Origin of the sequence: Blautia massiliensis (ex Durand et al. 2017) (assembly GCF_001487165.1) — a bacterium.
GTDB classification, from domain to species: Bacteria; Bacillota; Clostridia; order Lachnospirales; family Lachnospiraceae; genus Blautia_A; species Blautia_A fusiformis.
This window is the reverse complement of record NZ_LN913006.1, coordinates 520,343-635,685: the sequence shown is the minus strand read 5'-3', so window position 1 is coordinate 635,685 and position 115,343 is coordinate 520,343. Positions and strand designations below refer to the sequence as shown.

Here is a 115,343-nt window from a genome sequence, read left to right as displayed (position 1 = left end):
GTAAACTATTGATTAGAGTTTTGGGAGTTGACTCTAAAAACTCTAAATCTAATCTAAGGAGCAGGCTTATGAATCTTTCTTCTTTGACTCCAGACAAACAGGTGAAACTTCAATACTGGCTGGATGTAATACGGCAATGCAGGGCCTCAGGACTGACAAATCAGATCTGGTGTGAACAACACGATATCTCTTTGAAAAGTTATTATTACTGGCTTTCCAAAATTCGAAAGCTTGCCCTGGAAGAAGTGCCCCGTAAGAAAAACGGCATCCACATGTGTACAGACCAACAGTCAACTGCTTTAACGGAATCCCCGGCTGAGTTTGCGGAGCTTTCACTTCCGGACAGAAACATTTCCCGTTCCACTCCTGCAGCCATACTTCATATCGGATCCATAACAGTGGAACTTTATGAAGGCACATCTGCCCAGATGCTGGAAAACATTCTGAAAGCCGTGCAGTCATGTTAGGAGATCTTTCCCATGTGGAGAAAATCTATATCCGATGCGGCTACACCGATATGAGGAAGCAGCTCAATGGCTTGCTGGATATCATCCAGTACAACTTCAAACTGGATCCTTACAGCAATTCCTTATTCCTGTTCTGTGGAAAGAGGGCTGACCGGATCAAAGCAGTCCATTACGAGGAAGACGGTTTCTGCCTTTTATACAAACGGTACGAAAACGGACGTCTCCAATGGCCGCGGACCGGCGAAGAAGCAAAACAGATTTCTGATCAGCAGCTGCGCTGGCTTCTGGAAGGTTTGAACCCGGAGCAGCCAAAGGCGGTTCAGAAATGGCTCCCGCATAAGTCTGAAAATACTGAAAATCCTTAGAAATGCTGGGAAATCTGACGATTCTATGTTATAATAATCCTATCGAAACGAAAGGGTTTTCAGGTTATGTCAGCTACGGAACAGGAGTATAAAAATCATATCAAAGAACTGGAACAGCAGGTCCGGCTCCTGAAAGAGCAGGTTGATTTCCTGACCCGTAAACTTTATGGAACAAAATCCGAGAAGACATCTACTCTCGAAATCGAGGGGCAGATGTCTCTTTTTAATGAAATCGAAACCTGTGCGGATCCTGATGCACACGAACTGGAGCTTGTTGAGATAGAGAAGCACCTACGTAAAAGGAAGTACACCGGTCAGCGGGAAGAACTGGTAAAAAATCTCCCTCACAGCAAAGTACTCCATACCATAGATGAAAGGGAACAGATATGCGATAACTGCGGGAGTACGATGGTGAAAGTAGGGGAAGAATTCGTCCGCACAGAAGTACAGTTTATCCCTGCAAAACTCAAGGTGATTGACCATTACCGGGAAACGTATGAATGCAGGTCATGCCGGAAAAACGGAACTCTTTATATGGAGAAGGCTCCGGTGCCATATCCTCCCGTCCTGCATTCTCTGGCATCTGCATCTACCATCACCTGGCTCATCCACCAGAAGTTTGAATTAAGCATCCCGCTGTACAGACAGGAAAAAGAATGGGAGGCTTTGGGATTACGTTTAAGCAGAGCGACTATGTCAAACTGGCTTCTGGTTGTCTATCGGGACTGGCTTATACACATCGTCCACCGTCTGAAGCTGGAACTTCTGAAACAGAGATACCTTCATATCGATGAAACACATGTACAGGTGCTGAAAGAACCGGGACGGAAAAATACGTCCGATTCCTATATGTGGGTTTACTGCAGCATCAGAGATGCCGTAAATCCCATCCGCTACTTCGAGTACCAGCCGGGACGAAGCGGGAAATATCCGGAAGCGTTTCTGAGGGAATATGAAGGTTATATCCATACAGACGCTTACTCCGGATACAATGCAGTTTCAGGAGTAAAAAGATGTCTTTGCTATACGCATCTGCGCCGGGCTTTCGTGGATGCGCTCCCAAAAGACATCCATAATTCGGAAGCATCAAAAGCAGCGGAAGCAATCCTCCGTCTGAATCAACTCTTTAACATAGAGTCAGAGTTGGAGGCGCTCCCTCCTGATCAGAAGAAAAAAGAACGTCTTATCCGCGAGAAACCGCTTCTCGAGGCTTTTTGGTCATGGGCAGAAAAAAGTGCCATCGGAGAGCTGCCGAAATCCAAACTTTCAAAAGCTTTTCATTACGCCTTAAATAACCGCGAAGGTTTTTGGAATTATCTGGAAGACGGGAATTGTTCCATCAGTAATTCGCTTGCGGAAAACTGTATCCGTCCCTTTGTGATCGGCAGAAAGAACTGGCTGTTCTCCGGCAGTCCGAAAGGGGCGGAAGCCAGTGCAGGAATCTATACACTGGTAGAGACAGCGAAAGCGAATGGGCTTGCCCCGATGAAATATATAAAATATATCCTGTCCGACATGCCGGGGAGTGCTTTTCTTGAACATCCTGAATATCTGGATGATTATTTGCCTTGGAATCCTCTTGTAAAAGAATTCTGTCGATAACCGTTGACCTTTTAGTATAAAAGGCTGACGGTTATTTTTCTATACACTGTTTTATTTGACGCTTACTATTAATCTGTTCCTGCATCTGTTTTAACGAATATCCATCGTGTGTATTAAGATATTCTATAAGACAATTCATTTTTTCTTTATCTAATTTCAGAATATCAGATCCAATTTGTGGAAAATCCAATATGACTGGTTTTAGCGGTGACAGGAATCCATGAACTTCAATCATGCGAACTGCTCTCATTATTTCAAGTTCATTTCTACACATAATATATTCTTCTGGAAATAGTTTCTTTATCTCTTGTTTAAGATATTCTTGATTTCCATTTTTATACAATTGTAAAACACGTTTATATTGAGGCCATCTACTAGCCGTTTGTTTTAGCGTATTCACACTATTTCCAAAACTCTTATAATTATCAAAATCACCACTTTTCTGCTGATATCTTATAAATGGTGTAATAAAATTTTCCTGTAGGCACCATCCATCACACATCTTAATTGTTGTGAATTCTCCTGAACACTCTACTACGTAATCTGGAATAGTTGTTGGAGCGGCATTAACTCTTTCAGCATTTTCAAATTCAAATTTAAGCCCCAAGGTATCTTGTCCAATCTTTACTTTTCCTTTTAATGATATACCACATTTTCCGCAAGTTACAGCAATAGGATGCTCATCAAGCCATCCAACCTGCAATCTAATTCTTGTTATACATCCGCAGACTTCACACCTAATAAATTCGTTATATACCAAGCTTTTCACTCCAATCTTTTATATTATTTCCCTAAAATCGCAGAAAACCACCAGTTTCATTATATATGTATAAGCAATTTTTTTCCACTCAAAAAACGCCCCAGCCTAAGCCGGAGCGTCATCTCTTTTCCATATTAAACTACCTTAAACATCTTCTGCGACATCGGTTTCTCTTTCTTCTGCTCAACCTCCGCCTGTGCCTTCCTAAACTCTTCCATTCGTTTCAGTTCTTCCTCAGCATCATCAAAGCTGATATGCGTGTAGACATTCATCGTAACTGATATATCCGAATGCCCCATAAGGTACTGCAGTGTCTTGGGATTCATTCCTGATTTTGCCATATTGCTGCAATAGGTATGTCGGCATACATGAGGTGTAATATTAGGCATCTGCACCCGATAGATATCATTGTATCTGCCGACCATGTGGTTGAATCGGTGCTGCCAATGCATTGCCACAAGTGGCATTCCATTCTCATCGTAAAATAGGAATCCTCTATATCCATCTATAGATTTCTCCACTTTTGGTGCATTTCTGTCCTCGATGATTGCCTGAAACATCTGTGCCACATCCTCTATGATTGGCAGTACTCTTGTTCCGGCATCTGTCTTTGTGGTTTCTATGATATACCGCATATCCGATGGTCTCTGCAACTGGTGGTCAATATTCACAGTTCTGTTCTCAAGATCAATGTCCTTCAGCGTCAGTCCACAAAATTCCGATATTCGCATTCCCGTATGAAAGAGTATGTACACCACTTCATAGTATTTGCAGTACACCACATCGTCATGCACAAACTTCAGAAACTTTCGCATCTGATCTTTTGTGATTGCCTCTCTTGTGACTGCGTCATTTACCAATACTCCGGCAAGCTGAAATCCGAATGGATTCTTTACCAAAATGTCATCATCCACAGCCATCTGAAAAGCTGGTCGCAGCACTCCCCGGATGGTATGAATGGAACTGTAGCTTTTTCCATCTTCCTGTTGCAGCTTGATGAGAAATAACTTGGCATCCGATGTTTTCACACTTCGGATTGTCTTTTTCCCGAAAGATTCCTTTGCAAGTAATCTCTGCATTGTAACATATCCCTGCTTGGTGCTCTGCCTTACTCCTGTTTTGGTTTTCAGATAACGGTCTACCAGTTCACAGACAGTCATCTGCCCGTCCACGATATTTACAAGCATATCCAAATCTGTGTTTACCTGTTTTTCCAACTCACGAAGGGAAAGGCATGGCTTTTTGCCCTTTGGAAGTTTATCCGTAGGTTCCAGTTTCCAACTGTATACAAAATGTGGTTTTCCATCAATGTGATATTTATATTGATATTTTCCATCTGCCCTTACGCTCTCTCCCGGCCTGAGAACCCTGCGTTTGGAATCCCGCCTTGTCTGTCCTCTTCCTGCCTTTGCCATTATACCCGCCTCCTTAGTTCTGGATGGTTACGCAGATACCTTTCAAAGGCTACACGAAGAATCAGCTTGCGTTCTCCGTAGTATGCTAGAAAATCTTCCCCATCCGTATTATTCAATAAATCATAAAATTTTCTCCGGCTCAGAACAAAATATTCAATTGCCTCAGAAGGATTCAAAATATCCTTTTCTGCTAAACTTGGTCTTGCCATAAAAGTACTTCCTTTCTGCCAAAAGTGGCTGTTTTCAAGGGTTTTCGGGGTCATCCTATGTTCGCTCTTATGCCCTGTAATAGCAACTACTTTCGGCAGATAAAAGGAACTATATTTCTGAAGAATTAAGAATAAATTCTTCGAACTTCGGGCGGATAATGAGGAATCGGTTTCCACAGTACACCGCCACCGTTCCAAGGTTATCCTCTGCAATTCTTCTCAGTTTCTTTATACCAATATTAAAATAAGCTGCTGCCTCCTTGATGGTGAGCATATACTTCTCACTAACAGGAAGCATTTCATTGCTTTCTGCATTCATAGTATCTCTCCTTCCGACAAGGTGGTCACACAGCTGACTCCTTTGTACTATTTTTCCTTTTTTGTCATTTTTTGATGAAAATTTTTTATTTTTCCTGCAAAAAATACCCTTTCATTAATACGAAACGCTGAGAGGCATTTTTACAGCCCCCTGAGGAAAATTTTTTTATTTTTTCGGTTAATTGAATACTTAAAAACAAAAAAACACTCACCTATTCCAGGTGAATGCCTTATCAAAATTTCCTTATTTTGTTGTCTGTGACGCTTATCCAGATATGCCTGCATATCTGCTAAAATATAATTGCCAGCAATTATATTTTCACGTGGGTATGGGGACGTAATCCCAATCAAGGTCTGCTACTCGTAAGTAATACAAAATTGTCAAAATGACAATACTGTAATACACGGGTGGATCTTGCTCTGGTATTTTCTCCTCATCAAATCGGTTTGTGATATTTGGATGCTACTCTAAAAATATTATGATGTTCACTAATCATTATGAACTCTTGTCTTTTAAGCATATCTTTATTAGATTTATATGTCATTTTATGATAGAATTAATTTTGAAGAGGAGGTATTATTATGGACTATTTATCGGCAGCAAAAATGAGATATTATTCAAAAGATAACTCTGAAAACATCATAAAAAATTTAAACAAGAAACTTTCTGCTAATATTTCAGCATAGTAATGTCATAGAAAAAGTATCATTTCAGTAGTAAAATACTGGCTAAAAGCAGACAGTATTTGGAGAGTACCGTTTAGACATCAGGAGGTAACATAATGGGTAAGAACACGACAAATGATATGACGCAGGGAAACTGCATGCGTTTACTGGTACAGTTTTTTCTGCCGATCCTGGCAGGAAATCTGTTTCAGCAGTTATACAGCTTTGCAGACTCTATGGTGGTGGGAAAAGGAATTGGCGATACGGCACTTGCAGCAGTCGGAAATACCGGTTCCGTACATTTTCTGATCATTGGTTTCGCAATTGGGCTGACAGGAGGATTGGGAATCTGTATTTCTCAGTCTTTTGGAAGTGGCAATTATGAAAAACTTCGTAAGGAGCTGGCAATGTCTGTCTGGATCTGTCTGGCTATTGGGATTGTGATCACAGTGGTAAGTCTGGCCTTCATGCGGCAATTATTTACATTTCTCCATACACCGGAAGATCTGATGACGGAAACACTGCAATATTTCGGAACAATTCTTGCGGGAACCACCATTACAATTTTTAATAATTTTACCATGACACTTCTGCGTTCCGTCGGAAACAGCCGGGTGCCTCTGGTTGCAATGATAATTTCCGCCATTGCTAATGTTCTGATGGATCTGTTATTCGTTTTTCCGCTGCATATGGGTGTTTTTGGCGCAGCGTTAGCCACTGTTCTGGCACAGGTTCTGTCTGCGCTTTACTGCTGTTACTACATAGGAAGGGAAAAAAATCTGATTCCGAAAAAAACGGACTGGAAACCACAGAGTGTAATCATCAAAAGACTGACATTGAAAGGTCTGCCTGTTGCCGTTATGAATTCTGTCACTGCAGTGGGTGGAATGGTGTTGCAGACATTTGTCAACAATATGGGAACAAGCTATGTGGCTGCCTATGCGGCATGCACCAAGATCCTCAGTCTTTTTGAACAGCCGGCAAATACAGTGGGCCTGGCACTTCTTACTTTTGTGGGACAGAATTATGGTGCCGGAAAAAAGGAGCGGATACGTACCGGTATCCGGGAAGGAGTTATCCTGACGATCCTGATAAATATTCCACTGGCTTTGATGTTGCTGTGTATTCCTGAGTTTCTGACTTCTTTCATGTTGAATGATGCGTCGATTATTTCTTACACAAGAGATTTTCTGGCGGTTACTGGCATCTGTCTGTTTCCTCTGGGATGGCTGTTTGTGTTCCGCAACGGGTGTCAGGGCATGGGACATACGTTTGTTCCGATGCTTTCAGGAGTCCTGGAAGTGTCTCTTCGAGTGGTCATGGTAAAGCTACTGACTCCATATCTGGCTTTTCGTGGTGTTGCTCTGGCAGAAGTATCTGCCTGGATCGGCGCCTGGATCATGTTGATGATCACTTACTGGATCTATCAGGAAAGAACGGATTCTTTTCGGTAAGTCTGAGGAGAACATCCTACCTTGGTGCGAAACTGTCGATTGAAATTTGAAAGGTTATGAAATCCGGTATCGAAAGCAATGTCGGAGATACTGCGATCCGTATTGCGCAGAAGATCGCATGCTGATCAGATACGTACCTGATTCAGATATTCAATGGCTTCGAGACCGAAATTCTGTTTGAAACAGCTCATAAAGTAACTGCTGCTCATATGAGCGATCTTTGCCAGCTGCTCTATGGTGACAGATTCAGAATGATGTTTCTGTATATAAGTGAGAACAGGCCGAAGTGTTTCGGTCATCCGAGATTCTGTCGAAACCGTGTGTTCGGTGCAGAGTCCCGGTGTCGATGCCAGCAGATAAAATAAGCGAAGCAGTTCGCTTTTCAGTAACAGATCAGACGTTGCAAGATTTTTGTGCGCACACTGCATAATAGTCCGGACCGAATCATGGAGTTCATGATACCCCGGTGGTTCCTGAAATACAGGGACCAGAACTCTTCGTCTGGAAGAAAAGATCGGCAGCAGAATATCTGTATAACAACGGTCATCGTAACTTCCCACCAACATATTCTGATGAAAAACAATGGTATCATAAAAAAAAGAGCTGTGCTCATCCGACATGATAGCATGAAGGACGTTGGGCTGGATCAGAAAGATGTCTCCTGGTTTGGCAGAGATGGTCTGATCCTCGTATTTGAAAAAACATTTCCAGATTTTATGTAATTTAATTCCATTTCACTGTGCCAGTGCAGCGGTACACTCGTAAAATAATCCGGTATACCGCAGTCATAGTAACTGTATGGAACCTGAATGGATCCGTGCTGGCACTTTTCTTTTATCGCATAAAGATTCTGATGACGCAGATACGCCGTAAAGTTGTTATATCCTCCAGTGCAATCGTTCAATCCTTTTGCAGAACGGACGAGAAATCCCTTAGAGTTCATCATGTCGAAATCTATGGGGTGGTTCCTGCATTCATGGAATGAAAAATATGCATACTTTTTTTGTTTCGTTGTCCTTAAAATATCCGCACATATCGTAATGCCCCGTCTCAAAGGTAATAAGCCTTAATCCATATTTTGCGTCATTAATTTTCATGCTATTTTTCATGTCATTTGCAAAATCTATAAATTCCTTGGAATTTTTTCCCATAGTCATCTTTTATTGTTTTTCCCTGATATTTTCTGTATAGTTCTTCCAAAACGTTTTCCTTTCATATTCTGAACTTTTGAAATGATGTCGCCATTGATAACATTTTTATTATACAGGAATGTGGCGGTAATCGCAAACACAATCCACAATACAAAATGATATTCTTTTTTTCTGGATGTTTCTGTGATATACTTATGCGCGGTCGTATCAGACCGGAAAGGAAATATTATGTTACAAAAATTATATGTTTTTTTCAGGAAAGAAACCGTTTTGTCAATTGCAGTGATCCTGGCGCTTCTTTCTATGTTCTGGGTCAGACCGGATAAGGCTTATTTTACTTATATCGATTTCAGGACTCTCGGGCTCCTCTTCTGTTTGATGGCAATTGTAGCTGGTTTGAAGGCTGTTGGTGTTTTTGATATACTTGCCAAAAAATTGCTTATGGGAACATCGGGAACTGTGGGTGTGATCAGGCTGTTGGTACTCTTATGTTTCTTCCTGTCAATGGTGATCACCAATGATGTGGCATTGATTACTTTTGTTCCTCTTGCACTGATCATTGTGCATAAACTGCCAAAGGAACTGGGCAATTACTGGCTTCTTAAAATTGTAGCCATGCAGACAATCGCTGCTAATCTCGGAAGCATGCTCACACCAATCGGAAATCCGCAGAACCTTTATCTATATGCCAGAGCAGGGATGTCCGCGGCAGAATTAATAACCCTGATGCTTCCCTATTCCGCCACAGCACTTATCCTTCTTCTGATATGGATACAGGTAGCCGCTGCCAAAGCACCTCACGTATGCGGTTCCGAAAAAGATAAAACTCTTTTGGGATTCTCTGACAGAAAAGAACTTAACATGGAATACCTGGCCGCTTACCTGATCTTATTTACAATCTGCCTGCTCACTGTTGCACGTATCATTCCATACCAGATTCCTCTTGTATTGGTTCTTATATATATGCTGCTAAGAAACAGGGAAAATATAAGCAGGGTGGATTACTCCCTGCTTGCCACCTTTATCGCATTATTTATTTTTATCGACAACCTTGGAAGGATTCCGCAATTCAGCAGTTTTCTGGAAAGAATCATGGCAGGAAGGGAAACACTTACTGCTGTTCTTGCCAGTCAGATTATGAGCAATGTTCCCGCTGCGCTTCTTTTATCCGGCTTTACAGATAATTGCCGGGCTTTAATTGTCGGAACCAATATTGGAGGTCTCGGCACTCTGATTGCATCCATGGCAAGCCTGATAAGTTTCAAATATATTGCAAAAGAAAACAGGAATCTGAGAGGGAAGTATTTGGGAATATTCACAGCCTCCAATATTATATTCATGATATTCATGTTAATATTGTATTTTTTTCTTAGATAAAGGTTTTCCCGGAATTACAAAAGCTATAGCAATTCTTTCTTCGCAAAAAATTCTCCGCGGCACTCTCACATCCTGGAAGAAAAGCCGCGGAGAAATAAATATATTTTCGGTGCCAATACAAAGATCATTAATCTTTACACCACTTTACAACTTTTTCATAAAAAAATATCGTACAGGGCTTTCTGATGTATAATGAGTTTGCTCCAACAGCAGATATTTTGTTTTTTTAACTTGTACTAAATCTTGACATAGGACCAGTTCCCAGAACCAGAAGTCGAACACCATTATTTTCTTTTCCGTAAATTTCAGGAATATCATCCACTTTTGGATTGACTTTATAAAAAGTATTACTTTTATCTGCACCTGTTCTCTCCTCGATCAACCTTCTCATTTTACTGATAGGCGTAATACTCTCCAGTTCTTCCTCTGAAAAACCCAGTGCAAGTCCAAGATTTGCATCTGGATCCACATCTACAGCAAATACTTTTTTCCCTTCTTCTGCATACAGCCGTGCTAATACTGCAGATATCGTGGTTTTCCCTACTCCGCCTTTTCCAGTTACAGCAATTTTCATCTGTTGTCTCCTTAAATGCTTCTTACTCCACTTCCTCCAGTTCTGTTCCTTCTGGAAGAATATATCCGCAGTTATCACATACTCCATCCTCTGCAAGTATCCCGTCTTTCACAAAGGCTTCAATACCTCCCGGTTCATGACAGCGTGGACAATCTAATTCCCGTATCTTTTTCTGATTTCTTACATCCTGGCAATTGGCAAATCCAATTTTACCCATAGTGATTCCTCCATTTTCATTCCATATCAATTTGTCTTCGCAAAAAAGTTCCTACCATACGGGAAAAATTGCTGATATTACGAATATAGGCAAAGTCTTTTCCATAGATTCTCTTTTCCACGGAGAGTTCTTCTTCATTCCCTACAAAAATACCAATTACGAAAATTCCCTGATTTCTGGCCCGACGTACCTCATATGCAGTATCTTTCACAGCTCCTTCTCCATCATAGATCTTGGGCTGGCGGGTTCCTGGTCGTTGTATGCTCATATCACATGGTTTTCCATCACTTAATACGATTAAAATCTTATTTTTTTCCGGTCGCTCCATGAGAGAAGAACAAACGGTTTTCAGGGCAAGCCCATCTCTGTTATTGGCATATGCCCGAAATTGAAAGATTCTTTCATTTGTTTCCCTTGGATCTTCATAATCCCGAAATCTCTGAAGTACTGTATATCCCCAGAAAGCACAGTATCCTGTCACCCGATGAGGAATTCCTGCCTGGCTTAATGCTTCACTGATAATATATCCCTGCGCCGCTACCTGAGCCTGTCTGCCAGCTTGAGAACCACTGGAATCAATCAGGACGTCTATTACAAACTCAGAATCTTCTGATCTCTTTTTTCTATTAAATAACTTGTCATCGTCTGTTCTTCCAATTTTCCATAACCTTTCAGGAACAAGCTGCCCCGCATCAGATCTGCTGACAAAATCATCCTTTCGGATTATAAATGCCCGTTTCAGTGACTCTGCCAACTCAGAAATATTTCTTTTGATGATCCAGTGATTATTTCCATAATAGGCTTTATTTTTTTCAAACTGCAGCTGAGAAAAACGGTATTGATTATTTTTTATCACAGGGTTCTGTAAAATTCCATCTGTAAGATACAGGATACAGTTTTTGTGGATTCCTGTACAAAATTTCCGGTTGACTCTGGCCTGCTCCGATTCACTTAGATACGATTTTCCGTAATTCAGTTCCACATATTCCCGTATCCGTCGCACTGCCTGTGGATTTATATTCTCCGGGCTTTCCGGAACTTCTTCTTTTTCCGGAGAAAAATAAGATCTTTTTTTCTTTTTGTTTCTGATATCCAGACTCATCATCTTTTTTTTGAGATTAGAAAGATATTTTTGAATGATGTCCTCCATCTGTTCATCCGTCATGCATTCCTGCCACGCATCATTGGCCAATGCCATATCCGGTAAATTCAAAATCTTCTCCAGATTTCCATTCCTTTTTTCAAAAGAGGGATCCAGAACATGATTATAAATCTCATCTATCACGTTTATGACCTCTTCCGTATTTTCCGCATCCTTCAGAGAAAGAATCTTGTACAATGCAATCTCTGCCTGTGGATCCATTCCCTCATCGTCTGTGTTCTCCAGAACATGCCTTATATACAGAAGCCTAATCCTGTGAATCAGGTCTGTTCCAGCTTTGTCTGATACCTGCTCTTCCTCGGCCTTTTCCAATTTTCTGAACGCCTGTTCTCTGATTTCCTTTGTTCCCAAACGTTCTCGAATGATAAACCGATTCACTGCAGCATCCATGCATAATCCGGCAAGAGGCAAAAGCATATCTTCTCCAGCAGAAAAATGTAATTTTTTCATCAAATACATGCCAAGTTTCTTCTGATCAAAATATCGTGCAAAGGCACCCTGCTTCACTGCCTCATACAGAACCGTTTGTTTTGAATAAACATATTTTTCTGTATCCGGTTCAAATTCCATATCATAATCACCACTGACTGTCCAAAAAAGATTTCTGATACGATTACTGATCTCCAGACGATGTTCTTCCAGTTGTTCCGCCGGCCATCTGACATCCTCCATACAAGCTTACCCCCATATATCTTTTCCGGTCCAGGAAGATGGGATTCTGGTAGAAACCACATCTTCTACGATCTCTTTTTCAAATACATCAAAACTTTTATTTATGATCCCCATCTGGATTGCATCAATTGGAGAAAGTCCGCTTCTTGTTGCTTTTACAGCAGAAACCAATCCTCTCAGGTCAAGAGATTTTGTTGAGATTTCTCCATGATAAGCTTTGATCTGCAAATCCAGAAACAGTCCTGCAAATGCTTTCAGTGCACTTTTTTTCCCATCTGGAAAATGTTGTCTTAATACAAAAAGGACACTATCCTCATCCATTTCAGGCATATCAATTACCATAAACCTTGAAACCAATGCTTCATTTAGCTCTCTGGTACCTGCGTAACCATAATTCATCGTGCCGATAAATCGTGTTGCCGGATGAAGTAAAATTCTGTTATATCCTGGAATATCGATTCTGCGCCTATGATCCAGTGTGGCATGCAATACAGAAACCGCATCATTTTTTGCCATATTGATTTCGTCCAGGATTCCAAATCCTCCAAATTCCGCGCATTGGTAGATGGGGCCTTTCCGAAGACGAACCTCATTATTTATAAAGGTATCCGTTCCGATCAGATCGGCACTGTCTGTATTTACATGAAAAGAAATGTCGTATTCCGGTCTTCCGAATATCCATGCCAGTGTCTCGCATAGTACATTTTTTCCTGTAGCTTTCGCACCGGAAAGTAACAGGTTATCTCCCTGAAGAAGCGCTGCTATTGACATTTCCAGAATCTTTTTCCCATAAAATAGGATATCCGGTTTTTCTACTCGTTCCTTTACCTGATCCTTTACCTCATAACGCATGTGAAAATCTCTCAGTTCTCCAATCAGTTCCTGCGCTATCTTCTGGTCTTCTAAATATTTTTCTATTTCTGTCCAATGATTTCTCTTGAGGATTTTCCTTTCTTTGCAATTGGTTATACCAAATCAGATAATATTTCTGTTTACTCAATCTTCAAACTTTCAATCCTCCAGCTCACAATCCTAACTTCTTTACAATTTCTCCCAGTGCACTTCTTACAGGAGAATCTTTCGGAAGCCGTATGATCGGCTTTCCATCACAGTCATACTGATATACCTGGTCATCATGTGGTACAACCCCTAACAGTTCCAGTCCCTGATTTCGGATTTCTTCCAGAGTTCCGGCATCCAATTTTCCATCTGGAACACGATTCACGATCAATCCGGTTTTCTGTGGTTTAAAGTTTAACTCCTTCATCAGCTTTGCAATACGTCCGGCCGCCTGAACACCTCTTCTTGAACAGTCACTTACAAGAATCGCAACTTCCATCATTGGCAGGATTCCTCTGCTGATATGTTCCATACCTGCTTCGTTATCAACCACAATATATGGATAATGGCTTTGCAGTTTCTGAACCTGGGTCTGCACAAGACCATTTACAAAACAATAGCAGCCCTGTCCCTGGGTTCGCCCCATTACCATCAAATCATAATCATCTTCTTCTGCAATTGCATCGGAGAGACGCATTTCCAGATAAGCCTGTTTTGTTATTCCTGTCGGAATCTGATACCGTGGATCAACTCCTGCACGTTCAATCTCTTCTCTCAGTTCTCCGAGTGTAATCTCCGGTTCAACGCCGAGCACTTCATTCAAATTCGCATTTGCATCTGCATCTACAGCTAAAACCGGATGTTTTCCATTTTCACATAAATATTGAATCAACAATCCACAAAGGGTTGTTTTCCCTACACCGCCTTTTCCTGATACAGCAATTACATGTCCCATGTTTTTCCTCCTAAAATTCTGAACAATCTGTTGACTTTTTCTTTAAATCTCATTATAGTTGTTACTATATAAATTACAATAATCAATCTGTGAGATTTGTATGGCTACTCAACACATCAGAAAAATTGTTGAGGAATCATATGATACCAAATAATACAGGAGTATATAATGTCAGAAAAAACGAGAAAACAAGATCGCCGTACCCGCTATACCAGGCAAACCATAAAAGATACGTTCTTAGAATTGTTAAAGCAGAAGAGTTTTACGAAAATTACAGTTACAGAGATCTGCAAAAATGCTGAAATCAACCGTGGCACTTTTTATCTTCATTACTACGATATCCATGATGTATTATCAGATATTTTTAATGATATGACTCAGGATATGTTAACAACTGTAGATCATTTATTCTGTCTAAATCAAAAAAGCTGTTCCTATCCGTTCTGTCAGAAAATACAGATGGAATCACAATACAGGGCACTGTTTCTGGATGATGCAATTGCCCCCATTCTTCTGGAAAAATTAGCAGAAAATACAAAAGAAGGCTATGTGACCTGGCTTATGTCACACAGCCTCCTGACCTTTGAGCAGGCAGAATCGGTTTTTTATTTTCAAATGAATGGCTGCCTTTCCATCAACAGACTGATGCTACGCAATCACTGTAATGACTGGAAACAGATTCAGACAACAATTGACAAATTTATCAAAGCCGGACTGGAAAGTTTTCTGATCCATGATCAGAGGGAAGAAAATGCTTCCGATAATTTTTGCAGCAAAATTTCTCCAACTGTTACCGCATCTTCTACACTCAGATAATGATCGGCATGATCCTGAAGAAATATTTTGCCAGATGCAGGAAATTCTTCATCTGCAAACCATATCTTTAAAGTTACCGGATATCTTGGCAGAACTGGAAAAACAGCACACAGATCCGCCTTTGTCTCTGTGAATTCTGCACCCAGGTTTTTACATGCTTTCTGAATTTTCTCAGGATCTTTATCCTGCAAAAGCTTTTCCAGTTTCTGCTCTGCAGTCCGGTCAAACTTGGTTCCTCGAATCATTCCATCTTTCAGGTTACCAAAAGTAATGAGCTTCTGTGAACCTTCTGTTCCATCCGCCATATCCAGATAATGCAGCAATGTCAGATAATGCCATTCGTCCATGTTTGAGTTAATACGAAACTCAGGGAGTTGAATTTCAATCGTTTCATAAAAACTCAGTACTTCAAGCACATTTCGACTGCTATGAAAAACAGCCCCACTTTTTGCAGCAAGATCCTCTCCGGAACGATTTTGCAGCCGTTTTACTGCTGCCTGCAACATTTCCTGAAATGCACGATTTTCTGTTTGATTTTTGTATTCCATAAGCTCTCCTTTGTGAACATTTATAGTATCATGTAATAATCAATGTTTATACAAGGATTTTGGTGTTCTCATAAATCTAACTTTGTCCGGATTCTCTTTTATCCATTCCTGGACAAAACTCATTACCTCAGTCATAGTTTCATAGATTTGTCTACGATCAGCATATTATACACTCCTCCGTAAGTTTCATTACTGTGTTGACTTTTCCTTTAAATTTCATTATAGTTGTAATTATATTATTTACAATCATCAAAATAATAAATATGCACAGTTTCTCAACACATTGAAAAGAACTGTTGAGAACTTGAAATGTTTTAGACAAACCAGAAATATTTTTGTCTCAAAAATGTGAAAAAAAATCATTATATCATACTATAAGGAGTTTCTTATCATGAAATATTCAACAAAATTAAGCGATACTGTTCATGTGATGGTTCTGATTGCTATCAACCAGGAAAAATCTCTCTCCAGTGCCTCAATTGCAGAAAGTGTCCATACAAATCCCGGCTTTGTACGCCAGCTTATGTTAAAACTAAAAAAAGCCGGACTTATGACCAGTGTAGCCGGACATGCCCGTCCTTCTCTTTCAAAACCAGCAGATCAGATTACATTGCTGGATATTTATAAAGCAGTTGAAGGTGAGAAGCCGCTGCTTCATTTAGATACTCATACCAACCCTGATTGCGGCGTTGGCATTAATATTCAGTTGTCTTTACAGGAATTCTATAATGAAATCCAAAAAACTGCTGAAGAAAAAATGAATATGATTACTTTACAGGATATCATAAATACCTATTATCAGCGAACATCTATCCTCAATATCTCCCCGGTTAGCCATCACGGTTAAATTTTCATCCCGATTTACGGAAAGTGTTCCTACTACATCCGGTTCACCTTCCTTATGACCGGATTCAGGTTTCCCATAAATACTTCCTGCACAGCCGGATCAGGATTATCAAATCTTGCATCTATGGCTATCTGCATTTCTCTGCGTACCTCTTCTGGTGTTGTGTTGTACTTTTCTGCAATCTTTTCATTTATTATGAGTGTAGACATGCACAGTTTACGCTTTCATCTCGGTAATTGATTGCCGAGGATTCCTGCTTTTTATCCTAAAAAATTATACGGGACAGACTTTTTCTTCTCTTATCCAGAATATACGTCTGTCCAGAGCGGCGAAAATGTTAAAGCAGCCTGATCGTTCTGTTACTGCTGTCATGGAAGAGATCGGTTATTCCAACATTACGCATTTTTATAAAATTTTTGAGAAAAAGTTCCATATGACACCAGCGGAATACCGAAATACTTTATAAGTCCTGTATGTGTCTTATCTGTATACAATAGAAAAGAAAAAGCCTTATAATATTACTGCAAATAATATGTCCCTCAAATATGATTTTTAGATTGACTGTTCCTTAAGGGGCTATATCATTTACGACAAATATTATAAGGCTTTATATATTTTTACAGTTTCATAGCACTGCGGATGCAGTTCTCAATATATTCTTCTCCCAAATCTGTATTCAGGCTGAGATCAAAGTTTCCGGCTGCACCCCACATACGGCGGGTGTAATAACGGTAGTTATCTGCACGGAGTTTTTCATTTTTCTGAACCGTAGCTTTGGCTTCTCCCTCGGAGATATTCTGTCTCTGTGCCACTCTTCTAATTCTGCTCACAAGAGGCGCTGAAAAAAATACTTTCAGACAGTTTCCGGAATTTCTGAGAACGTAATCTGCACAACGGCCTACTATCACGCAGTTGCCTTTTTTCGCAAGATTACGTACAACCTGACATTCTGCCTCGAAAATCTTATCCTTCGGTGCTTCATCCTGCATATCCGCATTCAGATACATCTGATTAACCAGATCATAGATGAGACTGTTTGTCATGATCTCTTCGTTTTTCTTGATAAATTCCGGTGTGTATCCGGTGGTTCCTGCTGTCATCTGGATAATCTCCGCATCATAAAAATCATATCCCAACTTTTCTGCAAGAATCTTGCCAATATCGTGGCCGCCACTTCCAAACTGTCTTCCAATGGCGATAACATTTTTTCCATAGGTTCCTGCTGTCTGTTCTTTTGCTTCGTTCTCGTTTTCTGCAGATACGCTTTCCAGGAAAATCATATCTTTCAGGAATACAAGTTTCTTACCGATGAGTCTGGCGATAAAGCCTACCAGAAGGGCAGCAATAACGGTACCTTCTCTTACACCAGCCAGTCTTCCTGCAAATACGAAAGAAAGTACAGCAGCGATCACTGACATGGATACATCAAAACAGATCTTGGTTGTTCCGAAATTTGTTTTCCATGTAAGAACAATAGCACGGACAAAAGATTCTCCCGGAAGCATGACAACGTCTGCCAAGACCTCCATATATACACCTACGCCAAGAATCAGACATCCGATGAGAAGATATACAATCTTCATGATGTACGCTTCCGGATTGACCCAGGAAAAAAGAATCATGGTAAGATCAATAAAATATCCAAATATGATGGATACCGGAATCTGAAGGATGTGCTCCAATTTAAAGTTCTTTCTCAGGATGATCAACTGCAGTACGATCAGAAAGATACTGAAAAAGATGGTAAAATTTCCAAGTGTAAATGGAAAATTAAGACTTAATACGTAAGGAATTGATGAAATCGGGGATGTTCCTAGGTTTGCCTTTGTGATCAGACTGACTCCCAGGGAGTTTACAAACAATCCCACCAGAAATATTAAATATCGTTTTCGTTTCTCCATTTTTTATTTCCCCCTCATTTCATATCTGCAAGATTTCGATAGATCCGGCAAAAAATATCCATAAACAACTTCTGCTCTTCTTCGGAAATACCATTTAATGCAGTTTTTTCTATCTTCTTAAAAGCCTCCTCCACAAGCTTCTGATTTTTCTTTCCGGATTCTGTCATAAAAATATGAAAAGTACGACGGTTTCCATTGAGCATTTTTCTTTCGATCAGACCTTTTTCTTCCATACGGTTCAAAATGGACGTTAAAGATCCTGCCTCGATGAGGCATCCTGCCGCAATCTCTTTCTGGCTGGCACCATCGTGATCTTTCAGGTAATCCAATACTTTGGGCTGTCCCAAGGTAAGGCCTGTGTCTGCCAGCTGTTCCATTAGTTTTTTCTGGACAGTCATATGGTTTATCATAGACAGGTAGTGAAATGAATCATCCATTTATTATTTAGCTCCTTCTTTTATCATATAAATAGTTATAATTCAAACATTTAGAATTATAACTATATTCGTGGTGTATGTCAATAACTTTTTCACCACTATTTTCCTCTTCTATTTGTTTGCAAAAAGAGCCATAAGATTTTCTTTTCAAAATCTTACAGCTCTTCTATCATGTTGCATCCCAAACATCATCTATATTTACATGTAATATCTGCACAAAATCCCATGGGTTATTTTCGGGTTATTTTCTAACCGCCTATGCCTTCCAGACCTTGATTTTACTGGCTTTTTGAAGAATCTTTCAAAGAGTGCCGTGGCAGATGAAAAATATTTTTATCATTGTTTTATTTCTCCTTGATTTGCCCGGAAATGCCCTGTTTTGCAATGGATTTCGGGGATTTGTGAAATGTGTGTTTTAGCTGCCATCTTGGCAAAATGGGGCAAGATTAAGCAAGTTATTGCGTGATCTTATCATTTCCAAGCAGAATACCAAACAGAGCATATCCCAGCATTCCAGCTTCATATCCTGTCAGTGTAAAGGGAAAATAGACATCCTTTTCTTTTACAAGTTTACAAAGCAGCCTTCCTGCAAAAATCCCACCTGCGGTCACTACGAAGAAGATAACCGGAAATATCACAGTATCTGCTTTAATACTTGCCCGATAAAAAATATAAAACAATGAGATTGGAAGTGTAAAATTCATAACCAATGCCTGAAGTCCTTCAATTCCCTCTGGGCGGATCAGTTTTTTCTCTCTGCAGATCATCCCAATAATAAGCATTATGATCACGGGTAAAATTACTTGTAATAAACTTACTATTGTTCAGCCTCCCGTACCTGTTTCTCAGCATTCCACTGCTACTTTAATCACACCATCTCTCTTATTTTCGAACAATTCATATGCCTCTTCAATCCTGTTTAACGGATAGGTATGCGTAATCAGCGGTTCCGTGTTGATCTTACCTTCTGATATCAGCTTCAGAATTTCTTCGCAATCGCAGCCATCCACTCCACCTGTTTTAAAAGTGAGATTTTTACCATACATATCTGGGAGTGGTAACATCTGCGCTTTATCGTAAAGCGCAACCACTGTCACGATTGCATTTGGTCGGGCACATTCCCACGCCAGTTTAAATGTCGATTCTGCTCCGGCAACTTCAAGGACTGCATCAGCTCCACCATGCTCACTATTAGTCTTAACAAACTCTTTACAGTCTTCCGGTGAAACAGTAAGAATCTCCGGATAATGCTCATTAATAAAGCGAATACGTGTCTCGTCCTTTTCACATATAATGATCTTCGCTGGGTTTTTCAGCATAACACTAAGTAAAGTACATATTCCTGTTGGACCGGCTCCAATGATCAGTACGGTATCTTCCTCTGTGATTTCAGAAATACGTGCTGCCCAATAACCAGTAGCAAGAACATCTCCTACCAGTAAAGCCTGTCTGTCCGTAACACCTTCCGGGATTTTATTCAATCCCTGATCTGCAAAAGGAACCCGGACATATTCTGCCTGTCCCCCATCGATACGACAGCCAAGTGCCCAGCCACCATTCTTGTCGGTACAATTGTTTACATATCCTTTCTTACAGAAAAAACACTCTCCGCAAAAGGTTTCTACATTTACAGTCACCCGGTCTCCCGGTTTTACATGCGTCACCTTAGAACCGACTGCCTCAACAATACCTACCATCTCATGGCCAACTGTAATTCCCGGGACTGCACGCGGAACACTTCCGTGTTTAATATGCAGGTCACTGGAACAGATGCTGGCCAGTGTCACCTTTACAATGGCATCTCGTTCATGCATGAGCACTGGTTTCGGTTTTTCCATTAGTTCAAATTTTCCCTTTGAAACATATGTATAAGTCAGCATTATTTTGCCCCCATCTATTAGAATGTATGCTAGTAAAATATCCGGTACGGAACACATCTGTTCTTATACCGGATATTTCTAATTCTATTTTGTATACACTGTTTTACCTCTTGCTATTACCTCAACAAGCTGCAGGTCCTGATCCAGGATACAAAGATCCGCATCATAGCCCTCTTCAATCTTTCCTTTTCCATTAAGGCGAAGGATTTCTGCCGGATTGGATGTTATTGTTGAAAGTGCAATTTCCAACGGGATATCCGCTTTAAACACACACTCTTTAACTTCCTTCAGAAGGCAGCTGGACTGTCCAACGCCCATTCCAAGAAATTCGCCATCACTACTGTACATCGGAAGGCTTCCCTGTCCATCAGAAGAAATTGTCATGCGGTTAGGATTTACTCCTGCATCTAACATCCGTTTGATACCATTACATACTCGTACCTCATCACAGATAGTTTCCCAATAGTCAATATCTTCATTTCCGGTAAAATCTACTGCTCCGCCTTTCAGCGCATATTCCATTGACTTGCAGAAAAGCAGCTCATTTCGATTGATATGTGTTGGCAGTATTTGAGAAGTCGGTATCTCTGTCTCATCTACCACCCGTTCAATAAGATCTAAGCATCTCGGACTGTCACCAAGATGAACATTTACAATACCAGCTTTCCCGGAAAGAACACCACCAAGTCTTGTATCCGCAACGACACGTACAAATTCCTCAAAAGTCGGCTGTGAAGACCGATGATCAGAGATCGCGATTTCTCCAGTTCCAATGATTTCCTGAATCATCATAATATCTTTCACAATACTGTCAGTCAACGTACGAACCGGAATCTGATAACTGCCTGTATAACAGTATGCAGACATTCCCTGCTCATTCAATCCTTTTGTCTTTGCAACCAGTGCACATATATCACGACCGATTCCATCTGTTCCAAGACAGCCAACAACTGTTGTTACTCCAAACTTCGTAAGTCCTTCCATAGTTGCTTCTGGAGTACGATTGGCGAATCCACCTTCGCCACCGCCTCCGAGTACATGAACATGACTATCAATGAATCCCGGAGTTAAAAGTAACCCCTCTCCATTGATCATTTCTGCCTCAGAAAGAAATCCGTCTGCGGATATAGAACCTGGATCTTTAATCTTAATAATCTTATCATTGATCACAAGTACATCTTTTTTCCCCAGATGCTGTGGAGCATAAACATCAATATTCTGAATTAATTTCATCATAAATCACTCCCAATTATCCAATGCATGTTTTAGAATCCAATTCCAACTGCAATAAGAACTGTAATGATTGCACCAATCATTAAGACGCCAAGGAATTTCCACATGAATTTAATCCAGTTAGACCACTCAATCTTTGCAATTGCAAGAGATCCGATCAGACATCCGGATGTAGGAACAATCAGGTTTGTAAATGCATCACCAAGCTGGAATGCAACTACAGCTGTCTGTCGTGAAACACCTAACAGGTCTGACAGTGGAGCCATGATCGGCATTGTGATCGCAGCCTGTCCTGTTCCGGATACAACAAAGAAGTTAAATACGGACTGGAACAGATACATAAGTACTGCTGCAACCGCTCCGGAAACTCCAGACAATGCATTTGAAATATTATACATAATTGTATTGATAACTGTAGGTGTGGTCGGATCAGATCCACCAAGAACCTGCATGATACCCTGTGCCATAGCAACAACAAGTGCAGCACCAATCAGATCTTTTGCTCCATCTTTGAATGATATTGCGATATCATTCAGTTTCATGTCGTTCAGTTTAAAGATAACTCCGATCACACCGGAAACAATTCCCATAATAAAGAACTGTGTAGCAATCTCCGGCATGTAGTATCCCTGAGTCATAACTCCCCAAACTACCCATACTACTGTAGCAGCCAGTGTCAGAAGAACTAAAATGTGTCCAAGACCAAATGAATGTCCTTCGTCAATTCCTGTTTTTTCATTCTGCTCACGGAAATATGAATCAGTCTTATATGCGATTGAGATTGTCGGAGTCTTTTTGATCTTTGATGCATAGAACATAGTCATTCCACAGCCGAGTGCTGTAAATACTACCCACATTACCATACGGAATCCTGCTCCGGAGAATACGTCAATACCTGCAATACCCTGTGCAATACCTACAGAGAATGGATTCATCCAAGATGAACCAAAACCAATCTGTGTTGCAACATAAGTAACAAGAACTGCGATAACTGAATCATATCCAACTGCTACAAACAACGGACAAAGAATCATAGTAAACGGAAGCGCTTCTTCTCCCATCCCGAAAACTGCTCCACCAAGAGAAAACAGTACGAAAAGTATCGGAATCAGTAGTTTTTCTGCTCCCTCTGCCTTACGGATCAATCCGATCAATCCGGATTCAATCGCACCTGTACGGATCATGATACCGAATGCACCACCTACTACCATAAGAAATGCGATAATCTCGATTGCAGAACTATTTACGATTCCGTTATACATATAGTTGAAAAATCCTGTTCCACCATCTCCACTAAAGAGTGCTACTCCTTCTGTTACTACATTTCCTGTATCATCTGTCAGATACTGGAAACTTCCGTCTTTGATTACTGTACGGGTTTTCTCAACACCATTGATCATATATGAAATATCCTGTGTTTCGTAAAATCCCTTTGGTACAAGAAATGTCATAAGTGCTGCGAAAACAACTACAAAAAAGATGATAATGTAGGTATCAGGCACTTGGAATCCCTTGTTAAAAGACTTTAACCCTTTTCCTACTACAATATATTTATGGTTAATATCCCTTACAGCCAGTAAGGATTTATCCATCTTGTTGCTTAAGCTGTATAATGATGGAGCAATTGGTATATCGTCCCTTTTCTTGGACATCGCGTCCGCAATTAAGACTGATAACCAGCTCCTCATTCGCAGCGTTCGTTTTATGCAGGTTGAATCGCCATAGGTGCATTCGCGTCACACCACAGTAGATTGAATAGGCAATGAGTAAAACTGGTATTTATCCATTGCAATAATCTTAAGGAGTGACAATTTATGAACGCAGTAGGTATCGATGTTTCAAAAGGTAAAAGTATGGTTGCTATCATGCGACCATTCGGTGAAATTGTTTCCACACCTTTTGAAATCAAACACACGGCCAGTGACATCCGTTCACTTGTAGAACTAATCAATTCTGTTGAAGGTGAGTCCCGAATCGTGATGGAACACACAGGACGTTATTATGAAGTCCTCGCTCATCAGCTTTCAGAGGCAAATCTTTTCGTCAGTGCCATTAACCCAAAACTTATCAAAGACTTTGATAATGATTCTCTTCGTAAAGTGAAATCTGATAAAGCGGATGCTGTTAAGATTGCCCAATATGCTCTTGACAAATGGCAAAATCTTAAACAGTATAATGTTATGGATGAATTACGCAATCAGCTCAAAACCATGAACCGTCAGTTCGGCTTTTACATGAAACACAAGACGGCTATGAAAAATAATCTTATCGGCATCCTTGACCAAACCTATCCTGGTGTTAATACTTACTTTGACAGTCCTGCACGCAGTGACGGCAGCCAGAAATGGGTTGATTTTGCATCTACATACTGGCATGTGGACTGTGTCCGTAAAATGTCCCTGAATGCCTTTATCGACCATTATCAAAACTGGTGCAAACGCAAGAAGTACAACTTCAGTCAGTCAAAAGCTGAAGAAATCTATGGAAAAGCAAAGGAACTTGTTCCTGTACTTCCAAAGGATGCCATTACAAAGCTTATTATCAAGCAGGCTGTAGACCAGCTTAATAGTGCCTCTACAACTGTTGAATCACTACGCACTCTCATGAATGAAACTGCATCCAAACTCCCGGAATATCCTGTCGTTATGGCTATGAAAGGGGTTGGAACTTCACTTGGTCCTCAGTTGATGGCTGAGATCGGAGATGTTTCCCGTTTCACTCACAAAAGTGCTATTACTGCATTTGCCGGTGTAGATCCTGGTGTTAATGAATCCGGAACCTATGAACAAAAAAGTGTTCCTACCTCAAAACGAGGTTCCGCTGATCTTAGAAAGACTTTATTTCAGGTAATGGATGTCCTGATTAAAACGCATCCTCAAGATGATCCTGTTTATCAGTTCTTAGATAAGAAACGTGCTCAAGGCAAGCCTTACTATGTCTATATGACTGCAGGTGCTAACAAGTTTCTAAGAATCTACTACGGACGAGTGAAAGAATATCTTTCATCTCTTCCAGAATCTTAATTATCCACTAATATTTTCAGACCAGCACTGGTGTGGGGTCTTATTTTGATACCCAATTTTCAACCTGTATAAAATTTTCAACGAATCATGAAAGCTTATCACAGCCTATAATGAAAATAGGGGATTGACCTCCACTACTTTTTTTACTTCCTGCCTTGTTTTACAATAGTTATTGACAGGATTAAGTTTGATTGTACCTTGGAGGATTTTCACCCCGTTTTTCAACGTAAATGTTTTGCCCTTGAGTACAGCATATTGTCGCATCTTTTACAGATAGCACGAGTAGCAAAGTCCATATTATCTCGGGCAAATCTCCTGTCAATTCTATTATAAAGGAGGCTGTCTGTATGAAAGATCTTTTAGAAATTTCCTGTGGTTTGGATATCCACAAAGAAAAAATTGTTGCATGTATCCTAACTGGTCCATTAGGTAAACCTACTCACTCTGAAATTCGTGAATTTACCACTTTAATTCCTGATATGCTTGCTTTACGAGACTGGATCATTTCAGAGAATTGCCATCATGTTGCAATGGAAAGCACTGGCATTTATTGGATTCCAATTTACGAAATATTAGAAGATGCTTTCTCTGGAGATATCACTTTATTAGTTGTTAATGCCCGCCATATGAAGAACGTTCCTGGCAAAAAAACTGATATGCGTGATTCTGAATGGATTTCTACATTACTACGTGCAGGACTCCTTAATGCAAGATTCGTGAATTTCGTGATTTAAACCGTTATCGCAAGAGTATTATCCGCGATATTACTTCCCAGAAAAACAGGGTTGAAAAATTCCTGCAGAGTTCCGGTTTTCGTCTGTCTTCTTTTATTTCTGATATTTTTGGTACTTCCGGCAGAAACATTATTCTACATTTGATGGAACATGGATGGATTGATAAAATATCTTTGGATTCTTATCTCAAAACAAAAACCAGAAAACGCATTGATGAAATCCTCATGTCTGTAAATGGGACTCTTTCAGAACATCAAAAATCTTTCTTAAAAATCCTCATGTGTCATTATGATTCCATGAAAGAGCATCTTATTGAAATTGAAACTCATCTTCAGGAAGATATGCTTCCATTCGCTTTACAAATTGAACAGTTAAATACTATCTATGGAATAAGTACAACTGCTTCCTGTGCAATCATTGCCGAAATCGGTACAGATATGAAACCATTTAAAACTGCAGAACACATCTGTTCATGGGCCGGTCTGTGTCCCGGCAATAACGAGAGTGCCGGAAAAAGAAAAAGTACCTCTATCACAAAAGGCAATCCTTATATAAAAAGTATGCTTTGTGAGATTGCCTGGGTAATTGCCGGCAAACGAAACACATATCTTTCAGCCTGGTATTGGAGAATCAAGCAGAAAAAAGGAGCCAGAAAAGCCATTGTCGCTCTTGCTCGTAAATTACTTGTTATCATTTATACAATGCTAAAACAAGGCACTAATTTTGATGAAAACTGTTTTGAAGTCAGGCGCAAAAACTGTGAGCAAAAACAACTTTCCCGTTATATACGAGAATTAGAAAAACATGGCTATACGGTTGAAGCTCAAGTATAATCCATCTTTTGTACAAATCATATTTCACTGCTGGCAGCCATTATTATGACTGCTTTATAGTGATGCTTTCATAATTGTTGAAAACATTTGTTGTCAAGGTTCAAGTCTTGGCTGCGATTTTTATTTTCGTAGCAATGTTCTTTCAATTTAGCCTTGACTTTTTATTTGCAGGCTTCGTTTTTGCTCATTTTTGAATCTCCCTCCCATTTTTCATTAAACCTGTCAATATTATTTTTCAAAAAAACTGCCCTTATTTCCTGCAGCGTCCAAGTCTGCCTTTAAAATCTTCATACCCAAAATCAGTAAGACGTTCCATGGTTTTATCGCCATGTCTCAGCCATATATCAGGCAAAGGCATTCCATTAAAGGTATTGTTCTTGCAGGTTGTATAAATGGCCATATCACCAAACATGAGGATATCTCCGTACTTCAACGGCTCTGAAAAGCTGTAATCTCCTATGATATCTCCTGACAGGCAGGTTGGTCCTCCGAGCCGGATTGTGACTGCATTTTCTCCCGGTTCATCTGCTCCAAGAAGAGGAGGACGATAAGGCATTTCCAGAACATCCGGCATATGACAGGCAGCACTTCCATCCAAAATTGCAAGCCGGGTATCACCATTTTGCAGCACATCCAGAACAGTTGTCAAAAAGAATCCTGCATTTAAGGCCCATGCCTCTCCGGGCTCCAGATAAACATCTACCTTCCATTCTTCCTTTGCTGCGCTGATGCACTTCTCAAGCCGTGCAATATCATAGCCTGGTCTTGTAATATGATGTCCACCTCCCAGGTTCAGCCATTTCATCTGAGAAATCAGATCTCCGAATTTCGTCTTTACTGCTGTAAGAGTAGTTTCCAGATCAGAAGAGTCCTGCTCACAAAGGGTGTGAAAATGAATACCATCCAATAATCCGATCAGCTCCGGATGCTTTCTCACAGCAATCTCCCACTGCGCCCTTGTGGTACCCATGCGGCTGCCTGGGGCACAGGGATCATAAATAGCATGTCCCTCCTGGGTAGAGCATTCCGGATTGATCCGAAGCCCTGCACTTTTCCCGGCCTCCTTCACTCTTTTTCCAAAGCGAAGAAGCTGAGAAGGAGAGTTAAACACTATATGATCTGCAAAGCTAAGCAGCTCCTCAAATTCATCCTCACGATATCCGGCGCAAAATACATGTACCTCTTTTCCGGGCATCTCCTGGGCACCAAGCCTGGCTTCGTACAGTCCGCTTGCTTCTGTTCCTGTCAAATATGGTTCCAAAAGATGATAGCAGTCATAATTACTGAAAGCCTTCTGTGCCAGGAGCATTTTGCAGCCTGTTCTCTTGGCAATATTCCCCATTAATTCTGCATTTTTTATAAGCGCCGCTTCGTCGAGAACATAACAAGGTGTTTTGATCTTCCGCAGCTCCGGCGAAATAATTCCGCCGGACGCTGCAAAGGGTGGTCTTGTATCTGTTCTTTCCATTAATCCACCAGCTCCGGATCATGATTTTCGCTGCGTGGAAGTCCATATTTGTCAAGTGCTTCCAGGAACGGATCCGGGTCAAATTCTTCTACTGTGTACACTCCCGGGCGGATCCATTTTCCGGTAAGCATCATTAATGCTCCGCACATAGCCGGAACGCCTGTCGTATAGCTGATTGCCTGACTTCCAACCTCTTTATAACATTCCTGGTGGTCACAAACATTATAAATATAATAGGTTTTCTCTTTTCCATCCTTTACCCCGGTGAAAATGCAGCCAATATTAGTTTTTCCCTTAGTACGTGGACCCAGGCTGGCCGGATCCGGGAGAAGAGCCTTCAAAAACTGGATAGGAACGATTTCCTGTCCATTATAGTTGATCGGAGTAGTAGAAAGCATTCCCACATCCTCCAGACAGCGCATGTGATCCAGATAGCTCTGTCCGAAGGTCATAAAGAAACGGATTCTCTTTACTCCCGGAATTGTCTGGGCAAGGGACTCGATCTCCTCGTGATGCAGAAGATACATATCTTTATCGCCGACCTGATCAAAATCATATTCCCGCTTGATCGCCATCGGAGGAATTTCCACCCAATGTCCATTCTCCCAGTAGCTTCCGGGCGCACTTACCTCACGAAGATTGATTTCCGGATTAAAGTTGGTTGCAAATGCATATCCGTGGTCTCCTCCATTGCAGTCCAGAATATCAATGGTATCGATCTGGTCGAACTCATGCTTTAATGCATATGCACAATATGCCTGGGTAACACCCGGGTCAAATCCGCAGCCAAGAAGTGCTGTAAGTCCTGCCTCTTCAAATTTCTTCCGGTATGCCCACTGCCAGGAATAATCAAAATATGCGGAAAATCCCGCTTCCTTGCAGCGTTTTTCGTAAATAGCACGCCATTTGGGATCATCCGTATCCTCCGGCTCATAGTTTGCCGTATCCATATAGTTTACACCACATGCCAGACATGCATCCATGATGGTCAGATCCTGATACGGAAGCGCAATGTTCATTACCAGATCCGGTTTGTAACTATTGATCAGCTGGATCAGCTGGTTTACATCATCCGCATCCACCTTTGCGGTGGTAATAACTGTTTTTGTTTTTCCTTCCAGTTTCCGGGCAAGTGCATCACATTTTTCTTTTGTCCTGCTTGCTATACACAGTTCTGTAAATACAGTATCTGCCTGACAACACTTCTGGATTGCTACACTGGCTACTCCGCCGCAGCCGATTACAAGTACTCTGCTCATGTTTTTTGTCTCCTTTTTTATACTCAATTTTCGTAACTGTTTTTATTTTGCCACCGCCAGCAGCAGTTCCCTGACCACCTTACATGCTGTAGCTGTGGAAACACCACTTGGATCCAGCATAGGTGCCAGCTCATTGACATCTGCTCCCACAATATTTAATTCTGATACCTTCCGGATAGCAGCGAGCAATTCAAGGAAGCTTACGCCTCCTGCCTCCGGTGTACCGGTTCCCGGAAATACAGATGGATCCAGACAGTCCAGATCAATGGTAAAATATACCGGCACCTGCTTCCTGGCCAATTCCTGTACGGTTTCTTCCAGGCCTTCAAAGGTAAAGGGATGAAAATCTGTATGCTCTTTTGCAAACCGGAATTCTTCTCTCTCCCCGCTTCGGATACAAAACTGATGTATCCTCCCATCTCCCAGAATATCATAGCATCTGCGGATAACACACGCATGACTTAAATGGGCACCAAGATAATCGTCTCTTAAATCTGCGTGCGCATCAAAATGAATAATATGAAGTCCCGGATATCTCCCGGCGGCAGCTCTCACAGCAGCCAGTGTCACCAGATGCTCTCCCCCCAGAAGCAACGGCATTTTTCCCTCTTTCAGGATTTCCTCTGCACGATCCTGTATATCAGCAAGCGCTTTTTCACTGCTGCCGAAGCAAAGCTCCAGATCTCCACTGTCAAATACCCGGATATCCATAAGGTCACGATCCTGATAAGGGCTGTAGGTTTCCAGTCCAAAGCTTTCATGACGAATGGCAGAAGGACCGAACCTGGCTCCCGGACGAAAGCTTGTGGTCGAATCAAAGGGAGCTCCGTAAAGAACAATTTCTGCTTCCTCAAAGCTGCTGTCACAACCGATAAAATTTTCAATATTTGGTAAGATCATAAATCAGTCCTCCACCTCCTGAAGCATTTCCTCCAGAAAAGCCGGAAGATAAAATGCACCTTTGTGAAGCCTTGTAGTATAGTAACGGGTGCGAAGATTCAGTGAATTCCATGCCTTCGAATCCAGGTCATCCACAGGATGATATTTTTTACTTGCAAAGCCAAACAGCCAGTAGCCGGCAGCAAAGGTAGGAATATGAGCCTGGTAAACACGGCTGATCTGGAAAGTACTGGCAATTCTTTTGTGACTGCGCTGCATAGCATGCGCATCCTCGGAATAAAAAGGACTTCCCTGCTGATTAACCATGATTCCATCCGCCTTCAGCGCATTATAGCAGTTTCCGTAAAATTCACGGGTAAATAATCCCTCCGATGGGCCAAAAGGATCCGAGGAATCTACAATAATAAGATCATATTTATTTTCGCAGCGGCGTATATATTTCAACGCATTTTCATAATGAAGGTGCACTCTCCTGTCATCCAGCCTGCAGGCATTTCCCGGAAGATATGCGCGACAGGCTTCTACTACCATAGGATCCATCTCTACCAGATCAATATGGCTGACACGGTCATACCTGGTCAGTTCACGTACAACTCCGCCGTCTCCTGCTCCGATCACAAGAATATCTTTAGCTTCTTTGTGAATAGCCATAGGTACATGCGTGATCATTTCGTCATAAATAAATTCGTCACGCTCTGTGAGCATTACATTACCGTCCAGTGTGAGCACCCTGCCAAATTCCGGTGTCTCAAAAATATCAATTCTCTGATAGTCACTCTGCTTTGAATAAAGCTGACGGTTTACCCGGATACTATGCTTCACATCCGGTGTATGAAATTCCGAAAACCACATTTCCATTTTCTTTACCTCCCTGCCAGTACGTTTAAACGCAATATATCCGGATCTTCAGGGCCTGTCATATTGCATCCTTTTGCCTTGGCATATTCAATATAATCCAGGATTTCCGGAGTGATCCGTTCCCCCGGAGCCAAGATCGGGATTCCCGGAGGATAACACATTACAAACTCGCTGCATACCTTGCCTTCGGTTTCTCTGAGAGGAAGGCTGCATTTTTCTGCATAAAAAGCTTCCTGAGGACTTGTCACTACCTGAGGATCGATATATTCCTGATCCAGCAATCCTGATTTATCCTTCTGGAATCGCCTGCGGATCTCCGCAAGAGCACTTACCAGCCGCTCTATTTCCTGGACACGATCTCCGATCGACAGATAGGCCAGAATATTTCCGATATCACCAAATTCGATCTGAATATCATATTCATCTCTCAGTATATCGTAAACCTCAATCCCTGCAAGTCCGATATCCAGGGTATGTACACTTAATTTCGTAATGTCAAAATCAAAAACCGAATCTCCATTCACCAGTTCTTTTCCAAATGCGTAATAGCCGCCAATAGCATTGATCTCTTCCCTTGCATACTCTGCCATATCTGCTACCTGATGAAAAATCTGGCGTCCTCGCTGTGCAAGATTCCGGCGCGAAATGTCAAGACTTGACATCAGAAGATAGCTGCCTGAAGTAGTCTGAGTCAGATTGATGATCTGACGGACATAACCGGCATGAACACCTGGTCCTGTAAGAAGAAGGCTGGACTGGGTCAGGCTTCCGCCGCTTTTATGCATGGATACAGACGCCATATCTGCACCAGCTGCCATTGCCGAAACCGGCAGACCTCCGCCAAAATAAAAATGAGTTCCATGTGCCTCATCTGCCAGACACAGCATTCCTGCTTCATGAGCCATGCGTACAATTGCGCGAAGATCACTGCAGATTCCATAATAGGTGGGATTGTTCACCAGCACAGCCACCGCATTTGGGTGCTCCTTAATTGCCTTTGCCACCTGTTCACGTCGCATTCCAAGAGAAATCCCAAGTCTCTGATCCACCTCCGGATTCACATAGACCGGGATTGCTCCGCACAAAACCAGCGCATTCAGCACACTTCTGTGGACATTTCGGGGAAGAATGATCTCATCTCCCCTCTTACAGGCAGTTAGCACCATAGTCTGCACTGAGCTTGTAGTTCCTCCAACCATAAGAAATGCATGCGCTGCTCCAAAAGCATCTGCTGCCAGCTCTTCCGCCTCCCGAATCACAGATACAGGATGACAGAGATTATCAAGCGGCTTCATGCTGTTTACATCCACACCTACACATTTTTGTCCCAGAAATTCCGTAAGCTCCGGATTTCCTCTTCCTCTTTTATGTCCCGGCACATCGAAAGGTACTACTCTCATACGCAGGAATTTTTCCAGAGCTTCATGAATTGGAGCATGATTCTGGTCCAGTTTAAAACGACTTCTGTTCATTGCTTCTCCATTTCCAGTTCCTTTATCCGCACAAAAAAAGCAGGCCGATACAAAACCGTAAACCTGCTTAGATCATTCTTCCTGATTTTTTTCATCGCATATAAATGTGAGAATCCTCATATTTACATGAGATCAGAATCCGGATGATATATGTCAGAGTCTATATAGCAATCATACTTTTACTACTCTTATTGACCGTTTCACAAGTCTGCGCAACAGGCGCATGACGGTTATCAAAGGAACCAACTTATAAAATTTGAGCTTCTAACTCAATCAATAAGGCAACCAAAGTTACCATCAGCGGCAGTGGACCCGGCTGTCCGTATGGCCTTGACCCCAAAATGGAGTGGTCCAAAATAATTGCTTTGAAAAGACTCTTTCTTGTCCTTCAAAATCTTTATAAGCATAGCATATCTGAAAATTCATGTCAACTATCAAAATCGTTTAAATACTTATAGTATGAACCATTTATAATAATGTCAGAAGGATATTCTTCTCTTGAATCCCTCATATTTTCATGCTAATATATATAATTAGGCCAAAAACTACAAAATACAAAATGGAGGAAATATGAATCAAAAAAGTACATCTGCTCTCATAGCAGAAAACAAAATGGGGACCATGCCCGTAGGAAGGCTTGTACTAAACATGTCTCTGCCAATGATGATCTCCATGCTGGTGCAGGCATTGTACAATATTGTGGACAGTGTTTTCGTAGCCATGCTTTCCGAAAATGCTCTGACGGCAGTTTCCATGGCTTTTCCACTGCAGACACTTCTGATCGCAGTAGGTGCAGGTACCGGTGTGGGTATGAACGCACTGCTTTCCAAATCCCTTGGAGAAAAGAACTTTGAAAAAGCTGATCGGACAGCCAGCAATGCTGCTTTCCTGTATAGCTTAAGCTATCTGGTTTTCCTGATCCTTGGATTTACAGTAGTAAAACCATTTTATGCCAGCCAGGTACATAACGCAGACCCTGAGATCCTTAAATTTGGGATTGAATATCTGAGCACAGTTATGATATTCTCCTTTGGTCTGCTTGGACAGTTTTTCTTTGAACGTCTGCTCACATCCACAGGAAAAACCATATTCAGCATGACTTCTCAGCTGTGCGGTGCCATCACCAACATCATCCTTGACCCGATCCTGATCTTTGGTCTGTTCGGTGCTCCGAAAATGGGTGTTACCGGAGCTGCTGCAGCTACTGTGATCGGACAGTGTGTAGCCTGCGTCGTTGCAGGAATCTGCAACCATAAATTTAATCATGAAGTCCGGCTCAGCTTCAGGGGCTTCCGTCCTGACCTTAAGATCATCGGCCATATTTATGCAGTAGGTATTCCATCGATCATCATGCAGTCCATCAGTTCTATCATGACCTATTGCATGAATCTGATCCTGGTACAGTTCACAGTCACTGCAACTGCAGTATTTGGTGTTTACTTCAAATTGCAGAGTTTTTTCTTCATGCCTGTATTTGGACTTAACAACGGCATTACACCGATCATTGCCTATAATTATGGTGCACGCCACAGAAAGCGTATGCTTAAAACTGTCAAAGTCAGCATGTCCATCGCATTCTGTTTTACATTCATTGGTTTCCTTGCCTTTGAATTTATTCCGAAAACATTGCTGGGACTGTTCAGTGCTTCCGAAGATATGCTTACCATCGGAATCCCTGCACTTCGTATCATAGGAATCCACTATCTGATCGCATGGTTCTGTATCATTGCGGGAACTGTATTCCAGGCACTCGGAAAAGCTGTATTCAGTATGATCGTGTCTATCATGCGTCAGCTGTTTGTCCTGATACCTGCAGCTTATATCCTTGCTTCCATCGGTGGACTTCACGCAGTATGGTGGTCTTTCCCCATTGCGGAGATCATTTCTCTGATCGTGTCCGTAACTTTCCTAGTTGTCATAAACAGAACGATCATTCAAAAAATTCCGGAAGCATAAGGATATCAAAGCTTCCCATTCCAATTTATACAAAAAATGACAGAAGATTTCCTTTTTTCTCTTCAGGATATCTTCTGTCTTTTTTATTGTTATTTATAGATCCGGTAGCCATTCCTTCCGGAGCGTTTCACCTGATAAAGGGCAAGATCTGCTTTTTGATACAGTTCCATAAAGGTATCTCCATCCTGTGGTGCAAAAGCAATTCCTGCACTAAAAGTAAATGTATACTCTCCCATTCCTTCCATTCGGATCTCCCTGAGCTTTTCATGAAGATTTTTTATTCTGCTCTCCATATTTTCCCGTGAACCGATATTACAGAGCAGGATCACAAACTCATCCCCGCCGATACGCCCGATCACATCCTGTTCCCGGAACTGCTCTTTAAGAAAACCTCCCAGCATCTTTAATACATTATCTCCCATGACATGTCCGTAAACATCATTCACTTCTTTAAAATGATCCATATCCAGGATCAGAAAGCCATGAAAGCCTTCCGGAGCTTTTTCTCTCAGAATAGCATCGATCACCTTCTGCGTATTCTCTCTGTTATAAACGCCTGTAAGCGCATCCTTCTGGGCAGAACGTACCAATTCTGCTTTCTCCTGATTATTTCTTACAACAATATACAGGAGCAGGAGAAGCACCAGAATACAGAAGCTTCCCATAAATAGGATTTCATAACCGGAAATGAATTCATAAGCCTGCTGTGCACTTTTTACAGGAATTGCATAACAGATCATCCAGTCGTTGTATCCAAGAGGCATATATGCCAGATACCGGTCCTCTTCTTTTCGCTCTTTGAGGCTAAGCTTCACCAGACCTCTTTCGCCAAATTTAAAATCTTCCTGAATATCCTGAAGAGTATTCTTTCCTTTGAGATTTTTTTCTCCGTAATATTTAAAAAGATTGATTCCATATGTGATCTCCGTACCGGACGCCGAACCACTGTCAAAGGCAATGATCTCTCCATCACTTGTAGCCAGAAGACTGTTTCCCGCTCCGTCAAAAAGATCATTAAAAAGCATATGACTCAGCGCTGTAACATTACAGGATCCGCCCAGCACACCGATGACTTTATGATCTTTGTATATCGGCACGCCTAAAACCACCCTCACTTCATGGTCCACACTGCTCTCCAGGGGATCACTGATGGTCTGCTCTCCGCTGATGGCCTCCTGAAAATATCTGCGATGAGAAACATTCTTGGTTACTCCATTGTCGTAGTATGCATCTCCATTCTTATCAATAAGAGCAGCCCTCTCCAGGTCTGTTTTTTCATAAATGGATACCAGTCGTTCTTTATTTTCTTCTGAAAAAAGTTCTTCTGATTTTCCCATTGCAGAGGCAATCTCTTTCAGATATTGATAATTAATATCCAGTATCGTCTGCAAGTGTTCACTTTGTCTCTGCACATTTATCTTCAATGTATTCTGAGAATTCACCTGTACAGCCCTCTGCACACACTCGAAAAAAATAAGAATCCCTGCTACAACCGCCAAAATAAAAACACCGGTTGCCATAACATAATTTTTTAATTCAAAGTGATTCTTTTTCATATGTTTTCTCCTAATTTGACCTTTTATATCATGTATTTTTATTTTACCATGATTTTTGTTTTTTCTCCATAACAAAAAATCTGCAGATTCCAATCATAAGATTGAAATCTGCAGATTTTTTTACAACGATATCTGATTATTATGCTGCCTTCCGCGACTCACGTCCGCTTATATTGCTGCAATAAGAACAATGTTATTTATTTTTCTTTGTGTTTACGATCAGCGGAACAATTTCTCCTTTTTTTACATCCACCAGTCCCTTATCAGTCAGCTTCAGTGCCGGGCTTACCGGTAATCCAAGTGTTGCCACTGACATGATCGGATTATTATGCACATATCCCAGATCTGTAAGGCTTTTTCTTACCGCCTTCAATGCAAGGCCATTCTCCCTGATTGATTTTTCGGATAAAAGCCCACATACCGGAAGTGCAAGTTCAGAAAGGATCCTTCCATCTTTTACTGTCAGAAATCCCCCCTGCAGTTCCCGGATCCTGTTTACAGCAAATAACATATCATCCGGAGAGCTTCCTGCCACAAAGAGATTATGATGATCATGAAAATATGTTGTTGCCACAGTTCCCTTTTTCAAGCAGGAGCCTGTAAGAAATCCATAGCCGATATTTCCGTTCTTCCCATGACGTTCCACCACCATAGCCAGAAGACATCCGCTGTTTTCCCAGCAGATCTTTCCAGCTTTCACCGGCATTTCCACCAGTTTTTCAGTAGTATGGGTACGATCCGAATTGATCTCTATCACACGAACCGTTGCATATCCTTCCTGAAAAGGAGCATTCACTTGAAAATCCTTCAGAAAAATCTCCGGAAGCTGTACACTCCGGTAAAAATCTGCCGGAAATTCATATGTGGAAGCAGACAGCGGCAACTGCGGTTCATCCTTTGCATAAATCGGAACACCATTTTTGAATACAGCTTCCGGTTTAAGAACGGACGGATCTTTAAGCAGCATAAAGTCCGCAAGTTTTCCCGGTGCGATAGCTCCTCTGTCATAAAAATGCATCCGCTGACATGGTGTATATGTGGCACAGTAGATTGCCTGTTCCATCGGAAATCCCATATCGATCGCTTTCTGTACCACTGCATTCAGCGGTCCCTGCTCATACAAAACATCTGCCATAGTATCATCTGTTACAAAGGAACAATACTCGTAGAGCTGGTTCTGGCAGATATATTCCAGGATTTCCGGTTTCAACATTTTATCCTGGATCTCAAAAAACATTCCGTTTTCGATCCGCTGCTTTACTTCCTCAAGAGTATGTTCTGTATGATCACCATTAATACCCAGATAAAGAAACTTTGCAAGATCCAGATCCAGTAATGACGGACAGTGTCCCTCGATCACATATCCCGGATGGTCTTTTTTCAGATATTCCAGAAACCGGCTGATCTCCAGATCATTTTCCCGGATGATCTGCCGGTAATTCATGATTTCGCCTACACATACCACATCTTTTTCTTCCAGCAGATGCTTCATTGCACTGCAGTCAATGATCCCGCCTGTTGTTTCCAGCTTTTCACTGGTTGACGGAACGCTGCTTGGAATCCCGTAAAAAATATCGATAGGTGCATTCTTTGCCGCAGAGATCATTTCCAGAATCCCTCGGATCCCTTTGACATTGGCCATTTCGTGAGGCTCTGAAACCACCGTCGTCACACCATTTTCTCCTGCACATTTTCCAAAAAAAGCCGGTGTGGCCATAGAACTCTCAATATGCATGTGAATATCTGTCAGTCCTGGAATCATGTATGATCCCTTTGCATCGATCACATTGTCAGTCTGAAGATCCGTATCCTGTTTTCTGTCTATGTAATAAAATTTTCCATCTTTCACCGCAACATTGGCAGATATGAATTTCTTAAGATAGGAATTAAATACCTTTGCGTTTTTGATCAGCAGATGAACCTGCTCCATACCATTTCACCATCCTTAGATAATTGAATAAAAATACAACAGACAGACTGCTACCAGTACATACATGACCGGTTCAACCTTTTTGATCTTTCCTGCTGCGATCTTCATAACGAGATAAGCCGGAAGCGCCACGCAGATACCATTTGCGATATTATTTGCAAAAATCGTAAAGGTTACACATAAAAATGCCGGAATATACTCTGTAATATCCGAATAATCAATATTTCTCATAGCACCAAGCATATTGATGCCGATATAGATCAGCACCGGACCGGTTGCCGCAGATGGGATCACAAGAGCCAGTGGTGCCAGAAACAGCGAAAGTCCGAAGAAAATGCTTGTAAAAATAACCGTAAGTCCCGTTTTTCCTCCTGCTTCTACGCCTGCAGATGACTCCAGATAAGTAGTAAGACTCGGCATTCCAAACAATGCTCCAAAGCTTGTTGCAATCGCATCTACCTTAAAGCATTTATCAATACCCGGAAGATTTCCATCCTTATCCAGATAGCCTGCCTTTGCTCCCACTCCCAGAACTGTTCCGAATGTAGAAAAGAAATCCGGTACAAACAGAGCGATCAGAAATGGAATATAAGCAAAATTCAGCGCTCCCATAAAATCAACTTTCAGGAACTGATGGCCGATACCTGCCGGAAATGCAAAAATGGATTCCGGAGCATGTGTAACACCGAAAGGAATTCCTGCCAGAGTGGTCAGCAGGATCGCAAGAATCATACCACCCGGTATATTTCGTACCTTGATCACCAGAAGGATCAGAAATCCGATCACTGCTACGATCACAGATGGAGATGCAAGATCTCCAAAGGAAAGACAGTTTTTTGCATCATTTGCCACAATCAGGCCACAGTTTTTTGCACCAAGAAGTGCGATAAACAGACCAATACCGGCACTAACCGCTTGTTTCAGGCTTACCGGGATCACACGTACCACGGCTTCTCTCAGACCAAAGAATGAAATTATGATAAAAAGAACACCACTCCAGAATATCACACCTGCTGCGATCGGCATACTTACGCCTTCATTGGTAATCATAGATGCAATAATTCCAACGCTTCCAAGTCCCGGAGCCAGAGCAAACGGTCGATTGGTAACCAATGCCATTGCACAGCTGGTCACAATGATCAGAATGATCATAGCTGTCAGAGTCGTGTGTTTATCATAACCGGCGCCTGCCAGAATATTTGGGATCGTAGCAAGCACATACGCCATAGTTACAAAAGTTGTCAGTCCTGCCAGAAGTTCTGTTTTTATATTTGTATTGAACTCAGACAGTCTGAACTGTTTTTCCAGCCAGTTTTTCATTTATTTTTTCCCCCTTGATATGATGATAGGATGTATTGTAAAATATGCATATCAGGAAGTCAAATTCATATTATACATAAAAATTATGCCAAAATGGAATAGTTGGAGGAAAACATGAACTATCATGAACTGAAGTACATTCTCTGCATTGCCAAATATCAGAATCTTACAAAAGCCGCACAGGAGCTTTATATTTCCCAGCCAACCCTGACCAAGCATCTCCAGAAACTGGAACGAGAAATGGGGACCAAGCTGTTCAGCCGCAGCGGAAACAGCTATACACCTACCTTTGCGGGCCGCAAATATATGGAGTATACCCGAAAGATCCTGCAGATACAACAGGACTGGGAAAAAGAGCTGAAAGATCTTACAGAAAATAATGAAGGAGAACTGAATGTTGCTTTCCCACTGATGAGGAGTACCTGTATGGTTCCTCAGATCATGACCTCTTTTTTTCAAAAATATCCTAAAGTAAAGGTCAATATCCTGGAAGAGGCATATTCTATCCAGGAAAAACTTCTGCTCAATGATCAGCTTGATTTTGGCATTTTCAATGAAGTACATAAACACCCCAAGCTGGAATACGAACTGCTGAAAAAAGAAGAAATCCTTCTGATCATGCCTCCGGAGCACCCATTGGCTGCTGCCGGCAGTGTATCCACTCACGGCATATACCCGAAGCTTGATCTCTCACTTCTGGCAGAAGAGCCTTTTATCCTGCATTTTCCAGAACAGACTACCGGACAGCTTTCGCTGGAAGCATTGAAAGCTGCCCATATCAAGCCTTATGTGCCAATTCAGAGCCGCAACACAGAAACCTGTGTCAAACTCTGCATGCAAGGACTTGGTATGTGTTTCACCCCGGAAACCTATGTTCAAAATATGGACCTCCCTGTAAAACCAGCCTGTTTTTCCATTGGTGAAGATGGCGTCTTCAGCACACTGACAATTGCATACCGAAGAGGTACCTATCTCCCACAGTACGCCCGGGATTTTATATGTACTGCGAAGAAGGTCCTGTAGTGTTTTGATCAACATATATTGAAGCAAAAAATCTTCTGTTCAGAGGGAATATTTTTATTGCATTATTCTGAATATTCCTGTATAATTGACACAATAATCAAAACTTAAGAGCGTAACGTACAAGGGCGTACAGCACATATTTCCTGTGTCTGTACGCCTTTGTGTTATTTCTGCAGTCCTGCGGATATTTCGCTTTGAGAAAGGGAGGAGATTTCTATGATGAATGCAATCGGAAGTGTGATAAACCAGATCGACAGTCTGGTGTGGGGCTGGTGGATGATCATTTTACTTCTGGGCACCCATATTTTCATGACCATCCGTACCGGTGTGATCCAGCGTAAGATTGGTACCGCCATTCGCCTGTCTGTCACCAAAGATACCAATGCGGAAGGTGAAGTAAGCCAGTTTGGCGCCCTGACAACAGCCCTTGCTTCCACTATTGGAACCGGAAATATCATCGGTGTCGGTACTGCCATTGCTCTTGGCGGTCCCGGTGCAGTCCTCTGGTGCTGGCTTACCGGTGTCTTCGGAATCGCCACCAAATACAGTGAGTCTCTCATCGCTGTAAAATACCGCGTCAAAACCAAAGACGGCCGTATGCAGGGTGGTGCTATGTATGCCCTAGAGCGCGGATTAAATATGCGCTGGCTTGGTCTGATCTTTGCCTTTTTCGGTGGCTTTGCTTCCTTTGGAATCGGATGTGCTACCCAGGTCAATGCCATTGCAACGGTATGTAATGAGAACCTTCATATTTCGCCGGCAGCGATCGGCATTGCTGTGGCAGTTCTTACTGCCCTTGTTATTTTCGGCGGGATCAAATCCATCGCCAATGTATGTGAACGTCTTGTTCCGTTTATGGCATTTTTCTATGTGATCGGATGTATCATCATCCTGGGGATCAATTTCGATTTTATCATTCCCGCAGTAAAAACCATCTGCAAATTTGCTTTTACCCCTGGTGCTGCTGCAGGAGGTCTTGTAGGACGTGGTATCATGATGGCCATGCAGTATGGAATCGCAAGAGGACTTTTTTCCAATGAATCCGGTATGGGTTCTGCCCCCATCGCCGCTGCTGCCGCACAGACAAGAAATCCGGTTCGTCAGGCTCTCGTTTCCAGCACCGGTACATTCTGGGATACCGTTGTGGTATGTCTGATGACCGGTCTTGTTCTGGTAACCAGTATTATGAAAAATCCTTCGATCGACATGGGAAATATCACTGATGGCGGTGTTCTTACTACACTGGCTTTTCAGCAGATCCCGGTTCTTGGTCCTGTGATCCTTGTAGTGGGTATCATTTCCTTCGCATATTCTACAGTCCTTGGATGGGCATATTATGGCGAGCGGTGCGTGGAGTATTTCTCCGGCAAAAAGGGACTCATCCCCTATCGTGTGCTGTATATTGCGGTAGCTGCCATCTCCCCTGTTATTTCTCTGAACCTGGTATGGACCGTAGCGGATATCCTGAATGCACTGATGGCTATTCCAAACCTGATCGCAGTACTACTGCTTTCCAATGTGATCGTAAAAGAGACCAAAAAATATATCAACGATCTGGATGCACGGGATGACACACCGGTGGAAGTGATCGATAAATAAAAAAACGATAAATATAAGCATTTTATATAACAAAGTTACAGCTCCGACTGCTTCTCATATTACAAAGCAGTCGGAGCTGTCCGTTTACAAATGTCTTCTTCACTTTTTTATAATACATCCTGTGCTTTCATCTCTTCGGACACAGCAAGATATTCTTTGCTGTTTTCCACGATACCAAGCTTCTCTTCCCAGGTAAGATTTCGTTTGATCCTGGCCGGACTTCCCATTACCAGAGAACCATCCGGGATCACCGCATTTTTAGTCACAAGACTGCCGGCTCCTATGATACAGTCGTTTCCGATCTTTGCACCATCCAGGATCACGGCTCCCATTCCGATCAATGTCCGGTCTCCGATGGTACATCCATGGATCACCGCATTATGTCCCACAGTAACGTTGTTTCCGATATGGACCGGCATGTTGTGGCTCACATGAATGGTACAGTTTTCCTGGATATTTGTTTCTTCTCCGATCACTACCGGCGCATCATCCCCGCGGATCACCGCATAATATAATACACAGCTGTCACGGCCGATCGTTACATTTCCAAGGATCACAGACTGCTTTGCGATCCTGGCACCTTCTGCGATCTTTACATTTTTATAATTCATTTTTCCTCCTGAATCTGCTTTCCCTGTACAGGATTCTGCCATATGATATTTCTGATCATGGGTTCTATACGCAACAGCAATTCCTTTTTAATCCATATTATATTTCGTCCGGATCACAATATCTGTATACTGGTATTCCTTTTCCGGTGCCTTGCTGTCAAAGAGAAGCTGGAACAAAATAATCACCGGAGAATGTCCCTGTACAGCCGCATCCTGACCGATAAGGAAATTGATCGTCCCCTCTTTCAGCCATTTCAGATTTTCTTCCAGGAAATCATTGGCGATCACATGCATGGTTTTATCCTTTCCAAGCTTCTGCAAGGTCTGGCAGACACCCTTTACACCATGACCCGTAATATAGATCCCGGTCAGCTCCGGATAAAGCTCCAGAAATTCTTCCACGATCTTGGATGCCACCCATTCGTCATCATAAGAATACCTTATATCCACGATCTCGATTCCCGGAAAGCTTTCTTTAATCTCTGTCGTAAATCCTTTCTGCCTGCTGATCAGACCAGGATTGGCAACCTGTCCGGAAATTATGGCAACCTGCCCGTTTCCGCCTGTCATCTCCCACATCAGGCCTGCTGCCGTACGACCGGCCTGAAAGGTATCCTGTCCCACAAAGCATAACCTTTTTGTATCTTCCAGATCCGCATTAAAGGTAACTATCGGAATTCCATACTCTTCCTGATACTGATCGATCCTCGCTCTCAAAAGCTGATCCTCTGATGGAGTCAGCGCGATTCCATTAAACCCCTTTTCCCGGAGTTCTTCCATTGCAGCCATTACTTTTTCCGGTTCCACACCTTCGATCTCATAGATCTTTACTGTTCCGCCAAAGCTCTCCACTTCTTCTTTTGCTTCCAGGACCCCATTTAAAACCTGCTGCATAAAAGGAGTCTCCATATACTGAAGGATCACACCGATACGGATCTTTCTCTTTGCCATGGCAAGAGCACGACCGGCACGGCTGGGCTGGTATCCCATCTCCCGGGCGATCCTTTTGATCCTTTCCTCTACTTCCGGGCGGATACGGCCTCTGTTGTTCAGTGCCCTGTCCACAGTGCCTCTTGAAACTCCTGCTGCTTCCGCAATCTGTTGTAATGTTACTGCCATATTTTACCCTCCAAAACCTCTCCTGTGCGCTTTGTGTTCACGCGCACGCTCTTTGTCCCATTATACACATTTACACTTTCTCAGGCAATCCCTGATTTCATTATTTTTATAATTTTCCTTTACGATCAGACAGGCCCGGCATAAACAGGTGCATTCCCTCAGCCAAAAATGCTTCCGAAAAAATCTCCGGAAGCATTTTTATCATTGCAAAACAGATCCCTTTGTCAGTCCAAAAGCTCCTGTACCATCTCGGGAGTAAAGGTTACAGCCTTCACATGATCCACCTCGATCTGATACAGGGCATTGGCCGCAATATGCTCCGCAGCCTGCTCCAGATCACGGATTCCTGTGGTATCTTCAAATTTCTTAATTACTGCGTCCAGCGCCTCATCTGTTACGATACATTCTTCCTGTTTCAGGCTCATACGTTTCAGAACCTTGGGAAGCGCAAATCTGGAAAAGATGATCTTCTTTTCCTCCGGTGTGTAATCAGGAATATCGATCACTGCAAAACGTGACATCAGAGGTGCGCTGATCTGTGCCTTATCATTGGCTGTGGCAATAGGATAGACACCAACTGTCGGAACCATACATTCCATATAGTTATCTGTAAAACCAAGATTATCCAGCAGTGTCAGAAGCACGTCTGCCGGATTTCCGTTTCCTTTACCTGATGCAGCCTTGTCAAGCTCATTGATGATAAATACCAGATTGGATTCTCCTGCCATGGAAAAAGCCTCCATGATGATTCCAGGCTTGGCATTTGCATAAACACGAGAGCTTCCTGTAAGCTGTTCCGGATCATTGATCGAACTCATATCCAGGGTTGTCCACGGCATTTTCAGGATTCTTGCAACTGCATAAGCGATCTGAGATTTACCGGTACCTGCAGGTCCTACAAGAAGCAGTCCGTAGGCAGGAAGTGTATGAGTACGATTAATCTGAATGATCGTCTCAATGATCCTCTGTTTTACACGCTCCATTCCATAAAGCTCCTCATCCAGGATACGGCGTGCTTCCTTCGGATCAATAGACTCAAAATAATTATGCTTCCACTGAATATTCATCATGATGGAAAGTGCTCTCTGGGCATGGCGTCTTTCCTCCTGAGAAACCTCATGAGAACGGGCAACTGCCAGATTTCTTCTTGCCCAGAGACGGATATTATCCGGCATAGTCTTTCCGGCACAGTTCATAAAGTCGGTGATACTCTGAATACTGGTAAGCTTCATATCGTCACCGTCTTCTTCCTCCTCATCGTTCTCATTTTCTTCTGCCGGCGCACTGCTTGCAAACAGACGCTCGATCATAAACTGAAGAAATCCGTCCTCAGCAGAAAGCTTGGTGCCTCCGCCAAAAGCGATCTCGCGGATTTTGTAAACGGCATATCCTTCTTCTGTATTCTGTCCTGAAAGACGGATGTTGATATGATTTTCTCCGAGCCATTTGATCAGGCTTGTAAAACGGGAATCGATCTTCAGGATGTCTGCCGGAAAAACACCGTCCTCTTCCTTAAACTCAAATGCAGTCTGCTTCGCAGGATTGGAAAAATATCCGCAGGAATGATGTTTCCACTCTCTTTTGCTGTTATCCAGGATCAGCACCGGTTTCTCCGGTGTGGCTTTTGTTTCATTAGAACGAAATGTTGTATATGTGCACTGGCTTTTTGTCTCTTTTTTATCTGCCGGCGCTGCGCTGAAATCAAAAACTGGCATATTTTTTACTCCTCTTTCTCTGAAAAATATCTTCATTCAGTTTATCATGGATTGGAAATCTCAACAACTGCTGATATGGTTTTTTATGCATTTTTTATATTCGTCATTTTCCCGTAAGTTGTTTAAACAGTTCCACAGTTTGCCGATTGACACTGCCTGTAAACTATGTTATCGTGCAATCATGTCTGCTTTCATTTTTTACAAAAGCTGACACAGTTACCATGTATGTGATCTACTGTTTTTCACGTCATTGTAATTGTATTTTTTGGGAGGAGGAAATGAGAAATCAACTTTCACAGCGGGATGATTTTTATCCACAGATCGTTAAGCTTGTCATCCCCATCATCATTCAGAACCTGCTAAGTGCAGCAGTAAATTCTGCCGATGTTATCATGCTGAACTTTGTAGGTCAGTCATCCATCTCCGCAGTATCTCTAGCAGCGAATTATTCCAATGTCCTGTTTATGGTATATTACGGTCTTGGTACGGGAGCCACCCTGCTTTGTGCCCAGTATTATGGAAAGGGAGATTACAAAGCCATTCAGATCATCGAGGGAATCGCTCTTCGTTTTTCCATGATCATCTCTGTTCTCGTGGCGCTCGTTGCATTTACCATGCCGCAGATGATGATGAAACTGTTCACCAATGATCCGAAGCTTCTGGCCATTGGTTCTTCCTATATCCGCATTATGGGTATCACCTATATCTGCTGGGGTATGACGGAGGTTTATCTGGCTGTTCTTCGAAGCATTGGACGGGTGACTACCAGCATGGCGATGAATATGCTGGCCTTTGGACTGAATATCCTTTTGAATGCGACTTTTATCTTCGGATTGTTCGGAGCACCCAAGCTTGGTGCTACCGGTGTAGCTATTGCTACTGCACTTTCCAGAATGATCGAGCTGATCGCCTGTTTTATTGTTTCTGCTTTCAGCAAAAATGTCCGACTGGATCTCCGATGTATGTTCACAAAAAACAAACTGCTGTTCAGTGATTTCGTGCGGCTTTCCCTGCCGGCTCTTGGCAATGATATTTCCTGGAGTATTGGTTTTTCCATGTACTCTGTGATCCTGGGGCATCTTGGTACGGATGCGGTTGCTGCCAATTCTCTGGTTGTAGTAGTCCGTAATATCGGCTCTGTTTTCTGTTTTGGTATTGCCAGTGCAGGAGGTATCCTTCTAGGCAATGTTATGGGGCAGGGCGATCTGGAACGTTCCAGGCGTTATGCTTCCAAAACACTGAAGCTTACTGTTATTGCAGGTTTTTTGGGCGGACTTATCGTTCTTGCCATCACACCGTTCGTAATGAGATTTGCGTCCCTGACACCCACTGCCATGCATTATCTGAAATATATGCTTCTGATCAACAGCTACTATATTATGGGGTCTGCCGTAAATACAACCCTGATCGCTGGTGTGTTCCGGGCAGGTGGTGATACAAAGTTTGGTCTGATCTGTGATACCATTGATATGTGGGTATATGCAGTACCCCTTGGATTCTTCACTGCTTTTGTACTGAAGCTGCCGGTTATGTGGGTGTATTTTCTGCTCTGTACGGATGAATTTGTGAAGTGGCCATGGGTGATCAAAAGGTATCTCAGTGGGAAGTGGGCTAAGAATATTACCCGCGAGAATATATTTGAAAATAAATAGAATACAGAAACATTTTAGACGGCTGGAATCTGCGTTATTTTTCAAAAATTCGCTGTTTGAGCGAAGAAAGTTTCGGACTTTTGGAAAATAACTTTAGCAGGTTCCAGCCGTTCGTTACTCAACTACCGCTGCAGTCCTTCTATCACCATCTCTGTCAGACGCACAACACTTCCCTGCACCTCCCGGATCTCTTTCTCCGAAATACCATCCTTATGAAATCCCCCGGTGCAAACCACTCTCTTTCCCAGCTCTTTCGAAACCTTCTCCGCCATCCACCGGCAGATCACCTCGTCCTTATGTCCCGGAAAATTCAAAACTGAAGAAGTCGCACTCACAGAACCATCCCCTGTCAGAGACACTCTCGGTTCCGTCTGCACCACACATCCCAGATGAGGTCTCTCTCCGCCTTTCAGACAGATAAGCACATCCTCTCCGATAAATGCAGCACTGACCTCCAGCTCACAGCCTGCAGTCTCCACACACTCTTTTATAATCCATTCCATCTGCGATACTCCTTTGCTTCGATCCCAAACGGTTCCAAAAGCTTTGCTGCAATATGATACACCATATCATCAATGCTCTCCGGTTTATGATAAAACGTCAGCATCGGCGGAATGATCCGCACTCCCGGAAGCATGGAAAGCTCATAAAGATTTCGGAGATGAATCCCGCTTAACGGTGTTTCTCTGGCTGCCAGCACCAGTATTCTCTGTTCCTTGACCGTCACATCTGCCGCACGCAGAATAAGATTATCTGCATAGCCACTGTGGATCCCCGCGATCGTCTTCATGCTGCAGGGCACGATCAGCATCCCCTCTGTTTTGAAAGAACCACTGGCCGGTTTTGCCCCAATTTCTCCCGGTGCACATACATGATCTGCCAATCGTTTCACATCCTCCGGTTCCAGCTCCGTCTCCTGGCGAAGAGTCAGCTCTGCACTGGAACTCATGATCAGATAAGACTCAAAATCCGGATTCTCCCGGATGATCTCCAGACATTTTACAAGGAGCGGCAGGCCGCTTGCACCTGTCGCACCAACTATAATTCTCTTTTTCATTTTTTCAGCCATTTCTCCGGATCCAGTTCCATAAAACGGGCTCTGTGAAAATCTTCCTTCAGATCATAAGGCACCGTACAGTCAAAAATAGTCTTGCATGCAATTCCATGATCACGAATACTTGGAGAAAATGCAGGATCATTGGACGGATCAAGAGGATGACAACGGACACCCGGAATGGTGATCACATCCACATCCCCCTGGAATCTCGTATTCATCGCCCAAAGTACGTCATTCATATCAAAGCAGTCCACATCTTCATCTACCAGAAATACATTTTTCAGCTCACTGAAGGCGGAAAATGCAAGAAGTGCAGCCTGACGCTGTCTTCCCTCATCACTTTGAGAAAGCTTTTTAAACTGAAGGACAGCCATATACTTTCCACCTCCGGCACTGCTGCAGTATACGTTCTGAAGTCTTCCAGGCATTGCTTTTTCCACCATGCCATAGATGCTGGCCTCTGTAGGGATTCCCGCCATGGATACGTGCTCCTCACTTGGCCCGATACAGGTCTGCATGATCGGATTTTCACGATGTGTCACTGCTGTAACCTTGATCAGCCAGCACTGATCACTTGCAGGCCCTGTATATCCCGGAAACTCCGGCATGGCGTATCCGGTATTGCTGTTCTGATCTTCCTTTACACGCACACCCGGGATCACTTCTCCCTCGATCACGTATTCCGCATTGGCGATGGCACGCTCGTTAACGGTTAAACATTTACAGAGTTTCACCGGCTCTTTGCGCAGTGCACCGGCTACAGACAGCTCATCATACCCCAGTGGTGTTGTAGGTGGCTCAAAACAGGAACCGATCTCAATAGCAGGATCAACTCCGATACTGATAGAAATAGGCAGCCTTTGTCCCAGCTCCTCAGCACGCTCTGCCATTGCTCCGATATGTCTGGCACCAGGTGTAAAGAAAATGGAAAGCTCATCTTTTCCCTGAATGCAAAGACGATGAATGGTCACATCGTGAACTCCAGTATCCGGGTGTGTGGCGTAGCACATGCCAAGTGTGATATACGGGCCCGCATCATCCGGTGTGTTCGTTGGCGCAGGAACCAGCTTATAGAGGTCAAAATCTGGATCTGCTGCCTTATGCACCACCTGCTGACACGGTGCATCGCCTTCAAGATCGACTGGTGGAATTGGATTCTCCACGCTTTTGCAGAGCATCTTTCCAAGATTTTCCGGCTGAGTGTCAAGTAAAGCAGCAACTCTTTTTCTGCTTGCCAGAAGACCGATAGCTACCTTTGCATCCGGGTGTCCTTTTATACGATTAAAGATCATGGCAGGTCCTTCCTTTGTGGGACGCTTCACCGTTCCACCGGCTCCTACATAACGATATACCCCTGCAAGCTCTGCCATCGGATCAACTTCCACCTCTGTTTCGATCAGCTGATCTGGCATCTGCTCCAGAAGTGCCAGAGCACTTCTCAGATCTCTTACTTTTTCTGCCATAAAAAACCTCCTGCGTTATCTTTATATTACTGTTCACTCCGTTCTCAGTAACATCTTTATTTTCTTATGTTATTTTATCTCTTTTTTACATGGTGAATCAATTCTTTCTATGATATAATTGTTTCCAATATGGAATGATTCGTCACTATTTTCTAAAAGGCAGGTGTTACCATGACTCTTGAACAGATCGACTATTTTATCTGTGCAGCTCAGTCCCGGACTTTTTTTGATGCTGCAGAAGCTATGCATATCTCCCAGTCCTCCCTTTCCAAGCAGATCATGAAACTGGAAAAAGAACTGGAGCTTACCTTATGGGACCGCAGCAAGCGTACTGCTGTGCTTACTCCTGAAGGAGAGTTTTTTTACAAAGAAGCACTTAAGATTTCCAGACAGTATCATCGTTCTCTGGAAGCAGTGTACCATTTTAAGGACAGTAAGCTCCAGGCACTTCATATTGGAACACTTCCTTTTCTTTCTCAGTACCGTCTTACTTCTGTGATACACAGTTTTTGTGATACACACCCGGAGCTTTCTTTTTCTCTGAAAGAGGTAGAAGACGAAGAACTTCTTTCCGGTCTTGAAAAAGACTTTTTTAATCTGATCTTTGTACGAAAACACATGATAGACCCGGAACTCTATACTTTTCATGCTCTCACAGCAGACCGTCTGGTTGCTGTTTTTCCTGAAGCTCATCCCTCTGCGTCCAAAAAATCGGTCTCTCTTTCCGAACTGAAAAAAGAATCTTTTATCCTGATGCCTCCGCACACTTCCATTTACCGTTTCTGTATGCAAAGTTTTCATAATGCAGGGATCCACCCTCAGCTTCTGCGTACTGCCCGTGCAGAATCTATTGTCAGCGCAGTGGAAATTGGCGAAGGGATCAGTCTTCTTACAGAAAGCAGCTTTCAGTTCTTTCGTCAGCCTTCGCTTGTTGCTATCCCGGTTAATGGACTGGAAAAGCTATCTGTTGGAATTGCCCATAAAAAAAATATGGCTCTCACAACCTCTGCAGAATGTTTTCTGCAGTTTGTGAAAAGCCATATGTAAGGTATTTTTTCTATAATCCAAGCATCATTCCCACACCATGTACCGCAAACGCAACGATCCATGCAGTGGCACACTGTACTGCTACAATACCAGCGGCAGCTCTTACAGTTCCCATCTCCCGACGCACAGTTGCAATAGCTGCAACACAGGGTGTATAGAGCAAGGTAAAGATCAAAAATACGTAAGCAGTAAACGGTGTAAACAACGTCTGAAGCAACGCCGTATTTCCGCCCAGAAGGACTGTCAGCGTAGACACAACACTCTCTTTTGCCATAAAGCCCGTGATCAATGCGGTGGATACTCTCCAGTCACCAAAGCCCAGCGGAGCAAAAAGTGGTGCCACGATGCTTCCGATCTGTGCCAGAAGGCTCTGATCTGTGCTGGTAACAAGGTTAAGACCTGCATCAAAGTTCTGCAGGAACCACACGATCAGCGTTGCCGCAAAAATAATTGTAAACGCTTTCTGGATAAAGTCCTTCGCCTTTTCCCAGATCAGCTGTCCTACACTTTTTGCAGAAGGAAGCCGGTAATTGGGAAGCTCCATGACAAACGGAACCGGCTCTCCCTTATATTTCGTCTTTTTCAGGATCAGCGCATACAGGATCCCGCAGAGAATTCCTGCAAAATAAAGGCTGATCATCACAACTCCTCTCCACTGCTTCGGGAAAAATGCACTGGTGAGAAGTCCGTAGATTGGAAGCTTGGCACTGCAGCTCATAAACGGAGTAATCAGGATCGTCATTTTCCGGTCACGTTCACTGGATAATGTTCTGGTTGCCATAATGGCCGGCACCGAACAGCCGAATCCGATCAGCATCGGCACAAAGCTTCTTCCGGAAAGTCCGATCTTTCGAAGGAGCTTGTCCATAACAAAGGCTACACGAGCCATATATCCGGTATCTTCCAGGATTGACAGGAAGAAAAACAAAGTAACGATCGTAGGAAGAAATCCGATCACGCTTCCGATACCGCTTAAAATTCCATCCACAACCAGTGACTGCAGTACTGAGCTGACACCTGCCACCTCCAGTCCCCTGCCAATAAGTGCAATTACCCAGTTCACGACCATAGTCATTCCGTCTGAAAGCCAGGCTCCCAGATAATTAAACGTCATCACAAATACAATTGCCATAATTCCTACAAAACAGGGAATTGCTGTATATTTTCCGGTAAGGATACGATCTATGGCGACACTTCGTTTATGCTCACGGCTTTCTGCCGGTTTTACCACAGTTTTCTCACAAAGCTTTTCAATAAAATTGAAGCGCATGTTCGCAAGAGCTGCCTCACGGTCCAGACCGCCATCCTTCTCCATAACATGTACCAGCCCATCAAGAACCTTTTTTTCACCTTCAGGCAAAGCCAGACGTTTTTCGATCAGAGAATCTTTCTCTACGATCTTCGTAGCTGCAAAACGTACAGGAAGTCCTGCTTTTTTTGCATAGGGTTCGATCAGATGTACGGCTGCATGGATACATCTGTGAAGTGCGCCTACCGGATCCTTCGGTGACTGATTGTCAGTACAGAAATCAATTCTTCCTGGTGCTTCTCTGTATCTTGCAACATGGACTGCATGATCGATCAGCTCATCAATTCCTTCATTCTTCGCTGCTGAAATAGGTACAACCGGAATTCCTAAAATCTCCTCCAGTTCATTGATCCGAACAGAGCCTCCATTTGCCCTTACCTCATCCATCATATTTAAGGCCAGCACCATTGGGATTCCAAGCTCCATCAGCTGCATGGTAAGATAAAGATTTCTCTCAATATTGGAAGCATCTACAATATTAATGATTCCTGTCGGCTTCTCATTCAGCAGAAAATCTCTTGTTACGATCTCCTCGCTGGAATACGGGGAAAGTGAATAGATTCCAGGAAGATCCGTTACCGTTGCCTCCGGATGCCTCCGGATGCTTCCTTCTTTCTTGTCAACAGTTACACCCGGAAAGTTACCAACATGCTGATTGGAGCCTGTCAGCTGATTAAAAAGAGTTGTCTTTCCACAGTTCTGATTACCTGCCAGTGCAAACGTGATCGGTTCCCCTTTGGGAATCGTATCACCGATCCGGTTCTTGCGATAATCTCGAGCCTTTCCAAGTTCTCCCACACCAGGATGAGCAATCGGCTGATGCCGTTCATTTTCTTTCTTCGTTTCCGTCATGGATTCGATCGATACGATCTCAATCTTTGCAGCTTCCGCCAGCCGCAATGTCAGCTCATATCCGCGCAGCACAAGCTGTACCGGATCTCCCATAGGAGCTGTTTTACGAAGAGACACTTCTGTCCCCGGTGTAAGCCCCATATCCAGAAGATGATGTCTCAGCTCCCCCTCGCCACGAACACTGATGATTCTGCCACATTCTCCAGTCTTTAATTTGTCCAGTGTCATATTGTCACCTCATCATAAGTACAATTTACATGGTCAATACATATATCTGTATTATCCACTGGTACATCGTTTCGTAAATAACTATATCAATCGGATTCACAGACAAGTGAATGGTATAGTTATTTCAAAAACGATGTACTAATATAAATGTAACACAATTTAAGTTATTTGACAATAACTGATTAATCTGATAAGTTTCGTACAAATAATACCAATTCAAAAGTTATTTATCATTAACATTTATATTTTTTCTCACTTTAACACAATTCCTGTTTGATAAACAAACACCTTCATATTTTTTTTGCAGACATACAATAACATCCATGTATATTCCCGCAATAAAAAAGCGCAAACGACATATTATCTGTCGTCTGCGCCTTTTTATTGCGAGAACCGCTTCGGTGAATCCTTACTCACCAATTAACCAATTGTACATTTCCTCATACTGACGCGCGGAATTGTTCCAGGAAAAATCTGCAGCCATCGCGCGATCTACCATTTTATTCCATTCACGTTTCTTGTCATAATATACACTCTCTGCATAACGGATCGTAGCAAGCATTTCATGTGCATTGTAATTTACGAAGGAGAATCCTGTTCCGGTTCCCTCGAATTCATTGTACGGGACAACTGTATCCTTCAGACCACCGGTCTCTCTGACGATCGGAAGAGTTCCATAACGAAGGCTCATCAGCTGGCTTAAGCCACATGGCTCAAACAGTGACGGCATCAGAAATGCGTCAGATGCTGCATAAATTCTGTGAGACATTGCCTCATCATAGTAGATCTGTGCAGATACCTTGCCATGATACTTCCAGTCAAAATGACGGAACATATTCTCATAACGTTCCTCACCGGTACCAAGAGCAACGATCTGAACCGCATCCTGACACAGTTCGTCCATAATATAAGCGATCAGATCAAATCCCTTCTGATCTGTCAGGCGGGATACAATACCGATCATCATAGCTTTCGGATCCTGCTCAAGTCCAAGATCTTTCTGAAGCTGGATCTTGTTCTTGATCTTCTCCTTGCGGAAGTTCTTTGCATTGTAGTTCTTGGTGATATTCGGATCTGTCTCCGGATTGAATTCATTGTAATCAATACCATTTACAATACCACGCAGGCTGTTGGCTCTCGCATTGAGAAGTCCGTCCAGCTTCTCACCATAAAACGGTGTCTTGATCTCTTCTGCATAGGTATTACTTACTGTGGTAATGGCATCTGCAAATACCATACCGCCCTTCAGGAAGTTTGCGTCCTTGTATGCTTCCAGTTTATCCGGCGCAAAGTAGTAATCGGAAAGGCCTGTGATATCCTTAACAGTCTTAACATCCCATACACCCTGAAATTTCAGGTTATGTATTGTCATAACAGTCTTGATTCCACGGAAGAATTCATTCTCCTGGAAAGAATCGTGAAGGTAAACCGGAACAAGTCCTGTCTGCCAGTCATGACAGTGGATGATATCCGGTCTGAATCCGATCACCGGAAGAACCGATAACACAGCTTTGGAAAAGAAAGCAAATTTCTCAAGATCCCATGGTGCGCTGTCATATGGTTTCGGACCGCTGAAATAATATTCATTGTCAATGAAGTAAAACTGGATCCCGTCATACTGCATCTGCATAATGCCTACATAGCAGTTCTTAAATCCCAGATCCATATAAAAATGGGTCACATACTCCATTTTGTCTTTCCATTCCTGTTTCATACAGGCATATTTCGGTAAAATCACGCGGATATCAAAATATTTTTTGTCAAAGCACTTAGGCAGTGAGCCGGCAACATCAGCGAGTCCTCCTGTTTTGATAAAAGGTACTGCTTCTGATGTAGCAAACAGAATTTTTTTCATCTGTATTCCCCTCCCTGGGTACACCCGTTTTTATTTATGATTATACTCCAAAATTCATCTAATTTAAAGACCGATTTTTATATTCTAGTCTGATTTTATCTGCGATCAGTGCTATAAATTCAGAATTCGTGGGTTTCCCTTTTCCGGTGCTTACAGTATATCCAAACAATTCATCAATGGTATCCATCTTTCCCCGGCTCCATGCCACCTCGATCGCATGTCGGATCGCCCGCTCCACTCTGCTCGGTGTTGTCTGATGGCGTTTCGCAATGGTTGGATATAATACCTTGGTAATGGAATTGAGCATTTCCATGTCATTGACAGACAAAATGATCGCATCCCTTAAATACTGATACCCCTTGATGTGTGCCGGAACTCCGATCTCATGAATGATATTCGTCACATCGGTTTCCAGATTCCTCTCCGGCTGAGGCTTTTTGGTTTCTGTGATACCTGGCCTTGCAATCTCCCGCACTCTTCTGTCCCCAATCTTCCGAATATGTTTGATCCGGTTTAAAAGTGTGGTGTTGTCAAAAGGCTTCAAAACATAATAGTCTGCTCCAAGACTGAATGCATCCTCTGTAATCCTCTCCTGTCCAATTGCAGATAATACGATAAACACTGGAACTTTTTTGACATTTGCGTTATGGGAAAATTTCTCCATAACGGAAAGACCGTCCATCTTCGGCATAATGATGTCGAGAATCACCACATCCGGCTCCTTATCTTTGATTATGTTACAGATTTCTTCTCCGTTGTGTGCTTTTCCGACCAGTTCAAGGTCTTTATCTTCTTCGATCATCTGACCGAGCATGTCTGTCATTTTCGCGTTATCATCAGCAATTGCAACATTTAATTTGTCCATGAGGACCCTCCTAACTTCTATCTCCTTGGGTTTCCAGACATACCCCCTGTCACCACGGCAGTAACCGACACTGTTAGCTGCCTGCGCTTTCCCCTTGCTGGCGACAAAATTATTATAGTGGAAATCCTGTAGTAAAATCAAGATAAAAGTAGTTATTTTATCACACTTTCGTACGATATTTTTCGACATTTTTTCTCTTATATATCACAAAATTCACCAAAATGCAGGTATTTCCATCTGTATCCGGCATTTTTCCCCATATAAAAAAGAGGCACTTTTCCCGGACTTTTTCCATGTTTTTGTGCCTCTTTCCTCAACTGCAGATTATGCATTGCCTGTCATATTTTCAATAAAAATCCCATATCCGCCGGTAGAATCCTGCACAAATACATGAGTCACAGCACCAAAGAGTTTTCCGTTCTGAAGCACAGGACTTCCAGACATTCCCTGAACAATCCCACCTGTTTTTTCCAGGAGTTCTTTATCTGTGATCTGGATCACGAAGCTCTTATTAGAATCCTCATGGTTCATATCAATCCTGGTGATCTCTGCGGCATATTCTTTTACTTCGCCGTCTGTGCAGCAGAGAACAGATGCGGGTCCAATTTTCAGATCCTGTTTGTAACCTACAGGAATCTTCTTCAGATCCAGATTTTTCACCTGATCAGCATCCACAGTTCCAAAAATGCCGTTTTTACTGTTTTCGGAAATCTCACCCAGGATATTGTCAGCTTCGTATCGGATCAGACCAGATAGTTCTCCGGGATTTCCTTTTTCACCTTTCCGGATCCCCAGGATCTGGGCGTTGTAAAGATTTCCATCTGCGATACTTAAAAGTTCGCCGGTATCCACATCGCTGATCCCGTGACCAAGAGCACCGAACCCTCCATTTTCGTCCACATAAGTCAGGGTTCCGATTCCCTGTGTATCGTCCCTCACCCAGATTCCAAGCTTGTATTTTCCTTTTTCATCTTTCACCGGCGTCAGGGACAGGGGAATCATCTCTTTTCCCCGGCGGACCTTCAGTGTTACAGATTCTCCGCAAAGATCTGCAAGATCCTCCAAAAGATCCTGCTTGCACTGAATCCGGTTCTGATCAAAAGCCACAATATAATCTCCCGGCTTTACAATGTCCCGGGCCGGTTCTTCCATCTCACCACTTTCCGAAAGGATCTCGCCTGTATCAATGATCAGAACTCCTTTCGTCTGCATATAAATACCTACTGCATCTCCGCTTGCATATACTTCTTTTGCAGTTATATTTTTTACCTTCACATCCTTAAAAGGGATCACTCCCAAGAGTCTGCAGTGCAACTTATAGCTGTCTTTTCCTGAAACGGTGATCGCATCATCAAAGCTGATAAAAGGGCGTTTAAGAAGATTGGCTACTTCCCGGCTGTCCTCATGATCCACCAGGATCTGATCCGGGATCTTTCTGTCCAGAAGCCGGTAGCCCAGCCATCCCATCAGAATCAGATCCAGCGCAAGAAATACAAGGAGCCAACATCGATATTTTCTTTTTCTGTTCATCTTACGTCACATCCTTTGTAATTTTCTGATACAAGCAAATCCCCACCCACTGCTTATTGCTTTTCGCAACTGAAGCAGGGGACTGACTTGATTCGGTTAAAAAAGAGGACCGACCTTTCGGCCGTCCTCTCTTAGTATGTAACGTATAAATTATTTCAGTCTTGTATTTTTTTGTTGCTGTGCCAATTCCTTCATCTCTCTTGCATTTCCAAGAACAGCCGGCGTGATCTGGGCACCGCCCAGAAGTCTGGCAAGCTCACGAACAGATTCCTCTCCTTCCAGAGGATGGATCTGGGTGATGGTTTCTGTTCCTTCTACATGTTTCTCAATCTCAAAATGGGTATCTGCCATTGCTGCGATCTGTGGAAGATGTGTGATACAAAGCACCTGCCTGTGCTGTCCGATCACTGCCATTTTTTCAGAGACCTTCTGTGCAGTACGCCCACTGATCCCTGTATCGATCTCATCAAAGATCAGTGTATCGATCTGATCTTTATCTGCAAGGATCGCTTTGATGGCAAGCATGATCCTGGAAAGCTCACCACCGGATACGATCTGTCCCAGCGGTTTTCTGCTCTCACCTGGATTTGTGGAAATCTCATATTCCACCGCATCATAACCATTATCTGTATAATTTTTTCTGCGGTCAAAACGGATAGAAAAATCCACATCCTCAAAATTCAGTTCCTTCAATCCTTCGATAATCTTTTCATCCAGCTGCTTACTGTATTCTTTCCGTATCTCTGAAAGTTCATGCGAAGCTTCCTCAAGAATCTTTTCTGCCTGCATAAGTTTTTCTTTCAGTAACCGGAAATTTTCTTCGAATCTTTGAAGTTTTTCTAATTTTTCCTGCTGTTCCTTCTGATAAGACAAAATTTCATGGATCGTCTGTCCATACTTTGCCTTCAGACTATTGATCAGATCCAGTCTTTTTTCTGTTTCAAAAAAAGTTTCTTCGTCAAAAGTCAAACTATCCATATAAGAGGACAGATCACGGCAGAAGTCACTGAGAAGTGAATCGATTTCCATAAGAGCTTCCTGTAAAGGTGCAAGATCCTTATCGTAATCTGCAATTCTTGAAAACTCTTTCAGGGCATTTCCGGTCATATCTGCGGCGCCCTGTTCATATCCGGTCATCCCACGAACCATTTGTGCTGTTTCCATGATCCTTCTGGCGTTGCTCAGCTTCCGGTAGCGGTCCTCCAGTGTTTCGTCCTCTCCTGGAATAAGAGCTGCCTCCTCGATCTCATTGATCTCAAATTCCAGAAAGGCTTTTTCACGGTTGCGCTGTTCCTCATCCATATCCAGTGCTTTCAGCTGATCCACACAGTCCCGATACTCCTGATAAGCTTTCCGGACCTTCTCCCTGGCAGGAAGGATCTGTTCCTTTCCATATACATCCAAAATAGCCAGCTGGCGGTCTCCATAAAGAAGTGACTGATGCTCATGCTGTCCGTGAATGTCCAGAAGACAGGCTGCTGCTGCTTTCATCTGGCTGACAGTACTTGTCTCTCCGTTGATCTTGTTGATACTTCTGCCGTCCATGATCTTGCGGGACATCAGCACCTGTCCGTCTTCCGGATAGATGTCAAGCGCCGCAAGGGACTCTCTGGCTTTCGTGTTTTCAACCTGAAACAGCAACTCTACCAGGGCATAGGAAGCATTTTCACGAATCATGCTTCTGGAAGTTTTTCCACCAAGGATAAGCTGTATGGATCCTAACAGAATGGATTTTCCGGCTCCGGTCTCACCAGTTAAGATATTTAAGCCTGGTCCGAATTCCACCTCTGATTCCTCTATCAGTGCAAGATTTTTTACATGCAGATGTACTAACATTGATTTCCTTTCTGGTATAAAGCATTTACATATTCTGTCATTTTATTTTCCTCTGGATAAGATCCCGCCAAGCTTCTGAACTACACCCGGTGCCTGTTCAGAGGTTTTCACCACACACATAATGGTATCATCTCCGGCAATACATCCCAGGATTTCCGGCCATTTCATAGCATCAAGAGCTGCTGCTGCCGCCATGGCCATTCCCGGAATTGTTTTTACCACTACGATATTCTGTCCGATGTTCATAGCGATCACTGCATCTTTCAGAACTCTGGAATATTTATCACTTAACACATCCGGTGTATGTTCTTCCAGGATCGCATATCTGGACTTTCCGTTGCTGCCTGCAACCTTTGTCATTTTCAGAGCACGGATATCTCTGGATACGGTAGCCTGCGTAACCTTAAAACCGGCCTCATTTAGTCTTGCTGCAAGTTCTTCCTGTGTATCGATCTCGTACTGACGGATCAGTTCGATAATTTTTTCATGTCTTGCTACTTTCAAAATTGAACCTCCTGCATCAGCTGTTACTCATTTTCTGTCTCAGAACCTCCACAAAGCTCAGATGGTTCAGCTTGAGGATTTTTGTCCTGACTGTGGCTTTCCGGATCACGATCCGGTCACCGGTGACCATGGATATCTGGGTATCCCCGTCGAAAGAGGCCACCGCTTTCTCAATGGTATTATGTCTTCCCTCACCGATCTCTACTGTAACTGCCTCTTCCCCGGAAAGAATGATACTTCGGGTGTTCATGGTATGGGGAGCGATGGGGGTCATGATCATCATACTGGCACTGGGAGAAACCACGGGACCTCCCGCTGACAGACTATATCCGGTAGAACCGGTCGGAGTGGAAATGATGATACCATCTGCATTGTATGAATTCATATATGCATCATTAACATAATTCTTGAAACGGATCACACGGAGATGTCCTTCTCTTCCGATCACAATATCATTTAATGCGATATCTTTTCCAATAAGTTCTTCTCCCCGATAGATCTTTCCTTCCAGCATCATACGATCTTCCAGCTCATAGTCATCTGACAAAAGCCGATCCAGAGCCGGATACACGGAATTTTTATCCACCTCGGCAAGAAATCCCAGAGTTCCCAGATTGATTCCAAGAAGAGGGATATCCAGATGCACCACATCCCTTGCAGCCTGCAGAAGTGTTCCATCTCCACCCAGTACAATAATGCACTGTGTATCCTGCGGAATCCCATCCGGGTCCGTATAATGATACGGTCCTTCCATTTTTTCGGTGATCTTCTGCACATGACACCTGGCACCATGCTTCTCCAGATAGGCAATGATCCTATTAGAAAATGTCAGTTCCGGATCCTTGGCACTGTTTGGAATTATATAAAATCTGTCCATATTGCTTCAGTCCTTTCCAAACATCAGTCCAGCTGTCCGTGGGCTTCCTTTACCACATCCTCTACGGATACGTCAAGACTCACAGGTACTTCTGTTCCTTCCGGATGTTTTTTCAGATGAAGGAGATATTCAATATTTCCTTCAGGTCCCTTGATGGGAGAAAAGGAAAGATGACAGGGCTCCATAAAAATGCTCATGGCATAATCTCTGACTTTCTCAATGACTTCTTCATGGACCTTCGGATCACGGACAACGCCTTTTTTTCCGACTTTTTCTCTGCCGGCCTCAAACTGAGGTTTGATGAGACATACGATCTCTCCGTCCTCTGTGAGAAGGTTTCTTACAGGAAGAAGCACTTTTGTAAGGGAGATAAAAGAAACATCGATCGAAGAAAATGCTGCCGGACCTTCCAGATCTTCCGGTACCACATAGCGGATATTTGTTTTTTCCATGCATACAACTCTTGGATCATTCCTGAGTTTCCAGTCCAGCTGTCCATATCCCACATCAATGGAATAGACTTTGACCGCTCCGTTCTGAAGCATACAATCTGTGAAACCGCCGGTGGATGCGCCTACATCCATGCACACCTTATCCTTCAGCGTCACGCCAAAATTTTTCATGGCTTTTTCCAGCTTCAGTCCGCCTCTGCTGACATAAGGAAGAGTCTTTCCTCTTACCTCCAGCTTGGCAGTCTCAGCAAACATGGAGCCAGCCTTGTCTTCCTTCTGACCGTTGACATATACTTCCCCGGCCATGATATACGCTTTTGCTTTTTCGCGTGACGGTGCAAGTCCCTGTTCCACCATCATGATATCCAGTCTTTTTTTCATATTATCCTCCAACAGCCCGGCTCTTTATGTGCCGGGCTGTAAAATGCCTCACAGCTTCGTATTCTTCTGCAAAGGCTATGTCCTTTATTTTCTGTTATTCACAAGATTTTCCCAGCTCTGTTCTACCGCATCCAGGATTCCCTGTACATTTAAACCTATTTTCATTCGCTGACGGTCCACCGTTCCATGCTCAATAAAATGATCCGGTATTGCCAGTGGAAGAACTCTTACTTCCGGATGACAGGCTTCCATATAAGCAGATACATGTTCTCCGAACCCACCGCTTTTTACATTCTCCTCCACAGTGACCAAAAGACTGTGGTTCTGCGAAAGCCGATCAAGAAGCTCTGTATCCAGAGGCTTTACAAAACGGACATTGACAAACGTAGCTCCTGCTATTTTGTGATCTCTTATCTCTTCACAGACCTTCTGACAGACAGAAACCATGCTGCCAACCCCGAGAACTGCAATCTCACTGCCTGGAGTGATCACTTCACTTCTTCCCTTCTTAAGTGGCTCATGACATTCTTCCATATCGGTACATGCCGATCCTTTCGGATATCGGATCGCACAGGGACCATCCAGCTCTTCTACTGCAAATTTCAACATCTCCTCAAGCTCTTTTCCATTCTTGGGAGCCATAACTGTCATATTGGGAATCATGGACAGATAGGAAAAATCAAAGCATCCATGATGTGTTTCACCATCTGCTCCGACAAATCCTGCCCTGTCAATGGCAAAGATCACATGAAGATCCTGCATACATACATCGTGAAGGATCTGATCGATCCCTCTCTGCAGGAACGAAGAATATACCGCAAAAACCGGGATCATTCCCCCAAGTGCCATGCCTGCCGCAAAGGTTACTGCATGTTCTTCCGCAATACCCACATCAAAAAAACGCTCCGGGAATTTCTTCCGGAATCGGTTCAGTCCGGTTCCATCTGGCATAGCAGCTGTAATAGCAACTACTTTTTTGTTCTTCTCTGCCAAAGAACATATTGCACCGGAAAAATGATCCGTATATGTCGGCGCTGTTTTTGCTGCAAGAGGTCTGCCACTCTGGATGTCAAAAGGACCTGTTCCGTGAAAACGCTCCGGATGGGAAGATGCCGGTCCATAGCCTCTGCCTTTTTCTGTAAGGACATGGACAATAACCGGTCCCTCCACTCTCTTTGCCTCATTAAAAAGCTTCATCATCTGGCGCATATTATGGCCATCTACCGGTCCCAGATAAGTCAGCCCCATATTTTCAAAAAGCATTCCGGGAATGATCAACTGCTTGATGCTGCTCTTGGTCTTTCGGACCGTATCTACCACGGCGGTTCCAACATGGGGAATCTTTTTGAGTGTTTTTGTCACGCCGATCTTCATTCCTGTATAAGTCTCAGCTGTACGCAGAGCGCTTAAATAGGTGGACATTCCTCCTACGTTCTTGGAAATAGACATGTTATTATCATTGATGATAATAATAAAATTAGTCTTCAGCTCAGCCGCATTGTTCAATGCTTCATAAGCCATCCCACCGGTAAGCGCACCATCTCCGATCACGGAAACCACATGGTATTTCTCTCCCATCAGGTCTCTGGCACGGACATAGCCAAGTCCTGCGGAAATGGAATTGGAACTGTGTCCGGTATCAAACGAATCACAGTCACTTTCATTCCTTTTTGGAAAACCGCTTAAACCTCCTTCTTTACGAAGATCCTTAAAGCCGTCTTTTCTTCCTGTAAGGATTTTATGTGTATAAGCCTGATGTCCCACATCCCAGATCAGCTTATCCTGTGGAAGATCAAGCACATTATGCAGAGCAAGAGTCAGCTCCACCACACCCAGATTGGATGCCAGATGGCCACCTGTCTCACTTACACTCTGGATCAAAAAGCTCCTGATTTCCTCGGCAAGACGCGGAAAATCCTCCAATGAAACTTTATGAATATCATTTGGCTTTTTAATTTTTTCCAGAATCATTTGTACCCTTCCTTTGTTCTTTCTATTTCCTGCGGCTGACAAGACTTTCCACAAGAAGATCCAGAAATCCGTTCTTCCTGTCAAGGTCGTCTAAAAGTTCTACCGCATGGTCAGAAAGTTCTTTAACCCTGCTGGCTGCTGCCGGGGCTCCAACAAGGCTTACATAGGTAACCTTGTTGTTTTTTTCATCACTGTGGATCGGTTTTCCCAGTTCCTCCTGGGTACTGGTCACATCAAGGATATCATCCTGGATCTGAAAAGCCAGCCCGATGTTTTCTGCAGCCTGCTCCACAACCTTAAGTTCTTTCTCAGATGCCCCTGCCAGCACAGCACCGGTCATCATGGAAGCCTCGATCAATGCGGAGGTCTTGTTTTTGTAAATATAATCCAGCATCTTGTGTTCCAGAGGTTTCCCATCATTCTCCACATCAACACTCTGTCCACCAAGCATACCGTTGATGCCGGTCTTATCTGCAATGATCCGCATGGCGGCTATCACACGGTCTTTATCCCCGGTCAGATCAAAGGCGGAAAGCATCACTTCGTAAGCCCTGTTAAGGAGTGCCACGCCGCTTAAAACACCCATGGCTTCTCCGTATACTTTATGTGTGGTCAGCCTTCCCCTTCGGTAATCATCGTTATCCAGTGCAGGGAGATCATCATGGATCAACGAATGTGTATGGATCATCTCCATAGCCGCCATAAAAGGCTCACAAAGCTTATCCTTTCCTCCAAACAGCTCGTAGGTTTCCCTGATCAGGATCGGGCGAAGTCTCTTTCCACCTGCCGTCATACTGTAATTCATGGCCTCTGCCATGGTTTTTGCAAAACCGGATTCTTCCGGAAGATATTCCCGGATCACATGTTCTGCTTCTTCTGTTCTTCTTTTCAGTTCTTCTTTAAAATTCACGAAATGTCCCATCCTCATTCATCTGAAGCATCTTTTTTTCTACAGTATCCAGTCTTCCGTTCAGATCCTTTAGGAGCTCCATTCCCTGTCTGTAGAGGCGGAAAGACTCCTCAAGAGGTGTTTCTTTATCCTCCAGCTTCCGGGCAAGCAGATCAAGCTCCCCAAAAGTATCTTCTATGGATTTCTCTTCTTTCTTTGCTTCTGCCATTATCGCTCTTCCTTCCTGATGCGATCCGCAACTGCTTCTATGACTCCATCGGTTACTGCAATGGAGATCCTGTCACCTTTTTTTATCTGACTGATCTCTGTCACCGCATGTCCGCCTAAGTCGGACACAAATGCATATCCTCCATTTAGCTTTCTTAATGGAGAAAGTCCCTCAAACCGCTGGATCCATATTGCCAGTTCATGTCTTTTCTCTGTAAGCTTTTGTTCCATGGAAGAACGCAGGCATTCCTCCAGCTCCGATGCATACTGACGTTTTTCACGTAACATGGACTCCGGGCTCAGATACTGGAATCTGTTCTCATAGGCCTTAAGTTTTGCGGCAAAAAGTTCTGTCTTACTGTTCATGGCACGCTGCAGACGGTCTCCGTACATATGAAAGCTCTCCAGAACACTGCGAAAATCATCCACTGCCAGCTCTGCTGCAGCAGATGGTGTAGGTGCCCGCAGATCTGCTACAAAATCCGCAATGGTAAAATCCGTCTCATGTCCCACTGCCGAGATCACCGGTGTCCTGCACTCAAAAATAGCACGGGCAACGCTCTCCTCGTTAAAGGCCCAGAGATCTTCAATAGAGCCACCTCCACGGCCGACGATGATCACGTCCACCCCTGCTTCATCCAGCATCCGGATTCCCTTTACGATACTCTGCGCCGCTCCCTCTCCCTGCACAAGTGCCGGATAAAGGATCACCTGCAGATATGGATTCCTTCTGCCTGCAATATTGCGGATATCCTGTACTGCTGCACCAGTAGGTGCTGTCACCACGCCAAGGGTATGAATAAAATGAGGAATGGGCTGCTTATATTCCTGGGCAAACATCCCCATATCCTCAAGTTCCTGTTTCAGTGCCAGATACCGCTCATAGAGGGCACCAGCACCCTCCAGTGTGATCTCTTTTGCATAAAGCTGATAACGCCCGTCTCTCTCATATACGTCTACAATTCCGCCTGCAACTACCTTATCCCCGTCCTTCATGCGAAAAGCAAGACCCCTACGGTGTCCCGCAAACATCACACAGCTTAATGTGCCTGTTTCATCCTTCAGGGAAAAATAAATATGTCCGCTGGTATGGTATTTACAGTTGGATACCTCTCCCTTTACATAGACTTTCCGGAGAAAGTAATCCTGGGTAAACATATTTTTGACATAATGGTTTACCTGACCGACAGAATAGACATTTCTCATGCGTTCTCTTCCGGGGCTTCTGCTGCCTTCTCTTCTGTATCAGCAGTCTCCTCCTCGTTTTTCTTCTCATCCTTCTCAGATGCGATCTTACCCAGTACTCCATTTACAAAGGAGCCGGAAGCATCTCCGCCAAATCTTTTGGCAAGTTCTACCGCTTCGTTGATAGCTACTCCTGTCGGTACGTCTGCATCATATTCCATCTCATATACTGCCAGACGAAGTGCCGCAAGATCCACACGGCTCATACGCTTTGTCTTCCATCCACGGCTTGCACTGTTCAGCTGTGCATCGATCTCTTCCAGATGTTCTTTCACATGTGCGTACTTCTTCTTCATATATTCCTGGTCCTGTTCTGAAAGTTCTCCAAGACCTTCAAAATAAAGAGAGAGCTGTTCTGTCATCTCTTCTTCTGAATTAAACTCTGTCATAAACATAAGTTTAAATACATGTTCTCTCTGTTCTCTTCTTCTCATAATTTCCTCCTAAGACGGAAAAAAGGAAAGGTTTACTTTCCTTTTTCGTTCTCCATATCCACGCTGGCAATATGAATATTTACATCTGCAACCTCAAGTCCTGTCATATTCTCAATAGCGGATTTAACCTTCTCCTGAACCTTCTTGCTTGTCTCAAGAATGTTTCTGCCATACTCGATATTCAGTGACAGATCCACGGTAACGACTCCTTCCAGAATGGTTACTCTCACGCCCTTGGACAGATTCTTCTTTCCAAGTTTACTTACCAGCTCATTGGTGATATTTCCTGCCATGGAAGCAACTCCATCCACATCTGTTGCTGCAAGTCCTGCAACGATCGCAACAACTTCATCTGCAATGTGAACTTCACCGATTCCGCCCAAATCCTGTATCTTATATGTTGTTCTTTTTTCTGCCATGGGAAACCCTCCTACGGATATAATATTTTTGTTCGTAATTTTATACTATTATATCAAAAAAAGTTATGAAATAAAAGGGCTTATTTACTGAATTCTGTCAGTACCAGATCAGGGTTTCTGTCCTCAACCATGCCAACACTCCATGCATTGACAAAGAGCAGCAACGGATTTCCCTTAAGGTCTGTGACTTTCTTCATATCAGAAGTTCCCACGATCTTGTCTACTTTTACAGTCTCCTTGTTGGCAATCCAGCGGATATGCTCATATGGAAGTGTTTCCAGGCGGATATCTACATTATACTCATTCTCCAGACGGTATTTCAGGACATCAAATTGCAGGATACCTACAACACCCACAATGATCTCTTCCATACCGGTGTTAAACTCCTGGAATATCTGGATTGCACCTTCCTGAGCGATCTGGTTGATACCTTTTACAAACTGTTTTCTCTTCATGGTATCGATCTGACGCACACGTGCGAAATGCTCCGGCGCGAAGGTCGGGATCCCCTCAAAGGCAAATTTCTTTCCAGGTGCGCAGATGGTATCTCCAATAGAAAAAATACCCGGGTCAAAGACACCGATGATATCACCTGCATACGCCTCCTCCACAACATGACGGGATTCTGCCATCATCTGCTGCGGCTGAAGAAGTCGCATCTTCTTGTCTCCCTGCACATGATAAACCTCTTTGGTCGCATCAAACTTGCCTGAACAGATCCTCATAAATGCGATACGGTCTCTGTGAGCCTTGTTCATATTCGCCTGAATCTTAAATACAAAGGCTGAAAAATCATCACTCATAGGATCTACCGGTCCGCAGTCTGCAGTTCTCGGAAGCGGAGAAGTGGTCATCTTCAGGAAATGCTCCAGAAATGTTTCCACACCAAAGTTGGTAAGAGCAGAACCGAAAAATACCGGTGTCAGCTGTCCTTTGCTGACCTCTTCCTGAGAAAACTCCGCGCTTGCACCATCCAGAAGCTCGATTTCTTCCATCAGCTGCTCTTTCTGCTCAGGATCCATGACATCATCTGCACGGGGATCATTAATATCAATCTCTTCTATCACACCTTCCTTGGTGCCCTTCTGTGTATCGGAAAAGGTAAGGATCTTCTTTGTATTACGATCAAACACACCCCGGAATTTCTTACCGGAACCGATTGGCCAGTTGATCGGACAGGTTGCAATACCAAGCTCTTTTTCGATCTCATCCAAAAGATCAAAAGTATCGTTGGCATCTCTGTCCATCTTATTGATAAAAGTAAAGATCGGAATGTGTCTCATAACACAGACCTTGAAAAGCTTACGGGTCTGTGCCTCAACACCCTTGGATCCATCGATGACCATAACTGCTGAATCCGCAGCCATCAATGTACGGTAGGTATCCTCGGAGAAATCCTGATGTCCAGGTGTATCCAGAATGTTTATACAATATCCGTCATAATGGAACTGAAGAACGGATGAAGTAACGGAAATACCTCTTTCCTTCTCGATCTCCATCCAGTCTGATACTGCATGGCGGGCCGTAGCCTTACCCTTTACACTTCCGGCCAGATTGATGGCCCCTCCATACAGCAGAAATTTTTCTGTTAATGTTGTTTTACCAGCATCCGGATGAGAGATGATGGCAAATGTTCTTCTTTTTTCTATTTCTTTCGTATACTTCGACACGTGAGCCTCCTGTATATTCTCTGATATCTCTATTTTACTATAACCTTTCCTATTCTAGTATAGACAAGGCTTTGCTGTCAAGGCAATTCAGTCGTAAATTCCCTCTGTATCAATAGTCTGATCGTTCTGGATATCTGCAGCCGTCTCTGCGTCCTCAGATGTTTGATCCGCCGAATCGCTTTCCACAGATGCAGCGGTATCCTGCACCTCCTCACCTGTACTTTCCGCATTATCCTCTGCACCTCCCGTATTTTTTTCAGCTTCATCTGCAGTATTTATGACATCCGATGCATTTTTACTTTGACTCAGAGGCGTGATCACAATGCTCTCTGCTGCCACACCGGTTTTCCTCTTTACAATATCCTCGATCTGTGCACGTTTTGCATCCTCCAGATCTGCATCCGGCACCACAACATCCGCAGTTTCACCCGTTAGATTTACGATCACATTTTCAAAGCCCTTCGCCTCCAGAAGAAGCTCTGCAGCCGCCTCTTTTTCTGTAAGATCTGTCATGGAAACCATTGTGTTAATAGCATTCTGTTTTTCCTCTTCGCTGATGTCTTTATTACTGATGATCGCCTGCAGGTCCGCTTTGTTCTGGGAACGCACCTGCTCCCTGCTGACTTTTGCCTGTGCTGCAAAATCCGAAGCACCGGTAAGTACGGCCTCGCCCGGGGATGCGGTATCCATCACCTCCGACTGGGTTGTGCCATCTGCCCCGTTCTCATCCAGAAGGGCTGTTTCATCGGTCAGGTCATAATCCACGTCATCCAGGATACTGCTGCTGTCTGTACTCGTCTCCTTATCCTTAAATCCCAGATCCACATCTGCGAAATTCAGATATCCGGCCACAGCAATGAGAATGGCCAGCGAGGTGATGATTACCTGATTTTTCTTCATGATCTTTTTCACTTCTACTCTCCTCATTTCATTTTCATTATTCTAATTTTATTAGCGTCGATCTGAAATAATGCCATAATTGCCTGCTGAATATTCTGGACTGTCACTGCGCTGCCTGCTCCCTGGGCCGCCACCAGCACACCGGTAACTTCATTTTTGCTGCTTATGGAAAAGTTTTCCGTATTTCCCTCATCCCCGGTCATAATGATCACTTCCACTTCTCCGACTCCTTCCACATTGGAAAGCAGTTCCTCAAGGCGGCTCTCCAGGCGGGTTTTCTCCGCATTCTGATCCTCTGCTGTTTTACTATTCTTTCGGGTTACCGGAAGTCCTGCCACCAGAAGAAGGATTCCCAGAAGAAGGAAAACTCCCCACTCCTTCCATCCCATCCTCAGAAGCCAGGATCTGATACTGTCCTTTCCTGAGTCCGCAGATTCTTTCGAGCTCATTTTTCACCGCCTCCCTCTGTTTTTCTGTGACTGTTCCATAAAGTGTTATGGTCAGCTGAAGCTCTTTCTCCATATCTACTTCTGTTTTTGCCGAAAAAACCCCTTCTTTCCTGAGGATACCCTGAACCTGATCCTTCAACTCCTGTTCATATGCTCCTTTAAGAAATGTTTCCCTTATTCCTTCTGCTTCTGTCTCCATACGTACCTGTTCTTCTCTCCCATAATTATTGCTGAATCCGGACAGAAGTTCTTCACTTTTTCCCACTACGGCAAATATAGGTGTACAGATCAAAAGCACCAACAGAAGCCCCATAAACAGCCGTATATACTGCTCATAACGCTTATCAGGCAGAATATGCAGAAGTGCTGTAGTAAGTACATGAAAAAAAGCCAGGCTTTTCATCCACTGATAAAGTTCTGTTCTCATCCCAAGCCTCCTCCTGCCATCAGGATCAGAAATGTAAGCATACATAAAATTTCCGCAGTAAACAGGATTCTCATCAGAAGTGCACATCCCTCTGCCATGGTACCAAAGGCTTCTACCAGCCGTTTGTCTGATACAGGCTGCGCCGCAGCCGCCAGAAAGCGATAAGTCAGTGACAAAAGTCCATATCGGACCAATGGCCCCGCCCCCACCGCCAGGATCACCAGTAAAAGCGCAATGCCCAGACTGTTTCTTACAAGAACAGCTGTGGTAAGGACCAGTTCCGTAACTGCATTTACCGCGCTCCCGATCCCAGGAAGAGCACCGGCAGTTTTTCCCACAGCACTCCGCTTCAGAGAATCCATTACCGGAGCTACAAGCCCACGCACCACCTGCAGTCCTGCTGCCACTCCAAGTAATGTCCGAAGCCCCCAGGAGATCACCGTCTCGATCAGCTCAGCCATTTTTCCCAGCATTTCTTCCCTGGAAAGATGATTTACAAATCTCAGAAGAATATATAAACTCACTCCGGGAAGCAGTACTCGTTCCAGGATCCATTGAAAAAGCCACACCAGAAGCAGTACTCCCTGATAAAAAGCAGCTGCACTGGATGCACCTGACGCTGCTGCCACTGCCATAAAATACACCGGTGAGAGTTCCTTCATAAACTCCGTGATCCACGCAAGTATTGAAAGCAGTGATGCACTCAAACCGGAAAAACTGTTCATCAGAAGAGTAAAAACAAGAAGATACACCACATAAAAACTGATCTCTCCCACCTGCCCGTTATCAAAGGCACCGGCAAACCCGGAAAAAACGGCAGCGAACAACAGCAGAAGCAGTAACTTCACGATCAGCTCTTTTTCTCTTTCAATGCCATAAAAAAGGAGACTGTGCAAAAATTCCCGCACACTCTCCTCCGAAAGCACCTCTTCCCCTGACAACAGTCTGTGAAACGCTTCTGTAACAGAAAATGTTTTTTCTCCAAGCATCTCATCTACCATGGACTGCAGGTTGGTAAGCTCCATCTGATCTGTGATCTGTTGTTCCGCCGAAGAAGCATAAACGATCACACCGCCAAAACAGTTTATAACTACAGCCAGAAACAGGGCTGCACAAATCTCTGACCAATATCTTTTCATGCAAGAAATCCCTGTATAGTATCCAGCAGTGCCAGAAGAACCGGCATACTTAAAACCATTACAGATAACCGGCAGAACAGTTCGATCTGTGCACCAGTGGAGGAATATCCTGCATCTCTGCATATACCGGATGAAAATTGTCCGATATAGGTGATCCCGATCATCTTCAGCAAAGTAGTGATATAGCTTCCATCAATCGGGAGACTCTGTTTCAGTCTCTCCAGGGACTGGAACAGATAGCTGATCTTCCCTACCGCTAATCCCAGTATCACAAGACCTATTCCCATCGTAACAAGGCTTACATACTCCGGCGCACGGTCTTTCAGAAGAATTCCCAGAAGAACCCCCGCTGTTCCCAGAACAGAAATCTTCAGAATATCCACGGTTCTTTCCCTCCCCTACAGTACAAAAAGCTGCTGGATATTTTTAAAAAGCTCATAAATATACGGCACGATCCAGAACAGTACTAAAAGAAGTCCTGAAAAACTCACCAGAAAAGCCTGTTCCTCCCTTCCGCTATGTTTCAGGATCTGAGAAAGAACAGAGACCAGGATCCCTACTGCACCGATCTTAAATATGATACTGACCTCCAAATGATCCCTCCTTTTCTTCTGAAAGCCTGTCCTTCTTACTACTGTCTGATAAACAATACTATACCAGGAGAACCGCAAGCAGCAGGCCTCCAAGAATCCCAATTCCCTGGTACAGTTTTTTCTTTCCGGAAACCTCCGCTTTCCGCTTCAAGATCTCTGCTTCCAAATTATTTTCATACAGGGAAAGCTGTCGCATCTGCATTTCCAGATCCATATAGCCCAGATATTCTCCGAAAGAAAAAAAAGCGTCCTTTTCCCCATGGGTAAGGCAGCTTTTTTTCAGGGCGCTTTCCGCACATTCCCTGCATATCTGTGAAAGTTTTTCTCCTGTTCCCGCTTTCATCCTGTCCGCGGCACTGATGAGAAACTCTCTGTATTTTCCATTCATTCTTCCTGCTGCTCCATAAAAAGCATCCGGCAGTGATGCATTCCCGCAGCGGATCTCGCCTTTCAGGCAGATCACCATCTGAAGCAGTTTTTCCAGTATACGGATCTGCTCCGAAAGTCTCATACTTCCGGAAAATCCCATTCCGGCTCCTGCCGCCACTACCAGAATACATCCTACAATCCGGTACATAGGCATTTCCCATTTTCATCATAGATTCCTTCCACGATTCCTGCACGTTCATGCTTTCCCAGAAAAATATATCTCTGGAAAACCCGCGCTTCCCACAATTTCCGGAAAAACGGCTGGGATAATGTTTCTTCCATGGAAGCTCCATGTGCAGTTGCGATCAGACGACATCCACAGTGGATAACTGATTCCACAGCCTTGAAATCTTCTTCTTTTCCAAGTTCATCCACAGCAACCACAACCGGCGACATTGAGCGGATCAGCATCTGCATCCCTTCTGCTTTCGGACAGCCGTCAAGGATATCCGTACGCATTCCAAGGTCATTCTGAGGGATCCCCTGATAGCATCCGGCCAGCTCACTGCGCTCATCGACTACTCCTACCGTAACACCGGAAATATTTCCCCATCCATTACTCATCTGCCGGATGATATCCCGAAGAAGCGTGGTCTTCCCACATCTGGGCGGAGAAACGATCAAGGTATGCATGATCTGCTCTCTTGTCTGGATATATGGCAGCACTTCTTCTGCACATCCCTGGATTTCATGTGCCAGACGGACATTGATGCAGGAAATATATTTCATCCCACGGATACGGTTTCCGTCCAGGATCACCTTTCCGGTAACTCCTACACGGTGCCCACCCTGTACACTCAAAAACCCCTGGCGAATCTCATCTTCATAAGCATACAGGGAATAGCCGCTGACATACTCCAGTGTTTCCTTAAGATCTTCCCGCGTAACCAGATAAGGTTCTGTATCTTTTTGCCGGAGGAAACATTCTCCCCCATCATAAGTGAGGAACAGAGGTCTTCCCACGCGGAGACGTATCTCATATAATTTATCATAATCAAGGTCTGCATCCACCAGAAGCTGGCGGACATTACTGGCAAACAGGTTCTGGATCTGGTTTGCGTCCATGTTTTCACCTCTTACACTTAAATATATTGCGGACATGCCGGATTTAGTACCTGTTGTCTTTTTTGATGCTCTCTCGTTTTTTCTTTATTCCGACAGAAAAAAAAGACTTTCTTCTTCGTCATAGGTCTCCATCTTCGAAAGATTCAGCTTCAGGACCCGATCCACAATATTTACGGAGGACGCACGGTATGCATAGGCACAGGATTCAAACATCACATAAAGACTGTCACCCTCCACCACGATCTGTTCCAGTCGTTCCGGAAAACGATAAGTTCTGGCAGAATTCTCGTTTACATACAAACGCTTATCGGATTGTTCATAAAACACCAGCCTGGATGGCAGGATTCCAAAAGAATGAGAGATCAAAAGCTTATCATTATAAAAAGCAATTCCCTGAACCTGCTCCGATATGGTGGAATAATCCAACGGAACTGCCATTTCAAAATCCATGCCCAGTTTCTCGTCCATGGTATTGATCAGTTTTCCCTCTTCGTCAACTCCGTATCGTGCAATTACACTTTCGTTATATTTTTCAAAGCAGCCTACATACAGACACCCCTCATAAAAGGTCATAAAAGAATCTCTCACGATCCCATAAAGACTGACTATCTGGAAAGTATCCACCGGCAGATGGCTGTCATCATAATCGTAGGCTTCTATTGTATCCATCTTTATACTCACTGCCTGTGCGATCCCGTTGATATTGGAGGAATACCATAATAACTTATGCTCCGGGTCATAGGCAAGTCCTCCCACATGAGGCTGCCCAGGCAGTATCACTTCTTTAATAAAATTATGATTTTCCTTATCGATCACATAAATGACCGAATTATGTTTCTGTGTGCTGCAGTAAGCGCTGACCAGCACATAATCCTCTGTAACCGCCAGTCCCTGAGGCGTCATGGATGTACACATGGCAGGAGTGGCACCCTTTTTTGTGAGCAGCGTCCTGGTATTCTTCAGCCCGGGAATGACATATGTTCCATATTCCTTCTCTTTTTCTCTCCCATCAAAGGCAAAATAAGAAAAATCCTCTTTCTGGGAAAGCATCTGTTTCTGTCCCCGCAGTGTATACACTGCAGCACCTCGGTTTGTCACCACAGCTTTTGTGGGCAGCTCAGTTTTTGCACGGTAAACAAATGCATATAAAAAATAACATATGCACAGCACAAAAACAACTGCCAGGATCTTCAGAATGAAAATCCTGAAGCTGTGTTTCATCTCTTTGTTCATTTTATCGTCTCTATTTGCTATTTCAAAATGATGTCTTCGTATTCAAATCGTAATTCCAGGCTGTCCCTGGACCAAATCGCACCACTGTATCCCGGTTCCAGCTCCAGCATTATGTAATTTCCCTTATCCATGGAAATCGTACGCAGATCCCTGGACAATCCCTCTCCGGTCCATTTGATATATGCCTCTCTCAAAACCCACTGGGCAAAAAAGGCTTTCTCCATATCATCTGCATCCAGGATTTCCCGTATCATATCTGCCGGTACCATTCTTTCAAGGAGCCGTTCGTAATTTACCTTCTTGTGGATCTGCACATCAATGCCCACCTCTTCTCCGGCAAACAGACACATCACATATTTTCCGGAATGTGTGATATTATAATGAATTCTTGGAAGCAGGGTAAAAAACGGTTTCCCATGTTCCCCCTTTGACCGAGGCTCAAAAGCAAGCTTCCGTCCAAATTCCCGCTCAAGTCCGATTTCCAGAAGCTTTTCCCCGATCATATGCTCCATGTTCTTGCTGTTATATTCATCTCTGATCTTCGTATAATAAATAATCCCATTCATAATCCGGCCTCCTCAAGAAAACGGGACGGTTCCCGTTCCTTCTCATACTGCTGTCTTACATAATACAGGCAGAGTTTCTTCTTTGCCCGTGTCATACCAACGTAGAAAAGCCTCCGTTCTTCCTCCAGATGTGCCTCCAGGACTGCCTTCCGATAAGGCATGCTGCCTTCATTTACATTCATGATATATACATTGTCATATTCCAGACCTTTGACCGCATGAAGAGTGGATATCACCACTCCTTCCCGTTTCACATCCTGTTTCTTCGCCTGTTCTTCCAGCTTTCTGGTATACTCGTCCATATAGGCCATCCATTCTTCCAATGTTTTCATTCCTCTGGCACTTTCATGGATCCGGTTCAGGGTTTCCATAAGCTCTTCCGGTTTTATTTTACGATACCTTGCATATTCCTGCAAGTATTCTTCGTATCCCATGCCATTCCGGATAAAATTAATAGCTGCATAAGGGGCCATAGTCTTTAAGATCCGAAGATGTGTCTCCATCGTTGTGATCCTGTCACACATCCAGTCTTTGTCTTTGTAAAACTCTCCCAATGCTTTAAAATCAACGTTTTTTTCTGTCAGAGCATCTCTGGCTATGTATCGGTTTGGCCGGTTCATGATCTCCAGAAATGTACTGCGGCTCCGGTCTCCTTCTGCCATTTTCAAATAAGCGATCATATTCCGGCAGATCCAGTGTCGGAACAGGTTGGGCAGTTTTTCCTTCATAGTGAAAGGAACCCCATACTCCATCAACGCAGCGACCAGTCCTTCGGTTTCCTGATTAGTCCTGAAAAGCAGCGCTGTATCTTCAATATTATCCCCTTCTTCCATCCGGTTCCGCAACAGGCTTGCAACTGCCATATATTCGTCTCTGGGATTTCGAAATTCTTTTATCTGCACCGGCTCTCCCGGTTCATTTGGTGTGGAAAGTTTTTTTGCATAACGGTTTTCATTGTAATTGATCACCTTCATAGCTGTATCCAGGATATTTCCACTGCACCGGTAATTGATATTCAGGATCACTGTCTCCGCATTTTTAAAATCTTCCGGGAAATTCAGCATGATCTCCGGGCGAGCGCCACGGAAATGATAGATAGACTGATCATCATCTCCCACCACAAACAGATTGTTCTCCGGTGCTGCCAGCATCTTCACGATATCATACTGAAGATGATTGATATCCTGAAACTCATCCACCAGAATATAGTGAAACTTTTTCTGCCATGCAGACAGAATATCTTTTCGTTTTTTCAGAAGTTCATAACAGCTCAACAGCATATCATCAAAGTCAAGTTTTCTTCTTTCATTCAGGACTTTTCGATATCCCTGAAAGATCTGTCGGAACACTTCATCCGGGCAGCAGGAAGAATAATAATGCTCCAGAGCGATCCTTCCACCCTTTACAACACTGATCTCCTTGGCAATATCTTCCACAAAATCCCCTTCCTGGGACTGTTCTGCAGCACAGTTTACCACCAGTTCTCTTAAGATCGCATATTTTTCTTCTTCGGACAGGATATTTCCTCCATTCAGACCATAAGCCTGTTTGAGGATCCCGTAAAACACTCCGTGAAAAGTCCCGAAAGTAACGCCGGTTCGCTGAACACCGGTAAATTTCAGAAACCGTTCTTTCATTTCCACTGCTGCTGCCCTGGAAAAAGTCACAACAAGAACAGAGGAAGCCGGTATCTTCCCTTCCTGGATCATATGTGCTGTTCTTTCTACTATGACGGAAGTTTTCCCCGAACCGGGGCCTGCCAGAACCATCATAGGTCCTGACAGGTGGGCGATCGCCCTTTTCTGAGATGGATTTCGTTTCATAACTGGATTATCGATCACACTCTTATTTATTTTCAAGCTTTTCGATTGCTGCATGTACACGTTTCAGTGTCTCTTCCTTGCCAATGATCTCCATGATCTCTGTTGCACCGGCCGGTGTCATCTGCTTGCCGGATACTGCTGTACGAAGCGGCCACATAACATAACCATTCTTATATCCGTGCTCCTTTACAAAAGCGCTTAAAGATGCATACAGCGGATCATTGGTATAATCCTCCTGTGCTTCCAGTACCGGAAGCACTTCCTTGAGAACTGCAAGAGAAGTCTCCTCTGTTGTTTTCATCTTTTTGTGGCGGTACATCGCACTGTCATACTCCGGAACTGCCTCAAAGAAATCTACAAGCTCCGGAATATCCGGGAATACTTCAATTCTGGTCTGAGCCATTCCTGCGATCTTCTTAAGATCAAAGTCTTTTTTCAGAACTTCTTTCAGATACGGAAGTGCTCTCTCATAGAATGCCTCCGGATCCATCTTCTTGATATACTCACCATTCATCCATTTCAGCTTGGCAATGTCAAAAACTGCCGGTGATTTGTTGATATGATGATAATCAAATGCCTCCACAAGCTCCGGAAGAGAAAAGATCTCACGGTTGTCTGCCGGGCTCCATCCAAGGAGTGCAACATAGTTGATCACTGCCTCTGTCACAAATCCCTGATCGATCAGATCTTCATAGGAAGAATGTCCACATCTCTTGGAAAGCTTCTGATGTGTCTCGTCTGTGATCAGCGGACAGTGAACATAGGTCGGGATTTCCCATCCGAATGCCTCATAAATACGATTATACTTCGGTGAAGAGGAAAGGTATTCGTTACCTCTTACAACATGTGTGATTCCCATAAGGTGATCATCAATTACATTTGCGAAGTTGTAGGTCGGATAACCGTCAGATTTGATCAGGATCAAATCCTCCATCTCCTCATTGTTAACGGTGATATCTCCGTAAATAACATCATGGAATGTAGTGGTTCCCTCTGTTGGCATATTAAAGCGGATAACATGCGGCTCACCTGCATCCAGACGGCGCTGAACCTCTTCCTTGGAAAGATGGAGACATCTCTTGTCATAAATAGAGATCTCCTTACCTGCAACAGTACGTTTCATGCTTTCCAGTTCTTCCTTGCCGCAGAAGCAGTAATATGCATCTCCCTGCTCAATAAGCTGTTTGGCATATTTCAGATACATGCCTGTTGCCTGACGCTCGCTCTGTACATACGGGCCAAATCCGCCATCCTTGTCCGGTCCCTCATCATGGAGAAGTCCTGTTTTCTCAAGAGTACGGTAGATGATATCTACAGCTCCCTCCACATAACGTTCCTGGTCTGTATCTTCAATACGGAGGATAAAATCTCCGCCTTCATGTTTTGTGATCAAATAAGCATAAAGAGCTGTTCTTAAATTACCCACATGCATTCTTCCTGTAGGGCTCGGTGCAAATCTTGTTCTGATCTTTGTCATTTCTTTTCTCCTCGTTTTTGTTGTTTCTCTTTATAGGTGCTATTATATACCCAAATCCTTCAAAATGTCCATAGGTTTTCCGGCGGAATACCCTGCCATCCCTCTCATGTATCTTCGCATATACAAAAAAAATCCTCTGAGACACCGTCGTCCCAGAGGATCCTTGATTCCTGTTTATGCTTCTACGCCTTTGTTCTTAAGATAATCGATCACATCTCCAACTGTGTTCAGATCTGTAAGCTCCTCTGCCGGGATCTCAACATTGTACTCATCCTCAAGAGCCATAACCAGCTCAAACAGGTCAAGAGAATCTGCTCCAAGATCATCCTTGAAAGATGTCTCCGGTGTAATTGTTGATGCCTCACAATTTAACTGCTCTGCAAGCATTTCTTTCATTTTTTCTAACATGTCTTTTTTCTCCTTTAATCATTACAGATCGAATCTGTTTCCTCTTTTTGAGCAAAGTATATAGTCTGCAAAAACAGTTGTCAAGAGGATTTTCCCAAAAAATGGCTCCAGAGCAAAAATATTTTGATTTTAAAACTATTTTACTCTTGAAATTTTATCTGACGGGCCACGCTGAGAGCTATTGCCATCTCCAGCATCAGGAACACAATGGACGTTCCTCCGTAACTGATAAAGGGCAAGGTAACACCTGTATTGGGCATCAGATTCAATACAACAGCAATGTTAAGGATCACCTGCAGCGCAATATGTATAAAAATCCCGGTAACGATCAGTGAGCCAAACAGATCCGGTGCATTCTGCGCAATAAAAAACAACCTGTACAAAAGATATCCGAACAGGATCAGTACAAAAATCCCTCCGAAAATTCCAAGCTCCTCACAGATAATGGAAAAGATCATATCATTTTGTGCTTCCGGAACACTTCCAAGCTTCTGGATACTATTTCCAAGCCCGCGGCCAAAAAGCCCTCCGGAGCCAATGGCATACAATGCCTGCAGCGTCTGATAACCGCCTTCATCGGAATATTTCTCAGGCTGAAGCCATACAAGTACTCGCATAACACGGAAGCTGTCACTATTCTTGGTCGTCGCAACCAGAAAAAGTACTCCGATCACAATAAGGATCACTCCTGCCGCTGCCACAGCAATAAACGGACGCATATCCGGATGTGCCACAAACACCATTCCAACTGTTATTCCCAAAATGATCATGGCTGTACTCAGGTTATCTGTAAGTATATAAGCCGCAAGCGCAAGTCCTGCCCCCGGAAGTCCCAGGATCATACAGCTCTTTAAAGTTTTCACCTTTCGTCCCATTTTTCCGATCATGTAAGCCATCATGATAATAACCGCGATCTTTGCCAGCTCGGCAGGCTGAAAGTTGATCGGTCCGATATACAGCCATCTGGTAGCACCATGAGAGGAATGTCCCAGCGGAGTCCGCACAAGTCCCATAAAGATCAGCGAAGCCACATACAACGCAGTTGTAAAAGGAAGAAGGATATGATAATCCAGTATTTTTGAAATAAATAACGCTCCGATCAGACATGCTGCACTGATCAGTGCCTGTTTCTTAAAATAAAACATATCGTTGCCATAATTCACTTCTGCCATATATGAACTGGTGCTGTAAAGCATGACCAGTCCAAAGCACACCAGCAGTACAATAACAGCTACCAGATTATAATCATAATAATCAGATTTCTTATTCTGCTTTTTTCTGTTAAGCAGAGTTTTTTTCATTCTATCACCATCGCTTTCTGTATCTGCGAAGAATTTCCTGATATCCACGAGTAATAAAGAAAGTAAAAAAAATTCCCGGAAAGCCGCATAAATGCTGTCTTTCCGGGACGTTCCATAAATGGACCTGAGGGGAATCGAACCCCTGTCCGAAAGCCTATCCCTTAAGGCATCTCCCATCACAGTCGCTGATTTAACATTCCCTCAGCAGTACGCCCACCGACAGGCTTACTGCTTCAGTAGCTTCATGATACATCTACCGGGGCAAAGCTTACCCGGCAAGGTTTCTCACATGGTCGACGCCAGATTCCCGATGTGTGAGTGCAACGGGGCTGACGAGCAGCTTAGGCTGCTAACGCTAACTTTTCGTCTGCGTTTATATTTAGTTCCCGGTTGGTACGCAGTCCAGGAGTCTGCGGATGGCTTCCCTAACTTCAAAGCCCCCGTCGAAACCAGTACAAGCCCTTAAAAGACTTCTGTGACAGGATCATTTCCGGTCATCTCTGGTGGACAGACGAACTTCTTAGTCAGTTTTTTGACTGGGTTTAATTATACCAGAATGATTTTTCGTGTCAAGGATATTTCAAAAAAAGTCCAGACTGTACAGTTTTTCTTACCTGTACAGTCTGGAATATGCATTCAAACTTTGGTATTTTAAATACTATCAAAATGATCTTTTAATTTTATGGCACAAAAAAACCCGCTTACGCGGGTTTTTTGCTGCATTATACACGTGAGAGATACTCACCTGTTCTTGTATCGATCTTCAGTTTGTCGCCCTGGTTTACGAACAGAGGAACCTGAACCTGTGCACCTGTCTCAACAGTTGCCGGTTTGGTAGCACCCTGTGCTGTATTTCCTGCGAATCCTGGCTCTGTCTCAATAACCTCAAGCTCTACAAAAAGAGGTGGCTCGATTGCGAATACCTCTCCGTTATGAGAGCAAACCTTAACCATCTCATTATCCTTAACAAATTTCAGAGAATCGCCAACCTGCTCCTCTGTAAGACCAACCTGATCATATGTCTCTGTATTCATGAAGTAGTATAAACCACCATCCTGATACAGATACTGCATATCTACACGCTCAATACGTGCTGCCGGGAATTTCTCTGTAGGACGGAAGGATTTCTCTACTACAGAGCCTGTGATAATGTTCTTGTATTTTGTTCTTACAAAGGCTGCGCCTTTTCCTGGTTTTACATGCTGGAATTCAACGATCTGACATACGTTTCCATCAATTTCAAGTGTGATACCATTTTTGAAATCACCTGCTGAAATCATAAATATTTCCTCCTTAATATATGCGGTTCTTTTTCGCTATGGATTATTCTATAATACCTTTTGCCATTTTTCAACTGTTTTTTTGTTTAAGCCTTCAATTTTTCTTCAATTTCTGCGATCAGCTCATCAAAAGGCTTCACTCCTGTGACAACTTTAATGTCCGCAAACTTCTCATAAACCGGATCTCTCTGTTTCAGAAGTTTCTTGATCTTCTCTTCTTTATTCTCAGTTCCTTCCAATGTGGGATTGTTACTTCCTTCCAGACGTTTGATCAACGTTGCAGCAGATCCCTTCAGATAGATGATCGTTCCCATACTCTGGAGATATTTCTGGTTCTGCTCCTGAAGAGGCAATCCCGCACTTACAGAGATTACCTTCCGTTCGCTGTCTGTGGACAGTTCCTTGACTGCCATAGTCTCCAGCGCACGGTAAAATGCTTCTCCAAAGCGTTCAAATACCTCCTTTACTGACATGTTCATTTTTTTCACGATCAGTCTGTCCACGTCAATAAACGGAAGCCCCAGGTCCTTCGCCAGTCTCTTTCCAACTCGTGTCTTTCCTGAACCCATAAAGCCGATGATTACAATATGGTTCATGAATTCTTTCCCTCCTCTTTTTGGTAAAAATGTAATACTATTTTTTCCAGATATCGCTTCAGTACGATCTGGATCTCCTCTTTTGGATGAATCGGTTTCACAAGGATCGTCCGGATCCCTGCTCTCTTTGCTCCATAAATATCCGTAAACAACTGATCTCCTATAAAGATCGTCCTGTCAAGATCGATTCCGATCACCTGGCAGGCTTTTTTATAATTTTTCACAGCCGGTTTATGGGCATTTTCTATAAAATCCCCCTCTACTGCTTTGGCAAAGGGCTCCACACGAGGTTTCTGGTTATTGGATACAAAACAGTATCGAAACCCGAGAGTCCTCAGCTTTTCAAACAGTTTCTTTGCCCGGTCATCTGCCGGTGCCCCGTGGGGAACAATGGTATTATCGATATCAAAGAGCAGCCCTCTGTATCCTTCTCTGTAAAGCTTCTCATAATCGATCCCATACGCAGAATCCAGATATTCATCCGGAAAAAAGCATCTGAACATCTATTCCACCTCAGTCCTTTCCTATCGCTCGCAAAGAGGAATATACTCTGCTTCCGGAAGGACATTCTTATATGCGGGACGGATGATCTTATCCACATTGATAAGCTCTTCCATACGATGTGCGCTCCAGCCTACGATACGTGCAATAGCAAACATCGGTGTGTAAAGCTCCAGCGGCAGATCCAGCATGCTGTAAACAAATCCGCTGTAAAAATCCACATTGGCACTGACACCCTTATAGATCTTACGCTCCTCTGCGATAACCTTTGGTGCAAGACGCTCTACTGCAGCATACAGCTGATAATCCTTCATTCTGCCCTTTTCTCTTGCAAGCTGTTCCACATAGCCTTTAAAGACTTCTGCACGTGGATCTGAAACAGAATAGATCGCATGTCCCATACCATAGATCAGTCCACGTTTATCAAAGGCCTCTTTATGAAGAAGCTTCTTAAGGTATGCACTGATCTCCTCTTCATCACTGTAGTCATGTACGTGTTTACGCATATCGTTAAACATTTTTACGACTTTGATGTTGGCACCGCCGTGTTTCGGGCCTTTCAGAGAACCTAGTGCTGCCGCGATCGCAGAATACGTATCTGTCCCGGAAGAGGAAACCACATGTGTAGTAAAAGTAGAGTTATTACCACCGCCATGCTCCATATGAAGGATCAGAGCAATATCAAGGATCTCTGCCTCCAGTGCCGTATACTTCTTATCCGGTCTTAACAGACGCAGGATATTCTCAGCTGTGGAAAGCTCCTTTTTAGGCTGATGGATATAAAGACTCTCGCCTCTCTCATAGTGGTTATAGGCCTGATATGCATAAACAGATAACAGCGGGAAAACACTGATCAGGTTGATACACTGACGGAGCACATTCTCCAGTTCAATATTATCCGGGTCTTTGTCGTAGGAATAAAGTGTCAGCACGCTTCTTGACAGAGCGTTCATAATATCTCTGGATGGTGCCTTCATAATGACATCCCTTACAAAATTCCGCGGAAGCATACGCTGGTTCGCAAGAATCCCGGAAAATCCATTCAGTTCTTCCTGATCCGGAAGCTTTCCGAAAAGAAGCAGATAGGTTACTTCCTCAAAGCCGAAGCGCCGGTCATTGATAAAACCATTTGTCAGATCCTTAATGTCATACCCGCGATAAGAAAGCTTACCTGCGCAGGGAACCTCTTTTCCGTCCACGATCTTCGTTGCCTGGACATTGGAGATCTGGGTCAGTCCTGCAAGGACACCCTTTCCATTCAGGTCACGCAAGCCTCGCTTGACATCGTATTTACCATATAAAGACAGATCCAGTTTGTCATTCTCACGACAGATCTGGGTAAGTTTCTCAATCTCAGGTGTCACTTTCATGTTGAATTTGCTCATCAGTTATTTCCCCTTTCGATTTCTGTTTTATTGCTGTTCGATAACGGTCCCTCCTCATTCCCCTCTCAAGCAATTCTGGTCTTATTTGTATATCCCGGCGTAGCTGGCCGGGATATTTCAGATATATTATAACATTTTTTTCGGTTCCGGTCTATGCCGAAAATATAACCGAATACCTGCTTTACAGTTTATCGGTTATGAGCAGGCAGCGAATGCGGATCGCAAATCTCTTCTTGTCTATCTGCGATCAGCCCTGCTTATATGTAGCAAAGAACTCTTTCATCTTCTTCATTGCCTTGTCAAGCTGGCGGATATCCGGCAGATAAACAATACGGAAGTGATCCGGCTGGTTCCAGTTGAATCCCTTGCCCGGAACAACAAGCACCTGTTTCTCATGAAGAAAATCCAAAGCAAACTGTTCATCATTGAAAATATTGAATTTCTCAGTATCGATCTTCGGGAATATATAAAATGCCGCATGTGGTTTTACAACGGAAATTCCCGGAATATCATTCAGTGCCTTGTAAATAAAGTCTCTCTGCTCATAAACACGTCCGCCCGGCTGCGTATATTCATTGACACTCTGATATCCGCCAAGTGCAGTCTGTACAATGGACTGTGCCGGAACATTTGAACAGAGACGCATGGAAGAGAGCATATTGATTCCCTCTATATAACCCTTCGCCTTACTTTTTGCACCACTTAAAATCATCCATCCGATGCGGAAACCTGCGATCATATGAGACTTGGACAATCCTGAAAATGTTACACAGAACACATCGGGTGCAAGGGATGCAATCGATGTATGTTTATATCCATCCATAACAAGACGGTCATAGATCTCATCAGAAAAGATGATCAGCTCATTTTCTCTTGCAATGTCTGCAATCTGTTCCAGGATCTCCTTCGGATATACTGCACCTGTAGGGTTATTGGGATTGATGATAACGATCGCCTTGGTCCTTGGTGTGATCTTGCTCTTGATATCCTCAATATCCGGATACCAGTCAGACTGTTCGTCACAGATATAATGAACTACATTTCCGCCTGCCAGTGTTGCAGTAGCTGTCCACAGCGGATAATCCGGAGCCGGGATCAGGATCTCATCCCCGTTATCAAGCAGCGCCTGCATACAGAGGTTGATCAGTTCACTGACACCATTTCCCGTATAAATATCATTAATGGTAACTCCCGGGATCCCGCGAAGCTGTGCATACTGCATGATCGCTTTTCTTGCAGAAAAAATGCCCTTGGAATCGGAATATCCCTGGGAAGTACGAACATTACTCAGCATATCCAGGATCACTTCCTGAGGTGCTGAAAACCCAAATGGATACGGATTACCAATATTCAGCTTCAGAATCTCCATTCCATCTTCTTCCATTCTGGCAGCCTCATCCACAACCGGTCCGCGCACATCGTACAGCACGTTGTCAAGCTTTGATGATTTCCCGAATGTTCTCATAAAAACCACTCCTCTTCTAATTTTCACTATTATTTAACCATTTTAATTTCATAGTCAAAAAATATTTATTCTATATCATCTCACATTTAGGCTTTCAACGCAAGAAATAAAAATTTAAAAAAATCAAATTTAGCACTTCCCTTTTTTAGCATGTTAATGTATAATAGCACTCGAATTTAGTTTTCAACGCAATTTAATATGTGATGAGGAGGAAACAACAATGTCTTACACAGAAGAAGTTTATGAAAGAGTTGTAGCACAGAATCCTGGCGAGCCAGAATTCCATCAGGCAGTTAAGGAAGTTCTCGATTCCCTTAAAGTCGTAATTGACAAAAATGAGGAAGAGTATCGTAAACTTTCCATCCTTGAGCGTCTTGTAGAGCCAGAGAGGATCATCTCCTTCAAAGTACCGTGGATCGATGATAACGGAACTGTACAGGTTAACAAGGGATATCGTGTTCAGTTCAACAGCGCCATCGGACCATACAAAGGCGGCTTAAGATTCCATCCTTCTGTAAATCAGGGTATCCTGAAATTCCTTGGTTTTGAGCAGACCTTTAAAAACTCTCTTACAGGCCTTCCGATCGGCGGTGGAAAAGGTGGCTCCAACTTCGATCCTAAGGGTAAATCTGACAGAGAGGTTATGGCATTCTGCCAGAGCTTTATGACAGAGCTTTGCAAATATATCGGCGCAGATACAGATGTTCCGGCTGGTGACATCGGTGTCGGCGGACGTGAGATCGGTTATCTCTTCGGACAGTATAAGAGAATCCGTGGCCTTTATGAGGGTGTCCTTACAGGAAAGGGTCTTTCCTTCGGAGGTTCCCTGATCCGTACAGAGGCTACCGGTTACGGTGTTGTATACATGCTCAACGAGATCGCCAAAGCTCACAATGATTCTGTAGAAGGAAAAACAATCGTTGTAACAGGTTCCGGTAATGTAGCTATTTACGCTGTTGAGAAAGCTACTCAGCTTGGTGCCAAGGTTGTTGCAATGAACGACTCCAACGGATATGTCTACGATCCGAACGGAATCAACCTTGACGTCGTAAAGGATATCAAAGAAGTAAAACGTGGACGTATCAAAGAATATGCAGACCGTGTTGAGGGTGCTACCTACACTGAGGGACTTGGCATCTGGAATATCAAATGTGATATCTACCTTCCATGCGCTACTCAGAACGAGCTTGGTCTTGACGGAGCTAAAACACTGGTTGCAAATGGCTGCAAATACGTCGTTGAAGGTGCAAACATGCCTACTACTCTTGATGCAACAACATACCTTCAGGAGAACGGTGTTCTCTTCATGCCTGGTAAAGCCGCAAACGCTGGCGGTGTTGCCACATCTGCACTTGAGATGAGCCAGAACTCCATGAGACTTTCCTGGACAAGAGAAGAGGTTGATGAGAAACTCCACAACATCATGATCGATATCTTCCACAAAGCTGATGACGCTGCTAAACGTTACGGTATGGAAGACAACTATGTTGTAGGTGCAAACATCGCCGGCTTCGAAAAAGTTGTTGACGCTATGAAAGCTCAGGGTATTGTTTAATTAAGTTTCCTGAATCATTAATGTATATTTATAGCAGGGACCGCAGAGGATTTTTCCCAGGCGGTTCCTGTTTTTTTGTATCCACTTTTACGATCTCTGAAAAATCGAACATTCATGTTTCAAAAAAGGCCGGTTGTCTTTTGACAATCGGCCTGAAATCTCCTGCATTTGCGGTCTATTCATTTAATCTCTTAATTGATCAGCTTCTTCAGCTCATCCATAAAGGTACTGACATCTTTAAACTCTCTGTATACAGACGCAAAGCGTACATACGCCACCGCATCCAGATCCTTCAGATGCTCCATAACGATCTCTCCGATCTTGGTACTGCTGATCTCACGGTCTTCTGACCGGAAAATATCTCCTTCTATGGAATCGATCATCTCTTCCACTCTCTCAATGGGAATGGGGCGCTTATAGCAGGCACGAAGAACACCATCCTGGATCTTGGAACGTTTATAGCTTTCCCGGTTCTGATCCTTCTTGATCACAGTCAGCGGAATCGTTTCCACCTTCTCATAAGTTGTAAAACGCTTTCCGCAGGCATCACAGAGACGGCGGCGGCGGATGGAATTGGTATCCTCTACAGGTCTGGAATCTACAACTCTTGTATTATCCTGGTTACAGAACGGACATCTCACGGAACTCTCCCCCTTTCCGGATCAGTAAATCATTACTAAATTCGTTTTTATTATAAAATAAATGCACATAATGTGTCAATAATCGGACTTGCATAAATTTTACAGATTTTCCATAAAATCATACCAGGTGATGAATTTATGCGCATCTGTGAGCTGAAACAAAAAGAAGTGATCAATATCCATACCTGCCGCAGTCTTGGCTGCCCTCTTGATGTGGAATTCTGCTGTGAAACCGCACGTCTGAAAGCCCTGATCATGCCGGAACCTGGAAAATTTTGCTGGTGTTTTTCCAAAGAAAATGAATATTCCATTCCATGGGACTGCATCCGCCAGATCGGCGAAGATATCATCCTTGTTGATTTCCGTAATGAAAAACTGCTGTCCGGAGAATAAATACCTCCTTATTGTCAAGGCCCTTTATTTTTTATATTTTCCCTGAAAAAGTATATTTCAGCCGCCCTCTGAGAATCATCTTAATGTACTGACAAGACAAGGAGGATTCTAAGATGGCACTGAATAAAGTTGAAATCTGCGGAGTAAATACCTCAACCCTTCCCATTCTCGATCAGGAAGAAAAGGCGGAGCTCTTTAAAAGAATCAAAGCTGGCGATGAAGAAGCCAGGGAATTGTACATCAAAGGCAATCTGCGGCTTGTTTTAAGCGTGATCCGGCGTTTTCAGAACAGCAGTGAAAATCCGGATGACCTTTTTCAGATCGGCTGCATCGGCCTGATCAAAGCGATCGATAATTTCGACACCACTCTTCAGGTAAAATTTTCCACCTATGCAGTTCCCATGATCATCGGAGAGATCCGAAGATATCTCCGTGATAACAACAGCATACGGGTCAGCCGTTCTCTGCGGGATATCGCTTACAAAACCATCTATACCCGGGAAAACTATATGCGGCAGCATCTCAAAGAGCCTACCATTGCAGAAATCGCTGATGAGATCGGTATCGACAAGGAAATGATCGTCTATGCCATGGATGCGATCCAGAGCCCGGTAAGCCTTTTTGAGCCCGTGTATTCCGAAGGCGGAGATACCCTATATGTTATGGATCAGATCAGTGATAAAAAGAACCTGGAAGAAAACTGGGTGGAGGATATTTCTCTTCGAGATGCCATGAACCGGCTTGGAGAGCGTGAACGTCACATTATCGATCTCCGCTTCTACGAGGGAAAAACCCAAATGGAGGTAGCTGATGAGATTGGTATCTCCCAGGCTCAGGTCAGCCGACTGGAAAAACATGCTCTTCGCAGTATGCGAAACTATCTCCGGAATTGATTCATCTCTCTTCAGACAAAAAGCTGCAGCAGAATATCTGTTATCCTGCCGCAGCTTTTATCTCTTATTTCAGCGCTTTCTCAATTTCTTCGATCACGATCCGAAGCGCCTTCAGCCTTGCATATTTCTTATCTACGGATTCCAGAATGTGCCATGGTGCATAAGCAGTACTAGTTTTCTGAAGCATCTCATCTACTGCTGTTTCATACTGATCCCATTTTTCACGGTTTCTCCAGTCCTCATCCGTGATCTTCCACTGTTTTTCCGGATTGCTCTGGCGGTCGTTGAACCTGGCAAGCTGGGTGTCCTTATCAATGTGGACCCAGAATTTCACGATCACAGCGCCCCAGTCAGAAAGCTCCTTCTCAAATTCATTGATCTCATTGTAGGCACGTCTCCAGTCATTCTCGCTGCAGAAGCCCTCCAGACGTTCTACCATCACTCTTCCGTACCACGTCCGGTCAAAAATGGCAATGTGACCATCCTTGGGAAGCCTTGTCCAGAAACGCCACAGATAATGACGGGCTTTTTCATGAGGCTCCGGACTTGCGATAGGATGTACCTCAAATCCACGGGGATCAAGAGCCTCCGTGATCCTCTTGATATTTCCTCCCTTTCCGGCAGCATCCCAGCCTTCATAGGTGATGATCACAGGCACTCTTTTTCGGTAAAGACGGTTATGCAGGCTTCCAAGTTTTGCCTGCAGTTCCTTAAGCTCTGCCTTGTACTCTTCATCCCCCACTTCTTTTCCATCCAGAGGAATCTCGCTTAATCTGGGCATCTCCACCAGAGGAAAAACATTCTGTAGGATCGGCACTGCATGTTTGCTGTTTTCCATGGCAACCTCTATATTGCTGATCATGGTTTCCAGTACCTGCAGTTCTGCCCACTTCCGGTCACCGGCATCGACAATATACCATGGAGCCGCAGATGTATTGGTATCCTGCATATACTGGTCGAAAATCTTTCTGCACTTCTTATAATGATCATTCTGCCAGAGATCATATTCATTGACTCTCCATCTGGTATCCTTGCTTTCCAGAAGGATGCCCATACGTTTTTCCTGTTCTTTCCGATCGATCTGCATAAAAAATTTCAGGAGTACATATCCATTATCCGTCAGCTGACGTTCAAATCTCCGGATACTGTCAATCCGTTTTGAATAATTGTCACCCTTCAGCTTTTTATCCATACGTTCACGACAGGTCTGATCCATCCATCCTGAATCCAGGAATGTAAACTTGCCCGCTTCCGGGATTTCCCTGAAATATCGGTAAAGAAATGGTTTCCGAAGGTCTTCCTCTGTAGGTGCTGACATAGTCGCAACTTTGAAGAAACGAGGATCGATATTCTTGATCACCTTACTTATGGTACTTCCTTTTCCGGAAGCTCCCCAGCCTTCAAACAGCACGATCACCGGAATCTTATGCTCTTTCAGAGCCATCTGCAATTCATATAATCTGGTTCTTGCAGCGCTTAAACGCACTTTGATATCCTCTTTTTCCCGAATCTGTTCCGGGTTCCAGTTTTTCAACATCTGCATCGTCCTTCCTTGAATTTTTTAAATATTCATATTATACCACAGAAGATCTTATTTTACGATAATTTTTACATAATTTTAACCTTTAGCCTCACAAAAGCAAACAAATTGCACAACAAAATTCATTCATAAGCATCGAAAATCTTTTTAACCTCTTGACATTTTTGTCGCCGCTTCATACAATAGACGCTGATTGTTATTTTTTTAACTTCATAAAAAAGCAGTGCCTGAAAACTGTTGAAATAATAAAGATCAAGGAGCCGATCATGAAACTCACAGAAAAACTTCTGCAGAAAATGGAACAGAAAAAAGAACTCTATGGCGATGGCATCATCATGCCGGACGGGGATTACCGTCTGATCCAGGATGGACACTTAAAAACTCTCATGTCCCTTCTTCCATATACAGAAAACGAAATCTGGAAAATGATCCCCGATGATGATTCCGCACTTTTCTGGCTGGTAGAAAAAACAAGCTGCGTACTGACCGATGTCAATTCCACTATCGGAATGAAGATGACCCCCGCACAGCAGAAAACCTACGAAGCACTTTCCAGTCGCGGGATCATCTCTGATGAATATTATGATCTTACCAAACAGCGGGAAAAAGTAAAAGCTGCCCGGGCTAACGCCTGAGCAGCTTTTATTTATATCTGTCAGTCCTCATACCCTTCCAGAAAAGAATGTTTCACTCCATCTTTTTTGTATGCGATAACTGTATGAAGATTAACATTTTCCACACTTCGGAAAATATTACTTTCTACATGTGGATTTACCTTCTTAAGTTCTGCAATCAGATTCTTGATCTCCATTCTCTTGGAAACACTGGTACCATCTGTACGGCAGGTAGTACAGGTATCGGTAAATTTACATGCACACTGGATAAAATGAAGGTCATTATAATCTCTCCAGTGTTTGATATCTGCCTCCCGGATCAGATACATAGGACGGATCAGCTGCATTCCCTCAAAATTTGTACTATGGAGCTTCGGCATCATAGTCTGTACCTGCGCTCCGTAAAGCATTCCCATCAGGATCGTCTCGATCACATCATCATAGTGATGTCCAAGAGCGATCTTGTTGCAGCCAAGCTCCTTTGCCTTGCTGTAAAGATAGCCCCTTCTCATACGGGCACAGAGATAGCATGGGGATTTTTCTATATTATAAACCGCATCGAAGATCTCAGTCTCAAACACTGTGATCGGAATCCCGAGAAGCCTGGCATTGTGCTCGATCACCGCACGGTTTGCCTCATTATATCCCGGATCCATCACAAGAAACACCAGTTCAAAGGGAAACTTGTTATGACGCTTCAGTTCCTGGAACAGTTTGGCCATCAGCATGGAATCCTTACCACCGGAAATACAGACTGCTATCTTATCTCCCGGCTTCACCAGCTCATAATCGTTGATTCCCCTGGCAAATCTGGAAAACAGCTGCTTATGGAACTTTTTGCGGATACTCAGCTCGATATCCTTCCGCCGCTGTTCCATTGCATCATTTTCCTCTTCTTCACTGTTCTCTTTACCGGATTCTTTCTGCATCTGCTGAAAAAGCCATCCTGTATATCCACCTTTCAGGCTCAGTGCGGGAATTCCTTTTTCCCGGAGCATCTCTGCACCCTCCTGGCTGAAAAGCCCTCTTGTACAGTAAAGGACCGGTATCTTATTCCCCCTCAGTTCTTCTGCCCGCTCTTCCAGTTCCTGTTCCGGAACAGAGATTGCTCCCGGGATCATTCCATATTCTACAGTTACTTTATCACGGGTATCTATCAGAAGATATTTCCCCCGTTCTTTCTCTATCTGGTCAAAAGAAATCTCCAGTGTTTCTTCATTCATACTGCTATTATTCCTTTCCTTATATTTTCAAAGTTTCTGGTTCATATTGTAAGCCTTCCCGTCAAAAACCTCAAGAAGATTTTCCCGAAGGTTCCCGCGTTATTAGAATGCTGCTGTTCACTTTGTTCTCAACAACCCAGCCTGTACTTTTTTCTGAAAATCAGTTATAATATTTTTGTTTGTAAAAAAATTTTCGCCAAGGAGGATACCGGAAATGAAAACACAGAATCAGACTATGCTCTCTGAGAATACACTGACATCCCGGCCCACAGATATTATTGCGGGATTTCCTGTACGTCCCGGGTTTTTTGAATTAAATGGCGCTACTCCTCTTTCCAACGGAGTCAACTTTACCGCACATACCCGCCACGGTACATCCTGCGAGCTTCTTCTTTTCCACTCCGGAGAAGAGGAACCCTTCGCAGTCCTTCCTTTTCCCAATGCCTGTCGTATCGGTGATGTCTACTCCATGATCGTCATGGGACTGGACATCGAAGATCTGGAGTACGGCTACCACATTGACGGTCCTTACGAACCGGAAAAGGGTCACATCTTCGATAAGACAAAGGTTCTTCTTGATCCTTATGCCAAAGCCGTTGCCGGTCAGCGTGAATGGGGCCAGCAAAAGATCGGAAGCTATCATGCCCGTGTGGTACGTGATTCCTTTGACTGGGAAGACATGCCGCAGTCCACCCGTAAGATCAGTGACCTGATCATCTATGAGCTTCACGTCCGCGGCTTTACACAGGATTCTTCTTCCGGTGTTATGCACCCGGGAACCTTTGCCGGTCTTCGTGAAAAGATCCCTTATCTCAAGGAACTGGGGATCAACGCCGTAGAGCTGATGCCGATCTTCGAGTTCGACGAGAATATGAATGCCCGTACTGTAAATGGCAAACGGCTTCTGGAATACTGGGGATACAATTCTGTCAACTTCTTTTCTCCAAACACCAGCTATGCTTCCAAGCCGGAGCATAACTGTGAGGGAACTGAGCTGAAAGAGCTGATCCGTGAGCTCCACGAAAATGGCATCGAAGTAATTCTTGATGTTGTATTCAATCATACCGCCGAAGGAAACGAGCTGGGAAAAACCTTCTGCTTTAAGGGCTTTGACAATAAGGTTTATTATATGCTGACTCCAGAGGGAAATTACTACAATTTTAGCGGATGTGGAAATACTCTGAACTGTAACCATCCCATTGTACGTCAGATGATCCTTGAATGCTTACGTTACTGGACCATCAACTACCGTGTGGACGGCTTCCGCTTCGATCTTGCCAGCATTCTCGGACGCCATGAGGACGGTTCTCCACTTAACAATCCGCCCCTTCTGGAGCTTCTCGCTTACGATCCGGTCCTTAGAAATGTCAAACTGATCGCAGAAGCCTGGGATGCCGGCGGGCTGTATCAGGTTGGTTCTTTCCCCGCCAGCCGCAGATGGGCTGAATGGAATGGCCGTTACCGTGACTGCCTCCGTTCCTTCCTGAAGGGAGATTTCTGGAATGCCTGGGACGCTGCATGGAGTATTTCCGGTTCCGGTGATCTGTACGGAGGCTTTTATTCTGATCATAATGACAATTATGCAGGATACAATTCCTGTGTCAATTTCCTTACCTGCCACGATGGCTTCACCATGTATGATCTTTATTCCTACAATGAAAAACACAACGAAGCAAACGGCTGGAATAACACCGACGGTTCCAACGATAACCGCAGCTGGAACTGTGGAGAAGAGGGCGATTCCACCAACCCCGAAGTGCTCTCCCTCCGCTTCCGCATGATACGAAATGCCTGTGCTGTACTGATGTCCAGCCGCGGAACCCCGATGTTCCTTGCAGGTGATGAATTCGGAAACACAAAACACGGAAATAACAATACCTACTGTCAGGATAACGAAACCTCATGGATCAACTGGAAGCTTCTGGAGAAAAATCACGATCTTTTTGAATTTTTCAAATTTATGATCCGGTTCCGTAAAGACCACCCTGTTATCTCCCGGAAGCTTCCCAACGCAGTATGCGGTATGGAAAATATCCACACTCATAACATTGACGCAAGGGATGTGACCATTCCAAGAGATGCCCACACCTTCGCTGTAAGCTTTGCAGGCTATGATAAGAGCAAAGGCACTGATGACCTGATCTACATTGTGATCAACGCATACTGGGAGGACGTAACGGTCACACTTCCGGAGCTTGCCCGTCCCGGTGCATGGTATCTCTGTGTCAACACGTTCGGTGACGGAAATGGCCGTTATTTCTACGAAAAAGGCCAGGAGCCACGCATTGAACACGATTTCTGCATGCGGCCCAGATCCGTTGCCATCTTTACCGGCCGCAATTATTAGAATTTATATCAGGGGCAAAATTCTTTTTGTCCCTGTCTGAAAGAAATGGAGTATTTTGAATGGAATTAAAAAACAGAACTTTGTCCAATTTTGCAGAACTTGTAGAAACAGGTGAATGTAAAAAATTCCGCGGTCGTCTGAAGACAGGCATCGACCTTGGTACTGCCAATACCGTTCTTGCCGTTGTCGACCGGAATAACCGTCCCATAGCCGGAATTTCCGCACCATCCCATGCGATCCAGGATGGAGTGATCGTCAATTACTATGAATCTGTCCAGCTTGTGACAAAGCTTAAAAATGAGCTGGAGGAAAGGCTTGGCACAGAACTTATTTACGGTGCTGCTGCCATCCCTCCAGGAGTTTCTGAGGGCAGTGTCAAAAGCATCGGCTATGTTCTGGAGGGTGCCGGTTTCGAGGTTACAAATATCGTGGACGAGCCTACTGCCGCAGCTGCTGTCCTTAAGATCACAGACGGTGCTGTTGTGGATGTGGGTGGCGGCACAACCGGTATCAGCATCCTGAAAGACGGAAAAGTTATCTACACCGATGATGAGGCTACTGGCGGCAGCCATATGACCATGACAGTCGCCGGTCACTATAAGATCCCTTATGAGGAAGCCGAAGTATTGAAAACTACTCCGGAAAAAGAAGACGAAATTTTCCCTGTGATCAAGGCCACTGTAGAAAAAATGGCTGTGATCACCGAGAAATTTCTAAAGGGCTATCAGGTTCCGGCTGTTTATGTAGTTGGCGGTTCTTCCATGTTTAAGGAATTTACTACCGTTTTTGAAAAGAGGCTGAAGCTTCCGGTATACCGTCCGGTCCATCCGCTTCTTGTTACGCCTCTTGGCATCGCATATCACTGTGAGCTGCCAAAAATCTAAGCTCTTCCCGGTCTGGTCCTACGATTCTCCAGAAGGCAAACAACCTCCACTGAATCGGTGAGTGGGAACATATCAACCGGCTGCATCTTCTTTACCAGGTAATCTCTCTTAGTAAGGCAGGCAAGATCTCTTGCCAGGGTTTCCGGGTTGCAGGATACATAAACAATTTTTTCCGGTGAAAGAGTCAAAAGGGAGTGAAGGAATTTACGGTCACTTCCGGAACGTGGCGGATCCATGAGAACAACCTCCACCTTCTCTCCCTCTGCTGCCATTCCTTCCATAAACCATCCTGCATCTCCCGGAACAAAACGAACATTACGGATCTTGTTTTCCCTGGCATTCATTCTGGCATCACGGATAGCATCACGGTTCAGTTCTACACCAATGACATCCCTGGCATTCCCGGAAGCGATGATCCCGATAGTACCTGTGCCGCAGTAAGCATCGATCACCCTCTCTTTTCCTGTCATTGCCGCAAACTCCATAGCCTTTCCGTAAAGTACTTCTGTCTGCACAGGATTTACCTGATAAAAAGAAGATGGAGAAATACGGAAGGTCAGTCCCATAAGTCGATCTTTGATGAATCCCGGTCCGTAAAGTACGATATTGCGGTCTCCAAGTACCATGCTTGTCTGTCTGTCATTGACATTGAGAACCACCGTAGTGATCTCCGGATGCTCTTTACGGAGAGCTTTTACAAAGTTATTCTTAGATGGAAATATTGGAGAAACCGTAACTAATACCACCATAATCTCTCCTGTGGAAAAGCCTCTCCGCACAAGCACATGGCGGAGAAGTCCATATCCTGTATCCTCATCATAGGTCTTGATCTTAAAGGATTTCAGCATACCACGTATGGTACGGATGATCTCCTGACTTTTTTTATCTTCGATCATACAGTCATCTACGGAAACGATCCTATGACTCTTCTCCTCATAAATCCCGGAAATTACGTTTCCCTTCCGGTCACGGCCAAAGGCTGCATGAACTTTGTTTCTGTAATAATAAGGATCTTCCATTCCAATGATCGGCTCTACTTTTCCGAATTTTTTCAGAAGGCCTTCTGTAATTCTCTGTTTCCTGCGAAGCTGCTCCTGATAGGATACACCCTGATAACGGCAACCGCCGCATTTCTTCGCAACTGAACAGACAGTCTCTTTCTGTTCCATTTTTATCTCTCCTCTTTTATGGGCACAAAAAAGATGTTCCCAGTTATTTTCACTGAGAACATCTTATCAGACCTTTTCTTTTTTTACAAGAAAATCCTTGGCCTACTCCTGATATGGCTTATTAAATACAAGAATATGTCTCTTCACATTCTCGTAAGTACCCTGGACCATAGCCTCATTGAGGTCAAAGAAATTATGCTTGTCTGTTGATTCCATATATTTCTCCACATGAGCTGTCAGGCTGTTAAAGCTTGCTGTGGCAATATTCACCTTACGGATGCCAAGAGAGATCGCCTTCTGGAAATCTTTATCGGTGATGCCACTGCCGCCATGAAGAACCAGCGGAATATCCACTTTCTCATGGATCTTCTCCAATACATCAAAAGCAAGCGTCGGCGCTACCGGATAATTACCATGGGCATTCCCGATGGCAACTGCAAGCGCATCAATACCTGTCTCTCTTGCGTAAACGACCGCATCATCCGGATCTGTGCAGCGGATACCGTGGTCACAACTTCCATCCTCACTTCCGCCCACAAGTCCCAGCTCAGCCTCAACTGTAGCGCCGTATTTACGTGCTTTCTCCACAACGGCCTTTACTCTGGCGATGTTTTCTTCAAAAGGAAGCGTAGAAGCATCCAGCATAACCGATGTAAAGCCAAGCTCCAGAGCCTTGTCAACCGTCTCAAAAGTAAGACCATGATCCAGATGGACAGCCACATCCACCTTAGCCTCCTTTGCAGCCTGTACCATCATCGGTCCCATCAGGTGAAGCGGAGAATTTTTCAAACGCACCTCCGCGATCTGAAGGATGATCGGAGTATCCAGTTCTTCTGCTGCACGGATCGCACCTCTTACCATTTCCATATTACCAACACTGAAAGCACCGCAGCCAATATTTTTCTCTTCGGCACGTCTCAGCAGATCTTTCATTTTCACAAGTGCCATGATTCGGCCCTCCTGTCCTGTTTATCGTACACTGTTTGCATCTTCTTACAGAAAAAAGCGGTGTCAAAGCACTACTGGCTGATACCGCTTTTTCTATGCAAAGCGGACATCTTTATTCCGCTTAACTGTACATCAGCATGCACCTATTTCCCTGTCGTAATTATAAGCCTGTCTTCTCAGCAATGAATTTTCTTGCACGGATCGCATACTCAAGCGGATTAGCCTTAGCCGGATCCTGCTCAGCCTCAACAACCATATATCCCTCGTAGCCTGCATCCTCGAGAACCTTGAAGATTGGATCATAGTTGATGCATCCATCTCCCGGAATCGTGAAGGCACCGGCTCTTACGCCTGCAAGGAAGCTCATGTTTTCTTTCTTAACCTGCTCAACAACTTCCGGACGGATATCCTTCAGATGAACATGTTTGATCCTGTGAACATATTTCTTTACAACCTCAAGAGGATCCTCTCCACAGTATGTAAAGTGACCGGTATCAAAAAGAAGACTTACATATTCAGGATCTGTATTCTCCATCATACGGTCAACCTCAGCAAGGCTCTGTACAACAGTACCCATATGATGATGGAAAGTAAGAGCAATACCATACTCCTCTTTTGCGATCTTACCAAGCTTGTTCATACCTGTGCAGAAGGTATCCCACTCTTCGTCATTCATCTCATATTTATGTCCGAAAATCGGAGTATCCATCTGGCCCTGAACACTGTGGCTCTGCTCAGATGCGCCGATCACTTTCGCGCCCATAGCTTTCAGGAAAGCAAGCTGTGCACGGAACTCCTTCTCAACCTCCTCAAACGGTTTGGTGATCAGGAAGCTTGAGAACCACTGGTTACAGATCTCAACACCACGAAGCTCAAGAGCCTTCTTAAGAACCTCAGGATCCTTCGGATACTTGTTACCCACCTCGGAGCCTGTGAAACCGGCAAGAGCCATCTCACTGACGCACTGCTCAAAAGTATTCTCTTTGCCAAGATCCGGCATATCATCATTTGTCCATGCAATTGGTGCAATACCAAGCTTTACTTTATTCTTATCAAACATTGGTCAATTCTCCTTTTTATTTGAATTATTCCATAATCTCAGAAATCTTAACCGGTCTGTGCTCCTCACTGGATTTCTTAGCTGCAAGACCCATTAATACCGGTTTCAGACCATCATAAACATTAAGAGGTGTCTCTTTGTCATTAACGATCGCATCAATAAATGCTGCAACCTCTTTACCATAAGCATCCATGTATCTCTCAAGGAAGAAGAACATCGGCTTCTCACCTGTAACACCCTCAGCATTGCTGATCACTGTGGAAGACTGGCTGTCATTGGAAATAGCAGCCATACCATCAGAACCGAAAACCTCAGCTCTCTGATCATAGCCATAGGAAGCTCTTCTGCAGTTATCGATAACAGCAATAGCACCATTCTCCATCTGAAGAGTGATAACAGCTGTATCAACATCCCCAGCCTCACCAATAGCCGGATCAACCAGATTTGCGCTCTGAACATAAACCTCTGTAGCATCGCAGCCTGCAAGATAACGAACCATATCGAAATCATGAATTGTCATATCCAGGAACATGCCACCGGAAACCTTAACATAATCAATGCTAGGCGGCTCAGGATCGCGGGAAGTGATCTTGATGATCTCCGGTTTACCAACCTTACCAGCTGCAACAGCCTGCTGAAGAGACTCAAAGTTATGGTCGAATCTTCTGTTAAAACCAACCTGATATTTCAGATTTGTGCCCTCAAGAGCATCGATAACCTCTTTGATCTTGGCAATGTCATGATCGATCGGTTTCTCACAGAAAACATGCTTGCCAGCCTTGATAGCCTCTACAGAAATCGGAGAATGAGTATCTGTAGAAGAACAGATCAGAACTGCGGAAATCTCAGGGTCGTTGATGATCTCCTTATAATCCTTAGTCGTGTGCTCAACACCCATGCTCTTAGCCCATGCAGCAGTCTCATCATTTAAGAAAGGATCTGCAACCGTCTTGATCACCGCATCCGGCACCCTTGTTGTGATACTGGTAATATGAACTCTACCAATTCTACCTGCTCCGATAATACCAACTTTAATCATAGTTTTGATCTCCTTTTGATTTATTTTCCCAATGTAATCTCCTTGCGTGTCCGAACACGCTCTTTATGCTTAATATAATATCATCGCAACACACAAATCGCAACCCCTAATATTGTACAATATCACCATCTTTTTTCTATTAAAAATGACGAGAACTATTTTTAGCCACAATATGCAATATTTTTAGGTTAACTTCACCGAAAATATCTCCAACACATCCCCATGCAATCACCCTAATCATCCCACATCCCACCACCCTCCAAACATCCAGCACAGCATCACAGCTCACATCCCTTCCAGCATCCAGCACAGCATCACAGCTCACATCCCTTCAAACATCCAGCGCAGCATCACAGCTCACATCCCCTCAAGCATCCAGCACAGCATCACAGCTTACATCCCTTCAAGCATCCAGCGCAGCGCCGATGCCCAAACTCTCCCTGCAAACAGGCGCAAACTCAGCCCTTGCAGTCGTCCAGCGCAGCGCTGACGACCCACAACCTATCGTCAAACGACATTTTTTCTCGCTGGAAGCACCAGCCGCGGAAGGGGATGCTGTCTGGCTCTGCTTCTGCAGGAGGGGAGCTGATTCTTGGACGGCGGGAATCTGCGTTGTTTTTCAAAAGTCCGCTGTCTGAGCGGCAGCAGGCCGTGAGTTCGGACTTTTGAAAAACGCTTTTAGCAGATTTCCGGCGTCCTAGAAGCCAGCCCCCGACGAAGCCGCAGACCAGACAGCATCCCCTTCCGCGGCGTCCCTCCGCACAAAAAAAGAAGACACCCCACTTCAGTGTCTCCCCTCCGGAATCGTATACTCATTCCTTATATATATTTCCGTAAAAATCTTCGCCCTCTCCGGCGCTTCCCCATTAAACAGCAGCCGGAACAAAATCATCACCGGCTCATACCCCTGTATCCTGGCATCCTGCCCGATCAGGAAATGAATAAATCCTTCCCTCATCAGCTCATAATTCCGCCCCATAAAATCATTGGCAACCATCTTCACCTGACCAGCTTTCCCCGCTCCGGCAATTGCCTCACACACCCCTTCCTCCCCATGAGAAGTAAGATATATCCCGTCAAGATCCGGAACATCCTTAAATATCCCTTCCGTAATTTCCCTGGCCCTGCCATTCTCCTCAAAGCAATACTCCGGCCCAATGATCTCAATCCCAGGATACTTCCGCGCAATTTCCTCACGGAATCCAACCACCCTGCTACTCAGAGAAGTATTGGTACTATAGCCGGAAATCACAACAACCTTTCCTTTTCCACCGGTCAGCTCCCCCATAAGCCCCGCAGCCGCACGGCCACACTGCACACCGTTCTGCCCTACAAAACAAAGCCGTTTCGTATCCTCCACATCCGAAGTAAACGTCACCACCGGGATCCGAAATTCCTCTACAAACCGGTCAATTTCCCTTTTCACACGTTCCTCATCCAAAGGAACCATGGCAATACCACGAACCTCTTCCATCCGCATCTTCTCCATGGCGAGAATAACATCCTCCGCATTCTGATGCTCGATCTTATGGACCAGGACTGTACCACCAAGATTATCCACCTCAGCGCACGCCTCCTGGATTCCCTTCAGAACTTCTTTCATAAAAGGTGTTTCCGCACCCTGCAGGATCACGCCGATCTTAATATTATTTCTGCTCATGGATAGAGCACGGCCCAGTTGATTCGGCTTATACCCCATCTCATCAGCGATGGCACGGATCCTCTCAGCAACCTCCGGACGGATCCTGCCCCTGTTATTTAACGCTCTGTCAACAGTACCTCTGGAAACACCGGCAGCTTCCGCGATCTGCCTTATAGTAACTCCCATACTAAGCACCTCTTTCTATGATAATCCGGATTCTTTTCTGTATTCCGCAGGACTTAAGCCCGTAAACTTCTTAAATGTCTTGGAAAAATAATGATAATCTCCAAAACCGGAACGCAATGCCACATCCTTCACTTTACAGTTCGTCTCTGAAAGAAGCTTCTTTGCACAGTCGATCCGAAGCTCCTGCACATAATTGGAAAAACCGATCTTCATCTCCTGTTTGAAAAGATAACTGAGATAAGCAGGATTCACCTCCGCCGCATCTGCTACATCCTGAAGGCTGATCGGCGCTTCATAATGTTCCCGGATAAACTCCAGAGCTTTTTTCACAGCAGCAGAGGTCCCCTCCGGAACAGCATCCTCTTCCCCCACAAAAAGCTGTGAAATACAGGCACTGCCCTTTTCCCTGAATTTCTCAAAGCTTTCAATATCTCCATACCAGATGGGCTCTTTCTCAATTCCGGCTGTCTGATTCAATTTCTTAAGCCACTGTACCAGAAGTCTTCCGTCGGTATAACGATCCTGACAGTCAGCGAGAACCTGTGTCCAAAGCTCCTCCGCTTTCTTTCGGTCTTTCCCTGCCTTCAGCCTGGAAATCTGCCCTTCCAGCTTCTCAGCACTTTCCGGTAAAACACTGTCCGCTTTCTTCCGTCCTTCAAAATAAAGGATCTCTTTTTTCTCATAAAAATGCAGCTTCATCATTTCTCTGGCCTGCTGATAAGCCTGGCGGATCCCATCCTCTCCCATGCAGACACTGCTGACACTGATACCAAAATCACAAAGATCCTCCTGACAGTGCCGGTAGCAGATCGCTGCTGCCTCAGTCAGTCTCTGCTGCATAGCCGATGTCCTGCAGTCTCCGGAAAGATCAAGAAAACAGCAAAAAATCCCTGCGCCAAGATAGACCACTTCCGTAAATTCACTTTCTGTCCCAAGAAGCTCCTCCGTACGTTCCAGCAGTCTGTGACGGAAATGATGGGAATACTGTTCCACTTCCAGCGGCGTCCATTGTCTTTCCCTCTCTGCCCAGTTCTCCATAAACATACAGATCACAGCACTGTTAAAATATTTCCCGGCGATTCCAGCTTCCACACGCTTTTCCTCACGTGCCTGATTTTTCAGCATCCCCGAGATCAGTCCGTTAAAAAAATAATACTTCAGAGCGTGACTTCCCAGATGGATCAGCTTTCTCGTCCGTGCCTGTTCCTGACTTTTTTCTCTGCGCTTCTCGATCAGCCGGGCTGATTTTTCCAGAGTATCATAAAGACTATCCTCGTCCAGACTGTTCTTTAATACATATTCATCCGCCCCAAGACGCATGGCCTCTTTTACATATTCAAAATCATCATGACAGCTGAGCACGATAATATAGATATCCCTGTTTTCCTCACGGATCTTTCTGATCAGCTCAATTCCATCCATCACAGGCATGGTAAGATCCGTCACAAGAACATCGATTTTTTCTTTCTGAAGGAATCCATAAGCTTCCTCCCCGTCTTCTGCATCATCCACGATCTCATATCCTGCTTTTTCCCAGGAATCCAGGGTTTTGAGATAGCTCCTTACAAGAAAATCATCATCTGCCACCAGTGTTCTGTACATTAATTTTTTCTCCCTTCTTCAGGCATATCATAGATCGCAGGCAGAAATACCGTGACCTCTGTACCGTTTCCACTGCTTACGTATTCCATTCCTCCCTGTGTCCCGTAATAAAGCTCCAGGCGTTCTTTTACATTTGGAATCCCCACTGCGGAAAGTCCGTTTGTTTTTTTTGCATGACTGTTAAAAAGATCTCGGATCTGCTCTTTTGTCATTCCTCTGCCGTTATCCTTTACTATGAGGATCAGCTTTCCTTCACTTACGTTTCCGCTGATCCAGATTTTTCCTGTTTGCCGTTTGATGTCGATCCCGTGAAGAAGAGCATTCTCCACAAGCGGCTGAAGGATCAGTCTTGGAATATAGCACCGGTATGCTTCCTCAGAGATCTCATATTTCACCTGAAAGCTTCCCTGATAGCGAAAATCCTGCAGATGGATATAATTTTTCAGTATATGGATCTCATCGGCAACAGAAAGGAAGCTTCCCTTTTTGTTGATACTGGCCTGCAGAAGCTCCACGAAATCTCCAATAAGCCCCGCCAGCTCTTTTTCCCCTTTCAGAAATGCCGCAAATTTGATGGAGTTCAATGTATTATACATAAAATGCGGTGTGATCTGATACTGCAGTGCTTCCAGCTCTGCATCTTTTTTCTGCTGTTCCTCTTCGATCACCTGGGCGATCAGAGCTTCGATATAATCCAGCATGTGGTTGAATTCTTTTCCGAGGGTTCCGATCTCATCAGCAGTAGTCACTTCTGTACGGAGGCTCAAATCTCCCTCACCAACCTTCTCAACCGTGCCAGTCATGGATCTGAGCGGTCCGCAGACTACTCTGGAGAGCCACAGTGCCAGCAGCACAGCTGCCACAAAAACTGCACCAAATATTCCGATCAGAAAGAGCCGCATCCGGGAAAGTCCGCTTAAAACTTCTTTTTTCGGTACCTCCAGATATAAGCCGCAGTCTGAAAAGCTACCTCTGCTGAAAAAAGAGATCACACCGTTTTTTTCTGCATAGCCTTCCATTTTCGGAACATTCTGGTCTGTAATCTCCGGAAATGTTTTTCCAATGTCACTGTAGTCTCCGGATGTCACGATTTCATCATTTCTGTCTACCAGAACTATTCTGGTGATCTTTTCGTCATTGACAGCTTCCAGATATTCGTAATAAATTGCCCGTTCCCTGATGTCTGCGACAACATACCCCAGAATCTCTCCGTTATCATCCTCTACCTTCTGGATCACAGAAAGAAAGCTGCCGCCTTCATGGATCGGAGATTCCACAAGAACCGGAAAGGAATCCAGTTCCTGTATTTTTTCCAATTCCTCGATATGTTCTCCTGAAATCCCCTGCTTGTTTACCGGAAATTCCTCAGAAGTCACAGCCATTTTTTTGTCTGGAAAAACAAAGTAAAGGGAGTTGATATCTTTATATTCCCGACTGTGTTCCCGGAGAAGCCCAGCCATATTTTCCAGGCCGTTTTCATTTCCTGTACAGCTGTATTCCTTCGCATTATTCCGTATATCTGTATCCCAGGCAGTTCTCGTATTCACATAATAAATCTCTTTCAGGGATTCGTCCAGATCTTTTATAGTCTGCTGCATCCGTCCATACAGGATACCTGAATAATTTTCTTCGATCATCCCTGCTGCCCGAAAATAAAATACCACCGTAAGAGAACAGGCAGTAAACATGGTTACTGTCAGGATCGCCAGTAATATCTTTGCCCGGATACTTTTTAACATAGAACTCCTCCCTTCCGTAAAGCGGATATACACCTCTCTATGCTATATGCCCATAAACGCAGGAAACAGCAGGAGTATCCTACCCCTGCCTGATTTCCTGTTTGCGGTTGAATATATGTTTTACAATAAAATGTTTATAACTGTCCGTGTGCCTCGCGCTCGGTAAGCTCCTGCATGATCGCCGGATACATTTTGTCAAGCTTATATCCGAAAAGCGTTACAATGATCACTGCTGCAATGAGGATCGGTCCAAATTTATAAAGAGAAACGATCATCTCCAGTGCTGTTTCCGGCTGTGCAGTTATTCCTGCAGATGAGCTTACATATCCGGAACTGCTTAAAAGACCTGTGATCACTGCGGAGGCAAGACCTGCGCCAACTTTTGTTCCGATGGAACCGCCTGCAAAGATCAGACTTTCCTGACGGATATGGTTTTTCCACTGTCCGAACTCTACCACATCACCAACCATACTGAATACAACTGCGTTCAGTGGAGCAAGTCCGATGGCACGTGTGACACAGCTCATAACCATGAAGCCGAAGCTGTATGGATTCAGGAAAAACAGAATCTGGCCGACAAGTGCAACAAATCCGCCGACAAATGCGATATTTCTTTTTCCGAATTTCTTGATCAACGGTGAGCAGATAAAGATTCCCACTACCAGAACCAGGGTCTCTGTAAGGAACAGTGCGCTGTACATCCATGTATCATTGTTGAAAATATATTTGCAGTAGTACGGAAGAATGGTTCCTGTGATCGTAAAGGATACACTCTGTACTGTCCACAGAAGCATTACTGCCCAGAAATACTGATTTGCAAAAAGTGCCTTCAGCATTGTCGGAATCGGAAGCTTCTCATCTTTCTTTCTTGCTTCGATCTGAACCTTTTCCTCACATTTGAAGAAGCAGAGAAGCAGAAGTGCAAGTGCAAGCACTGCCCATACGCTCATAACCTTGATCCATGCAGCCTGATCATTTCCAAGAAGCTTTACAAGCGGCAGTGTACAGGTTGCTGCAACGATCTTTCCGATAGGTGACAGTCCCATTCTCAATACACTGAGTTTATCTCTCTCTGATGATTCGCGGATCATCATTGAAGAAAGGCTTCCATATGGAAGATTGATCGCTGTATAGCATATGGTCGTACAGAAGTTATAGGTTACAAAGAGATACAGAAACTGAAGCATCCCTGTTGTACGCGGCACTGTGAAAAGCAGTACTGCTGACAGCGCAAACGGAATGCTCATCCACAGAAGCCAGGGTCTTGATTTTCCCCATTTGGAATTGGTTCTCTCTACAATGACACCCATGACCAGATCGGAAAATCCATCAAAGCATCTGGAAAGTAACATTACCAGTCCTACTGTTGCTGCGCTTATCCCTACATAATCTGTGTAAAACAGCGTCAGCAGTGTTCCGATCATTCCGAACACGATATTACATCCTACATCTCCTCCAGCATAACACAGCCCTGTTGATACCGAAAGTTTTTTCTTCTCCATCTTATTATCCCGCCCTTTCATTTCTTTTCGTTTTTTTATTTTCGCTTTCCTTTTGATGATTCTATTTTATCGAAAATACGGGATTATCATAGTATGAGAAATTTTAGTTTTTTCGGTATTATTTTTACCTGACTGTTAAATCTGTACCAAAGTTTTTCTGCTTCTGATATCTCTACATCCTTCTTTTGTCCTATTTTTATGTTTTGTGTTTTATTTTTGGATACCAGCCTGACTTTTTACCGAATCAGTCAATGCCTCTGCCGGATTGTAAAAAATAATAAGCAGCGGATGGAAACCTGCTTGTATCAGGGATGAGAATGTCCGTCATCCTTCATATATGTATCAATATTTTCTTCGGTAAGCACCTGGGAATCCAGAATCTCATCTTCTCCTGTTCCCTCTCCCTCCAGATCCTTCACAATATACCGGATGGTTTCATAACCGATCTGATAACCGGACTGCGCGCCAAGCGCCACGATACGCCCATCCTGAACCGCTTTCAAGGCATCTTCCTGAGCATCTACGGAAACAATAGAAATCTCCCGTCCTTCAGTTGCCTCTGAAAGTCCCAGGGCCGTCACTGCACTTGTGGTCATGATTCCGTTAAGATCCGGATACTTCACTAGGATCTCATCCACATCCTTCTGGGAAACCCGCATATTGCTGTATCCGTTCCGAACCATTTCAATGATGATCCCAGGCTCTTTTTCCATATATTTTTCAAATCCGGCAACACGCATCCGGTGTCCAGCCTGCTTAAAATCACCGGCGATCACGCCAATCTTTCCTTTATGATCCAGAGCCTTTGCAAGCTGCTCGCCCAGCTCATAGCCTAGTTTTTCATTGTCAATTCCAATATAAGGGATTTCTGAATCCTCTATGGGAGTATCACAGGCATATACAGAAATCCCCTTTTCTCTTGCGAAATTTAAATAATCTTCGCATTCATAGGAATCTATAGGAGAAACTGCCATCGCCTGGATATCGGTTTTCAGAAGATCCCGGATCATATTTTTCTGAACCTCTTCTTCTGTTTCGGAATCCGGGGACAGAATCACCACATCTGCATGATATTTTTCTGCTGCATCTTTCATTCCGTCGCAGACAGACAACCAATATTCACTGCTTTTAGATTTTGTAACAACACCGATCGTTACCTGCTCTTCTTCTGTTTTCTTTGCAGAAGACCCGCATCCGGAAAGGCTGCAAACTCCTATGACTGCCACCAGAATACAGATATACTTTTTTCTCATGAGGGATATGCCTCCTTTTCTTTTGCAGCTATATTTGCCACGGGAAAAAAGACTCCGGAGCCTTTTTCTCCGGTCCGGAGTCTTTTCCTATCTGGCAATGCAGGGTTTACATTTACATTTTACCAGAGTTTTCTGTAGATTTCTTTTACTTCCTCTTCTGTTACATCACGCATGGTATTCTGAGGACTTCCACTGTCCATGGCATCATGTGCCATTTTGTCGATGACGTTGAAGAACTCTTCTTTATTGATACCGAACTGCTCCAGAGTCGGAGTATCCAGTTCATTTACAAGTGACTCTACTGCTTTCAGGAATTTCTCAGCCGCTTCCTGATCAGAATCAGTTGCATCCGCCACACCAATATCACGTCCCAACGCTCCGAATCTGTCGTATGCTCCGGGAAGCGCAAAGGTAAGGCACTCCTTCAGAAGCATGGCATTGGAAAGTCCGTGTGCTACATGGAACAGTGCTCCGATCGGACGGCTCATTCCATGGATAATGGTAACAGATGCATTGTTAAATGCGATTCCTGCCTCAAGAGCAGCGACAGACATCTGTACACGAGCTTCTTCATTCTTTCCGTCTTTATATGCAACCGGAAGATATTTAAAGATCCTCTTTACTGCAGATACTGCAAAAGTATCGGAAAGTGTCTGTGCTTTTCTGGATGTATAAGCTTCCACACAGTGGCAAAGTGCATCAAGACCTGTTGCTGCTGTGATCTTTGGAGGTGCAGTCATAGTAAACTGTGGGTCGATAATGGCAAGATCCGGCATGAGAACTTTGCCTTTAAGAAGCATCTTGATGTCTTTTTTGGTATCCGTGATAATCGTGAACTGTGTTGCCTCAGATCCCGTTCCTGCTGTGGTAGGGATCGCCGCCATTGGCGGCATCTTTACATCGATCACTTTTCCCATGTAGTCGGAAATGCTTCCACCGTTTACTACCAGTGAGCCGATGGCTTTCATGGAGTCAATGGGGCTTCCGCCTCCCAGAGCTACCAGGAAGTCACAGTTCTCATCTTTATAGATCTGTAAGCCTTTTTCGATCATGGTATCTGTTGGCTCACCACAGATGTCAGAATAAATGCTGTATTCAATGCCCTGATTTGTCAGCGCCTTCTCAACTTTTGCACAGTTTCCCAGGTCGATCATTACTTTATCGGTTACGATCAGAGCTTTTTTACCAAGGAGTTTCAGTGCTCCTTCTGCCATGTCCAGTGCTCCGGAACCGGAAATAATTTCTCCAGGTACAATAAATTCTCTTGCCATTGTCAAAATCTCCCTTCAGTCAGTACAATTTTTTTCATAATAGCAGCAGGTCTACTGCTGTCCGCTCCTCACGAACAACAGCATTTTCCTCTTCCTGCTGCCTGTTATTTACGATCCAGTATCAGTATCTCCGAATCCTTAAAACTCGGCGTCATGAAGCCAGGTATATCTCTCATCCTCGCAGCGGTCTGTCTGCAGCCACGGATTTCCGTCAATGTGGCGGATCATCCAGCATGTATACATCTGATATCCAGGTGCAACTGCCTGCGGATGAAGCTCTCCTCCTGGAATTGCGGAAAAGCTCTCGTCTGTACTCTTAAATACCTGATCACCGACAAAGCTTGCTCCAAACCCTTCCGGATGATCAAATTTGAAAAAGTATGTCTCAGGCTGCGGATGTCTGTGCGGCAGGTATCCGGACCAGTTTCCTCTGTCATTGAGAACCTCACCAAGAACCATATTGGACTCCGGTGAAATGTCATGATCGAAGATGGTGTTTACTCTTCTCTTCGCAACATTTCCGAACTTGCCTACGCAGGAATATCCCCACGGAGCATCTTCCGGTTTGTAGAGTTTTGCACCGAAATCTTTCTCGTTCTTTGTGCACTGAACAAGGATCTGTGACTCCGCATTTGCCACAACTGTGATCTCAGTTCCTGTACATCCATGAACGCACCAAGGTCCCTCTGTGAACACATCTTTTCTGGTTGCTGCTGCTTCGTTTCCGTTCCATTTATAGGTGATATTTCCGGAGAGGAGGAGAACTGCTGTCTCCTCACCCTCTCTTAAAAATGTTCTTGTCTCCCCTGCCTTCATACGGTAAACACGGATGTCCATCATCATGGCCTTGTACTCATTATCGTATGTTGTAAGAATCTTTTCGCCTTTTTCGTCATATTCCGGATAACCAAATACTTTACTCATTTTCTTACCTCCCAGATTAGTACAGTCTTGCCTCTTCACGGCCTTTCATAACTCCTTCGCAGGCCCTTCTTACGCTTTCTTTCTCAGATGTTGTTGCGATTCCTACATCCCACCATGACTCATATCCGTCTGTCATGGTCTTCGGGATAACTTTGAGATCAAAGAGGCATGCAATCTCCTGCTTTTTGGCATCTTCCAGAGCATCTACCAGCTCCTGGATTGTACGGCAGGTATAGGTCTTCAGGCCATAGCCTTCGCCGATCTTTGCATAATCTACAGGGATCAGATCTCCAGTCGGTTTCTTGCCGTCTGTATAACGGAACTCTGTTGCAAGGCTTCCGATTCCGTGGTTCATCTCAAGGTTGTTGATGCAGCCAAATCCGCAGTTATCGAATACCATGATATTGACTTTCTGTCTCTCCTGCATGATAGTCATGATCTCACTGTGAAGCATCTGGAAGCTGGAATCTCCAACTACGCAGTATACTTCATTATCCGGCTCAGCAAATTTCACGCCGAGGGTAGCGGCAACCTCATATCCCATACAGGAATATCCGTACTCTGCATGATATCCGCCACGTTTGTCTGTTCTCCACATACGCTGCATACAGCTTGGAAGGGAACCGCCTGCTGTGATGATGGTTGCATCTTTGTCGATAGTTCTGTTGATGGCTGCAAGTGCTGCTGTCTGTGTGATCTTTCCATTTGTAAGCTTTACATATTCCGGGATCGTACGAGGATCTCTTGCCTTGATCAGCGGCTCAAAATCATCTCCTGTGTACTCAATGCTTCCAAGGCGCTCCATCTCTTTATCCCATGCAGCTTTTGCTTTCTCGATCTCATCTGTGTATGCAGATTTATATCCTCTTGCACGAAGCTTTTCTGCAAGTGCTTCTACGGTAGCTTTTGCATCACCCACTGCTTTTACTGCATCCATCTTGTATGCGTGGAATCTGCAGTTGTTGATACTTACAAACTGAACATCCTCATTCTGGAACAGATGCTTGGAGCTTGTTGTAAAGTCAGACATTCTGGAACCGATAGAAATTACCACGTCTGCGTCTTTACCGATGATGTTGGAAGCGTAGGTTCCTGTTACACCGATACCGCCAAGACAGTACGGATTGCCAGACTGGCAGGCACTCTTTCCGGCCTGTGTCTCGCCGAATGGGATCTTGAACTCTTCACAGAATTTCTCAACAGCTTCTCCAGCTTCTGAGTAACGGACACCACCACCAACAACGATAAGCGGTTTCTTCGCTCCTGCGATGACCTCTGCCACATCCTCAAGCTCTTCCTCTACTGCAACCGGTCTTGTGATCCTGTGCACTCTCTTCTTGAAGAAGTACTCCGGGAAGTCAAAGGACTCACCCTCAACATCCTGGCAAAGTGCGATGCAGCATGCACCTGTTTCAGCCGGATCTGTAAGAACTCTCATTGCATTGATCAGAGCGGTCATGACCATCTCCGGTCTTGTGATCCTATCCCAGTATTTGCAGACTGGTTTGAATGCATCGTTCGTACTGATGGCAAGGCTGCTGCTCTGCTCCAGCTGCTGGAGAACCGGGTCAGGCTGGCGAGATGCAAAAGTATCTGCCGGGAATACAAGAAGCGGAATATTATTTACAGTTGCTGTTGCACATGCTGTTACCATGTTTGCAGCTCCAGGTCCGATGGAGGAAGCGCATGCAATGATTTTTTTGCGGTTGCTCTGTTTTGCAAAAGCGGTTGCAACGTGGCACATGCCCTGCTCATTTCTTCCCTGAAGAACCTTCAGCTGCCCCGGATTGGTATCCAGTGCCTCGCCAAGTCCTACAGCAATACCGTGTCCGAAGATCGTGAAAAATCCTTCTACGAATTTTGTCTCCACTCCGTCCATGGAAACATACTGATTATCCAGAAATTTTACAATTGCCTGTGCAGTTGTCATTCTTACTGTCTTTGACATTTTTTCCACTCCTTTTCTTTATACTCTTGCGATCATTTCGCCGAATTTTTCTTTTTCATCTTTAATAAATGCATGAACCTCATCCGGTCCCGGAAGGGAATCGGAGCAGTTGTTGCTCTTAACCATCATGGATGCCTCAGCAGAACCAAACTCCAGGCAGTCAATGATCTCCCAGCCCTGATACAGTCCATACAGGAATCCGGAGCCGTATCCGTCGCCGCCGCCGAAGCCTTTTCTTGCCTCAACCGGGAATGGCTTGATGCTGAACTTCTGTCCATCAACTGTGTAGGCTGTGGAACCCTTCATACCGTGTTTGATGACAACGATCTTTGCATTTTTTGCCTGCCAGTAAGCTGCACTCTCCTCATCAGTCATGCCTTCTTTGATCAGTTTCTCTGTAAGGTCAAACTCTTCTCTGGAGCCCATGATGATGTCAGCTTCCTTAGCTACGATGGAATAGTAGATGGAAATCTCATCTGCATTCTTCCAGTTGTACTCTCTGTAATCAATATCAAAAATGATCTTTGTGTTTACTTTCTTAGCAAGCATAACCGCTTTGATCGCTGCTTCTCTGGAAGGGCTCTCTGCGAGAGCAGTTCCGGAAATGAGGATCGCTTTTGCATTTTTGATATAATCCTCGTGGATGTCGTCTACATGAAGCTGCAGATCTGCGATACGGTTACGATACATGAGGATACTGCTTTCCTTTGGAGAAAGCATCTCGGTAAAGGTAAGTCCCAGCTTCTCTCCGTTTGTACATTTTGTGATCTGTGAGGTATCGATTCCTCTCTCATCAAAATAATCTACAACATACTCACCGAACTGATCATCCGAAACCTTTCCGATAAATCCTGCTTTCAGGCCATGCTTGGTAACACCTACAGCGATGTTTGCAGGAGATCCTCCTACAAATTTCTCAAACATATGTACCTTCTTCAGGGGTTTGAACTCCTCCTTTACCTGATCGTTGTAAGCAGGATTAAAATCAATGGCAACTCTTCCAAGGAGCACCAGGTCCATTGGTCTGGATTCATCAAATTCGATATACTTCATGATCTTACCTCCGTTTGTTTGATGGTTTATTTTTTACTTCTTTTTTGTGTGCTTTTTTACTTTGCGTGCTTTTTCTTTTATTTAGCGTGCTTTCTTGCGTGTTTCTTATGATGTTAATATAGCACTGTTTTACAATTTGGGCAAGTACTTCTTTTCATTTTTCTTTTTTTCAGTTATTCTATACAATTTTTGTAGTTTTGTTTTGTTCAAAGTAGCTATTATCTGCATGTGCATTTGCGTGTTGATATTTTTATCACGCTATTAGCACGCAATCAAATGTATCCAGACAGTTGTTTTCTTGGAATCTATATTCCATATCGTAGTATCTTACAGATTTCCTGTAATATAAAAAAGCCTGCAGTTTTCATCCTGCAGACTATTTTATATGATACTTTGCACAATACATGTTCAAAGGTTATATTTTGTTTTGATCTTGATATCTGTAAAGAGATATTCTCTCTCCGGCTCCTGTCCTTTTGTCAGGATATCCGCCAGGATCCTTGGCGGTTCATACCCCTGGACATATCCATTCTGGTCGATCAGAAAATCCACATGATCATTCTTCAGTGCCCGTTCATTCTTCGGAGTCTGATCGTAGATCACAACGTAGGGCCTGCGGTCAAGTCTCAGCTTTTCAAATGCCTTACCCACTCCTGCCTGGCCTCCGGATACCACCAGGATCCCGCTGATCCCTGAAGTACTCATCATGGCATTTTCTATAATGTGCTCCACCTCAGCTGCTTCATCAAAGCTTCCGTGAACACCGGCGATCTCCAGATGTGGAAAAGTCCGCTTGGTTTCCTCCACAAAGCCATCCACTCGCTGATTGTCAACATGATTGCTGAAATATCCGGTGATGATCAGGATCTTTCCATTTCCTCTTGTCAGCATTCCAAGAAGTCCGGCTGCGGTACGTCCGCTCTTGCGGTTATCCATTCCCACAAAACAGGTTCTTCTCGTTCCTACAATATCAGAGTTAAAGGTTACTACTGGGATATTCTTCTCTTCGATCAAAGCATTCAGTTTCTCCCGGACAGTCTCACTGTCTACCGGCATGACCGCAAGTCCCCGGATTCCTTCCTGTTCCAGTTCCTCAATGGCCTGCAGCTGTTCCTCTTCATCAACGGAAAGACCCTCTTTCAGGATCAGCTGGATCCCTTTTTCTTTCAGTTCCACGGCTGCCTTCTCAATACCACGGTTTACTTCCTGCATAAAAGAAGATCTGGCAAGCTGTGTCACCACTCCGATCTTCAGTTTTTCATCTTTAGCTGTTCTGGAATGCTTCCGTTCTTTCTGTACATATCCCATCTCGTCCGCCAGACGGCAGATTCTCTCTGCCACCTCCGGATTGATCCGTCCTCTGTGGTTCAATGCTCTGTCCACGGTTCCCCTGGAAACCCCTGCCTGTTCTGCAATCTGCTGTATTGTTACCGCCATAAATCCTTCTCCTGCCTCTGCCTTACTGTATCATTGCCAGCTGTTCTGTTCGGCAATAATCTTTCTATATACATTTATATAGTTTTTTCGAAAAGGTGTCAATATGTAAGTGCATTATACAAGGCAACCAACCCGATCTTATCCCCGCACAGCCATATGATATACTTCTTTATAAGAAATCCCTGTTTTTTCACAAAGTTTTTTTACGCTTTCGTATTCCGGATAATAATATTCCTGTCCGCCAAAAGTGCAGACCTTCACTTCTACATTTCCCAGCGGGGTTGTAACCGTTCTTTTCTCTCTTTTCAGAATGGTTCTCCCCATCTCCTGGCGACGGATCCCAATGGTTGTCGTTTCTCTGAAAATGATCTGCTCCATCGCTGAAACCTGTTCTTTTTTACATAGAACGGTAAGTAGCCATGCCGGACGGTTTTTCTTCATAAATACAGGCATGTAATTGGCCTCTCTGGCTCCTGCCTCATACAGAAGCTCCATAACATAGCCAAGCGTTTCTCCTGTACAGTCATCAATGTTGGATTCCAGCTTTATAATGGTGTCTATTTCCGTACAAGCATCATTGCCTGAAGCCTCCTCCCCGGATTCCCGGATCAGCATGGCACGGAGAATTCCCGGGCACTCATACTGGCGCTTGCCTGCTCCGATACCGATCTTCTCCACCGTAAAATCTTCAGGCAGTTTTTCTGATGTAAGGAATGCCGCCACAATGGCTGCTCCTGTAGGCGTTATCAGTTCACCCTGCACCGATGTGATATGCAGCTTCAGCTGATGAGCACTTACAATATTACTTACCGCCGGTACCGGCACCGGAAGGATTCCGTGCTGACAGCGAATCGTTCCGCTACCCTCACAAAGTCTTGGAACGATCACTTCCTCCACATCCAGCTCATCCATACAGATTGCAACAGAAAGAATATCCACAATGGAATCCACTGCACCCACTTCATGGAAATGGACCTGATTCACCGGTACATTATGGGCTTTTGCTTCTGCCTCGGCAAGAATCTTAAAAATCCTTTTTCCATAGGATTTTGCACGATCTGTCATATCTGCATGGTCGATAATCTCCATGATCTCGTTAAGGCCACGGTGTTCATGGTGATGGTGTCCGTGGTGGGAATGCATCGTTTCTGTATATGTATGACTGTTTCCATGGGTTTCCTGTACATGATGTTCATGAGAATGGGGATGCTCATGGGCTTCCAGGGCTTCATGACTATGTTGATAATGATGTTCCCCATGATCCTGGCTGTAAGAATCTCCATCATGCCCATACAGATATTTCATATCATGATCATGATTCTCATGATCATGATCCAGTAGTACATCAAAATCACAGGCATCGATCCCTGATTTCATCACACGGCTGATCTTTATGTCGAAACCTTTTACCGGCAGACTTTTAAGAGTTCTCACCAG

The 115,343-nt window shown here is 43.9% G+C and carries 102 protein-coding genes, 1 other RNA gene and 3 pseudogenes (1 of these 106 cut by a window edge); 21 read left to right on the top strand and 85 right to left on the bottom strand.

Annotation, left to right across the window (positions count from 1 at the left end; all coding sequences use genetic code 11):
• Positions 1–68: 68 nt before the first annotated feature.
• The 3 genes from tnpA to BN3261_RS03910 all read left to right on the top strand — a co-directional run bounded on the left by tnpA (position 69) and on the right by BN3261_RS03910 (position 2,434).
• The gene (gene tnpA / locus BN3261_RS03920; protein WP_059085159.1) at positions 69–467 is read left to right on the top strand and encodes an IS66 family insertion sequence element accessory protein TnpA; all 399 of its coding nucleotides are present in this window, start codon (positions 69–71) and stop codon (positions 465–467) included.
• A gap of 14 nt (positions 468–481) precedes the next feature.
• On the top strand, positions 482–832 hold the full coding sequence (gene tnpB, locus BN3261_RS03915; protein ID WP_199874089.1) for an IS66 family insertion sequence element accessory protein TnpB: 351 nt from the start codon (positions 482–484) through the stop codon (positions 830–832).
• A gap of 66 nt (positions 833–898) precedes the next feature.
• Complete coding sequence (locus tag BN3261_RS03910; protein ID WP_059085161.1) at positions 899–2,434, top strand: IS66-like element ISRob1 family transposase; 1,536 nt, start codon at positions 899–901, stop codon at positions 2,432–2,434.
• Positions 2,435–2,465: 31 nt separating this feature from the next.
• On the opposite strand, the gene BN3261_RS03905 is transcribed toward BN3261_RS03910, so the two are convergent.
• From BN3261_RS03905 to BN3261_RS03890, 4 genes are all read right to left on the bottom strand, one after another.
• Positions 2,466–3,194 (bottom strand): hypothetical protein, encoded by a 729-nt coding sequence (locus BN3261_RS03905; RefSeq protein ID WP_199874098.1) that lies wholly within the window; start codon positions 3,192–3,194, stop codon positions 2,466–2,468.
• A gap of 134 nt (positions 3,195–3,328) precedes the next feature.
• Positions 3,329–4,609, bottom strand: a complete 1,281-nt coding sequence (locus BN3261_RS03900) for a site-specific integrase (RefSeq protein WP_059085506.1) — start codon at positions 4,607–4,609, stop codon at positions 3,329–3,331.
• Positions 4,609–4,818, bottom strand: coding sequence for a MerR family transcriptional regulator (locus BN3261_RS03895; protein ID WP_044941017.1), 210 nt, complete (start codon positions 4,816–4,818; stop codon positions 4,609–4,611). Before BN3261_RS03895 ends, BN3261_RS03900 begins: the two co-directional genes overlap by 1 nt.
• Positions 4,819–4,927: 109 nt before the next feature.
• Positions 4,928–5,137 carry an excisionase gene (locus BN3261_RS03890; protein ID WP_044963320.1) on the bottom strand — a complete coding sequence of 70 codons (210 nt, stop codon included), beginning with the start codon at positions 5,135–5,137 and terminating at the stop codon, positions 4,928–4,930.
• Positions 5,138–5,918: 781 nt separating this feature from the next.
• On the opposite strand from BN3261_RS03890, the gene BN3261_RS03885 reads away from it, so the two are divergent.
• The gene (locus BN3261_RS03885) at positions 5,919–7,256 is read left to right on the top strand and encodes an MATE family efflux transporter (protein WP_059085505.1); all 1,338 of its coding nucleotides are present in this window, start codon (positions 5,919–5,921) and stop codon (positions 7,254–7,256) included.
• On the opposite strand, the gene BN3261_RS18360 is transcribed toward BN3261_RS03885, so the two are convergent.
• Positions 7,229–7,336: a helix-turn-helix domain-containing protein gene (locus BN3261_RS18360; RefSeq protein ID WP_416822226.1), complete on the bottom strand. Its 108-nt coding sequence runs from the start codon at positions 7,334–7,336 to the stop codon at positions 7,229–7,231. The genes BN3261_RS03885 and BN3261_RS18360 overlap by 28 nt on opposite strands.
• A 45-nt stretch (positions 7,337–7,381) precedes the next feature.
• Positions 7,382–7,969 (bottom strand): AraC family transcriptional regulator, encoded by a 588-nt coding sequence (locus BN3261_RS03880; RefSeq protein ID WP_268872680.1) that lies wholly within the window; start codon positions 7,967–7,969, stop codon positions 7,382–7,384.
• A 666-nt stretch (positions 7,970–8,635) separates the two neighbouring features.
• Here BN3261_RS03880 and BN3261_RS03870 point away from each other — a divergent pair.
• Positions 8,636–9,784: an SLC13 family permease gene (locus BN3261_RS03870; protein ID WP_059085502.1), complete on the top strand. Its 1,149-nt coding sequence runs from the start codon at positions 8,636–8,638 to the stop codon at positions 9,782–9,784.
• A 256-nt stretch (positions 9,785–10,040) separates the two neighbouring features.
• Here BN3261_RS03870 and BN3261_RS03865 read toward each other — a convergent pair.
• The 5 genes and pseudogenes from BN3261_RS03865 to BN3261_RS03845 all read right to left on the bottom strand — a co-directional run.
• A pseudogene (locus BN3261_RS03865) lies at positions 10,041–10,358 on the bottom strand (AAA family ATPase); the annotation flags it as partial.
• A gap of 22 nt (positions 10,359–10,380) precedes the next feature.
• Positions 10,381–10,575, bottom strand: coding sequence for a hypothetical protein (locus BN3261_RS03860; RefSeq protein WP_059085501.1), 195 nt, complete (start codon positions 10,573–10,575; stop codon positions 10,381–10,383).
• A gap of 16 nt (positions 10,576–10,591) precedes the next feature.
• Entirely contained in the window at positions 10,592–12,409 is a 1,818-nt protein-coding gene (locus tag BN3261_RS03855) for a cobaltochelatase CobT-related protein (protein ID WP_059085500.1), read from the bottom strand.
• A gap of 6 nt (positions 12,410–12,415) precedes the next feature.
• Positions 12,416–13,261 carry an AAA family ATPase gene (locus BN3261_RS03850; protein WP_235812339.1) on the bottom strand — a complete coding sequence of 282 codons (846 nt, stop codon included), beginning with the start codon at positions 13,259–13,261 and terminating at the stop codon, positions 12,416–12,418.
• Positions 13,262–13,433: 172 nt separating this feature from the next.
• A complete protein-coding gene (locus BN3261_RS03845; protein ID WP_015524503.1) occupies positions 13,434–14,204 on the bottom strand; it encodes an ATP-binding protein in 771 nt (256 codons plus the stop codon).
• Positions 14,205–14,372: 168 nt separating this feature from the next.
• Here BN3261_RS03845 and BN3261_RS03840 point away from each other — a divergent pair, with 168 nt between their 5' ends.
• Positions 14,373–15,020 carry a TetR/AcrR family transcriptional regulator gene (locus tag BN3261_RS03840; protein ID WP_059085498.1) on the top strand — a complete coding sequence of 216 codons (648 nt, stop codon included), beginning with the start codon at positions 14,373–14,375 and terminating at the stop codon, positions 15,018–15,020.
• On the opposite strand, the gene BN3261_RS03835 is transcribed toward BN3261_RS03840, so the two are convergent.
• Positions 14,942–15,568 carry a DUF3786 domain-containing protein gene (locus BN3261_RS03835; protein ID WP_015524501.1) on the bottom strand — a complete coding sequence of 209 codons (627 nt, stop codon included), beginning with the start codon at positions 15,566–15,568 and terminating at the stop codon, positions 14,942–14,944. The two genes, BN3261_RS03840 and BN3261_RS03835, sit on opposite strands and share 79 nt — an antisense overlap.
• A gap of 391 nt (positions 15,569–15,959) precedes the next feature.
• Here BN3261_RS03835 and BN3261_RS03830 point away from each other — a divergent pair, with 391 nt between their 5' ends.
• Positions 15,960–16,415 (top strand): Rrf2 family transcriptional regulator, encoded by a 456-nt coding sequence (locus BN3261_RS03830; RefSeq protein WP_059085497.1) that lies wholly within the window; start codon positions 15,960–15,962, stop codon positions 16,413–16,415.
• 226 nt (positions 16,416–16,641) lie between these two features.
• Complete coding sequence (locus BN3261_RS18355; protein ID WP_110102405.1) at positions 16,642–16,881, top strand: helix-turn-helix transcriptional regulator; 240 nt, start codon at positions 16,642–16,644, stop codon at positions 16,879–16,881.
• A gap of 151 nt (positions 16,882–17,032) precedes the next feature.
• Here BN3261_RS18355 and BN3261_RS03825 read toward each other — a convergent pair whose 3' ends face one another.
• From BN3261_RS03825 to yfcC, 6 genes are all read right to left on the bottom strand, one after another.
• Positions 17,033–18,316 carry a cytidylate kinase family protein gene (locus tag BN3261_RS03825; RefSeq protein WP_059085496.1) on the bottom strand — a complete coding sequence of 428 codons (1,284 nt, stop codon included), beginning with the start codon at positions 18,314–18,316 and terminating at the stop codon, positions 17,033–17,035.
• A 14-nt stretch (positions 18,317–18,330) separates the two neighbouring features.
• Positions 18,331–18,753, bottom strand: coding sequence for a MarR family winged helix-turn-helix transcriptional regulator (locus tag BN3261_RS03820; RefSeq protein WP_015524496.1), 423 nt, complete (start codon positions 18,751–18,753; stop codon positions 18,331–18,333).
• A 455-nt stretch (positions 18,754–19,208) separates the two neighbouring features.
• A complete protein-coding gene (locus BN3261_RS03815) occupies positions 19,209–19,544 on the bottom strand; it encodes an AEC family transporter (RefSeq protein ID WP_330383229.1) in 336 nt (111 codons plus the stop codon).
• A gap of 54 nt (positions 19,545–19,598) precedes the next feature.
• Positions 19,599–20,633: an alcohol dehydrogenase gene (locus tag BN3261_RS03810; protein WP_015524494.1), complete on the bottom strand. Its 1,035-nt coding sequence runs from the start codon at positions 20,631–20,633 to the stop codon at positions 19,599–19,601.
• 84 nt (positions 20,634–20,717) lie between these two features.
• Positions 20,718–21,866 (bottom strand): beta-aspartyl-peptidase, encoded by a 1,149-nt coding sequence (iadA, locus tag BN3261_RS03805; RefSeq protein WP_015524493.1) that lies wholly within the window; start codon positions 21,864–21,866, stop codon positions 20,718–20,720.
• 32 nt (positions 21,867–21,898) lie between these two features.
• Complete coding sequence (gene yfcC / locus BN3261_RS03800) at positions 21,899–23,458, bottom strand: putative basic amino acid antiporter YfcC (RefSeq protein ID WP_110925856.1); 1,560 nt, start codon at positions 23,456–23,458, stop codon at positions 21,899–21,901.
• Between the two features lie 222 nt (positions 23,459–23,680).
• Between yfcC and BN3261_RS03795 the strand changes: the two genes are divergently transcribed.
• Positions 23,681–24,889, top strand: a complete 1,209-nt coding sequence (locus BN3261_RS03795; protein WP_059085495.1) for an IS110 family RNA-guided transposase — start codon at positions 23,681–23,683, stop codon at positions 24,887–24,889.
• Between the two features lie 347 nt (positions 24,890–25,236).
• A pseudogene (locus BN3261_RS03790) lies at positions 25,237–26,456 on the top strand (IS110 family transposase).
• Positions 26,457–26,706: 250 nt separating this feature from the next.
• Here BN3261_RS03790 and BN3261_RS03785 read toward each other — a convergent pair.
• Genes BN3261_RS03785 through BN3261_RS03765 form a run of 5 tightly spaced genes read right to left on the bottom strand, consistent with a single transcriptional unit; the run spans position 26,707 to position 32,413 of the window.
• Positions 26,707–27,924: a carboxynorspermidine decarboxylase gene (locus tag BN3261_RS03785; RefSeq protein ID WP_059085494.1), complete on the bottom strand. Its 1,218-nt coding sequence runs from the start codon at positions 27,922–27,924 to the stop codon at positions 26,707–26,709.
• Complete coding sequence (locus tag BN3261_RS03780) at positions 27,924–29,183, bottom strand: saccharopine dehydrogenase family protein (protein WP_022426348.1); 1,260 nt, start codon at positions 29,181–29,183, stop codon at positions 27,924–27,926. The genes BN3261_RS03785 and BN3261_RS03780 overlap by 1 nt, the downstream gene beginning before the upstream one ends.
• Positions 29,184–29,225: 42 nt before the next feature.
• Positions 29,226–30,083, bottom strand: coding sequence for an agmatinase (gene speB / locus BN3261_RS03775; protein ID WP_059085493.1), 858 nt, complete (start codon positions 30,081–30,083; stop codon positions 29,226–29,228).
• A gap of 3 nt (positions 30,084–30,086) precedes the next feature.
• Entirely contained in the window at positions 30,087–30,941 is an 855-nt protein-coding gene (speE, locus tag BN3261_RS03770; RefSeq protein ID WP_015524485.1) for a polyamine aminopropyltransferase, read from the bottom strand.
• A 5-nt stretch (positions 30,942–30,946) separates the two neighbouring features.
• Positions 30,947–32,413, bottom strand: coding sequence for an aminotransferase class I/II-fold pyridoxal phosphate-dependent enzyme (locus BN3261_RS03765; RefSeq protein WP_021650664.1), 1,467 nt, complete (start codon positions 32,411–32,413; stop codon positions 30,947–30,949).
• Between the two features lie 570 nt (positions 32,414–32,983).
• Here BN3261_RS03765 and BN3261_RS03760 point away from each other — a divergent pair.
• On the top strand, positions 32,984–34,369 hold the full coding sequence (locus tag BN3261_RS03760; protein WP_059085492.1) for an MATE family efflux transporter: 1,386 nt from the start codon (positions 32,984–32,986) through the stop codon (positions 34,367–34,369).
• An 89-nt stretch (positions 34,370–34,458) separates the two neighbouring features.
• Here the strand turns inward: BN3261_RS03760 and BN3261_RS03755 are convergent, their stop codons facing one another.
• The 3 genes from BN3261_RS03755 to BN3261_RS03745 form a co-directional block, all read right to left on the bottom strand.
• Complete coding sequence (locus BN3261_RS03755) at positions 34,459–35,925, bottom strand: sensor domain-containing diguanylate cyclase (protein ID WP_059085491.1); 1,467 nt, start codon at positions 35,923–35,925, stop codon at positions 34,459–34,461.
• Positions 35,926–36,118: 193 nt separating this feature from the next.
• Entirely contained in the window at positions 36,119–37,855 is a 1,737-nt protein-coding gene (locus BN3261_RS03750) for an adenine deaminase C-terminal domain-containing protein (protein ID WP_059085490.1), read from the bottom strand.
• A 15-nt stretch (positions 37,856–37,870) separates the two neighbouring features.
• Positions 37,871–39,175 carry an NCS2 family permease gene (locus BN3261_RS03745; RefSeq protein ID WP_021650670.1) on the bottom strand — a complete coding sequence of 435 codons (1,305 nt, stop codon included), beginning with the start codon at positions 39,173–39,175 and terminating at the stop codon, positions 37,871–37,873.
• A gap of 114 nt (positions 39,176–39,289) precedes the next feature.
• Between BN3261_RS03745 and BN3261_RS03740 the strand changes: the two genes are divergently transcribed.
• Positions 39,290–40,198, top strand: a complete 909-nt coding sequence (locus BN3261_RS03740) for a LysR family transcriptional regulator (protein WP_059085489.1) — start codon at positions 39,290–39,292, stop codon at positions 40,196–40,198.
• 216 nt (positions 40,199–40,414) lie between these two features.
• Positions 40,415–41,797, top strand: coding sequence for an alanine/glycine:cation symporter family protein (locus BN3261_RS03735; RefSeq protein ID WP_021650672.1), 1,383 nt, complete (start codon positions 40,415–40,417; stop codon positions 41,795–41,797).
• 107 nt (positions 41,798–41,904) lie between these two features.
• On the opposite strand, the gene BN3261_RS03730 is transcribed toward BN3261_RS03735, so the two are convergent.
• The 3 genes from BN3261_RS03730 to BN3261_RS03720 all read right to left on the bottom strand — a co-directional run bounded on the left by BN3261_RS03730 (position 41,905) and on the right by BN3261_RS03720 (position 45,242).
• Complete coding sequence (locus BN3261_RS03730) at positions 41,905–42,408, bottom strand: gamma carbonic anhydrase family protein (protein ID WP_059086860.1); 504 nt, start codon at positions 42,406–42,408, stop codon at positions 41,905–41,907.
• Between the two features lie 87 nt (positions 42,409–42,495).
• The gene (locus tag BN3261_RS03725) at positions 42,496–43,527 is read right to left on the bottom strand and encodes a LacI family DNA-binding transcriptional regulator (protein WP_059085488.1); all 1,032 of its coding nucleotides are present in this window, start codon (positions 43,525–43,527) and stop codon (positions 42,496–42,498) included.
• A gap of 224 nt (positions 43,528–43,751) precedes the next feature.
• On the bottom strand, positions 43,752–45,242 hold the full coding sequence (locus BN3261_RS03720; RefSeq protein ID WP_015524474.1) for an AAA family ATPase: 1,491 nt from the start codon (positions 45,240–45,242) through the stop codon (positions 43,752–43,754).
• A gap of 278 nt (positions 45,243–45,520) precedes the next feature.
• Here BN3261_RS03720 and BN3261_RS03715 point away from each other — a divergent pair, with 278 nt between their 5' ends.
• Positions 45,521–46,894 (top strand): MATE family efflux transporter, encoded by a 1,374-nt coding sequence (locus BN3261_RS03715; RefSeq protein WP_015524473.1) that lies wholly within the window; start codon positions 45,521–45,523, stop codon positions 46,892–46,894.
• Between the two features lie 122 nt (positions 46,895–47,016).
• On the opposite strand, the gene BN3261_RS03710 is transcribed toward BN3261_RS03715, so the two are convergent.
• From BN3261_RS03710 to BN3261_RS03700, 3 genes are read right to left on the bottom strand one after another with little or no spacing between them, the layout of a single operon-like run.
• Positions 47,017–47,397, bottom strand: a complete 381-nt coding sequence (locus tag BN3261_RS03710) for a prenylated flavin chaperone LpdD (protein WP_015524472.1) — start codon at positions 47,395–47,397, stop codon at positions 47,017–47,019.
• Entirely contained in the window at positions 47,382–47,951 is a 570-nt protein-coding gene (locus BN3261_RS03705; RefSeq protein WP_059086859.1) for a UbiX family flavin prenyltransferase, read from the bottom strand. Before BN3261_RS03705 ends, BN3261_RS03710 begins: the two co-directional genes overlap by 16 nt.
• Positions 47,948–49,414, bottom strand: a complete 1,467-nt coding sequence (locus BN3261_RS03700; protein WP_015524470.1) for a UbiD family decarboxylase — start codon at positions 49,412–49,414, stop codon at positions 47,948–47,950. Before BN3261_RS03700 ends, BN3261_RS03705 begins: the two co-directional genes overlap by 4 nt.
• A 171-nt stretch (positions 49,415–49,585) precedes the next feature.
• Between BN3261_RS03700 and BN3261_RS03695 the strand changes: the two genes are divergently transcribed.
• Positions 49,586–50,461, top strand: coding sequence for a LysR family transcriptional regulator (locus BN3261_RS03695; RefSeq protein WP_059085487.1), 876 nt, complete (start codon positions 49,586–49,588; stop codon positions 50,459–50,461).
• Between the two features lie 10 nt (positions 50,462–50,471).
• Here BN3261_RS03695 and feoB read toward each other — a convergent pair whose 3' ends face one another.
• The 35 genes and pseudogenes from feoB to BN3261_RS03520 all read right to left on the bottom strand — a co-directional run bounded on the left by feoB (position 50,472) and on the right by BN3261_RS03520 (position 85,043).
• Entirely contained in the window at positions 50,472–52,850 is a 2,379-nt protein-coding gene (gene feoB / locus BN3261_RS03690; protein ID WP_059085486.1) for a ferrous iron transport protein B, read from the bottom strand.
• A 409-nt stretch (positions 52,851–53,259) separates the two neighbouring features.
• Entirely contained in the window at positions 53,260–54,705 is a 1,446-nt protein-coding gene (glgA, locus tag BN3261_RS03685) for a glycogen synthase GlgA (protein WP_015524465.1), read from the bottom strand.
• Between the two features lie 58 nt (positions 54,706–54,763).
• Positions 54,764–55,570: a sporulation transcription factor Spo0A gene (spo0A, locus tag BN3261_RS03680; RefSeq protein ID WP_015524464.1), complete on the bottom strand. Its 807-nt coding sequence runs from the start codon at positions 55,568–55,570 to the stop codon at positions 54,764–54,766.
• A gap of 324 nt (positions 55,571–55,894) precedes the next feature.
• Positions 55,895–57,100: a SpoIVB peptidase gene (gene spoIVB / locus BN3261_RS03675; protein ID WP_015524462.1), complete on the bottom strand. Its 1,206-nt coding sequence runs from the start codon at positions 57,098–57,100 to the stop codon at positions 55,895–55,897.
• A gap of 150 nt (positions 57,101–57,250) precedes the next feature.
• A complete protein-coding gene (recN, locus tag BN3261_RS03670; protein ID WP_059085485.1) occupies positions 57,251–58,936 on the bottom strand; it encodes a DNA repair protein RecN in 1,686 nt (561 codons plus the stop codon).
• A gap of 42 nt (positions 58,937–58,978) precedes the next feature.
• Entirely contained in the window at positions 58,979–59,440 is a 462-nt protein-coding gene (gene argR, locus BN3261_RS03665) for an arginine repressor (protein WP_021650687.1), read from the bottom strand.
• Positions 59,441–59,456: 16 nt separating this feature from the next.
• Positions 59,457–60,317 carry an NAD(+)/NADH kinase gene (locus BN3261_RS03660; RefSeq protein WP_015524460.1) on the bottom strand — a complete coding sequence of 287 codons (861 nt, stop codon included), beginning with the start codon at positions 60,315–60,317 and terminating at the stop codon, positions 59,457–59,459.
• A 23-nt stretch (positions 60,318–60,340) separates the two neighbouring features.
• On the bottom strand, positions 60,341–61,150 hold the full coding sequence (locus BN3261_RS03655; protein WP_015524459.1) for a TlyA family RNA methyltransferase: 810 nt from the start codon (positions 61,148–61,150) through the stop codon (positions 60,341–60,343).
• Between the two features lie 84 nt (positions 61,151–61,234).
• Positions 61,235–63,121 (bottom strand): 1-deoxy-D-xylulose-5-phosphate synthase, encoded by a 1,887-nt coding sequence (dxs, locus tag BN3261_RS03650; RefSeq protein WP_059085484.1) that lies wholly within the window; start codon positions 63,119–63,121, stop codon positions 61,235–61,237.
• A 22-nt stretch (positions 63,122–63,143) separates the two neighbouring features.
• Positions 63,144–64,031 (bottom strand): polyprenyl synthetase family protein, encoded by an 888-nt coding sequence (locus BN3261_RS03645; RefSeq protein ID WP_059085483.1) that lies wholly within the window; start codon positions 64,029–64,031, stop codon positions 63,144–63,146.
• Positions 64,021–64,239: an exodeoxyribonuclease VII small subunit gene (gene xseB / locus BN3261_RS03640; RefSeq protein WP_021650691.1), complete on the bottom strand. Its 219-nt coding sequence runs from the start codon at positions 64,237–64,239 to the stop codon at positions 64,021–64,023. The genes BN3261_RS03645 and xseB overlap by 11 nt, the downstream gene beginning before the upstream one ends.
• A complete protein-coding gene (xseA, locus tag BN3261_RS03635) occupies positions 64,239–65,444 on the bottom strand; it encodes an exodeoxyribonuclease VII large subunit (RefSeq protein ID WP_059085482.1) in 1,206 nt (401 codons plus the stop codon). The genes xseB and xseA overlap by 1 nt, the downstream gene beginning before the upstream one ends.
• Positions 65,441–65,917, bottom strand: coding sequence for a transcription antitermination factor NusB (nusB, locus tag BN3261_RS03630; RefSeq protein WP_015524454.1), 477 nt, complete (start codon positions 65,915–65,917; stop codon positions 65,441–65,443). The genes xseA and nusB overlap by 4 nt, the downstream gene beginning before the upstream one ends.
• Positions 65,918–65,949: 32 nt before the next feature.
• Positions 65,950–66,336 carry an Asp23/Gls24 family envelope stress response protein gene (locus BN3261_RS03625; protein WP_015524453.1) on the bottom strand — a complete coding sequence of 129 codons (387 nt, stop codon included), beginning with the start codon at positions 66,334–66,336 and terminating at the stop codon, positions 65,950–65,952.
• A gap of 80 nt (positions 66,337–66,416) precedes the next feature.
• On the bottom strand, positions 66,417–68,006 hold the full coding sequence (locus BN3261_RS03620) for a peptide chain release factor 3 (protein WP_059085481.1): 1,590 nt from the start codon (positions 68,004–68,006) through the stop codon (positions 66,417–66,419).
• 306 nt (positions 68,007–68,312) lie between these two features.
• A pseudogene (locus BN3261_RS03615) lies at positions 68,313–68,918 on the bottom strand (SpoIIIAH-like family protein); the annotation flags it as partial.
• 11 nt (positions 68,919–68,929) lie between these two features.
• Positions 68,930–69,244, bottom strand: a complete 315-nt coding sequence (locus tag BN3261_RS03610) for a stage III sporulation protein AG (RefSeq protein WP_021650696.1) — start codon at positions 69,242–69,244, stop codon at positions 68,930–68,932.
• Complete coding sequence (locus BN3261_RS03605) at positions 69,213–69,782, bottom strand: stage III sporulation protein AF (RefSeq protein ID WP_059085479.1); 570 nt, start codon at positions 69,780–69,782, stop codon at positions 69,213–69,215. The genes BN3261_RS03610 and BN3261_RS03605 overlap by 32 nt, the downstream gene beginning before the upstream one ends.
• Positions 69,779–70,921 carry a stage III sporulation protein AE gene (locus tag BN3261_RS03600; RefSeq protein ID WP_059085478.1) on the bottom strand — a complete coding sequence of 381 codons (1,143 nt, stop codon included), beginning with the start codon at positions 70,919–70,921 and terminating at the stop codon, positions 69,779–69,781. Before BN3261_RS03600 ends, BN3261_RS03605 begins: the two co-directional genes overlap by 4 nt.
• On the bottom strand, positions 70,918–71,304 hold the full coding sequence (locus BN3261_RS03595; RefSeq protein WP_022426372.1) for a SpoIIIAC/SpoIIIAD family protein: 387 nt from the start codon (positions 71,302–71,304) through the stop codon (positions 70,918–70,920). The genes BN3261_RS03600 and BN3261_RS03595 overlap by 4 nt, the downstream gene beginning before the upstream one ends.
• A 15-nt stretch (positions 71,305–71,319) precedes the next feature.
• Positions 71,320–71,514 carry a stage III sporulation protein AC gene (spoIIIAC, locus tag BN3261_RS03590; protein WP_021650700.1) on the bottom strand — a complete coding sequence of 65 codons (195 nt, stop codon included), beginning with the start codon at positions 71,512–71,514 and terminating at the stop codon, positions 71,320–71,322.
• Between the two features lie 58 nt (positions 71,515–71,572).
• Positions 71,573–72,091 carry a stage III sporulation protein AB gene (locus tag BN3261_RS03585; RefSeq protein WP_021650701.1) on the bottom strand — a complete coding sequence of 173 codons (519 nt, stop codon included), beginning with the start codon at positions 72,089–72,091 and terminating at the stop codon, positions 71,573–71,575.
• Positions 72,076–73,008, bottom strand: coding sequence for a stage III sporulation protein AA (gene spoIIIAA, locus BN3261_RS03580; protein WP_015524435.1), 933 nt, complete (start codon positions 73,006–73,008; stop codon positions 72,076–72,078). The genes BN3261_RS03585 and spoIIIAA overlap by 16 nt, the downstream gene beginning before the upstream one ends.
• 84 nt (positions 73,009–73,092) lie before the next feature.
• Complete coding sequence (locus BN3261_RS03575) at positions 73,093–74,241, bottom strand: YncE family protein (protein WP_059085477.1); 1,149 nt, start codon at positions 74,239–74,241, stop codon at positions 73,093–73,095.
• A gap of 17 nt (positions 74,242–74,258) precedes the next feature.
• Positions 74,259–74,807, bottom strand: coding sequence for a 4'-phosphopantetheinyl transferase family protein (locus tag BN3261_RS03570; protein ID WP_022426374.1), 549 nt, complete (start codon positions 74,805–74,807; stop codon positions 74,259–74,261).
• Complete coding sequence (locus BN3261_RS03565; protein ID WP_059086858.1) at positions 74,804–76,630, bottom strand: ATP-dependent helicase; 1,827 nt, start codon at positions 76,628–76,630, stop codon at positions 74,804–74,806. The genes BN3261_RS03570 and BN3261_RS03565 overlap by 4 nt, the downstream gene beginning before the upstream one ends.
• A 22-nt stretch (positions 76,631–76,652) precedes the next feature.
• Positions 76,653–78,107, bottom strand: a complete 1,455-nt coding sequence (gltX, locus tag BN3261_RS03560; protein WP_059085476.1) for a glutamate--tRNA ligase — start codon at positions 78,105–78,107, stop codon at positions 76,653–76,655.
• Between the two features lie 174 nt (positions 78,108–78,281).
• On the bottom strand, positions 78,282–78,515 hold the full coding sequence (acpP, locus tag BN3261_RS03555) for an acyl carrier protein (RefSeq protein WP_015524431.1): 234 nt from the start codon (positions 78,513–78,515) through the stop codon (positions 78,282–78,284).
• A gap of 140 nt (positions 78,516–78,655) precedes the next feature.
• Positions 78,656–79,816: an FtsW/RodA/SpoVE family cell cycle protein gene (locus BN3261_RS03550; RefSeq protein ID WP_044960979.1), complete on the bottom strand. Its 1,161-nt coding sequence runs from the start codon at positions 79,814–79,816 to the stop codon at positions 78,656–78,658.
• A 116-nt stretch (positions 79,817–79,932) separates the two neighbouring features.
• Positions 79,933–80,278, bottom strand: a transfer-messenger RNA (tmRNA) gene (gene ssrA / locus BN3261_RS17060).
• A 260-nt stretch (positions 80,279–80,538) separates the two neighbouring features.
• On the bottom strand, positions 80,539–81,096 hold the full coding sequence (gene efp, locus BN3261_RS03540; protein WP_015524430.1) for an elongation factor P: 558 nt from the start codon (positions 81,094–81,096) through the stop codon (positions 80,539–80,541).
• Between the two features lie 86 nt (positions 81,097–81,182).
• Positions 81,183–81,692 (bottom strand): shikimate kinase, encoded by a 510-nt coding sequence (locus tag BN3261_RS03535; protein ID WP_015524429.1) that lies wholly within the window; start codon positions 81,690–81,692, stop codon positions 81,183–81,185.
• Positions 81,689–82,195, bottom strand: coding sequence for a YqeG family HAD IIIA-type phosphatase (locus tag BN3261_RS03530; RefSeq protein WP_015524428.1), 507 nt, complete (start codon positions 82,193–82,195; stop codon positions 81,689–81,691). Before BN3261_RS03530 ends, BN3261_RS03535 begins: the two co-directional genes overlap by 4 nt.
• Positions 82,196–82,216: 21 nt before the next feature.
• Positions 82,217–83,578 (bottom strand): citrate/2-methylcitrate synthase, encoded by a 1,362-nt coding sequence (locus BN3261_RS03525; RefSeq protein WP_015524427.1) that lies wholly within the window; start codon positions 83,576–83,578, stop codon positions 82,217–82,219.
• 247 nt (positions 83,579–83,825) lie between these two features.
• Positions 83,826–85,043, bottom strand: coding sequence for an aminotransferase class I/II-fold pyridoxal phosphate-dependent enzyme (locus BN3261_RS03520; RefSeq protein ID WP_015524426.1), 1,218 nt, complete (start codon positions 85,041–85,043; stop codon positions 83,826–83,828).
• A 220-nt stretch (positions 85,044–85,263) separates the two neighbouring features.
• On the opposite strand from BN3261_RS03520, the gene gdhA reads away from it, so the two are divergent.
• On the top strand, positions 85,264–86,598 hold the full coding sequence (gene gdhA, locus BN3261_RS03515) for an NADP-specific glutamate dehydrogenase (protein WP_015524425.1): 1,335 nt from the start codon (positions 85,264–85,266) through the stop codon (positions 86,596–86,598).
• Between the two features lie 191 nt (positions 86,599–86,789).
• On the opposite strand, the gene nrdR is transcribed toward gdhA, so the two are convergent.
• Positions 86,790–87,239: a transcriptional regulator NrdR gene (gene nrdR, locus BN3261_RS03510; protein ID WP_021976805.1), complete on the bottom strand. Its 450-nt coding sequence runs from the start codon at positions 87,237–87,239 to the stop codon at positions 86,790–86,792.
• A 138-nt stretch (positions 87,240–87,377) separates the two neighbouring features.
• On the opposite strand from nrdR, the gene BN3261_RS03505 reads away from it, so the two are divergent.
• Positions 87,378–87,632 carry a YlmC/YmxH family sporulation protein gene (locus BN3261_RS03505; protein WP_015524424.1) on the top strand — a complete coding sequence of 85 codons (255 nt, stop codon included), beginning with the start codon at positions 87,378–87,380 and terminating at the stop codon, positions 87,630–87,632.
• A 113-nt stretch (positions 87,633–87,745) separates the two neighbouring features.
• Entirely contained in the window at positions 87,746–88,525 is a 780-nt protein-coding gene (gene sigG / locus BN3261_RS03500) for an RNA polymerase sporulation sigma factor SigG (RefSeq protein WP_059085475.1), read from the top strand.
• Positions 88,526–88,589: 64 nt separating this feature from the next.
• Here the strand turns inward: sigG and pap are convergent, their stop codons facing one another.
• A complete protein-coding gene (gene pap, locus BN3261_RS03495; protein ID WP_059086857.1) occupies positions 88,590–90,062 on the bottom strand; it encodes a polyphosphate:AMP phosphotransferase in 1,473 nt (490 codons plus the stop codon).
• A gap of 269 nt (positions 90,063–90,331) precedes the next feature.
• Between pap and BN3261_RS03490 the strand changes: the two genes are divergently transcribed.
• Entirely contained in the window at positions 90,332–90,700 is a 369-nt protein-coding gene (locus BN3261_RS03490) for a hypothetical protein (protein WP_015524421.1), read from the top strand.
• A 20-nt stretch (positions 90,701–90,720) separates the two neighbouring features.
• Here the strand turns inward: BN3261_RS03490 and BN3261_RS03485 are convergent, their stop codons facing one another.
• Positions 90,721–91,902, bottom strand: a complete 1,182-nt coding sequence (locus BN3261_RS03485) for a PP-loop family protein (protein ID WP_059085474.1) — start codon at positions 91,900–91,902, stop codon at positions 90,721–90,723.
• Positions 91,903–92,116: 214 nt separating this feature from the next.
• Between BN3261_RS03485 and BN3261_RS03480 the strand changes: the two genes are divergently transcribed.
• On the top strand, positions 92,117–94,249 hold the full coding sequence (locus tag BN3261_RS03480) for a glycogen debranching protein (protein ID WP_059085473.1): 2,133 nt from the start codon (positions 92,117–92,119) through the stop codon (positions 94,247–94,249).
• A 59-nt stretch (positions 94,250–94,308) separates the two neighbouring features.
• Positions 94,309–95,133, top strand: a complete 825-nt coding sequence (gene eutJ, locus BN3261_RS03475) for an ethanolamine utilization protein EutJ (protein WP_059085472.1) — start codon at positions 94,309–94,311, stop codon at positions 95,131–95,133.
• On the opposite strand, the gene rlmD is transcribed toward eutJ, so the two are convergent.
• The 15 genes from rlmD to larC form a co-directional block, all read right to left on the bottom strand.
• Positions 95,130–96,302, bottom strand: coding sequence for a 23S rRNA (uracil(1939)-C(5))-methyltransferase RlmD (gene rlmD, locus BN3261_RS03470; protein WP_059085471.1), 1,173 nt, complete (start codon positions 96,300–96,302; stop codon positions 95,130–95,132). The two genes, eutJ and rlmD, sit on opposite strands and share 4 nt — an antisense overlap.
• Before the next feature lie 102 nt (positions 96,303–96,404).
• Positions 96,405–97,250, bottom strand: coding sequence for a class II fructose-bisphosphate aldolase (locus BN3261_RS03465; RefSeq protein ID WP_059085470.1), 846 nt, complete (start codon positions 97,248–97,250; stop codon positions 96,405–96,407).
• A gap of 160 nt (positions 97,251–97,410) precedes the next feature.
• A complete protein-coding gene (iolE, locus tag BN3261_RS03460; RefSeq protein ID WP_015524415.1) occupies positions 97,411–98,310 on the bottom strand; it encodes a myo-inosose-2 dehydratase in 900 nt (299 codons plus the stop codon).
• 25 nt (positions 98,311–98,335) lie between these two features.
• Positions 98,336–99,349 (bottom strand): inositol 2-dehydrogenase, encoded by a 1,014-nt coding sequence (iolG, locus tag BN3261_RS03455; protein ID WP_015524414.1) that lies wholly within the window; start codon positions 99,347–99,349, stop codon positions 98,336–98,338.
• 784 nt (positions 99,350–100,133) lie between these two features.
• Positions 100,134–101,177, bottom strand: coding sequence for a LacI family DNA-binding transcriptional regulator (locus BN3261_RS03450; protein WP_021651739.1), 1,044 nt, complete (start codon positions 101,175–101,177; stop codon positions 100,134–100,136).
• 15 nt (positions 101,178–101,192) lie between these two features.
• Positions 101,193–102,779 carry a response regulator transcription factor gene (locus tag BN3261_RS03445; protein WP_021651740.1) on the bottom strand — a complete coding sequence of 529 codons (1,587 nt, stop codon included), beginning with the start codon at positions 102,777–102,779 and terminating at the stop codon, positions 101,193–101,195.
• On the bottom strand, positions 102,779–104,518 hold the full coding sequence (locus BN3261_RS03440; RefSeq protein ID WP_059085469.1) for a cache domain-containing sensor histidine kinase: 1,740 nt from the start codon (positions 104,516–104,518) through the stop codon (positions 102,779–102,781). Before BN3261_RS03440 ends, BN3261_RS03445 begins: the two co-directional genes overlap by 1 nt.
• 134 nt (positions 104,519–104,652) lie before the next feature.
• On the bottom strand, positions 104,653–106,020 hold the full coding sequence (locus BN3261_RS03435; protein WP_235812337.1) for an MFS transporter: 1,368 nt from the start codon (positions 106,018–106,020) through the stop codon (positions 104,653–104,655).
• Between the two features lie 305 nt (positions 106,021–106,325).
• On the bottom strand, positions 106,326–107,273 hold the full coding sequence (locus BN3261_RS03430) for a substrate-binding domain-containing protein (RefSeq protein WP_059085467.1): 948 nt from the start codon (positions 107,271–107,273) through the stop codon (positions 106,326–106,328).
• A 119-nt stretch (positions 107,274–107,392) separates the two neighbouring features.
• Positions 107,393–108,544 (bottom strand): iron-containing alcohol dehydrogenase, encoded by a 1,152-nt coding sequence (locus BN3261_RS03425; protein WP_015524408.1) that lies wholly within the window; start codon positions 108,542–108,544, stop codon positions 107,393–107,395.
• Positions 108,545–108,682: 138 nt separating this feature from the next.
• Positions 108,683–109,468 carry a 5-deoxy-glucuronate isomerase gene (locus BN3261_RS03420; RefSeq protein WP_015524407.1) on the bottom strand — a complete coding sequence of 262 codons (786 nt, stop codon included), beginning with the start codon at positions 109,466–109,468 and terminating at the stop codon, positions 108,683–108,685.
• 16 nt (positions 109,469–109,484) lie between these two features.
• On the bottom strand, positions 109,485–111,416 hold the full coding sequence (gene iolD, locus BN3261_RS03415; protein ID WP_059085466.1) for a 3D-(3,5/4)-trihydroxycyclohexane-1,2-dione acylhydrolase (decyclizing): 1,932 nt from the start codon (positions 111,414–111,416) through the stop codon (positions 109,485–109,487).
• An 18-nt stretch (positions 111,417–111,434) separates the two neighbouring features.
• Positions 111,435–112,469 carry a 5-dehydro-2-deoxygluconokinase gene (gene iolC / locus BN3261_RS03410; protein ID WP_015524405.1) on the bottom strand — a complete coding sequence of 345 codons (1,035 nt, stop codon included), beginning with the start codon at positions 112,467–112,469 and terminating at the stop codon, positions 111,435–111,437.
• A 408-nt stretch (positions 112,470–112,877) separates the two neighbouring features.
• Positions 112,878–113,906: a LacI family DNA-binding transcriptional regulator gene (locus tag BN3261_RS03405; protein ID WP_059085465.1), complete on the bottom strand. Its 1,029-nt coding sequence runs from the start codon at positions 113,904–113,906 to the stop codon at positions 112,878–112,880.
• A 138-nt stretch (positions 113,907–114,044) separates the two neighbouring features.
• Positions 114,045–115,343: the 3' portion of a nickel pincer cofactor biosynthesis protein LarC gene (gene larC / locus BN3261_RS03400; RefSeq protein WP_059085464.1), read on the bottom strand. Its footprint extends 93 nt past the window's final position; 1,299 of the gene's 1,392 nt are visible here — the last part of the coding sequence; the start codon falls outside the window, past its right edge — the gene reads right to left on this strand; its stop codon occupies positions 114,045–114,047.

Bases quoted from the DNA above. Each gene is read 5' to 3' on its own strand.
- BN3261_RS03450 (WP_021651739.1), bottom strand. From the start codon at position 101,177: ATGGGAGTTACTATAAGGCAGATCGCGGAAGCTGCCGGTGTTTCCAGA.
- BN3261_RS03445 (WP_021651740.1), bottom strand. From the start codon at position 102,779: ATGTACAGAACACTGGTGGCAGATGATGATTTTCTTGTAAGGAGCTAT.
- iolG (WP_015524414.1), bottom strand. From the start codon at position 99,349: ATGATTAAAGTTGGTATTATCGGAGCAGGTAGAATTGGTAGAGTTCAT.
- xseA (WP_059085482.1), bottom strand. From the start codon at position 65,444: ATGAGAAATGTCTATTCTGTCGGTCAGGTAAACCATTATGTCAAAAAT.
- BN3261_RS03755 (WP_059085491.1), bottom strand. From the start codon at position 35,925: ATGAAAAAGAATCACTTTGAATTAAAAAATTATGTTATGGCAACCGGT.
- BN3261_RS03885 (WP_059085505.1), top strand. From the start codon at position 5,919: ATGGGTAAGAACACGACAAATGATATGACGCAGGGAAACTGCATGCGT.
- rlmD (WP_059085471.1), bottom strand. From the start codon at position 96,302: ATGGAACAGAAAGAGACTGTCTGTTCAGTTGCGAAGAAATGCGGCGGT.
- BN3261_RS03695 (WP_059085487.1), top strand. From the start codon at position 49,586: ATGACTCTTGAACAGATCGACTATTTTATCTGTGCAGCTCAGTCCCGG.
- BN3261_RS03730 (WP_059086860.1), bottom strand. From the start codon at position 42,408: ATGAATTATAAAAATGTAAAGATCGCAGAAGGTGCCAGGATCGCAAAG.
- spoIIIAA (WP_015524435.1), bottom strand. From the start codon at position 73,008: ATGGACGCAAACCAGATCCAGAACCTGTTTGCCAGTAATGTCCGCCAG.
- BN3261_RS03435 (WP_235812337.1), bottom strand. From the start codon at position 106,020: ATGGAGAAGAAAAAACTTTCGGTATCAACAGGGCTGTGTTATGCTGGA.
- BN3261_RS03870 (WP_059085502.1), top strand. From the start codon at position 8,636: ATGTTACAAAAATTATATGTTTTTTTCAGGAAAGAAACCGTTTTGTCA.
- BN3261_RS03850 (WP_235812339.1), bottom strand. From the start codon at position 13,261: ATGCGTTATGAGGTAAAGGATCAGGTAAAGGAACGAGTAGAAAAACCG.
- BN3261_RS03550 (WP_044960979.1), bottom strand. From the start codon at position 79,816: ATGAAAAAAACTCTGCTTAACAGAAAAAAGCAGAATAAGAAATCTGAT.
- BN3261_RS03600 (WP_059085478.1), bottom strand. From the start codon at position 70,921: ATGAAAAGATATTGGTCAGAGATTTGTGCAGCCCTGTTTCTGGCTGTA.
- yfcC (WP_110925856.1), bottom strand. From the start codon at position 23,458: ATGGATAAATCCTTACTGGCTGTAAGGGATATTAACCATAAATATATT.
- BN3261_RS03520 (WP_015524426.1), bottom strand. From the start codon at position 85,043: ATGAGAACATTCGGGAAATCATCAAAGCTTGACAACGTGCTGTACGAT.
- iolD (WP_059085466.1), bottom strand. From the start codon at position 111,416: ATGTCAAAGACAGTAAGAATGACAACTGCACAGGCAATTGTAAAATTT.
- BN3261_RS03745 (WP_021650670.1), bottom strand. From the start codon at position 39,175: ATGAAAAACTGGCTGGAAAAACAGTTCAGACTGTCTGAGTTCAATACA.
- BN3261_RS03465 (WP_059085470.1), bottom strand. From the start codon at position 97,250: ATGGCACTTGTGAAAATGAAAGATCTGCTGAGACGTGCCGAAGAGAAA.
- BN3261_RS03760 (WP_059085492.1), top strand. From the start codon at position 32,984: ATGAATCAAAAAAGTACATCTGCTCTCATAGCAGAAAACAAAATGGGG.
- BN3261_RS03490 (WP_015524421.1), top strand. From the start codon at position 90,332: ATGAAACTCACAGAAAAACTTCTGCAGAAAATGGAACAGAAAAAAGAA.
- BN3261_RS03530 (WP_015524428.1), bottom strand. From the start codon at position 82,195: ATGTTCAGATGCTTTTTTCCGGATGAATATCTGGATTCTGCGTATGGG.
- BN3261_RS03725 (WP_059085488.1), bottom strand. From the start codon at position 43,527: ATGGCAGTAACATTACAACAGATTGCGGAAGCAGCAGGAGTTTCAAGA.
- BN3261_RS03565 (WP_059086858.1), bottom strand. From the start codon at position 76,630: ATGAAACGAAATCCATCTCAGAAAAGGGCGATCGCCCACCTGTCAGGA.
- BN3261_RS03735 (WP_021650672.1), top strand. From the start codon at position 40,415: ATGATGAATGCAATCGGAAGTGTGATAAACCAGATCGACAGTCTGGTG.
- iolE (WP_015524415.1), bottom strand. From the start codon at position 98,310: ATGTTTGATAAGAATAAAGTAAAGCTTGGTATTGCACCAATTGCATGG.
- BN3261_RS03525 (WP_015524427.1), bottom strand. From the start codon at position 83,578: ATGAGCAAATTCAACATGAAAGTGACACCTGAGATTGAGAAACTTACC.
- spoIVB (WP_015524462.1), bottom strand. From the start codon at position 57,100: ATGAACAGAAAAAGAAAATATCGATGTTGGCTCCTTGTATTTCTTGCG.
- BN3261_RS03710 (WP_015524472.1), bottom strand. From the start codon at position 47,397: ATGGAATGGATTATAAAAGAGTGTGTGGAGACTGCAGGCTGTGAGCTG.
- efp (WP_015524430.1), bottom strand. From the start codon at position 81,096: ATGATTTCAGCAGGTGATTTCAAAAATGGTATCACACTTGAAATTGAT.
- BN3261_RS03625 (WP_015524453.1), bottom strand. From the start codon at position 66,336: ATGGCAGAAAAAAGAACAACATATAAGATACAGGATTTGGGCGGAATC.
- BN3261_RS03795 (WP_059085495.1), top strand. From the start codon at position 23,681: ATGAACGCAGTAGGTATCGATGTTTCAAAAGGTAAAAGTATGGTTGCT.
- BN3261_RS03855 (WP_059085500.1), bottom strand. From the start codon at position 12,409: ATGGAGGATGTCAGATGGCCGGCGGAACAACTGGAAGAACATCGTCTG.
- BN3261_RS03585 (WP_021650701.1), bottom strand. From the start codon at position 72,091: ATGTACCGGATTGTAGGATGTATTCTGGTAGTGGCGGCAGGAGCCGGA.
- eutJ (WP_059085472.1), top strand. From the start codon at position 94,309: ATGGAATTAAAAAACAGAACTTTGTCCAATTTTGCAGAACTTGTAGAA.
- BN3261_RS03705 (WP_059086859.1), bottom strand. From the start codon at position 47,951: ATGAAAAAGAGAATTATAGTTGGTGCGACAGGTGCAAGCGGCCTGCCG.
- BN3261_RS03420 (WP_015524407.1), bottom strand. From the start codon at position 109,468: ATGAGTAAAGTATTTGGTTATCCGGAATATGACGAAAAAGGCGAAAAG.
- BN3261_RS03890 (WP_044963320.1), bottom strand. From the start codon at position 5,137: ATGAATGCAGAAAGCAATGAAATGCTTCCTGTTAGTGAGAAGTATATG.
- feoB (WP_059085486.1), bottom strand. From the start codon at position 52,850: ATGACACTGGACAAATTAAAGACTGGAGAATGTGGCAGAATCATCAGT.
- BN3261_RS03700 (WP_015524470.1), bottom strand. From the start codon at position 49,414: ATGGCAGAAAAAGTAAGAGATCTGAGAAGTGCTCTGGCACTTCTGGAG.
- BN3261_RS03810 (WP_015524494.1), bottom strand. From the start codon at position 20,633: ATGCTGACTTATACATATGTTTCAAAGGGAAAATTTGAACTAATGGAA.
- BN3261_RS03910 (WP_059085161.1), top strand. From the start codon at position 899: ATGTCAGCTACGGAACAGGAGTATAAAAATCATATCAAAGAACTGGAA.
- BN3261_RS03900 (WP_059085506.1), bottom strand. From the start codon at position 4,609: ATGGCAAAGGCAGGAAGAGGACAGACAAGGCGGGATTCCAAACGCAGG.
- BN3261_RS03430 (WP_059085467.1), bottom strand. From the start codon at position 107,273: ATGAGAAAAAAGTATATCTGTATTCTGGTGGCAGTCATAGGAGTTTGC.
- BN3261_RS03785 (WP_059085494.1), bottom strand. From the start codon at position 27,924: ATGGAAAGAACAGATACAAGACCACCCTTTGCAGCGTCCGGCGGAATT.
- pap (WP_059086857.1), bottom strand. From the start codon at position 90,062: ATGTTGAAAAACTGGAACCCGGAACAGATTCGGGAAAAAGAGGATATC.
- iolC (WP_015524405.1), bottom strand. From the start codon at position 112,469: ATGAAGTATATCGAATTTGATGAATCCAGACCAATGGACCTGGTGCTC.
- BN3261_RS03715 (WP_015524473.1), top strand. From the start codon at position 45,521: ATGAGAAATCAACTTTCACAGCGGGATGATTTTTATCCACAGATCGTT.
- BN3261_RS03405 (WP_059085465.1), bottom strand. From the start codon at position 113,906: ATGGCGGTAACAATACAGCAGATTGCAGAACAGGCAGGGGTTTCCAGG.
- BN3261_RS03480 (WP_059085473.1), top strand. From the start codon at position 92,117: ATGAAAACACAGAATCAGACTATGCTCTCTGAGAATACACTGACATCC.
- spo0A (WP_015524464.1), bottom strand. From the start codon at position 55,570: ATGGACAAATTAAATGTTGCAATTGCTGATGATAACGCGAAAATGACA.
- BN3261_RS03425 (WP_015524408.1), bottom strand. From the start codon at position 108,544: ATGGCAAGAGAATTTATTGTACCTGGAGAAATTATTTCCGGTTCCGGA.
- BN3261_RS03765 (WP_021650664.1), bottom strand. From the start codon at position 32,413: ATGAACAGAAGTCGTTTTAAACTGGACCAGAATCATGCTCCAATTCAT.
- tnpA (WP_059085159.1), top strand. From the start codon at position 69: ATGAATCTTTCTTCTTTGACTCCAGACAAACAGGTGAAACTTCAATAC.
- BN3261_RS03720 (WP_015524474.1), bottom strand. From the start codon at position 45,242: ATGCCAGTTTTTGATTTCAGCGCAGCGCCGGCAGATAAAAAAGAGACA.
- BN3261_RS03840 (WP_059085498.1), top strand. From the start codon at position 14,373: ATGTCAGAAAAAACGAGAAAACAAGATCGCCGTACCCGCTATACCAGG.
- BN3261_RS03655 (WP_015524459.1), bottom strand. From the start codon at position 61,150: ATGAAAAAAAGACTGGATATCATGATGGTGGAACAGGGACTTGCACCG.
- iadA (WP_015524493.1), bottom strand. From the start codon at position 21,866: ATGAAATTAATTCAGAATATTGATGTTTATGCTCCACAGCATCTGGGG.
- glgA (WP_015524465.1), bottom strand. From the start codon at position 54,705: ATGAAAAAAATTCTGTTTGCTACATCAGAAGCAGTACCTTTTATCAAA.
- BN3261_RS03660 (WP_015524460.1), bottom strand. From the start codon at position 60,317: ATGGACAGATTTTATATAATTCCAAACAGTGCCAAGGATCCGGAACTG.
- nusB (WP_015524454.1), bottom strand. From the start codon at position 65,917: ATGAGAAGAAGAGAACAGAGAGAACATGTATTTAAACTTATGTTTATG.
- dxs (WP_059085484.1), bottom strand. From the start codon at position 63,121: ATGATTCTGGAAAAAATTAAAAAGCCAAATGATATTCATAAAGTTTCA.
- BN3261_RS03820 (WP_015524496.1), bottom strand. From the start codon at position 18,753: ATGGATGATTCATTTCACTACCTGTCTATGATAAACCATATGACTGTC.
- sigG (WP_059085475.1), top strand. From the start codon at position 87,746: ATGGCACTGAATAAAGTTGAAATCTGCGGAGTAAATACCTCAACCCTT.
- BN3261_RS03605 (WP_059085479.1), bottom strand. From the start codon at position 69,782: ATGAGAACAGAACTTTATCAGTGGATGAAAAGCCTGGCTTTTTTTCAT.
- recN (WP_059085485.1), bottom strand. From the start codon at position 58,936: ATGTTAGTACATCTGCATGTAAAAAATCTTGCACTGATAGAGGAATCA.
- speE (WP_015524485.1), bottom strand. From the start codon at position 30,941: ATGGAAATGTGGTTTTCGGAATTTCATACACCGGATGTGAAGCATAGT.
- BN3261_RS03740 (WP_059085489.1), top strand. From the start codon at position 39,290: ATGAACTATCATGAACTGAAGTACATTCTCTGCATTGCCAAATATCAG.
- BN3261_RS03440 (WP_059085469.1), bottom strand. From the start codon at position 104,518: ATGTTAAAAAGTATCCGGGCAAAGATATTACTGGCGATCCTGACAGTA.
- gltX (WP_059085476.1), bottom strand. From the start codon at position 78,107: ATGACAAAGATCAGAACAAGATTTGCACCGAGCCCTACAGGAAGAATG.
- BN3261_RS03570 (WP_022426374.1), bottom strand. From the start codon at position 74,807: ATGAATGGGATTATTTATTATACGAAGATCAGAGATGAATATAACAGC.
- BN3261_RS03780 (WP_022426348.1), bottom strand. From the start codon at position 29,183: ATGAGCAGAGTACTTGTAATCGGCTGCGGCGGAGTAGCCAGTGTAGCA.
- BN3261_RS03860 (WP_059085501.1), bottom strand. From the start codon at position 10,575: ATGGGTAAAATTGGATTTGCCAATTGCCAGGATGTAAGAAATCAGAAA.
- acpP (WP_015524431.1), bottom strand. From the start codon at position 78,515: ATGTTAGAAAAAATGAAAGAAATGCTTGCAGAGCAGTTAAATTGTGAG.
- BN3261_RS03505 (WP_015524424.1), top strand. From the start codon at position 87,378: ATGCGCATCTGTGAGCTGAAACAAAAAGAAGTGATCAATATCCATACC.
- BN3261_RS03845 (WP_015524503.1), bottom strand. From the start codon at position 14,204: ATGGGACATGTAATTGCTGTATCAGGAAAAGGCGGTGTAGGGAAAACA.
- BN3261_RS03825 (WP_059085496.1), bottom strand. From the start codon at position 18,316: ATGGAGAAACGAAAACGATATTTAATATTTCTGGTGGGATTGTTTGTA.
- BN3261_RS03830 (WP_059085497.1), top strand. From the start codon at position 15,960: ATGAAATATTCAACAAAATTAAGCGATACTGTTCATGTGATGGTTCTG.
- BN3261_RS03750 (WP_059085490.1), bottom strand. From the start codon at position 37,855: ATGGAGCAGGTTCATCTGCTGATCAAAAACGCAAAGGTATTTAATTCC.
- xseB (WP_021650691.1), bottom strand. From the start codon at position 64,239: ATGGCAGAAGCAAAGAAAGAAGAGAAATCCATAGAAGATACTTTTGGG.
- BN3261_RS03895 (WP_044941017.1), bottom strand. From the start codon at position 4,818: ATGGCAAGACCAAGTTTAGCAGAAAAGGATATTTTGAATCCTTCTGAG.
- gdhA (WP_015524425.1), top strand. From the start codon at position 85,264: ATGTCTTACACAGAAGAAGTTTATGAAAGAGTTGTAGCACAGAATCCT.
- speB (WP_059085493.1), bottom strand. From the start codon at position 30,083: ATGATCTTACCAAATATTGAAAATTTTATCGGTTGTGACAGCAGCTTT.
- BN3261_RS03535 (WP_015524429.1), bottom strand. From the start codon at position 81,692: ATGAACCATATTGTAATCATCGGCTTTATGGGTTCAGGAAAGACACGA.
- BN3261_RS03575 (WP_059085477.1), bottom strand. From the start codon at position 74,241: ATGAACAAAGAGATGAAACACAGCTTCAGGATTTTCATTCTGAAGATC.
- BN3261_RS03485 (WP_059085474.1), bottom strand. From the start codon at position 91,902: ATGAATGAAGAAACACTGGAGATTTCTTTTGACCAGATAGAGAAAGAA.
- BN3261_RS03835 (WP_015524501.1), bottom strand. From the start codon at position 15,568: ATGGAATACAAAAATCAAACAGAAAATCGTGCATTTCAGGAAATGTTG.